This window comes from Paenalicyclobacillus ferrooxydans (assembly GCF_001399675.1).
In the GTDB taxonomy this organism is placed as follows: Bacteria; Bacillota; Bacilli; order Alicyclobacillales; family Alicyclobacillaceae; genus Alicyclobacillus_B; species Alicyclobacillus_B ferrooxydans.
The window spans coordinates 57,672-152,428 of record NZ_LJCO01000077.1 but is presented as its reverse complement, the minus strand read 5'-3'; the positions used below and the strand labels follow the sequence as shown (position 1 = coordinate 152,428).

Sequence of the window (94,757 nt, the reverse complement as noted above, 5' to 3'; positions counted from 1 at the left end):
GGGAAAAGGTGGGGAAAAGGTGGGGAAAAGGTGGGGAAAAGGTGGGGAAAAGGTGGGGAAAAGGTGGGGAAAAGGTGGGGAAAGTGCGCCGGGGTGCTAAGTCGGTTTGGGCGACTAAGAAGGCGTAGGCCTAGGTGGTTAAGTCGGTTTGGCCGACTAAGATGCTCAAAATTCGCGACTTAAGTCGGTGTGACCGACTAAGAACCGGGACTTTGTGGCCGTGGAGGCTCGCTAAGTCGGTGTGGGCGACTAAGAAGGCATGGACCTTGGGTGTTAAGTCGGTTAGGCCGACTAAGATGCCTAAAATTCGCGACTTAAGTCGGCGTGACCGACTAAGAACGCGGACTTAGTGGCCGTGGAGGCTCGCTAAGTCGGTGCGAGCGACTAAGAAGGCGTAGGCCTAGGTGGTTAAGTCGGTTAGGCCGACTAAGATGCCCAAAATTCGCGACTTAAGTCGGCGTGACCGACTAAGAACCGGGACTTAGTGGCCATGGAGGCGCGCTAAGTCGGTCGGAGCGACTAAGAAGGCGTGGGTCTTGGTGGTTAAGTCGGTTTGGCCGACTAAGACGCCTAAAATTCGCGAGTTAAGTCGGCGTGACCGACTAAGAACCGGGACTTTGTGGCCATGGAGGCGCGCTAAGTCGGTCGGAGCGACTAAGAAGGCGTAGGCCTAGGTGGTTAAGTCGGTTTGGCCGACTAAGGTGCCCAAAATTCGCGAGTTAAGTCGGCGTGACCGACTAAGAACGCGAACTTAGTGGCCGCGGAGGCGCGCTAAGTCGGTCGGAGCGACTAAGAAGGTATGAACGTAGGTGGTTAAGTCGGTTTAGCCGACTAAGATGCTCAAAATTCGCGACTTAAGTCGGTGTGACCGACTAAGAACCGGGACTTAGTGGCCATGGAGGCGCGCTAAGTCGGTCGGAGCGACTAAGAAGGCGTGGGTCTTGGTGGTTAAGTCGGTTAGGCCGACTAAGATGCCCAAAATTCGCGACTTAAGTCGGTGTGACCGACTAAGAACCCGGACTTAGTGGCCGTTGAGGCGCGCTAAGTCGGTCGGAGCGACTAAGAAGGCGTGGGCCTAGGTGGTTAAGTCGGTTCGGCCGACTAAGATGCTCAAAGTTCTGGATTTAAGTGGGTGCGACCGACTAGAGTCGGTCGCCAACCAGCAAACATATTGTCCCGCACTGGGCTTGGCTCTGTTCTTGGGTCCTGGGTCTTTGTTCTTGGGTCTTTGACCAATTCAATTACATGCGGAGCATGTACCTTTTTTCCTTATGTCTATGGCCCTAAAAGTGCCCCCTGTTCAAATGTGGTGAAGACCGGTGGCGAACCGAAGGGTGCCGCCACCCCGCCCCAAGTCCCTCCCCCAGCGTAGGCCATTCGACCTACGAGTCGTGTGCCCGTTGCACCATTTGAGATTGAACAGATATAATTGGCTTGAATATAGAGGGGGTTTTAACGTGAATCTCCCAAATATCCTAACCGTGTTTCGGCTCGTACTCATGCCCGTGTACCTCTGGGCATTTTTCGTGACGTCGAGCCCTCATAAGGTTGGCGCACTCATTGTGCTGCTATTGGCGGGGGCTACGGATGTGCTCGACGGGCAAATCGCTCGCCGACGCGGGTTGGTGACGCAGGTAGGGCAGTTGCTCGATCCGCTGGCGGACAAGCTCATGATGCTCGCCGTCTTGTTTTCGCTCTTGGCATCGCACCGCGTGCCATGGTTAGTTGCTGGGCTCTTAGTGTTGCGGGATGCCGCAATGATTGTTGGATCGGCCATCGTGCATGTACAGGGGAGACGCGCGGTTCCGAAGGCGAACTTCTGGGGTAAGCTGACCACGGTGACTTACTATATCACGGTTTGTGTAATCATTCTTGCGTGGCCAAATCACGCGACGGGAGTCGCACTGTTGTGGTTCACTGTTTTCCTTTCATACATGACCACCGTCTTGTATCTCGTTGGAATGAAGCTGATCGACGTACGCCGCCGCATTTTGTAAGACACACCGTCGTGACCCGACTTGCGGGCGGGCGTGCCAGGTGACATCCGGCGCGTAAGGAACACAGGGCATACGTCGGCTGGCTTCTCACTAGTGAGCGGATCGCCTGTGTTCACAAAACGGCCCAGACGTTCTACGAGCCAGGCGATCCACATCACCTATGTGAACCCCTCCGGCGGTTGGATGAAGCAGGATTGCACGCCAAAGGAGGATGGACGTATTGTGCGTTGTTTCCCCCGGTTTATTATCCCGAATCTGCAGATGGTAGTACTTGACAGGTTGATCCGGTGTGCATGACCTGTTCTGTGTTTGGACAAGCCCACGGATCGATGATTGATGCTCACCGTCATAACGAAATGGAGGAAGGTCCCATGCCCGAGATTCAGCTGCCGATGTACGTAGAAGACATTAAAAAACTGTTGCCGCACCGCTATCCATTTTTGCTGATTGACAGGGTGACGGAACTAGAACCCGGCAAACGCGCCGTCGGATACAAGATGGTCTCAGCGAATGAACCGCACTTTACCGGGCACTTCCCGGAGTACAACTTGATGCCTGGCGTGCTCGTGGTTGAAGCCATGGCCCAGCTTGGCGGTGTCGCTGTGTTGGCCTTGCCCGAGTTGGCGGGCAAGATGCCGATGTTCGCCGGCATTGACAGTGCACGCTTTCGCGGCCAGGTCCGCCCGGGCGACAAGCTCGACATGGACGTCACGATTGATCGACTGCGCGGTTCCATGGGCCGCGGCCAAGGTATCGCTACGGTCAACGGTGAAAAGGTCTGCGAGGCAACCATCCTGTTTGCACTCGCGTAACGATTCACCTATACGGGTGTCGGGTGCCAGCCTGACCCACTTGAATCAGCCTTCTCCTCCGAGCGCTGCACGCAGTTTGTGCAGCGCTCTTTTTCGCCACGTTTTGACCGTTTCGGTACTGACACTTTCCTGCAAAGCCAAATCGGATGAGGGTTGTCCGTTCAGCATCGAGAGGACAGCTAGACGCTCCCTTGGTGACAGTCCTGCTGACTCCACGACGATCCGAATGTCCGCGCTGTCGTAGTCATCCCAGCTCCCGAAGGCCACAAAAGCAGACGCAGATTGTTTGTCCCAGTCGTCGGTGTTATCGGGATCGGACTCGGAGTCATTGGTGTGACTTCCGTAGCTGAGGCGTGCGTCATACCGCCAGAGGCGGCGCATGGCCGTCCGCACATCCCCTCGCACCTTGGAGAATACATAACCTGCAAAAGGAACGCCCATCGTCTCGTCGTACTCGTGTATGGCGCGAAGGAGCGCCAGGTATCCCTCTTGCAGAGCTTCGTCAAAGCCGACATGTGCGTACTGTTTCGCAATCCGGACCATGAGCGGCCTGAAGTGGTGCAGCAGCACCTCCGTTGCAACGTGGCACAGGTTTGCTTTGGCACCGAGATCGTCCGTGATGGGACTTTCGTCTGCGTACTCTCCAGCGGGGGAGGCAGCACCTGGGATGTTGCTGTCGTACGCCGCCGCCGTCATGAACGACTGTGTGCAATCGGAATGTGTGCCGTTAGAAGCGTTGTTACAAAAGGTTCCGCCATCCAAAGGACCGCCCGAACCTAGACCTTCTGTGGAACGGATGACCCGTAAAAGCCCGACAATTTCCTCTTGCGTCAGCATCTTTGTGCGGGGGTGCGACTGTTTTTCCTGCATGGACATTTGAACTTGCTCCTTCAGCAGAGACCGGTCAGCTGGGTATTGCGCGCAGGATTGAGCATAAGCGGGGAATATTCTATAGGCGAATCATGTGTTCTTATGGAGACTAAGGACTATCTCCTCCATATGATGTTTTGATTCAGCGGAAAAGCTCGGATTTACTAGGGGTTTTACCGATGAGACTATCTTTTGGGAAATGGGAGTTATATACATCTCCTCGTATTGAAAGGCGTACCCGGTCTGTTGTACGTTGATGTCTGGAAAGGCAAATTTAGGATTGCAGAGGGGGAAATTGGATGGATTATGGGCCCGATCAAGGGAAGGACCGTCAGTTGTCAAAACATGGGGAGGATGGACAAGCGACAAAGGAAATCAAGTTGGTTACCAAGATGGACCGGTCACCAGCAGACAAGGATTGGTGGATTCCCTTATTGGTGCAATTTCAGCCGATGTATGAACTGGGCTACGGCAATGTGAGCAAAGTGGAGTTGGAGAATGGCACGACATTCCACTATCGTCATTCGTGCGCACGAACCAAGAAGGATGTCGCGCATTACTACGCCATGGATTTGTGGGATATGAGAAATCTCTATCGCACTGCGACTTTGAGATCGCTGTCGGTTCCAATTGTTATTGCTTCCCGCGATCTCGTTTTTGTCCCCCTCCGCATGAGGACGCCGCAGACGAGAAACGATGGATCTGTCGGATACATAGGTCACCGCTTTATCGCGGATGTTTCGCGCATTGTCACAGGGAAGAAGTTTGATGGCCTCTGCATCACGTTAACCACAGGATCCGAGGTCTTTGTCGACATGACCAAACAGTGCTTTGAACAGCAGCTGAAGGATGCAAAGTACTTCATGTACTATTTGTGGGAACGGAGAGTTTACTTCTGATGCAAGACTGAATAGAGCAAACTACCGTCGGGGCGAACGCCAACATACGTCGGATGCGACACATCAGACCGCGCTTGCCCCCCGGTTACATCGGCAATTTTGGTTAACATCTCGCTGGTTTCATCTTCGTTTACCCAAATGGCAAAGGACACATCCTCCGCGTACGTCTTATCCTCGAGTGCGTACCCCGCCTCCTGCAACACATACTCCAACTTCCCGTACAAACTGTAGTCGCACCTCAGCGTGATTCTCTGCATTGGAGTGCACTTTAACACCGTCGCCGCATCAATGACACTTGACGCTCCGTCCGCATAGGCCCGAATCAGGCCATTGGCACCGAGCAGCATCCCTCCGAAATACCGCGTCACCACGACAAGTGCGTTTAAAATTGGACGCCGCCGCATCACATCCAGAATTGGACGCCCAGCCGTGCCGCTCGGCTCACCATCGTCGGAGAACCGCTCGACAGGAACACCGAGGCCGAACCGGTACGCAAAGCAGTTGTGATTGGCACCTTTGTGGACCTCGCGGATTTTCGCCAGTTCCTCTTCCGCTTCTTCTGCCGACTGGATAGGAACGATTCGGCTGATAAACCGAGACTTCTTAATCACGCTCTCCGTCTCGACAGTTTCTTCTATTGTGTAGAAAACCTTCTCCTCAGACATGTCAAACACCTCACCGATACCATACCAAGACGCTCGAACCGGGGCAACGTCAGTACCACTAAACACCCGACACATGTTCTCCAAAAAAATAGCTGAGAAAGTTGTAACCTAATTACGGGATGCGTCGTCTAACTATGTGGTGCTCAGTTGATAACCCATTTGCACTTGCTTTCCAACTGCATGAATTGGATTTTTGTTTCTCGCCAAACTTTTAGTTGCTGTCCTAATGAAGGCTGGAAGGAGTCTACTAGGTTAACCAACGTTACTGATTTAATGGTGAGAATTGCAGTTGAAATGAAAGTGAGAATCGGTCACAATGAGCACGTACCGACGGAAGTTCTTCACAAACCTAGGAATTCTCCTAGAAAAACTTTACTACCGTCGATATTGTCAGTATAATACATCATTGAGGTGTGCTTTCTTCCATGGCTAAAGGGGTTCCGTTGCCGGCGTCCCTGCAAATGAAACGCAGGCGTTTCACGGAATTCTACAAATTTCGCCGAAATAAAGAGGAGATTCGACATCAATGTCGTATCCACTCTATAGCGTCTCTAGTGGCGTGACTCACGCAATCATTGATGGGAATTAGAGACTCACACCACTCACTGAAGGGAGGGATGTCTTCCTGCGAGCTGAGCCTCGGAAGGCACTCCGATACATAGGTCAGGAACGCATGGGACGGGATTTGAGCGTCGCCTCCAAATGTCGAAGAGTAGCACCGGGTAGACAGGGCGTAGGGACATAGACGAGATCAAGGAGTTGGGGTGACCTCGTCAAAAACCCCATTCAGTAGAAACAATTAAGCATTATCTTAGTAGTTTAGCAGGTATTAAGGAGGAGAATAAGACTTGAAACGAGCGATTACAGGTATCGCTGCAGCTTCCGTGGCCCTTGGCCTCATGGCTCCTGCAGCATTCGCAGCAACAACAAGCAGCACGATGCAATGGCAGCAAGAATACATCAGCGTTAGTGGTCAACAAACCGGCTTCAAAGGTTTTGCGGCTAACTACGCAGGCGCACCGACCAACTACATGCCAATCTGGTATGTTAACCAAGCTCTGAAGAACATGGGCTTCCAGGTCAACTGGGACGGCACCAACCTCTTCATCAACAATTCCAGCATCACAGCACCAACGAATGCAACTCCGGGAAGCGGCCCGAACGGCATCTACCTGAATGGTGTCCTCGTACAGAAGACCACCACTAAGGTTGCCAAGGACCCAGCATCCAAGGTTAACACCACCTACATGCCGATTTACTTCGTGCTGAAGGTTCTGCAAGAAGTTGGCGTTGCACAGACCTCTAACTGGAATGGCACAACGTTGACCATGACAGCACCGACGCCGGTTTCTACAACCGCTGGATTCAGCAACTTCACGGTCAGTGGCGCACAGCAAGGTAACGGTACAGAAGCTAGCCCAGCTGTTAGCTCGAACGGTGGAGCGATTAGCCTCAGCACCACGCTGACAAACGGCACTACACCAGCTGCAAACACAGCTGTTAACCTGAGCATTTCTGGAACAACCGGGGATACCCCTGTTGTCGAGGTGAATGGCTCCTATGTCACCGCAACAGCCAACAGCAGCAACGATGGTTGGACGGCGTCGGTTGACACAAATAGCAGCGGTCAGTTGAACGTCTCCGTGGTTGGAACGGGCTCCTACACCGTTACAGCTACATCAGCGAGCAACAGCTCCGTGAGCACCGAGGGTTACGTAGCATTCTTGGGCTCGAATGGACTGCTCACACCGAACGCTGTGAGTGGCTCTGGCTACTCGGCAAACATCTCAAGCCTGAGCAACGCATCTGCGGGCGTGGTTCCTGTGACGTTTACGCTGCCGCTTAACTCCAGCGGAGATGTACAGGCTAATACCGCTGTGACGTTTAAGGTTTACGGTGGCAGTGCATTCTTGTCTACTTCTACTGGTCAAGAGATTGCAGCTAACGGCAACACCTACACCGTCTACAGCAACTCCATGGGCCAGGCCACAATTTATGTGAATGACTTCAATGCAGACAGCAACGTCGAAGTTGAAGCTGTTGTTGGTGCAAATCCAACTACTTGGACCAATGCTGCTACAACGTACATTGACTACTCCAACCCGAATTCACCAAGTGGTGCGTATGCACTGAACAACATTGGGGCATTTGCCTTCGCATCAAGCACATCTGGGGCAAGCACGTCGTCAGCAAGCAGTGTTGCTGGCGTACCTGTTACGAACTCAGTGTACTTTGCACCTGTTGACACAAACGGTGCGGTCTACAACGCAAACGATGGTGCTATCAATTACACCTTGAATGCGACCAATGGTGCGTACATTGGCTTGTCGCTCAACACCGGATCTGCAACTTCCCCATCGTTCAGCACGGTGACGTTGCCAAGCTCCCTGTCAAGCGACAGCAGCATGACGTTGCAGTTCCAGTTGGATTCTGCTGGAACGGGTTACAACGTATATGCGAATGGTATCGAGCTGACAAATAGTGCGGGCACAGCGTACGATGTGTCTACGCCTGAATTTGCTGCAAATGCTGTAGACGACTCGAATGCAACTGGCAGCGGTTCGACACTGACTGTTACTTCTGGTAAGGTCTCCGCTCAGGCTGACTTCGTGTTCAGTGGTTCGACACCTGCTTACGTGGTAGACTTCTCACCAGTTGTCTCCAACATTGGCGCGGACGGAACCGAGAACGTGACGTTCCAGGTTGTTGATTCCAGTGGCAACCCAGTTAAGAATCAGCAGGTCAAGATTGGCCTTGACGCGAATACTGCTGCTCAGGGCTTGTGGATTACAGCTGTTAACGGGACTCAGTTGACCACTCCGAATGGCACGGGCGGCACCGAGTACACCCCGATTCCGATGGACGGTTCCGCGAACACTGTGGCGAACTTGACTGACACGCTGGTTCCGGGTGTGGCGAACTGGTCGACAGGTTCTAACACATTCAACGCGTACACAGACGCGAATGGCGACGTTACGCTGACCATCCAGAATGGTGGAGTGTTTGCAGCGGTTAATGGTACAAACACGGCTGAGAACCAGACCAGCAGCACAACCGTAACTGCTTACACGTACACCTCTAACACGTCAAACAGCACACCGGCTGTTGACTTCACTTACGGTGGCGATGCAAGTACGTACGGTGCTTCGAATCAATCTCAGGTTGGTGAAATTACCAACAACTAATGACCCGAGTAGTTTTACTCAAAAGCGGCTGGCCTTCGGGCCAGCCGCTTTTTTAACGCCCGGGATGGAGGATAACTTGGGGGTCAAAGTCCGCGGGTTTGGCTCCTACGAATCGCTTGCCACGAGACAGCGTCAAGACCAACCGTAAACTGCAGCCTGAATAAATTAGAGATGTAGTCGCGGTCTAAGAACTAAGAACCCAGGAGCTGTCGTATTCGGGCGATTCTGCAGGCAGGACGAAGCGCTATACCGCAGTGACTGCCCTACGTTTGGCGCGTGCGTGGGGGAGTCATCGCTCTCACCCGTGGAAATCTTCTAGCGAGCGCGGGCAAATCAACGGGCATGCCCAAACAATGCCTGTCGAAAGGCTAGTTTACTCTGGGTGAACAGCTTATCCCCTTGCGGTAGAAGCTATGAGTGCAGGCGATCTGAGCAACACCGGCCTTCTACCACGGAACAATCACTTACACATTGTCTATAGGCACTAAGTCACTAAATAGCCAACCTCGAAATTTGTCGAGTACGCGCGTCACAACTCATGGCGCTCTTTCGTCTATATGTGTGTGGATACGCGCGCAATCGACACGAGGGGGGTTCATTTTGCGCAAAGCGGCAGGCCTTATTATTATTTCTTCAATATCCCTAGTCGGACTGGTGTCTGGCTGTGCTACATACCCGTCTGCAACACCGTTAACGGGACAGAGTGTCAAAACCCAGATCGACAGCAATACACCGCAGGTAGCGGAGCAGGCGCGAGCAGCAAACATACGCGTCGTCACAAGTCATCAAACCACTTCGGAAGTTTCTTTTACCTTGTCGGAATCTATTCATGACTTCCGGGTTCTCGCTGGCAGCCCTAAACCTATTCTTAGCAAGACTGGCCAATCCATCGTGTTTCAACGCGGCCAATCAACAACCCAGACCGTCACACTGCTCGTGACTGCAGGAAACGGGGACACACAGACACTGACGTTCCGTATTCCGCCCATGACCGTCTCGACTGCCTCGCAGGTGTCAGGGACGTCTGCATCACCAGGCAAATCTCAGTCGGGCAAGTCTCAATCAAGCACCTCGCCGATTGCACCCACATTCCCAGTGCAAGCGGGAACGCCAGCCAAGGTCGTCTACTTTGGTCCTCCAACCGGCCGACACGTCTACATCACGGTCGATGATGGCTGGTTTCCAAGCCAGCGTGTCCTCAACCTGATGCAGCAGCACGTACCGATTACAGCCTTTCTCATCAAAGATGCTGCTCGGGAACATCCAAACTACTGGAAGGCGTTTGTTCAAGCTGGTGGCGTCATTGAGGACCACACCGTGAGCCACCCGTGGCTAACGAGGGTTCCCTATCAGCAGGACCTTTTCCAGTGGCAAGACCCAATACAGACGTATTCAAACTGGTTTGGGCAAACTCCAACGCTTGGGCGTCCACCGTACGGTGCCATCGACCATAACGTACTGGTCGCCGCGCACAACGCAGGTCTGCAGGCCATCGTGATGTGGAGCGCTGAGTTCAGCCCTACAGACCCGTCAGCAGGACTACAGACCTGGAACCACAAACCACTTAGTGCAGGCGAGATTGTCCTACTCCACTGGCAACCAGGACTCTATCAACAAATGGAACAGGTGCTTGCAGAGTGCAAAAGCCTCAATCTGGTTCCCGCACCACTTGTCCTGAACGGGCCACAATCGACGACGGCGACACCCACTACTTCTTCGAAGACTGGGTCTGCGACTTCTACAAAGACTGGTGCCGCCACGACTACGACTGCTTCCACTACGACCACAAGCGCGGTATATGGTAGTCAACACAAATAGGCGGTCTGCCTTATAACTGTCGCAGGGCCTGGTCAGCCTTCCACTTTGCAATATCATGATCAAACGGGAGCGTGCCGGTGTACGTGGCGGCGAGCTTCTTCGCATGTAAGATGGACGCTCCGGCTTCGTCGGTATTCCGCTTGGCGCCTAAGAGTAACGCACCATAGGAAAACCAGGCGTCGGGGTGTTCGGGACAATCCATTGTCACACGTCTCAACACCTCTAGCGCTTCGTCGACATGGTTGGTAAGTGTGTAGCAATAAGCCAGTTGTGATCCGATGAGGGGCAGTAGTGGTGCATCTGTTGCGCCCCTGCCTAGCTGGTACGCCTTCATGAGGTGAGGAATCGCTTCGGTGTACCGGTGGTTGATGGACAACTCACGACCGTGATAGTACAAACTGGTGAAATCGGAGGCATCCTCATGAATGACTCTTTGAAGTAGGGCAATGTTCCGTTCCATTTTGCCGGGGAGATTCACCTGATTCGGGTCATAACCTGAGTGCATGAGTCGAATGCGTACTGATAAGCCCATCGGCTTTTGAACGCCTGTAGATGCGAGCACCTGTGGTGCCTCGTGAATCTGCCTCTTCCACTCGAAGTACTGTCTGGAAAACAGTCGAGGTACGGGGTAAGGGCTGAGAGATCCGCCGTTCTGATTCATCTGGAGGGCAAAAATGAGGGCCACACTTTCCTGGAACAGGGCAGCCGCAGTGCGCACTGAAACCTTGTCTTCTGGATAGAGTATCTCGTCCGAGTCGACGGAGAAAATCCAATCATGATGCGCCAGTGAAAGCGCATAGTTCCTGGCTTTCGAAAAGTCATCTTGCCAGGGAAAGAAGTGAACGGAGATTCCGAACGATTGAACGATGGAGACGGTGTTATCTCTCGATCCGGTATCTACCACGATAATCTCATCAACCGCCCCTTGTAGGGCGGCCAAGCATTCGGCGATGGTATTTTCGTTGTCTCGTGTCAGTACACAGGCGGACACAGGTACATGAGGCACCTGAAGGAGCTTCAAAACCTGTGTGTCATCCCGTCCTTCGGATACGGCATGTGCATCGCGTAGGGCGTCAGACTCCCACGGCGCGTACGGGTTAAAGAGCAGTGCCCGACGAAAACACAACTCAGCCATCCGGCCCCGCCTCAGACCAACCATCGCTTGGCCTAGAAACGTCCATGCCTGTATGTCTAACGGATCGGTCTTTAGTCGTTCGATGCAGGCGTATCGCACACCGTCATACTGTTTGTGTTGTAAACTTTGAATGATGTTGTCGTTGGTCTTCATGGCTCCATCGTAACACAAGCAGGTTCCGCGTGAGAGACGGCTGGTAATCCGGATCGGGCATCTGGGAATCGGACATGATTCGATAGAAATCTATCAACCACATGATGGCGAATTAGGGTATGATGATAGTACTCAGTAAAACAACCCCAATTTTTTGTCGATCGTTGCAACTCCCCTGGGCTCATAAACGTCAAATTTATTAGTTTTTTAAAATTTCACCACATGGGCCCCAGAATTTTATTGTATGTTGTCGAACATTGTTGATGTACGGCGTGTCTACATTTACGGGGCAGCCGTTGACAGGACACACGTAGTAGACAGAGATGGAGTGAATGGTAATGAAAAAAATTGTCCTCGGCCTCGCTGCAACGACCTGCCTGCTGTTAGCTGGGTGTGGTGCTGGGCCAAACGCACAGGGAACGCCACCGAGTTCAACCGGCGGAAGCACTGGACAAGTCGGGGGTACAGGAAACACTTCGAGTGGCAACGCTACGAGTAATCAGGTTACTGCAAACACGTCTGCCCCTACGCACACGACACTACAGCCCTTTACTGGATTTACTACGCAAGGCATCGCTGTGGACGTGCCTGCCGGTTGGAAGAAGGCGACCACCACCGGTGGAGATTACATAGCTGTCACATTTACGAACCCGCAAAATCACCTAGAGAGCGTACGCGTTCTGTATTCAACCTGTGTCGGGTGTTACATGAATTCAAGCGGTCAGCCGGACCCAAGGCTCGTGGTTGGCGAGAAGAATCCAACCAACGTTCAAGTTCAAGGGACAGGCGGTTTGGTTGCCACTTATGATTTCCCCGTGTCAGGCAGCACCTATGTGGGCAAAGGGATGGTGCAAGTGAGCAACAACCAATCTGGATATGCTGAAATTGACATTGCAGTGGGTCAAGAACATCAGACACTGGTGAACTCCATCATTAAGAGCTTCAATTACTCCTCGTAGACTCACGGTGTCGCGTGAAAATATCTGTGAAAAAGGGGTCAGAGAATTTTGAAACGAACCATACCCTTGTTCGCCCTGTCGTCGTCGTTTGCACTCGTGCTGTCGAGTCACGCCGTCTGGGCCTCCACACTCCCTTCGAAATCCTTGTCGACAAGTTCGAAGGCCATTTATTTGAACGGGAAACTCGTGTCGAAACCGAGCGGATTTGTGAAAAACGGCACGACGTATGTACCAATTTGGTACGTCGGTTACGCTTTGTCTCAGGCGGGAATATCGAATACATGGAAAAATGGGGTCATGAATTTCACAGTTCCGTCGCTGACCGGTCAAAAGCTTACCGCCGGAGCTTCGACGTCGGGGACTGTGAAGATGGCGATTAATGGTCAGGCCGTTGAGGCTTGCGACGGCATAGCTGCGATTGACCCTGCGTCGAATCAACCCACAGAATACCTCCCAATCTGGTATGTGATGCAGGCGCTCAATCAGATGCAGGTTCAGTCTAAATGGGACGGAACAAATTGGCGTTTGGCGACGACAAATACGTCATTGAACACGGGAAGCGGTTCGTCGGCCGGTAGCAGTTCAGGCTCAGGCTCAAAGTCAGGTGGAACCTCAAGTACAGGTTCGGCCTCGACGGGTGGTCAATCGTCTGCAAGTGGCACGGGTACATCGGGAAAGACATCAGCAGGAAGCGGATCGTCCGCATCGAGCAACCCCGCAGGGTCCGGTTCAAGCACGGGTTCAAGCTCAGCGTCTGGTTCCACCTCGCCATCTGGGTCAACTTCGACATCTAGTTCCACTTCGAGCAACCAGTCTGGCTCCACATCCGGGGCTGGGTCATCTGGGACATCGTCCACAGTCAGCGTGAGCGACCTGATTGATTCTATCTTAGGAACGACGTCTTATACGCAGCTGCCGCAGCTTACTGTGGGGAGCAGTGGCCCGTACGTGAGTGTAGTACAGTCTTTTCTCAAACAATTGGGGTACCCCGCAACGCAAAGTGGCCAGTTTGACGCAGTGACGCAAATCAACTTGGAACAATTTCAAAATGCAAATGGGTTGACCAGTAACGGTGTCGTGGATTCCGAGACATGGAAGGCACTTCAGCAAGCCGTCTTGCTAATGGATGCGCCCCCCGCGCAGACCTCGACATCTTCGTCTTCAACATCATCCACATCTTCGTCGTCATCTTCTTCATCGACGTCACCCATCCCGTCGCAACCGACTGGAAACGGGTTTACGAATGTGGACCTGCGCTATCCTGCGCCGGCGAACATCAATACCAATTCCATTAACTCCTACCTCCAACAGCACGGGGCACCGCTAACAGGGCTGGGGCAGACCTTCATGAATGCCCAACAATTATATGGAATCGACGCAAACTACCTTGTCTCTCATGCAGTTCTGGAGAGTTACTGGGGCAAAAGTCAGATTGCTCAGTCGAAGAATAATCTGTTTGGCTATGGGGCGTATGATTCAGCACCTGGTCAAGATGCAGGGCTGTTCCCAAGCGAAGAGTATGCGATTCTGTTTGAAGGCTGGGTTGTACATAACAGCTACTTGACCCCTGGTGGTAGTGAGTACGTCTCGCCAACGCTTGTAGGCATGAATGTCCACTATGCGACGGACCAGCAGTGGGCGAATTCCATCGGATCGTTGATGGGACAACTGGCGTCATCGGTCAATGACACGGTCGCCAGTTATCCGCAGTACAACCCTGGAAACCAACCACCCGCACCAACGTCGACACAAGAACCGGTTTATTATACCAACGCGACGGCAACGGTTCAGTCTGTCCCCAACTACCCGGGCTTGCCCTATTACTCTTCGCCCGGAACGGGAGATCAAGAGATGTATGTGGGGACGCTGCAACAGGGGGACAGCGGAGCGAACGTTGCTGCTGTTCAGGCCTTCCTCGACCAGACCATGAATGCAGGGCTGACCCAAGACGGGCAGTATGGTCCGCTGACGAAGCAGGCAGTCATCGCATTCCAAGCGGCACATAACCTGCCGCAAACCGGACAGTGGACGTACACCATGTGGCAGATGTTCATGCCCATGCCAGCCACAATTCCATCGGGACAAACGGTCACGATCAGCAAAATTGAAATGGGTATGGCCAATGGTCTTGTCGCCGAGTGGGACTATGTGAATGGTTACGGCTGGGTGGACTCGCAGTACCTCACCATGCAAAACGTCTACCGCGCGATTTCTCTGCAGCCGGAGAGCATTAATACCACCATTCAAGTCTACGGACAGGACAAGCAAACCGTCATCCAAATCATTCACTCTGGGGACTTTGTCGTCGCAACTACGGCCACACCGCAAAACGGGTTCTTCCCGGTAGAAGTATGTGACCAAACTACGGGCCAAGTCGAACAGGGTTACATCTCTGCGGCAGAAGCCAATCTGGTGCAATTGCAGTAGACGCTACTTCACCTTAGAACCAGGAGGTCCACCATTTTGATGAAGAGAAAACAGTTTACTGCCGGGCTCGGGACGGCCAGCTTGCTGTCGACATTGTTGCTCGGCAGCACAGCTGCACTTGCGGCAACCGGAGCCGGTACGACAACGACAAATGCAACAACGAATTCGGCGATCACTGCGCCGTCTGCATCCGCAACCGTGTCTGATTTGATGTCGGGTGCCAGCGTTCAGGTATCCACGGTCGGCCCCACCGATACCACGTTTCACAGTCAAGAAGCTGCATACAACACGCCGCTTGTTGGGTCTAACTCATGGCACGGATTCCTGCGCCAATCCGCTCGTAATATCACGGTAAATCTCGACGGCTATCATGCACTCAACACGATTTCCATTCAGATGGAGCAACAGGGGTCGCTTGGTATCTACTTTCCCAACCAAATTCAGTTTGAGGCGTACAACAATGGAAAGTGGTATACGATTGGGACCGTTCATCCTGCGGTACCGACAACGAACGTGGTCACGAACGTCCAAACCTTTTCCGTGAACGCATCGGGGATTACTGCACAAAAGGTCCGCATCCATTTTCCGGTTGACGTGTGGGTATTCGCTCGCAACGTGGACGTCCAAGGCAACCTTGCCACAGCAACATCGGCATCGATTCCCACAACATTGAATCCGGTGCCGTCTGAAGGTACAAGCCCAATGCTGGCAACGTCTACAGCTGCGCACGGCATTCACAATATGCTTTTGGTGTACACAGACGGTGCCACTGCCTCGCAGTCGGTGTGGTCGACCTCAGACTTTCTGCCGATGGTGGCGCATCAACAGCCAGACGGAACGCTGAACGGCGAGATGTTTGATACGTTCTTGTTCCTGCCCTATAACTCTCTGAAAGACACACAAGCAGGGTGGTCGGGGTACATCACCAATTTGTTCGCGCCGAATCAGCAACTGTCTGCTTTGAACGCGGCGGTTGCACAAGCCAATCAAGCACTGAACACACCGAACCGCAAGGTGAAAGTGGTTTTGACGATGCCGTATCCGAAATTTGGTGACGGCAACTGGGGCACGATTAACGGTCAGGAAATCAACTTTAGCGGATCTGTGGGCGACCCCGTAGCGCGCGGCGCACGCGACGCAGCGATGTCCTGGTACTTGAACCTGTTGCTTCAAAATTGGACTTCTGCTAACTTTACCAATTTACAACTCGCCGGGATTTACTGGGGTAATGAGCAGGTTGACTACAGTGCTCCAGGAGAGGTGCAAATCGTCCAGGATGCGGTCAGCGATGTTCACCAACACAACCTGCCGATTTTTTGGATCCCGTTCTACGATGCCTCGGGACTCGACAGTTGGCGGTCATTTGGTTTTGACGCAGCTTGGCTGCAACCAAACTATGTGGAACTGGGAACGAATAATACCTCCCGTCTCACCAACGCGGAACAACTGGCGGCGACGTATGGACTAGGCATGGAACTCGAGGTGGCAACGGGCGCGATTACGCCAACCGCGGCAACCTTTTACAACAACACCATCAACCAACTCACGCAAGATGAGTTTGGGGGCGGTGTGTCACACGCGTTTTACGCCGGCAGTAAAGGGCTGGTTCAAGCGGCGCAATCGTCTCAGCCCTACCTCCGGGCCGTCTATGACAACACCTACAACTTCATTCAAAACACCAGCGTAAAATAACACAGCATGAAACGGAGACTTTAACGTGAAATACAATCGGGAACGGTTTTATGCGACTGTCGGGGTAGGGGTTGGCGTCGCTGCCATGGGGCTGATGACTGCTTTGGTCCCTGCTGCCTATGCAAGCACAAAAACAGCCACAACTTCAACCACAAAACCAACGACAACATCAACAGCAACAACAAAGACAACATCAACAGGAACAACAAAGACAACCACGTATACCATGAAAACCGCAAGCATCGTATGGCAGGGAAAGTCGTTTTCACATCCGGATTCGTTTGTGTCGGGTGGGACCACGTATATGCCGATTTGGTACGTGAGCCAACTGCTGTCGCAAATTGGCGTGCAAAGCACGTGGAACGGGCAGACGTGGAGCATCACAGCGCCAGCGAGTCTCGCGCCAGACCTAGAAAACGTGAATCCAGGCAAGGGCCCGATGAATGTCACGTTGAACGGCACCGTCGTTGAACGAGTAGCTGGATTGGTGGCGAAGGACCCCAGTTCGAAATCGAACACCACCTTTATGCCCATTTGGTACATCATGCAACTCTTAAAGCGCGTTGGCGTGCAGTCCACCTGGAACGGCGCCACCTGGGGACTGACACAGACGCGCAGCGTCTCCATTGTACCCGGGACAACCAAGGCTGGGTTCATCCAGGACTTTATGATCACGCTTGGCATCCCGGCAGATTGGAGTGCAGTCGTTCAGCCTGCCCCGCAGAGTACACCTGCAGGAAGCACATCAAGCACATCAAGCACATCAAGCACGTCAAGCACGTCAAGCACGTCAGGCACATCGGGCACATCGGGCACATCGGGCACATCGGGCACATCGGGCACATCAGGGTCATCAGGGTCATCAGGGTCATCAGGGTCGTCAGGGTCGTCAGGGTCGTCAGGGTCGTCGGTGCCTGCATCTACCGGAACCCCATATGACGATGTGAAGGCAACAGACAGCTCGTGGGCCTACATCAGCGCTGCGGTGCAAGATGGGTTCATTTCACCGGATAGTCAGACACATTTTGGTGCTTCCGATGCCGTGACTTTGAATATGGTGGACAACATGTACTGGACGTGGCTCAATATGGGGCATGTCTCGTACCAACCCGGTCAGTCTGTCGCTGGTTGGGCACAGTCCATCGGACTAAACCCAAGTGGTGTCAGTAACACCAGCCCTTTGACCAGCGCGGAGGTCACACAGGTGCTTGGAAATCTTGAGGCATTGACACATGGCTTCGCAAAAACGTCAAATGGGACAGCTACCCTGTGGCATATCTACTATCCGCCGCAGGATGAGTACAACGCGACGTTCAGTCAATTGACCGTGAGCGGAAGCCCTGTCTACTCGCAGTCGAATGCCAGTCAGGTGATAGATAAGGTCTACCAGTTCTTCAACAGCATCACTGTCACCCCATCCAGTGACAACCTCGTCATATCGATGCCAAGCACAGTCAATAAGCCGTACTTTGCCTATGCGGGGACAAGTGGGGACATCAACTACAACCTGTTCAACGGTGACGGCGCTTCTTGGGTCAGTGAACCCGTCTTTGATGGCCGCAACATTGTCGCTGCAGACCTTCCATCCAATGTCACACAGGTGCTGCTCCGCGTACCGAAGGCCTCCGGGGTGACACTCTCGTTCAACGAGCAGTTACCGTCTCTCGGTGGGTCAGTGACGCTGGGTGAAATTCAGATATCATGGACTTCGTCAGGTGTGGTTGTCAAGCGCCTGAGTCTCAACTAGAACCGTACGCTTTATCTCTTCTCAAGAGACGACTGGAAGGGCAATCCCGGCAATGATAATGGTTGCCGGGAAGACCACTACAGAGCGAAGATTGCAAGGACCTCAGGCATGTGCCGCAGGTCCTTGCAACGTTTGTCATTTCTCCACGAAAGTCCATAAAACCTCCACACAAAGGCCAACAATTGTTTTTCGAAGAGGCTATACTAAACTTCATAATTGATTTAGTGTGCAAAATATTGGACTCATAGACCTTCGTAAGACTGCAAAGCAATCATCAAATGCCTAGCAACTTTGATGGTCCAGACAGCACACAAGCACGTGGCTGAGGGAAGGGGAATTCATATGGAGCCGCAGGTTGAATCTGGGTCTTCCATTGTGCGACCGATGTTCAAGAAATCAAAGCGCAAATGGCTCTATGCTGGCGCAGCAGTCGTGATTGTTTTGGGGGTGGGCATCCCCGTCACAATGCATAGACTGAAAGGTGGCTCGACGATTTCCGGACCGATGATTTACACGGTAGGATACGGGGACATCGTCCAATCTGTCAGTGCTTCTGGCACCATACAGCCTGCCGCAACGGCAGACCTGAATTTTGCGGATTCAACAAGCACTGTCACACAAATCAACGTAAAGATTGGTCAAACCGTGAAAAAAGGCCAAGTGCTAGCCGTCGAAGACGACTCTACGACCAGAGCCGCTCTGTTGGCCGCCCAGGCTGGTGTTGCTCAGGCTCAGGCAGGGCTTGCATCCGCACAAGCGAATCTGACAAAGACCATGCAAGGGGCAACGAGTTCTCAGATATTGGCGGATAAGCAGGCCATCCAAAAGGCGCAGTTAAGTCTGCAGAGTGCACAGCAGTCGTATCAGACACAACTTGCAGCATCAAAGGACACATCGAGTCAGCAGCAAAAGGTTTTGAGCGCACAGACACAACTACAAACGGACGAGCAGGCAGCAAGCAATACATCGAGCGTGAGTGCCGCGCAATTGCAATTATCTAATGACCAGCAGACCCTCGCAAACGACCAACAGACGCTGAAAAACCTGCAGGCCCAGTACGGTACAGTGACCGAAGCGCAGGTCCAGCAGGCCTGGCAGCAGTATCAGTATGAGAATAGCCTGTCGCAGAAATGGTTGCAGGGTCAACAGGTAGGACAGAATCCATACGGCGCCGCAGACACGCTGGACCAGACAACGTACACCACCTTGAGTACGGAATACTCGGCTTTGCAGAAGGCCGAGCAGGCCGTCACCACCGACCAACAGGCGATACAGAGGGATCAGCAAAGTTTGACGAGTGCCCAGACATCACTGGCCCAGGCAAAACAGCGGGTTGTGGTGGATCAACAAAACCTCAAACTTGTGGAACAACAGGTGAACGACACCAGTTCGACACAGCAGGCACTCGCTACTGCGCAGACCCAGATTCAACAAGATCAACTTGCCTTGCAGAGTGCACAAGACCAACTCGCCACAGATGAGCAACCACCTGACGCAGCTACGGTCGCGAGTGCCCAGGCCAGTGTCTCCTCGGCTGAGGCGAACGTGCAGTCGGCACAGGATAAACTCGTTACTGCCCAGATCGCGGAGAGCCAAACGAAGTTGATTGCCCCGATTAACGGGGTGGTGTCGCAAGTGAATGGGCAGGTCGGGCAAACTCCGAGCAGTGGCAGCAAAACGGGTACCACCAGCAGCCCCTTTATCGAAGTCGTCGATACGAATCCGAACGACCTGCAGGTTCAGGTGCAGATCAGCGAGTCTCAGATTGGTGAAGTTCAGACGGGCGATCCGGTGTCGATGACCGTCGCTGCACTCCCTGGTAAGACTTACTCAGGAACCATCACACAGATTTATCCGACTCCGACAACGACATCCAACGTGACACAGTACACCGCGGTCGCCACAGTCCAAGATACGACCGGGCAACTGAAGGACGGCATGACAGCCAGCGTGAGCATCCAGACTGCGACGGCAAGTCATGTGGTGACCGTGCCGGCCATTGCACTCCAGCAAGAAGGCTCTATCGAAGGCGTGTATGTGTTGGATGCATCAGGCGGAACCAGTGGGAGTGGTGCACAAACCGGCGGTCCATCAGGTCAAGGCGCAGGCAGCAAGTCTTCCGGTGGAAAAAGCGGTCAGGGCGGCTCTGGACGAGGGAACGGCACGAGCGGGGGCTCTGCTGGTCGCGGCAATGGCAGCGCTAGTGGCAATGTATCCGGCGGTTTTGGCGGCGGTGGATTCCGAAATGGCCAGACCGGCGGCTTTAGCGGCAGGTTCACAGGGGGCTCACTCACCAACGGGCTGCCGAAAGATGTTCATTTTCAACCTGTTCAGGTTGGCCTGTTTGGAACCAGTGAAGTCCAGGTCACCTCTGGCCTGCAGGCGGGTCAAAAAATCCTTGTGCAACTCCCGGCAGCTGCCGCAGCGAGTGCCGCCCAGAGTAGTGCCCGTCAGTTCGGTGGACCAGGAGCTGGTGCAGCGCGTCGCCTAGGCGGAGGAGGCGGGAAAGGCTAATGGGCGCTTTGATTGAAATACGGAACCTGGTCCGGCAGTACGTCATTGGCGACGAAGTCATTCGCGCGCTCGACGGCATTGATTTGACCATCCAGCACGGCGAGTTTGTCGCCATTATGGGACCATCCGGTTCAGGCAAATCAACGGCCATGAACATGATTGGCTGCCTGGACTTGCCCACGTCGGGAACGTACGTCATCGATGGCTACGACGTGTCCGGACTGTCTGAGGACCAACTCGCAGAACTGCGCAATCACAAGATTGGGTTTGTGTTTCAAAATTTTAATCTGTTGCCAAAGACGACCGCGCTGGAGAACGTCGAGCTGCCGATGATGTACGCTGGGGTGCCTGCGCGGGAGCGGCGAGCTCGTGCGATTGAAGCGCTTGAGCGCGTCGGGCTCGGCAATCGGCTCGGCAATCGACCGAACGAGTTGTCCGGTGGTCAGCAGCAACGGGTGTCCATTGCTCGCGCACTGGTGAACCACCCCGCACTCATCTTGGCAGACGAACCGACCGGCGCCTTGGACAGCCATACGACGGACGAAATCCTGCATCTGTTCGAGGAGCTACATGCACAGGGCAACACGATTGTCATCGTCACGCACGAGAATGAAGTCGGGGCACACGCAAAGCGCATTGTTCGCTTTCGCGACGGGCGCGTAGAGTGGGATAGCCAAAATGGTCAAGGCCCTCACCTTGAGGCACTTGCGCTTCATGTCCCGGCCGACGAGGGAGGCGGCAGCGCATGATTTGGACGGAAACCTTTCGCGTTGCCTGGCGCAGCATTCGTGCAAGCAAAATGCGTTCGTTTCTCACTATGCTCGGCATCATCATCGGTGTCATGGCTGTGATTGGCAGTTCCGCTGTCGGCACGGGCGCCAAACTGATGATTACGAAGCAAGTCGAGAGTCTCGGCTCCAACATCTTGACGGTGATGCCGGGTTCATCGGGATCGGGCGGGATTAACCGAGGCGTCGGCTCAGCCACCACGCTGACAGCGAACGACGCAAACGCCATTCTCGCGCAAGACCCGCAGGTGGCTGCTGCATCACCCTTGGTGTCAAGCAACGCACAGGTAGTGTACGGCAGCAACAACACATCGACTGCGATTGAGGGGACAAGTGCGCAGTACCCGCAGATCAAAAACATCACGATGGCGGATGGCGAATACTTTTCGCCTGCTGAGGTCACTCATGCATCAAACGTGGCCGTACTTGGAGCAAGTGTACCGGCAACGCTTGGAATGAGACAACCGGTCGGGCAGACCATTTACATCAACTCGATCCCGTTTACGGTCATCGGTGTCGCCGCCACACAAGGTGCTCAGGGATTCCAGAGCCCAGATACCGCCATCGCCATTCCGTACACGACTGCGCAGAACTTGCTGACCGGTACGACAAATGTCCAGCAGATTGTCGTATCGGCCAAGTCTTCCGCTGTGATGGATGAAGCGCAGCGCGAAGTGGCCGCAACCTTGCGCGTGACGCATCAGTTGCTCCCAACCGAAGCCAATGACTTTTCAATTTTGAACCAGGCGACCATCCTCGGGGCCCTCAGCAGCATTACTACCATTCTGACGGTGTTGCTCGACGGCATCAGCGCCATCTCACTGCTCGTTGGTGGCATCGGCATCATGAACATCATGCTCGTATCGGTCACCGAGCGTACACGAGAGATTGGTATTCGCAAGGCCATTGGCGCGAAGAAGGGAACCATCTCAACTCAGTTCCTGCTCGAGTCGCTGACCCTGAGCCTGTCTGGGGCGTTCATTGGAATGGTTGTTGCCGGCGTTGCCGCAGAAATCATCGGCAAGGTGGTACTCAAGATAGGGAACGTGGTCTCCGTACCAGCCATGGTCCTCGCCGTGGTATTTTCCATCCTCGTTGGCATCGTGTTTGGCGTCTATCCGGCGCGCAAGGCCGCCAACCTGAAGCCGATTGAGGCGTTAAGGTATGAGTAAGAAGAGACAACCCATATAGATATCTGTGATGGCCGTGCCACGTTGTGGTGCGGCCACGCTTTAATGATTCGCGAGAGGCCCCAGTTTCAAAGTATATTGCGATGACCGTTTTGGCTTATAGGTCTCACATGCGAACGACAACATGACTACTACCTCCAACCTACAACTCGCTAACGCGACTCACTTACAGCTTGCTTATAACGTGCTTATAACTTACTTACAACCTGTTTACAACTCACTTACAACTGCTTACAATCCATTTACCACCCGCAATGAATTCTTAATACTAGACTCGCCGTTGCCGAATCCCATCCGTATGGTCAAAAGTTCAACAGCCTCCCAAAACCGACCAGACAAGAATTTACATAATGTTCCAAGCACCAAGCTCGTAATATCTTCTCGATACCTTCTGGCGTGTGATAGAATCATAGGGACGAACAGCGTCCGCCAAACTATGACGCAACTCGACATGGCATCAGGGTGAAAACTAGGAGGCTCCGTAGCTTGAAACGATTGGCTTTGACCAGTGACAGGATATTTGGTTTTGCCTACATACTGTTGTTTGCGGTATTCATGGCGATTGCGTTGCTCCATCGAGGGTTGTTTTTTGCGCCTGAAAAGGTGACAGCAAGCACCATCGTCGTTGCAGGCGCACTTGTTACAGGAATTATTGTGACGCTTTATCCACCACTTCGAAAACATTATCGAGTGCCTTGGTCCCTTTGGCTTATGTTTGGTTACACCGCATACGCGTGGCTGACGACGCTTTGGGCGGCAAACGCTGAATATGCAGTACAAGGTGCCTTGATTGACACTGCAGCTGTTGGGTTGGCTGCGTTTGTTCCCTTGCTCACTCGGACATGGCGTGCCTGGCTTCTGTCCATCATTGCGTTTTTCGGTCCGGCGCTTTACCTGTTTGCGATGGGAGCAGCGCTGAAGTACTACAACTACACCAATGCTATCCAAGCGGGCTATATGGATTCCGTTTTCCAGTATCACAACACCTTTGGGGCTTTCTCACTTGCGGCAGCCCTGATTGGGGCCCTGCTCGCGGTACGAGCTTCAAATGTTTATGTGCGCGCCTGGTATCTACTGAACAGTGCCCTCTCAATCGTGGGTGTTGTCGTTTCTTACTCACGGTGGGTTTGGATTTTGACCGCTATCATGATTATCCTTTCCTTTTTGTCACTCATTTCTATAAAGCGGACGCGTGACGGGTTCTATGCATTGGTGTTTGCGGTCTTGCCGGCCTTGGCTGCAAGCCCGTTTGCCCTTTCAGCCATACACCACGCTTCAAAGAAACAGTTTGCCGTTGTCCTTGTCATCGCTCTTGTGGGTGCAATTATTGGCACGCTGGTTCTACTTGGAGTCAGCAAGATCAAGAAGAAATGGCAGCAGGTCGTCATTCCCTCGGTCTTCACGTTTTTTGTGCTCGTTGTGGCAGTCGTGTTGGTCCACAAGGAGGCATCGAAATTCTCCTCTGTCTCAAAACGAATCGGAAGCATCACCTTGAGTAGCTGGAGCATGCGCCAGAGGTTCTGGTTCTACGGTGCCGCCATGCATATGTGGGAGCATAACCCCATCTTTGGGGCAGGTGCCGGTGCTTGGAACGCCAAGTTTCAGGCGTATCAACAGTTTCCCTTCTGGTCCACGATGACCCACAGCGTTGTTATGAGTCAACTCGTGAGCTTTGGGCTGATTGGTCTGATTCTTTGGCTCGGGTTTTTGGCCTTTGCATTTCGCAGCACAGGAAAGATTGTGCGCAAACGCAATGAGGATAGTCTCTTGTCTCTGGCTGCAATCCTTGCCCTTCTTGTGATTCTTCTCCATAGTTTGTTCGACTTTGATATGAACTTTGCCACCGTGGTGTTTGTAGTATTCGTCTTGCTTGCCACGGCAGCGACGCCGTCGCTGCTGCCTGTGTATGAAACGAGTAGTGCAGCAAGAAGCATAGAGAACCATTTGACCAAGAAGGCATGGTGGCTCTTGCTTCCCTGTGTCGCTTCTCTTGGGCTCGTCTACGTTGGCGGCACGCTCGGGGTGTCGGAGATTCAACTTCAAGCAGCTGGTGGAATCACAAACACAGACGCAAAGATCGCGAAACTGCAATCAGCACAGCACTATGCGCCTTATACTGTGCAACCGCACTTGCAATTGGCGGAGATGTATTACAACAACTATCTCCAGTCTCACGCGCTCAGTGACCAGGAAGATGCATGGCGAGAGACGCAGTGGGCGAGCCGACGGGGGATTTGGGACCCGTCAGTACTTGCAACGACAGGAGTCATCGCCTACAACCTTGGGCATATCTCAGAGGCGGTTCACTGGACCCAAGGGTCTTATCAAGACGGAAAGCTAACGACGAAGTACAGTGAGACATTTCTGGGTGTTGCTTTGTGGTCAGGGGTCAGGGAGGCGCAGAAATATCCGGCCGATGCTAAGAGCGTCTTTCAATCCGTTGTCAACACCTATAACGCGGTTCAAGCCAATGAAAATCGGTTGCAGCACTTGCCGAAAGAAGTCCAACAGCAGTGGCAGTTAACGACGGATGCACCGATGACCGTGTACATGGCAACTGCAGAGTATGCACTGGGCAACTTCCAGCAATCTCTCAGCAATTTACAATCGCTGCCAACGACCAATCGTGACCCTAATACCATGAGTCTGGCGCAGATGGTCGGACTGTTGGACAAGGCCAACATGAATCACCAGCCGACAATTAATTTGGTCAGCAAATTGCCAAACAGGTCGCCACAGATGTTGAACGAATTTGAAGCTCTGGCTTCGATTCATAACGGATGATGGCATGCGTTGAGGTTCGATATTTGTCTGATCCTGTATTTTTTGCTGTTATATAGCCTGGCGATTGTGTATACTGATTCTCGCAAAGTTTGTGGTAGGGGGATGCACCAAGGTGTTCCGTACATATCAAGTATTATGGAATCGCCTGTCGCAGTTGATCGATGCAGGCAATGTCATACTGGGTTTCGTTATTGCTTGGTATATTAAGTTTCGCTCCGGATGGCTACCCTTCGGGGGGCACTATTCGTTTTTTTATTACCTACCTATTATGATGGCGGCGGTTCCTCTATTCTTATTATCGAATTGGGTAATGGGACTGTATAGGGCTGGCAGATCTCACTCTTTTTGGCGGATGACTTCTGTCCTTATCCGCAGTCTAGTGCTTGGTACCGTCCTGTTCATGAGTTTTCTCTACATTGCTCGTGCTCCGCAATTTTCTAGGTCTGTACTTCTAATGTTCAGCCTTCTAGTTTTATTGCTGAACTATCTGAAATATGTTGGGGTGCAACTTGCGCTTCGGATTATACGAACACATGGTTACAACAAACGGTATGTTGTCATCGTAGGCTGGACTGAAGCGGCTAATAGATTCATTCGCAATCTGCAATATAATCCATGGTTCGGCTACCACGTATTCGGGTACGTATCAAACACTGAGGCTACCCCACAAGTACCATACCTGGGTGACATTTCGAGCCTCAAGCACGTACTTGAACACAATCTTATTGATAATGTCCTGATATGTTTGCCGAGGACAGAAGCGTCCTTAATGCTTGCCGTCGTTGCTGAGTGTGAGTCCGCAGGAATTCAGTCTCTCATTGTTCCGGATTACTTCGACATCTTGCCAGCGAATCCTCGTTTTGAGAACTTTGCGGGAATGCCACTCATTGATACAAGGTATGTTCCATTGGATGACGCAGTAAATGCCGGCCTTAAGCGAGTCTTTGACATCGTGTTTAGCGTTCTTGTCCTAGTCGTTCTCTCACCGCTGTATACAGCCATTGCCATTGGAGTCAAGCTTACCTCTCCGGGTCCGGTACTGTTTCGGCAAGAGAGGGCTGGACGCAATCGGCGGACCTTTCGGATGTATAAGTTCCGCACGATGGTCTACTGTCCATATGAAAACCAAGAAGACGACGGCATGTGGACAGTACCTAATGATCCTCGTTGCACGAAGTTTGGTCGGTTCCTTCGTAAGACCAGTCTAGATGAGTTACCACAATTTTGGAATGTATTATTGGGAGACATGAGTATTATTGGGCCAAGGCCAGAACGCCCTGGATTTGTCGAGAGATTTCGCGAAGAAGTACCGCGATATATGGTCAAGCACCGAGTGAGGCCTGGTATTACAGGGTGGGCGCAGGTTCACGGATGGAGAGGAGATACTTCTATTCAGCGCCGTATTGACTATGACCTCCAGTATATTGAAAATTGGTCGTTTTCGATGGACCTTAAAATTGTAATTCGAACCATTCGCGGTGGGTTTCGCAAAAATGCCTACTGACCAAGAAACTCGAGTTCAGGTGCAAATTGTCACGTACAACAGCATCAAAGTTATCGACAAATGCATTGAGTCGGTTTTGGGGCAGACGATAATTCCTGCTTATGTTGTAATTGTTGACAATGATTCAGATGACGGTTGTGCTGATTTTATGGAGGCCAAGTACAAAGATGTTACGATCATTCGAAACAAGGAAAATCTCGGGTATGCTGGCGGGCACAACGTTGGATTTCGGTTGGCTATTAGCCACGCAGTGGACTATGTTTTGACCCTAAATCCAGACGTAGAGTTGTCCGGCACTTATATTGAGTGTCTCTTAAAAGAAGTGGACAAGAGATTAGGTATCGGGGGTGCAATAGGCAAACTCTTGAGGCGAGGTGATGGACGTGCTATAAATTCCTCTGTTATTGACAGCACGGGACTCTACATGGGAAGTTTTTTTCATGTGCGAGACCGCGGAGCTGGACAACTGGATGGTGGGCAGTATGAAGTTACTCAGGAAGTGTGGGGCATCTGTGGGGCGGCAGCCTTCTATAGGGTGTCGATGTTAACTGATCTGATGCATCTGGGGAATGTTTTCGATGAGGAGTTCTTCCTGTACAAGGAAGACGTGGACTTGTGCTGGCGTGCACTGCGGAGGAACTGGAAATTCCTTTACATCCATGATGCACTGGCTTTTCATGACAGAGGATGGACAAAATGGTACAAAATGGACCAGATGGCGATTGTACACTCCTTTTCCAACCAGGTGGCGATGCTGATACGGCACATACCACGTGTCTCTACGATGCTTCTAATTAGTGTGCTGATGGAACTGTGGCGCTACGCAGTTCTGTGGATTTTGAGGCCAAAATCGGCGCGTAAGGTTGCAGGGTTAGTTAGGAAGTCTTGGAAGCATCACGTGGCGGAGCGGACACGGTTGCGAGAAGCCGATGCTGTGGGAGAGGAGACGCTGTATGATCTCGGTTATCCTCGTAACTTATAATTCTATGTCCGTGCTTCCGGATTGCCTGGCGTCGCTAGAGATCAATCCAATTGCTTCCGAATTGGAGGTTGTTGTAGCTGACAACGCTTCATCAGACGGTACCCTTCGATGGTTGATGGAATACCAGAAGTCTCATAGTTTCCTGTTTGCTAGTTTCCAACTGTTAGAGTTGAAACGGAACACAGGATATGCCTATGCCAATAATCGCGCCATAGAACAAGCACGTGGCGACATGGTATTATTGTTAAACCCAGACACGGTTGTAGGCTCGGATGCAATAGTATCGTGTAAAGAGGTGTTAGAACGGGATAAGCAGATTGGTGCTATTGGGTGTAGGTTGATCCTGCGGGACGGCTCGTTAGACAGAGCGTGTAAACGTTCATTTCCCACGCTGTGGAATAGCTTTAGCAGGCTATCAGGATTGTCGCTCTTGTTCCCTAGATCCCGATGGCTAGCAAGTTATAACTTGACATACTTGGATGAGACGAAGTGTTACGATGTCGACTGTGTCTCTGGTGCCTTCATGATGGTGCCCGCTTCCGTGATCAGCATCGTGGGTGCGCTTGATGAAGAGTTCTTTATGTATGGAGAGGATATCGACTGGTGTTATCGGATCAAAGACGCTGGTTATCGCGTGTGGTATGAGGGCGCAGCTACTACCTTGCATCTCAAAGGCGGGAATGGTGGCAAATCCACAACCACGTCTTTACTTTATTTCTACGGCACAATGGGAATGTATTACCGAAAGAGACATCCTACTCAACTCGGATTTTGGGGGTGGACTGGGCTTCGTATCATATTGGCGGTGGTATATATCGGACATAGAATGTTAGCTTCGCTGAGAAACAACAAAAGAACACCTATGTAAAGCTGTTCTTAGAATATAGCCGATCGTCTACTGTGGATCCGTTCGATGCTCTTTGACAAGGCTGGGCAGGGGGAACAACCCATGAAATAGTCAAAGCGAGCCTTCCGATTGTTGATGTCAAATCGTGTCGAATGGTGTGGTACAATACCACAAGTTGCCTAATACTATTGGTCTTTGGACTAGAGTGGAGTTGTTTAATTGTGTACACGGACCTCCTTTTCAATCTGGTACGGAGGGAGCTAAAGCTGAAGTACAAAGGAACCGTACTTGGTTTCTTTTGGTCTTTACTGAATCCGCTCTTGACATTGGTTACTTACGGTTGGGTATTTGGGGTGTTGTTAAAATCAAGTGTGCCGCACTATACGATGTACTTGATGGCAAGTCTAATTCCGTGGAATTTCTTCTCAGTTACTTTAACGTCCTCAGTGAGAGCTTATACCGACAACTCTACCCTTATTACCAAGGCTCGTTTTCCGCGCGTCATTTTGGTATATAGCACTATACTTTTCAATGGAGTCGTGTTTGCAATGACGTTATTGGTGGTTATGGTTGGTATGTATGTTTTCCATATCCCATATACGTTAAGGTTGCTCATGCTGATTCCGGCCATAGCTGTCCAATTAATACTCTCAATAGGCCTGGGTGGAATCTTGGCTGCTATGAATGTTAGATTTCACGACACCGGACACTTGGTTGACATTCTCGTCATGCTGTGGTTCTGGCTCACCCCTGTGGTGTATGGTTGGCAGTCTATTCCGACCAAGTATGTCTGGCTGATGTCCTTTAACCCTTTTTCGTTTGTTGTCAATCTTTATCAATATGCTGTTTTGGGGCAAGGGCTTATGGTTAACACCTATATCAGTATGGGGATTATCGTAATCATCGTTTTGATATTTGCTCTAACCTATCGAAGGTATGCTTCCAAGATTGCGGAGTGGATATAAGGAGGTCGCAGGGTGATAGAGATACATGGAGTTTCAAAAGAGTTTGACCTGTCGAAGGATAGACGTATTTCTCTAAAAGAGTGGTTTGTCGCTCCGGACCACGAGGAGAAACGTATTTTACGAGTCTTAGACAATATTTCTTTACAGGTCAACCCGGGCGAATTGATAGGGGTTGTTGGGGAGAATGGGGCTGGAAAGAGTACTCTACTCAAGGTGATTGCAGGTATCTTAACTCCAACTGAAGGCCATATCGAAACCAGTGGCACGGTTGCTTCGATTCTAGAGGTGGGTATCGGTTTCCATGGTGAACTTACAGGACGCGAAAACGCTTTTGTTTACGGTAGTCTACTTGGTGTCCCGCGTTCTGTGATGAAACGCCGGATGGGGCATATCGAAGAATTCTCTGGAATTGGTCAGTTTTTGGACGTCCCGCTTCGGAAATATTCTACGGGCATGCAGATGCGTCTCGCATTTAGCGTGGTTCTCTCAGTCGACCCAGACATCTTTCTTCTAGACGAGGTCTTTGCTGTAGGTGATCAAGATTTTCAAGAAAAGTCACGGAATGCCCTCACTGATCTCGTTAAACGTGGGAAGAGCATCCTTCTGGTCACCCATGACTTTGCCTTGGCAAGCTCAATATGCACAAGGGTATTTTATTTGACTAAGGCTGGTCATATTATTGAACTGAATCGTCCTAGGAATGCTGAAGAAATATCCTCGCAAATTCTTGGCATCCATTCTAGACAACTTGCATGACTATGAATGATTTCCAAACACTGAATGAGGTGATAAGATTTGTATGATTTTCTGGTAGTTGGAGCTGGGTTTGCAGGTAGTGTATTAGCGGAGCGGTTGGCAGACGCTGGCAAGAAGGTGCTTATTGTCGACAAAAGGAACCACATTGGAGGCAATGCGTACGATTTCTACAATGAACACGGGATTCTCGTGCACAAATATGGCCCGCATATTTTCCATACAAACAGTGAAAAGGTATTTCATTACCTGAGTCGCTTTACCGAGTGGCGTCAGTACGAGCATCGTGTGTTAGCTAGTGTTGATGGGCAATTGCTGCCAATGCCGATTAATGCGACTACGATCAACAAATTTTTTGGCGTGAATCTAAACCACGACCAAGTAGAGTCATTTTTGGCCCAACGGCGTAATTCTTTTGACCGAATAACCAACTCTCAAGAGGTCATTCTCGCAAAAGTGGGAACTGAGCTCTACGAAAAATTCTTTCGTGGGTACACAAAGAAACAATGGGATCTCTACCCTGAACAGTTGGATGCATCAGTGTGTGCACGTATTCCTATCCGTACAAACGCAGACGACCGATATTTTACCGATATATATCAAGTTATGCCTGCACAAGGTTATACAAAGATGTTTGAGCGGATGCTCAATCACCCGAATATATCGGTATTATTGCAGACAGACTACAAAAAAATTCAGGAAGAGGTCAGATTTAATGAACTAATTTATACGGGTCCGATAGACGAATACTTTGATTATGTGCGTGGGCCTTTGCCGTATCGTTCTCTGAGGTTTGATTTTGAGACGCACGAGGTATCAACTTACCAGCCGGTTGCTACGATTAACTACCCGAACTCGTACGATTTTACGCGTGTCACAGAGTTTAAATATCTAACAGGACAAACACATGCTAGGACAACCATTGTGAAAGAATTTCCAACTGCAAATGGAGACCCTTATTATCCGATTCCTACCCCGGAAAATGCGGAAGCCTATGAGCGGTACAAGGCGGAGATTGGTAAATATGATGCGGTTCACTTTGCGGGGCGATTGGGCACATATCGGTATTACAACATGGATCAAGTTGTAGCCCAATCGTTGACCCTTTTTAACAACTTGATGTCCAGATAGGGGCGGCGGGTTAGATGAGTAAAATTGCAGTCATTATTGTTACCTGGAATAAAAAGGAATATGTTCTTAACTTACTCGAATCATTGGAGAACATTGAGAAGCACCACCTAGACATCGATTGGCTAGTAGTTGACAATGCCTCGACGGATGGAACGATGGAAGAATTGAACAAGCGGTACCCAGAAGTTAAGGTTATCCACAACCAAGAGAATTTGGGAGGAACCGGAGGCTTTAATACGGGGTTGAAAGCTGTTCTTGAGTTGGGGGGGTATGACTACATATGGTTACTTGACAACGACGTTGAAGTAGCTAAGGATACGCTTTCACAACTTGTGAATACTTTAGACACTCACCCGGAGGTTGGTGCTGTCGGGTCGCAAATGAGGCAACTCGATCATCCTGATATTATCAATGAAAATGGCGGTATCGTCAGTCCTGAAGGCAATGGCCTTATTCTTTTAAATCATCGTATGCGTGTTGACGAGTTTAATCGGTTACCGGAATCCCAAGGTTTGCTAAAGGTTCACTACTGTGCTGCTGCCAGCCTTTTGGTCAGATTTTCCGTGGTTCAACAGGTGGGGTTATGGAGTGATTTCTTCATCCACTTTGATGATGTTGAGTGGTGCTTACGCATACGTGGGGCGGGGCATGATATTGTCTGTAACCCGCGATCAGTGATTTGGCATCTGTCCGCGGACAGTAAGCCACTAACGTGGATACTGTATTATGACGTGCGTAACTACTTGTATCTCTTGCGAGAGCATTATAACCCGAATCTGGTTCGGGATATGATTCGAAAATACATGAGGATGTCCATTAAAGAAACACTAAAAGGACGGGTCTTCATCGCGAATCTGTATCTCAGAGGGGTTAGAGATTTTCTTGAAGGGAAAACTGGTAAGGCTGAAGGTTCATTGTTGCAGGGGATGGGTGCAGTGAGTTGGGACAACGTTGTGAGAGACTATGTGGATTCGGGAACGCGGTTTCTGTCTACTCCCTACTTTGGCGGAAGACCGGAAGAAGCATTGCTGCAACGGGTGATTTCGTTGACCAAAAACGTTTCGTTGTGGGCTGCGCCAGGAGACCTGTTTGGGTCGGCATTCCTGGTCGGATCTCGTCTTGAATTTTGGCCAGTTAATTATAGGAAACGGGTGTTGTCGATTCTTCATAACTACGCACGAATCAAAAAACTTTACGATATTGGGGTATTTCCTTATGGAGTTCCCGAAACCTTGGTGAATTCAATGTGTCGACGTGTGTATATGACATTGGACGGAAAACTTGTACCACTATCAACAAATCTGAGAAGTGTTATGTTTTCAGTCGCGAGGCTATATTTCAAATGGTTATTTTTGAAGCGCAGGTTGAGGACGTTGCGTAAAACAATGCCAAATTCGGGGGGGGCGTCATGGAAAAGTGCCGTGTCAAGGCCCTTGTAGTTACACGAGACCGAGAAAGGCTGCTTGCTCGGTGCTTGGAGAGATTATTAAACCAGTCCTATCCTGTCGAAGAAATTCTCATTATCGACAACGCCAGCTCTGATGGAACGCAAGACTTGGTTTCCTCTCTTGAGGGGGGGAGAGTTGCTTATCATAGATTACAAAGCAACCAAGGGGGGGCGGCTGGGTATGCCGCTGGTTTGTCTGAACTGACGCAGTCAGACTGGCAAGGTTGGGTTTGGATGATGGACGACGATGCAGAACCGATACAAAATGCCTTGGAAGAACTAGTGAGGTATATAGAAACCAATGAACTGAGAGGTTGCGGCGCGTTAGCGTCAGCTATTTTAACTCCTGGTGGAATACGCGACGTAACGCACCGGGGATGGTTTAACTTGTCTTCTTTGAGGCAATGTCCGTCGCCACATGATTTGTATGAAAAGCAAGATCCCTTCAAAGTCGGATATTCGTCCTTCGTGGGATTACTCCTGAACACCCAGGCAATACGAACTGTGGCTATGCCGCGCAGCGACTTCTTTATTTGGTTCGATGATGTCGAATATTGTCTTCGGTTAGGGGAATTCTACGACATTTTTGTGGTGCCGTCGAGTCTCGTTGTACACCCAAACCCCTTACTCGACAGTAGTCGCAGGTTTTCGTATGGGGAGTTCTGGAAAATGTACTATGACGTGCGTAATACCTTGATTGTTGGACTAGAGTACGGGGATTCTTCTGCGGTGTGGCGCTATTTCCTCGCGATTGGTCTGCGGCGTATCTTAGGTGTTGTACTTTTTGATGATCATAAGCTGTCCCGTATACGGATATTGCTGCGGGGGTGGATAGACGGGCTTCGTAACAGAACGGGCAAGACCCTTGATCCACAAGCCTTTGTGAAGAGAGGTGCGTAAAGCTTGTGCGGCATCTCTGTCGTTATTCCTTCATTCAATGGTTTGAGGTACTTGGTAGATTGTCTACGTAGTTTACGTGAACAAGATCCCCCTTTTTTGGAAATCATCGTCGTGGATAACGCGTCTTCTGACGGTACTCAACAGTATTTGTGCGGTCAAAGAGACGTCATTCCCCTGTTCAATGATACAAATGAAGGATTTGGAAGAGCTGTTAACCGTGGGATTCGGATGGCTTCCGGGCAATACATCTTACTACTTAATCAGGACGCGGTTATTGAGAAGAATTTTGCCGCTCACGCCATGAAGGCTATACAGCTATTTCCGGATGCTGGGGCTATTTCAGCTCTTCTACTTCAGGGTGACAATCCAGATTTGATTGACGGTGCTGGAGATTGTCTTACTCTTTCCTTTCATCCGGTCAAGTACGGTTATGGACTTCCGGCAGTGAATTTCTCATTGGACTCCCGTCATGTTACTTCTGGGTGTGCAGCTGCCTGTTTATATCGTCGTGACGCACTTGAACAGCTCGGCGGCTTTGACGAGGCGATATTTGCATACCTCGAGGACGTCGATTTAGGGCTGAGGCTCGTTCGAGCGGGATATGAAACTATACTGTATCCGCAGATGCTGGGCTATCACCTTGGAAGCACATCCACAGGGTCTCGTTTAAACGAGCAAACGTTGTATTGGAGTGCCAAACATCAGGTCTACATCTATTGGAAAAACCTATCATGGGTGGCTAGGTCACTTCTTTGCCCTATCGTTCTAGTGTCACTTGTTATGAGAGGGACTTATTACTGGGTTCGTCATCGGAAGCGCTCATTTTTAACGGGAATGGTGGACGGTATTGGGCTAATAGCTCAAAACAAAACCATATCTACGGGGCGGCGCATTAAGCCGTTGGGTGTCGCCTTTATCGCTAGTCTCGCCAAGGACACTAAAGCCGTCTGGCTGTATCGAATATCACGCTGGAGAAAGCGGAACTTAGTCTGACATGCGTACTAAACTAGTAAACTTTGAGGTGATTTTCATGGCGTTTCTAATGAGAAAACGTGGGGTTGTGACGCTGGTAGTAGCTGGGGTAGTCGTCGGTTTAGGTGTCGGGTATCCCGTATGGAATGGAGTTGCATTGGCAAACCATCCCTTGAGTCAGGCACCGGTTCAGAACCCGCCTGTAGCTCCCGCCGTGCTGCAGGGCCAACAGATGAACAGCGCAGCACTACCGACAGATTCCGTGAGTTTCTTGAAACGATTTAAGCTACCTCCCCTACAGCGGATGACGAATGCGCAAGTGGCAAAACTCATCACACCGCTTCAGGTGATGCAGCGAATACAGAAGCTTGGGATAAACACGAACGATTTTTTCTATCCGGACAAGCAGTGGAAAAACATCTATAACTCTGAGTATCAAACCGCGGCTTATGTGCCTTCTAACGGTACGGTTTCTTTTTCTGGTACCACTGCGAGCGGTTTGAACCAGTTCATAAAAAACCATCCCAAAACGAGAATCGTGGTTACTGCTTCAAAGCTTAAGGTTGATGAGACGATTAATGTGACGTCAGGCGTAACATTGTACGCGAAGGGTACTGAACTGGTAGAAGGCCAAGGTGTCTCGACTGCGATCGAAGTGCGCAATTGTGACAACGCAGGAGTTGAGGGATTTCGTATTGATACGCCCTTTGACTACGGAATATACGTTATTAACGGGAATGGAATTACTCTTAAGAACAACACGATCACAGCCATAGCCCAACGTCCTGTCGTTGTCATTGGAACCACTAAAAATTTGTATATAGGTAGCAATGTGATTACGAATAATCAACATGGTGGTTTATATATCCAAGGAAATGTCAGCCATGGTGTGATTGAAAACAACGTTATTTCAGATAATTTCGGAGCTTCCAACTGGATGGCAGGTATTGTATTGACGGACGTTCCTGTGACTAACACGTCAAATCCCTTTGCGGGTTTTGCATCCAATCATTATTGGCCAAGCCCTGTTCCAATTACTCAGAAGCTTGCTTCACCACACGACATAGTTGTCGATCGTAACTACGTAATTGGGAATAATGCCAACGGAATCTACTCTGACGGTTCCTACATGAATTATTTTCTGGAGAACCACATTGAAGCCAATGATAAGGAAGGCATGTGTCTAGACAATGGCAGTTTTGGGAACTATGTCGCCGACAACATTGTGTCTCTGAATGGCAATCGCGCACGTCAAACTGAAGAAGACCTAAAGCTTGATGGCGTAGCCCAGTTTGGAAGAGAGAAAAACGGGTCATCTAATGCTAAGCTTCCCGGCATATCGATCGACAATGCAGCCTACAACATAATTTTCCAAAACACCATTAAGAATAATTACGGAGACGGTGTGAAAATTGTCAGAACTGGAATTTTGAATTTAATCGGTGAAAATACGATATCGGATAACAATCGCGGGGTGAATAGCCAATTTCACTTCTTTGGCATATTGCTAGGGAGTGCCCCGGGCCAAGGCACCGATCTGAATTTTACGCCGTCGTATGAGAACATTGTTTTCTCAAATCTTATTGAGGGAGGACACTACTCAGGTATCTTGATAGATACAGGAGACTTTCGTAATGACGTGTTCGACAATGTGATCTTGGGTGCGGAGCATTTTTCAATCGAAAACAACTCAAGTTTGCCCAACGAATTGATCAACAACGATACCAACATTCCATCTAGGGCGATAACCTGGAAAAACACTCAGCCGCCAGCAGCGAAGTGAGTCCATTAATCTGCGCCTCAAGTGCCGGTTTGAGTCCAGTCAGTCACTAAAAATATTAACTGCGTGAAGGAGGCTCTATACCGTAATGAATTCCCTTTATCGGGCTGAGTATCCCAGGCCACAACTACGTAGACTTGAGTGGGAATCATTAAATGGTGTTTGGTCACTGTGTTTTGATGAGAACGACGAAGGGGTTCATGACAGATGGTACGAGGACGGTCCGTTCAACCAGTCGATTGTGGTTCCATTCTCGTACCAATCCCCACTCAGTGGGGTTACCACAGATAAGTCTTACGACATTGTTTGGTATCGCAGAACCTTTTCGATTTCCTCTAGCATGCTCGAACGCAAACTGCACCTTCATTTCGGTGCGGTGGACTATGAGGCATCAGTATGGGTTAACGGGCAACATGTGGCGGAACACAAGGGTGGCTATACCCCTTTCACGGTCGATATTTCGAATGTTGTACTCGAAGGCGATAATGTCGTCGTAGTGCGGGTCCACGATAGTGCTAGTATGGAGCAGCCAAGGGGTAAGCAGCACTGGAAAAGTAACCCGGATGGCATATTTTACACGAGAACAACAGGCATTTGGCAATCTGTCTGGATTGAGGCCACCGGTCATTCATATATTGATGCCCTGAGATTCACCCCGGATGTAGATTCGGGTCAAATTCAAATTGAAATAGATAATGTGCTCTCTCGTGGGGGATCACTTCAGAATTTCTCGGTGGAAGTAGAGATTAGTTTTAGAGACAATCTGGTCGCAAAGGACCTATGTCAACTGACGGATACGAGGATCATTCGAAGTGTTGACTTGAATAGTCATGATGTTAATGGTGCGGGCCGCTTATGGTCTCCTGAGCATCCTGATTTATACGAGGTAGTAATTCGGTTGACAACTGCCGACGAGATTGTCGATGAGGTGTTTAGCTATTTTGGTATGCGAAAGATTTCAGTTGAGAGCGGCAAAGTGTTTCTGAATAATTACCCCTATTACATGAAACTTGTGTTAAATCAAGGATATTATCCTGGGGGCGGGATAACGGCACCCGCAGAAGAACAGATGAAAGAGGACATCCAGTTGATTAAAGACATGGGTTTTAATGGAGTTCGTACGCATCAAAAGGTCGAGGATCCAGTATTTCTATATTGGTGCGACAGATTGGGGTTGTTGGTGTGGGGAGAGATGCCGAGTACATACAGATTCTCTAGTAAGGCCATCTCGAACACCGTAGAAGAGTGGAAAGAGGTCGTGAAACGGGACTATAACCATCCCTCTATAGTTGCTTGGGTACCAGTCAATGAGAGTTGGGGTGTTCCGCATGTGCTATTAGAGGAATCAGAGCAAGCTGCCACATTAGCTCTCTTTTATCTAACCAAAGCGTATGATTCAACTCGCCTCGTGATTTCCAATGACGGTTGGGAACACACAGTGTCTGATATTTGCACAGTTCACGATTATGAGTGGAATCCCGATAGGCTCGTTGAGAGGTACTCCAGCGTTGAATCCATGTTACAAGGTTTACCTGGATTTAAAAATGTTTACGCCCGTGGTTACCATTATAATGGAGAACCAATCATTGTATCAGAATGTGGGGGAATATCGTTCATCGAGGAAACTGATGAAGGGTGGGGGTATTCGAGTGCACGCGACGCTGAAGACTTTATCCGCCGCTATTCTGATGTAGTGACACCATTACTTTCTTCTACGATGATTCAGGGATTTTGCTTTACCCAATTCACTGATATTGAAAGTGAGAAAAATGGCCTCGTAAAGTTTAACAGAGAGCCAAAAGTTCCCGTGGATACCGTTTTCAAAATTAATAACGGGATACCAGTTCACCATGATTAGATTCGGGACGCGACTTTTTGGACGACGGAGCATTGAGATCCGAAATCCCGTTCTTAGTCAGGACAGTCCTGACCCGTTTGTTCTCAGCACGCAGGATGGCTACTTTTTGTATCACACCGGTGTATCGCCTGACGGCAAACACGCTATCCCTATATATCGGTCTGAGGACTTGAAAACGTGGCGTTTCGCTACGTATGCCATTTCGATACCCAGTTCATTTCAAAGTTGGAACAGGTACGACTTCTGGGCCCCTGAGGTCATCCGATTGGGGACTTCGTATTATCTGTACTATACCGCGTCGGCTGACGGTACCGTCGGGACAAGGCACCTGGGGGTAGCTTGGTCAAGAGACCCCAGTCTTCCGTTTCAAGATGCTGGGAAATCATTGCTTCCTTGGCAAAGTATTGATGGACACCCCTTTATTGATGATGATGGGACTTTATATTTGTTTTTTTGTATGGATCAGTGTAATGCGTACTCTGCGGGAAGCATCTATGTAGTACGGATGAATGACCCCACGACTTTCTCAAATGAACCGGTGCTAGCAATGTCTACACCGCGAGCCGATAAGTGGGAAGAGGGACCGTTTGTATTAAAGGTAGGTCCTACATATTTTTTGATGTACAGTTGCGGGGATTGGCGAACTGAATCTTACCACATTGAATATGCCATCGCAGACAATCCCCTAGGCCCATATCGCCGAATACCTACTGATGAAAACCCGGATGCGTTGCTTTGTTCTAATGACTTCGCCAAAGGGCCTGGTCATCATTGTGTCATCAAATCGCCGAATGGCGAAGATTACATCTTGATATATCATGGTTGGGCAGCTGACTTTGTCGGAGGTCGATTGGCTCGAATAGAGAAGTTAAAAGTCGAAGGTGGTAGGTTAAAAAGTACTGGTCCATCGCTAAGGGTTCGTGTGTGAGAGCTCCATCCTGGTAAGATAATCAAATCTCTAGGGCACATATCTTGAATTCCCGGCTTTAATGGTGTTTTAGCAATTCTCTAGGTGACTAGTTAACCATATTTTGGGCTATCCGCTACAAGCGTCCCTTGAATTAGATAGATTAGAAGGGTGAGGGTGCTAAATGCCGTATCCGAAAGTTAAAAAGGCTGTAATTCCTGCTGCAGGACTTGGAACAAGATTTCTCCCGGCCACTAAAGCTATGCCAAAGGAAATGTTACCTATTGTGGACAAGCCAACCATTCAGTATATTCTTGAAGAGGCAATTGCATCGGGTATAGAAGATATTATTCTAGTTACCGGAAAAGGCAAGCGAGCAATTGAGGACCACTTCGACAGAACAGTAGAATTAGAGGAACAACTGATATCAAAAGGAAAGAATAGTCTGTTAAAAGAAATTGAACATATCTCGAGTATGGCACGGATCCATTACATACGACAAAAGCACCCTTTAGGATTGGGACACGCGGTATGGGTTGCCAGGAGATTTATTGGAAATGAACCCTTCGCAGTGCTCCTTGGAGACGATATTGTCCAAGGGAACAAACCATGCCTGAAGCAACTTATGGATGTTTACGATGAGTTTGGACAAAGCGTTGTTGCGATACAGGAAGTGGCAAGGGCCGAGGTACATCGTTACGGGATTGTTGATGGAGATTGGATTTCAGACAGAACTTACAAATTGCGCGATCTTATTGAAAAGCCATCCGTAGACGAAGCTCCTTCGAATCTTGCGATTACAGGTAGGTATATTTTGACTCCGGAAATATTCCCGTTACTTGAAGGAGAACCTTTTGGAGTGGATCAAGAAATCCAGCTTACTGGCGCCATTAGAAAACTTACTGCCATACAAGGAAGCATAGCATACCGCTTCGAGGGATATAGGTTCGACGTCGGGGAGAAGATGGGATATATTCGTGCGAACCTTGAAACAGCACTACGTCGACCAGAATTGGCCCCGTTAGTTCGTGATTTGATGAGTCGACTTCTGAAGGAGTCGTCGGCAGTAACCACCCGCTAGGGATTAAGCTTGCCATTCACCCTATAGTCAGACCAAGTGGAGGAGCGCAATGAAGGGTATAATTTTAGCTGGAGGAACGGGTTCTCGACTCTACCCCCTTACCAAAATCACGAACAAACATCTTCTCCCTGTGGGAAACTACCCAATGATTTATCATGCCATCTTTAGGCTCACAATGGCCAGTATTAGAGATATTTTAATCGTAACGGGCCGGGAGCATATGGGGTCTGTTGTAAACCTGCTTGGGAGTGGCCATGATTTTGGAGTTGACTTTACCTATAAAGTACAAGACAAAGCTGGTGGGATTGCGGAAGCGCTTGGTCTGGCAGAGGATTTCGTTGGAGAAGATTCTATGGCAGTAATTTTAGGAGACAATGTGTTTGGAGCAGACATAACTCCGTTTGTGCAAGCTTTTCAAAAGCGGAATCGCGGCGCTAGCATTCTCGTTTCCAAGGTGGCGGATCCCCAGCGGTTTGGCGTACCCGAGTTGGACGGAGACAAGATAGTCAGAATTGAGGAGAAACCTGTGAACCCGAAATCGTCATATGCGGTTACAGGGATTTACCTGTATGACAGTCAGGTCTTCGGTATCATACGCGAGCTAAAGCCTTCTGCTCGTGGTGAATATGAGATAACAGACGTTAACAATGCCTATATCTCAATTGGGCAACTTACATATGGAATTCTTGAAGGCTGGTGGACGGATGCAGGAACCCCAGAAAGCTACTTTCGAGCCAATGAGTTGGCTCGATCTATCAACTATGGCGATAAGTATAACTACAGGCGATAAGGATTGATTGAGTTGCGGATACTTGTTACCGGTGGTGCTGGCTTTATAGGAGGAAACTTCATACGGTATATGTGCAAAACTCATCCTCAGGATATGATTTTGAATTTCGACACTCTTACCTATGCCGGTAACCTGGAATCTCTAGCCAACGTTGAAGACGTGCCGAATTATCACTTCATTCGTGGAGACATTACGTCAAAACATGACGTGGAACAAATATTTCGACAGGGGATAGATATAGTAGTGAACTTTGCAGCTGAGTCGCATGTGGATCGTAGTATCCTCGATCCTGCTGCATTTGTCCGAACAAACGTGTTAGGTACCCAGATATTGCTTGAAAAGGCTCGGATGTGTGATATTCAAAAGTTTGTACAAGTTTCCACGGATGAGGTGTACGGGACACTCGGGACGACGGGTTACTTTACCGAGGAGAGTCCTCTGTTACCTAACAGCCCCTACTCAGCGAGTAAGGCTGGCGCAGACTGCTTGGTTCGTGCGTATCACGAGACCTACGGCCTCCCTGTGAACATTACTCGTTGTTCTAACAACTACGGTCCATATCAGTTCCCGGAGAAGCTGATTCCTCTGATGATCATCAATGCACTTCACGACCAGCCATTACCGGTGTACGGAGATGGCCTGAATATCCGCGACTGGTTACACGTTGAAGACCACTGTAGAGCGATTGATTTGGTTCTTCATGAAGGACGTGATGGCGAAGTTTATAACGTCGGAGGCGATAATGAACGTGCGAATATCGAAATTGTAAAGTCCATCTTGAAGCAACTCGACAAGCCGGAATCTCTGATTCAATTCGTGGAAGACAGACTTGGCCATGACAGGCGATATGCGATAGATGCTTCAAAAATCCGAAAGGAACTCGGATGGGAACCTCGCTATACCTTTGAGGAGGGACTGCGAGAGACCGTCCAATGGTACGTTAACCACCCAGACTGGTGGGAAAATGTTTTGTCTGGGGAATACCGCAAGTATTATGATCAACAATACGGGGACAGGTTGGGTTCATTGACATGAAAATCCTTGTGACAGGAGCGAATGGGCAACTCGGTTACGATTTACGACGAGTTCTCAGTCAAGCGGGCCATGAAGTCACAGGTTTGGGACGCGATGGACTTGATGTGTGCAACGGTGTTCAGGTTAAGGTCGTCATAGAGATGATTCGCCCGGACGCTGTGGTGCACGCGGCAGCCTATACGGCTGTCGATAAAGCGGAGGTTGAGGTTGACGAAGCTTTTCGGGTGAACACAGATGGGAGTCGGAACATAGCCGTCGCTGCTGAATCGGTTGGGGCGAAAGTCTGTTACATCAGTACGGATTACGTATTCGATGGAAACTCGGAAAGGCCGTATCGGGAATATGACCTTGTCCATCCAGCAAGCATTTACGGTCAGTCAAAGTTGGGTGGAGAGATTTTAACACAGACATTAAGCTCTCGTTATTTTATCGTTCGGACCTCCTGGGTTTTTGGCATTGGTGGTGGAAACTTCGTCAAGACCATGTTAAAGCTAGGGCAAGAACGTGACGCGCTGCAGGTGGTCAATGACCAGAAAGGCTCTCCCACATATACCGTGGACCTAGCATCGTTCATTGGTGACCTTATCGTCTCCGATGGGTATGGGGTTTACCATGCGTCTAACACTGGTTCGTGCACTTGGTACGAATTTGCTAAGGCCATCTTCGAAGCGTCAGGTCTCGCTGTAACGGTTAACCCGTGTACGACGGCAGAGTTTCCACGACCTGCGCCGAGACCTCGTAATTCAACGCTCGATCACGTTGCGATACGCACGAATGGTTTTTCGGAACTCCCTCACTGGCGGGACGCGCTTCACCGTTTTTTGGGTGAACTGAATACGGAGTGACCACGGAGAAAGTTAAAGTTTATGTACATAGATGGGTTAGAAGTGGAAAAGAACGGAGTCGATGAACGTGAAGATAATAGAGACTGCTCTCAGCGGCGTTGTAATATTAGAGCCGAAGATCTTCGAGGATAACCGCGGTTTTTTTACTGAGAGTTATAATCAACTGGCTTTCAGCGAACTCGGCATCGAGACGAACTTTGTGCAAGACAACCACTCATTGTCGGTGCAGTCCGGAACGATTCGAGGACTGCATTATCAACTCCCTCCTCATGCGCAGACGAAGCTCGTTCGCGCGACACGCGGGGCCGTGTACGACGTTGCCGTCGATATTCGGAAGCAATCCCCAACGTTCGGCCAGTGGGTGGGCGTCATTTTGTCAGCAGAGAATCAGCGCCAGTTACTGATTCCACAAGGATTTGCGCACGGGTTCTGCACCTTGGTCCCAAACACAGAAGTCCAGTATAAAGTGGATGCGTATTACTCTCCTGAGCACGACAGGGGTATTTTGTGGAGTGACCCCGAGATAGGCATCGACTGGCCTACAAGTAAACCAACTCTGTCGGACAAAGATCAAAGACATCCGAGGCTAAGCGAAGCCGACGTGTTCTAACAGAATTACCCTGTAGCAGGGTTATAAATCCGCTTATAGATTGCGAATGTAGACAGTGAAGTTATAACTATAGTGCCTGCTTATATGTCCCCATTCTGGATAATATTTCTCGAACGCGTGGTATAAATGATAGGTCGACATTTGCTGCATTTTGGCAACCTTTGTCGACCGTTTTCTATCTCACGAATATCTAGAAAGGGGGACAAATATGCAAAAGGATTCAGGACCGAAGGTAAGGTATGCTGTCCGTCAGACAGGTGCGGGTATGCTGGCCCTTGCCCTGGTTACGTGGCTGGCGTCACCGGCCAATGGGCCATCCGTAAGGACGGCTTCTTTGTGACCTATTTTACCCAGTATCGTCACAATATAGTTTTTACTATTTTTGTGTGAATTGTATGTGTTTGGAAATGTTTGTCGAATGTAGAGAAGTGGGGCATCATAGAATTCCTACTTTGTTATTTGGGTGAGAACAGTGGAGACATTTAGCACAAACCAACGCAGAATCGGGCTCCTCACAGATGTTATTGTTGTTTTTTTAGTTTTTATTTTACGTTCCAATTGACTAGGCTGACCATCGGCGAACCAGCCTTTCACGCGATGTACTACAACACCTTGTTGTACACGGTTATATCTTGGGTGACCGCACTCCTGTTAGCGGGCGAATACCCAGTGCGACGATTAACGTACTTTGTGAAAAAATTCTGGATTGTTCTCCAGGTAAGCGCGTTGGCCGTGTTCATTTTCACGTCGCTATCATTTGTTCTAAAACTACAAGGATTGAGCCGCTTGTTTGTCGCCTCCGAATTTCTCATTACTATGATTCTCATGATTATCGTCCGCCTCGGGATCCGAATGGGACTCGGCATCATTCGTAGCACCGGGACAGATATGAAACGCGTCTTGTCATGGGTGCTCAGGCCTCATCAGCACGGTACATTCGAGGCGTGCTCGACCATCTGGAAACCGGACTTCCTGTAATCGGTTTTGTCGGTGACGAGATCTTCTCTGGAGCAGTTCCATACCTTGGAGACATCGACGACTTTGTGGATGTTTTACGACATTATCCTGTTGATGGAGTGGTTGTAACACTTCCGCTTTCTGACGAACGGACGGAAACTGTAATTCGCAGTTGCGAGTTGTTGGGTATGCCTGTCGAACTATTGCTGGACTCCTTGGGCAATCGTCCGGCAAACAGTCAAATTGTACATAGCATGGGCGTAGCCCGTATGGTCGTTTCTCAGGTCCCACATTCCCCGATAGGGATTCTTTGGAAACGGATGACGGATGTCGTTTTTAGTGTTGCAATACTTATCCTACTGTGCCCTGCACTCGTTCTTATTGCCTTAGCCGTTAAACTTGACGATGGTGGCCCGATAATATTTTCACAGCTTCGATCCGGTATCCACGGGAAGACCTTTCGGATGTACAAATTTCGCAGTATGAGGGCTGAGCAGAGAAGATGCGTGCTGAATTGATTCACCTGAACCAGATGTCCGGCCCTGTGTTCAAGATTGCAAACGACCCAAGGATCACACGGGTAGGTGGGTTCCTGCGCAAAACGAGCCTTGACGAATTGCCTCAGCTCTTTAATGTGTTACGGGGGCATATGAGTCTTGTTGGACCAAGGCCACCGCAGCCAACCGAGGTGGACCAATATAATCTGCAACATGCACGCCGACTCAGTGTCAATCCAGGAATTACATGCTTGTGGCAGATTGGGGGCCGCAACGAGATCGACTTTGAAGATTGGATGCAATTGGACCTCCAATATATCGATACATATTGGTCTGATGTGAAGATTCTCTTCCGCACTCCCTGCTGTGCTCAAGCGAAAGGGTGCAAGTTAATATTCTCCTTTGATAAGAAGCCTTATTGCAGAGACGAAGGAAGGTCCGAGAGCTTGCTCAGGACCTTCCTTTTTAGTGGTTTGACTCAAGTAGCTGTTCCGCTTGTGGATGGGGTTGGCACATCCGGCGTGCCAAGCGATGTTCCGATGCCACTGAGTGGCATCTGCGATCCATGCGCTAGAGAATTACGTAGGTTTGGTTTGGCGTGGCATCTTCATACGAATTTCATAGCGATTCCATCCTTTTTCCACAATCACAGGTTAAACTTTGTCTTAGAAGTCTAGTAAGGCTCGGAGCAGTGGATATAGATTAGCTAGACTCGCCGGCTAGGGTACCTCATGAATCCGGGAACATGGCGATGGAAGTGAACTTGGATGTTTGACCAGAAAAGAAACTTTCGATAGGAGGGGAATCGACGATGAAGAAGAGAATGAAATTACTCGGAACTGCTTCGTTCGTGGCCATTGCCGGAATGGGAACGTACACCGTATGGAGCCATAACTCCTCTGCAAACATAGCTGACAATACCGCTAAATTTTCCGCAGGTGTCCTGTCGTCGCCACCAGCAAATGAGTGGGGGCTGACACAGATTCAGCAACAGATTGAACAACAGATTCAACAGGAGATCCAACAGGGTATGCAACAACTCGAGCAGCAGCCCGGCGGGCAACAACTTGTCAGCTTTTTCACAAATTCCACGGGCCAGTTACTGTCGCAGGTGCAACGTCAGTTGCAGCAGCAGGAACAACTCGAGAGCGAGTGGCAGCAAGAGCAATCACAAACACAGCCGCAAGGACAAGTGCAACCGGCACAGTCTCTGGTACAGAGTCAGTCACAGACTCAATCGGGCCAGACGGTATCGTTGCCAGCAAATACCCAGCCATCTGGAAATTGGTCAGGTTACATTGACACGCCCAGTACGTCAACTGGCTATACCAGCATTTCCGGCAGCTGGACGGTGCCGAACATCTCAGGGACCGAGAGCAGTGTAGCCGCGCAGTGGATAGGACTTGGCGGCGTGACGAACCACGACCTTCTGCAGATGGGAACGATGGAGCAGTTCCAGAATGGGCAACCTGTTGCTGATATCTTCTGGGAGAAGCTTCCGACTGCAGCGAAACCCGTGATGACGGTTCCCATCGGATCGACCATTCAAGCAAAAGTATCGAAAGTGAGCGGTAGTACGTGGGATATCACCTTCACAGTGAAGCCGCCGTCAGGAAATGCGATAACGAAGACGATTCCTGTGTCAGTCAGTAACAGTTATGCGCAAGGAGTGAGTACTTCGGCCGAGTGGATTAGTGAGGACCCATCTAATGGAAATCACAACTTGTATCCACTGGCGAACATGGGGACGGTAAACTACTCTGGTGCGACTGTGGATGGTCAGGCTTTTGACGCAGCGGCCAATCAAGTCACACCCGTAGCGCTCATGGACAACTATGGGGATGTGCTGATGGCGCCGTCAGCTGTGGGGAGCGATGGAGAGTCCTTCTCCACGGAAACGCTGGGTACGGGCATCGGTGCAGGTAGTTCCGGAGTGACCAGTGTAGGCGGTGGTCAAACGCTTATTCCCGGATCGAACTTCTCACAGGGCTGGGGATGGCGCCATGGTCGTAGACACGTGTTCGATCCGGACCATGGATATCGGAACGCGTGGTGATTCATGAATGGAGGCTTGCTTTTTGCACATAAGCCTCCGTTTGCATTAACAATGCTTCCGTTAATGAGTCGCAACTAGTAAGTTATAACCAGCTGATTTCTTCCTCTTTGTTTAGCTGTTAATAATGCTTTATCGCTCTTATCAATGAATTCATAAAAATCTTCTCCACCATATTGTGATAAGCCTAAGCTAATGGTCAGGTTAATCGGATGATTTTTGTAACGGAATTCCGTTTTCTCTACAGCTTCGCGTATTCGTTCGCAAACCTGTTGCGCTTCGTCTATGCTTGTATTTGAGAAAATGACCGCAAATTCTTCCCCGCCAATTCTCGACAGAATATCGGTTTCACGCATGTTACTTTTGATGAGAGAACATATATGTTGGAGTGCAAGATCCCCGCATAGGTGACCATATGTGTCATTGATTCGTTTGAAGTAGTCCAAATCCAATATATTCAAAATCAAAGATTGATTTTTATTTGAAGTCACGGCTGACTGAAGATGCGAGTCAAAATATCGTCTATTATAAATACCGGTCAATGGGTCAATATATGATGTTTGCTTTACATCTTTTAGTAGCTCTTCATATCTCAATCTGAAATATGCCATGGTGATGATGATGATCCAATATAAGAGTGAACCACTGATAATGAGTATGATTCCAATGATATTAACCCAACGATGACCAGTAATTACATCGGTGTATTCAATGAAACTAAATATAATACCTGAGGTAATGGTCGCTTTCCATGAAGGGTATGCAATCATAACTAAGATGCATGGGAGAATATAAATCATCCAAACTAAAGGAGCATTTAAATGGTACACGGCATTGAAGTGGTCAATTCCAATTGGTAATACGGTCAAGAATATAATGGCTAACCAAAAATATAACTTATTTGTTTTCAATCGGGTTAGACCTTCCCTCATAACTTATGACTATATTATAAACCCTACTCCCAAACGGACGTGTAAGTAGGACCTTTATATTTAGGACCTTTGTTTTCCGGCGGATAAAAGTTATTTTGAACTATACCATACGGTACAATCTACGCTCCTGAATTTACTCAAACTACTTTTCTTCTCCTAGAATTCTCGGGTATGATAGGAGATGTGCAGGTCCTACTCCTAAAACAGGAAAAGTCTTCATCACTGCCTCATGGGTATCCGTTTCTGTCACTGGCGCAAATGTTCTTTAGTGCGATGGTTCTTCCCGTAGATCCAGGCACAGAATGCGTATTTGTTGGCGGAGATTCCTCTCTTAGTCGTTTCGTATCGTACCACACGAAATCGTCCATTTCGCTGCCGTTTTTGTTCACGACGAATCAAATAAGACCTTAAAAATCAAGATGGGTTTGGGGGAGCGATGGTATGAGAGTTGTCATCGTGGATGACCATCCACTGATTTTGAGCGGACTTACGGCTGTTTGCGCGAGTGAAGATGATATCGAAGTCGTTGGCCAAGCCGCCACCGTTGAAGAGGCCATTCGTGTCATTTGTGAACAGAAACCAGATATTGGATTGGTGGACTTGAAGTTGCGAGAGGCCTCAGGACTGTCTGTGATCTACGCGTGCAAACCGTTGGTCCCAGACTGTAGGTATGTTGTGCTGGCATCATCGGCAAGTCGCAGGGACTTTACCGCAGCAATGCAAGAGGGCGTAGATGGATATGCGCTGAAGGAGTCGTTGCCAGAGGAACTGCTTTATGCCATGCGCATTGTAGACAAAGGGCGTCATTACTATGACCCCATCTTTCTAGAAGACGTCCCCTATGCGAATGGAGGGGTTCAGGAGCATCTTACACCGAAGGAGATGGAGGTACTTCGTGCACTTGGCAGAGGGCTCAGCAACCGCGAGATTGCACTTGAGCTCTTTGTCACGGAGTTCACTGTCAAAAAGCACGTCAGTCAGGTCTTGGCAAAACTGAACCTCACGGACCGGACGCAGGCTGCGCTCTGGGCGAACGCAAATGGCGTGGTGGCCTATCCTGCGTTTGGGAGCGTCAGCCACCCGGATTTTTCAGCGTAGTTGAGTGGGGATTTTACACCTTCATCATATCGATCAGTTTCCAGCCCGGGCATGTTACATGCCCGGGCAAATTTATTCCCAGCCTGCTTTATCGTACCGAACCGGTCTCTGATTCATCACGTATCTTTTAACCATCGTTTACAGCGGATCGTCGTAGACCCAAGTAGAGCAACACGTGGTACCAAGGTACCAGTCTATGCCTCTTGCGTTCACCATGGGTAGCCATTGGAATGCATTTCGCTGGAACCTTCGGGGAACTAAAGAGTGTTCCGTAGAGTGATTCGTGCCAATAGGGATGCGCGGTACATTATTTCCAGAAAGCGGTCGTGGCAAGAGTTCAGAACCTGAACCGAGCACGACAGGTTTCGGTGCATGACTGACACACGCACAAGGGTTCGTAAGAGAGGAGTCAGGTCGATGAAGCACCGACGCGGATATGCAAATCTTTCTTCTGCGTTGTCGCTGCACAGTCGGCGACTACAGCGACAACGAAAACGACAGAAGTTGAACACGCGATTGGCCGTTGTTTTTGGTGCACTCATCGGCTTATCGGTTACATCAATGGTGTTGGCAAACTCGATGCAGGGAACGCGAGCCAGTTTCACCGATCAGGAGACTGCCGCTGGCATGTTTTCGACAGCGAAGGATTTTCCGGTATCTGACCAGCAACTGGCACATTTCGCTGAGGCAGCATCACAAGCCGCATCTGCACATTATGCGGAACTGCTGCAGGTGGTTGACGCAGTTCAAAACGCGCCTACATCAGATGAAGCAAAAGATTTGGCTGCCAATGTCAGCGCCCTGGTAAAACAGGTACAGGCGGACATGGCACAGGCTCAGAATTACAAGAGTCAACTCGATGCAATCGTAAATCGAGACTTGCAAGATTATCAAAACGCAGAACAGGCAGTGTTGCATGAGCAGCACACAGTAAATCAGATATCCTCTAGCGAGGTTCCTTCGGATGGCTCCCAAGGTACCGTGAGCAGCTTGTTGCCTGGGGCACTGTCCTTGAGCAACGAGGAGCAAGGGTTAGATGCGGCTCAAACCCACGTGAAGAGTCTTCAAGCTGTTGCGGATTCGTACAAGCGAGTTGTTGGGTGGGCTTCCGAGGCATCTGCCGCAGGCACAGCAGCCGTGCAACAGGCGATGGGCAAATGTGCGGACCCTGCGCACTATGTGAACGTTGTGAACGGAATTATCACTCAAAAGAAGGCTGCTGAAGCCGCAGCCATTGCGAAAAATCCAGCATCATCGTTAGAAACAGCGAACGAAAGCGGATCGACAAGCGGTGTGGACAATACAAGTACCTCAGTGGGCACAGGAACGACAAACTAGGAACGAGACCGGGCCGGTGATGCAACAAATTTGAACGAAGCGAAGGGGATGACACAGCGTGAAACGCGCAATGAAGTGGGGGAGCAATCTTGTGACAATCATTCTCGGAATCATTCTACTCATCACGATGTACGCCGCGGTCTCAACCAGACTTAACGGGGGGAATCCCAAGGTATTCGGACTGCAGTGGTATGAAGTTCTGTCTGGGTCAATGGAGCCAGGCATTCATACGGGTTCTGTCATCTTGGACAAGCCCAACGCCGACACAAATCAACTCAAAGTGGGAGACGTCATCACATTCAAGGCACCAGACCAGGAGTATGGCGCGAACGAGACAGTCATTACCCACAGAATCCAACAGGTTGAGCACCAGAACGGTCAGCTGCTGTTCCAAACCAAAGGTGACGCGAATGATGCACCAGACCCAGCGCTCGTTCCAGCAGCAAACGTCATTGCACAGTACGACAACATCACGATTCCCTACCTGGGTTACTACCTAAATTTCGTCAAGACAAGACTTGGCATTGGATTGCTAGTGATTCTTCCAGGTGTACTCCTCATCGCCAGTACGATGGCCAGCTTGTTCCGGGACATTATGAAACTCCAGAAGCCAACGAAGTCCGAAGCATCTTCCGAAGCTGCAGCGGACAAGGCGAAATTTTGACAGGGTTTTTAACCAACGGTTTGGACACTTCTCGTCCATCGGCAGCGGGGGTAAGGGCCCATCGCATACGGGGGGTGAGAGGTTCAAATATGAGCCCTCCATAGGGTAAAAAAATTCTGGGAGGTATTGAAAATGGGTCTGAAAACAAAATTGGCAATGGCGGTCGCAACCTCAGCAGCAGGTGCTGCAATGATCGCAGGTGGAACGTTTGCTTACTTCAGCAGTACACAGCAGTCTACCGGCAATACATTCGCAACGGGTACCATTACTTTGGGCATGGACGTTAATGGCAGCGCTGCGAGCAACGCGAACTTTACCCTGTCAAACAAAATCCCTGGTGATAGCTTCAGTATTCCGATTACGTTGACCAACAGTGGTACACACGCTGCAGGTCACACTTATCTCAGCTTTTCGACCACGAGTGAGACTGGTGCCTCCGGTTCAACCTTCAACCCTGTCAGTGATGATATCAACACACAGCTGACCGTCGATAGCGTGACCGTCAATGGCCGCACGATTACGTTGCCAAGCAGCATTAAAACGATTCAGGATCTAGAGAACTATGGAAAAGTCGACCTTGGATCATTAGCTTCAGGTGCGACTGACACGGTTACTGTCTCAGGACATTTCATGAATGCCCCTACGGCTCAGAACCAATATCAAGGTGTAACCGCCACATATGAGGTTGATGGTGAACTCACGCAGTAAACCGTAGCCATAGCGTCCTTCACAGTACCCGAAGCGACTCAAGGGCGAGCTTGTCACCATAGCTCGCCCTCCATAGGATGGTGAATGTTATGACGCGTGTGAAGTTGCTGGCTGCAGCCGCCAGTGGTGTCATTGGCATTAGCGCGATGGTCGGCGGCACAACGTTTGCGTACTTTAACAGTACACAAACTTCAACAAAAAACACGTTCCAGACTGGGCAGTTAAAGCTGACAGACTTCCGTGATGATTTGCCTCTCAGTGGGCCAATGTTTTACACCACAGACGCAGGCGGTCAGTTGGGTACGGGGGACTGGATGCCTGGCGATATGCATACACGGGGTATGTTTGTCGAGAACGACGGCGACCTCACGGCCGTACTGGATAGTCTAAGTGCGACAGCTGACGATCCGGTTGGGTCCGCTGAGTACAATGATGAACTAAACTTCGCTAAGGAGTCGAATGTCTTAATCACAGCGTTAGAGCCGGTAGCCGGGGACGGCCGATTTGACAGCACAACGTATGCTGACATGCTAAAGGCCGTGAATGCTTGGTATCAAGACGAATATCTAAGGTATCTTGCCCAACTCGGGAGTTCTATTGACGAAGGACACCTGACTCTGGGGCAATGGGTTGACCTTCAAGATAGGGTCTATGATTACATCAAGGAAGACACAGTTAACAAGATCTTCACCGTCACGGTAGGTCTGCCTGGACATCAACAGACCATGCAGGGACGGGCTGTCAACGTATACAGTGACTCGCTGTACCATCTCATGGCCGGCAGTTCTGCGAGTCTCGCGCCAGCTCTCAGTATCCCGCCAGGTGAGACGACGTATCTGGGGTATACGGTTCATTTTCTGAATTTGCCTCAAGCACAGAATAACACGCAAGGACTTCAAGACATGAAGTTTACGTTCTCGTCCAATTATCGCGCTTCCCATTAGAGGTGATGATGAGCAGTTACAGTGCCACGATGAAGAGATATTTTGTAGTGAGGGGATGGTCAGTAGACCGTCCCCGTTTTGTGCGCTTCGCTTCGCGCAGCACACCAATCGAAACATTTCGAAAAAAGCGTAAATCGTGGAGGCATTGCACTTGTTGTCAACGTCAACGTGTAATACAATAATGAAACAAGGTGTTCGTTATAAAGCACAATATGGCTTGGGCATGGCACACTGGCAGATATACACGCTAGACGACCACGAGTCATTTGGAATGGCATAATGCATCAAAACTGATGGATGAGGGAGAGAAATCATGATGTCAACTCGGCTCCAGTATGGAACGTCATCGAGGGAAAAAGCAGTAGCTCTAGGTAAAAGGAAGAGGTGGCTGTACGCTGGGATAGCAACTGTGTTGGTGTTGGGGGCCGCAACACCCTATGCCATCCATAAATTAAACGGAGCAGCTCCGGTCCAATCCTCCGCTGCAATGATATACAGCGTAGGGTACACCAACGTAGCACAGACTGTCACTGCAGCGGGCGTCGTGCAGCCGGCGTCAACCGTAGACTTGGCCTTTCCAGATGCCACAAGTAAGGTGATAAAAATTAACGTTGCGGTTGGACAGAGTGTCAAGAAGGGACAGCTTCTTGCACAAGAGGATGATTCAGCCACTAAAGCTGCGTTGCTGACAGCACAGTCTGGCGTAGCGCAGGCCGAGGCGAACTTGGCATCTGCACAGGCGACATTGAAAAGTACCACACAGGGTGCAACAACCAGTAAGTTGCTGTCTGACCAACAGGCTGTGGCGCAAGCGCAGCTTACCTTACAGGCAGCTGAGCAGGCTTATCAAAGTCAGTTGGCCGCCTCTAAGAATAACATTGGCAACCAACAGAAAATTTCTGTGGCAGAGACCACACTGAAGAACGATCAGGCTGCAGCAGCAGACACTTCTGCACTTAACTTAGCAGAGTCACAATTGGCGTATGATCAACAAACCTTGAAAAATGATCAACAGACTTTGGCTACGTTAGAGTCGCAAAATGGAAGTATTACGCAAGCGCAGATTGCTAAGGCATACCAGCAGTACCAATATGAAAAGAGTCTCTCCGATACCTGGCAGCAAGGCCAGCAAGTTGGAGCGAACCCATATGCAAATGCACTTTCAAACGACCAAGCGGCATATACATCTCTCAATAGTGCGTACACAAGTTTACAAGCTGCGAAGCAAACAGTCGCCAGTGACAACTTGACCGTTCAAAAGGACCAGCAGGCTATTGCAGCTGCCCAGGCTGCCATGACCAAAGCCAAGCAGCAGGTCGTTCTTGATGAGGAAAATTTACAGCAAGTTCGGTCTCAAGTCAGTGCGAACTCAGGCGCAGCGCAACAAGCCCTGACGAGTTCACAACTACAAATTCAACAAGCTCAGTTGAGTCTGCAAAGTGCTCAGATGCAGCTTCAACAAGACCAGCAACCAGCTGACCCGGCGACAGTGGCAAGTGCGAACGCGGGTGTAATTGCTGCCCAGGCTGCTCTGCAGACGGCGAAGGATAAGCTAACGGCGGCACAGGACGCAGAGGCTCAAACGCAACTTGTCGCCCCTACGAATGGGGTTGTGGCCCAAATCAATGGCCAGGTTGGGCAACCCCCTGCTTCTGGTGTTACCGGAAACACAGGGGCATTTATCCAGCTTGTCGATACCGCACAAAATGCCTATCAAGTTCAATTCCAAGTAAGTCAGTCGCAAGTGCAACAAATTAAATTGGGTGACCCAGTCATCATCAATGCATCTGGCCTAACTGGAAGTGCGCTCAATGGGACCGTGACACAGCTAGATCCAACACCGGTAAACACCTCTGGCATGACTGTGTATAATGCCATGGCTACGGTTGTAGACCCAAGCAAAGCTCTGCAGACCGGTATGAATGCGACGGTATCCGTCCAAACAACCAACGATCCGCACACGATCACCATTCCATCGACAGCTGTTCAAAAGGTCGGCTCTGCGGTTGGGGTCTACGTGGTTCAGTCGACGAACGGTACGACCTCGGCGAACGGATCCGGCACATACGTTGGAACATTTAAAGGTGGGTCTTTAAGCAATCCACAAGCCCTTCCCAGCGACGTGAAGTTCGTTACAGTTCAACTTGGGGCGATGCAAAATGGCCAGGTTCAGGTTACCTCCGGATTAACACCGGGAGAGGATATCCTTGTTCCATCAGCGGGGGCGACCGGGGCACTCACTGGAAACTAAGATTCAAAGATGAGCAAAATTCCCAGAATGATCCGAGGGGCAATAATAAAGTCCCTCGGATGGAATGAGATGGGTTATCTCCTCAAGAGCTTGAGGAGATAGTGGTTTTTCTCAAAGCTCTCTGGTGACAGAGGCTTCCTCGAGCGCTCGTTCTATTTCATGAGAACCTTCCGGGACGGTCTTCGCGACCCTCTGATAGATGTCCTCGTACGCCCGTTGAACGCGCTCTGAACCGTACCTTCGTTCGAGCCTTCGGACAGTGAAATGTCCCCGTGCCATCCGTTGCAAGTGGCTCATAAACATGTAATTGATGGTGGAGCCACTGACCGCGCCAACCAATGGGACCAATTGTGCTGCAACTTTCTCCGTTAACTGAATCCCAAACCGTTCTACAACTTTGTTTAGTACTCTGGCCACGAAGGGTGCTGTCTCTTCAGTGAATGCGTTTGAGGCTAGGTACTCGGCCGCCTTACGAACTTCAGCCGCAAACAGGTGTCTCATATGGAAGTAGCCGCTGGTATGTACACCAGAATCGGAGGCATACCGTGCAGTCCCAAGACCGAGTACAGACAGACATGCCATGCAGGGCTCTGCCTGGGACAGGTCCTCACCTTCCTCACGGGCAATCTCCGCCACCGATCTCATCATAATTCCCGTCGAAAGAGGGAGTTCGAGCGCCAATGTTGTACCGCCGAAAAACCCTCCAACTGCTCCGGTAGCGACCACAAGTCCTTTGTGTGTCTTGTTTCTCGCCGTCTGAAGGATTTTCCCTTCGTCAACGGTCATGAGGACTACGCGGAAGGCTTGTTGAAGTGCTGCTTCCGTGTACTTGTTCATTTGATTTCGGATCTTCTTCGGCAGTCTCTCAATCGCCATCTCGATGGGCATGCCGATGGATTTTTGAGTCTTCGCAATAAACGACGGAAACTCCAAGGCCATTACAGCGGTCAGCAGGTCCTCCATGTCCTGAGGAACGTCAAAGGTCATCGAATTACCTCCCCATCAGGCAGTGATAGTCTGGTTCAAATCTGCTTCGGCACGGATCCTTATGATGTCTACTCTCTAGTCTACATGTAAGACTTATACTTCGGCATCTAGCAGATTTTTTCAGGGAGTGAAATCGAATCCAAAGCAATACCGGACTGGCTGCCTGTGTTCCCACGAGGTAGTGCAGAACAAAAGCGCTAGTTTTCATCCAAGACTTGATTAATGTTTGTTAACACATGATCACGACCGTGGTAGATGTGTGAAGTCATTACAGCTCTGGCCTGATCGGGATCTCGATGTTCAATAGCTGCCAGAATCACGAAGTGGTGCCGAACAGATTCCTGAAACGCACTCGGACTGAACCACCGGAAACCATTGAAGGCGACTGGGAGAGAGACAACGGTTTTCATAAAATCCCTCAAATACCGATTGCCAGATAACTCAGCAATGATAGTATGAAACGCCTGGTTGGCTTTCACCATCGCCAGCACATTATTATCCGTCCGTTCTTGCAGACACATATCTGCCATTTGCTGACACTCCATGTTCGCCTCCCGCAAACGTTCACAATCTTCAAAGGATGCATGCTGTGCGGCTAATGAAGCAGCATAGCTCTCGACTTGAGCACGCAGGTTGTAGGCATCGCGAACGTCCTCGAACTGGTACATCCGAGCCGCAGCGCCCCGGTTTGTGGAATAAATGACTAACCCCTCTGCGGTCAGCCTGCGGATGGCTTCACGCACCGGTGTGCGACTCAGTTGCAGCCTAGCCGCAATCTGTTCTTCGGGCAACCGTTCCCCAGGTTTTATTACCCCTGTCAGAATATCGTTTCTTATTTGATTGTAGGCGTCTGTCACGAGGCACCTCCGCGCGTATGACTGTCATGTCTGTACAGCAAACTTTTCAGATTGTATGCAATGCTGCTTCACATACAAACAACTGCTGCTATTATACAAAATTTACATACGAGCTAGATATTAAGCGGTGCGTGAATGAAACTGAACGAAGCATCCTTTTACAGTCATTGTTGACCGTCTATTGTGAATTGTATAAAATCAAATTGCATACAATCAAGATAAAAATAAGCAAATAAAGCCCCTGAGGAGGCGATGCTAGCAGGATTGTATACATTTTTAATTAGAAAACGCTATGAGAGCAAATCTATTATTTTCGCAATACTGAAGAAATTAATTAAAATGCAAGGATGGTGAGGGAATGAGTACGCGGGAATCAGCGGGTGGCCGGTTAGATAGGTTACCAATGACAAAACGCCATTATGGAGTCTTTTCACTTCTCGCTGGCGGAGGTTTCTTCGATGGGTTTGACATTTATATTGCCGGGTCTGTACTGGCTTCCATGGTCGCAACGCATTTCTCCACAGTTGGGAAAAATGCCTCTTTTGTTTCGGCAACCTTTCTTGGGTTGCTGCTTGGGACGCTTGTTGTAGCAGCGATTGCTGACAAAGTGGGCCGCAGATTCAGTGCAAGATATGCATTACTTTTGTACGGAGTCGCCACAATCCTCTGTGCCGTCATGCCGTCTTTCAGCGGCCTCCTAGTGATGCGGTTTTTTGCTGGGCTGGGTCTCGGCGGCGTGATTGTGACGAGCTATGGGTTGTGGGTCGAATTCGTACCAAAGAGAAGCCGTGGATTCTGGGCCGGGGCTATGTCATTTGTCATCAACCTGTCGCAACCTATCAGCGCTCTGTTGGCACTGATCCTCGTTCCACACTACGGTTGGCGCTCCTTGTTTTGGGTTGCCGGTGTACCTGCCGTCATCATGTGGGTCTTGCAAGCGCTGTACTTGCCGGAATCACCGCGATGGTTGGAGTCAAAAGGGAAGCAGAATGAGGCAAACAAAGTCATTGGCCAGTTTGAAAAGTACGTAACGAACAAAGGAGCCTCTGTGCAGGGAACTGAAGACCAGCCAAAGTCAGCTGCGCCAGTTGCAGCACTGAAACAGGTCAATCAATCATCCTTGTGGGGACCAGGTGTCCGGAAGGCGACCATTCTTGCCATCATCATCTCTGTTCTGACTATCGTCACGTGGTACACGTTTACCGCTTGGATCCCAACATTCTTTGTGAAAAGTGGACTATCCGAAGTCAAAACTTTTACATTCACGTTTGTCATTATGCTTGGAGCGATTCCAGGGAATGCACTGGCAGCCATCCTGAGCGATCGACTCGGGCGCAAGAACACCCTTATCGTATTGTCTATCTTACTTGGAGTCATCAGTTTGCTGTACGGATACTCGCGCAGTCCTGGTCTGATTATGACCTTTGGGTTCCTCTTCGTCATGGGTGGCAACATCTTAATTGCGATGACGATTGCAAGCTATATTCCTGAGATGTTTCCTACGAACGTTCGCATGGCCGGTTCGTCGTTAGCGAACGCATTTGGCAGAGCTGCCACGATTGCATCCCCATATTTCATTGTCTTCCTGTATGGCAAAGGAGGGCAGAATCTCGTGTTCTGGAGTTCTTTCGTGATGTACGTGGTCTTGGCCGCATGCATTCTGTTCTTAGGCCGCGAAACAAAGAAGAAGAGCCTCGAGGAAATCGCATATGAGGAAATTTCCGAGGTGTCTCATTCGGTGTCACACGGAATCCAGTCGTAGTCTTCCAGCGGGTGTGGATAGTTGTGGCAGCGGACAAATCTGGCACTGTCCACACCTGATTCATTGAATGTTTGTATATAAAGAGATAGTTAGGAGAGAAGAGCATGGGCCCACTGAATGACATTCGAGTGATTGAAATTGGCAGCTTGTTGGCAGGCCCTTTTACGGGACGTCTGTTGGGGGATTTCGGAGCTGAAGTCATCAAGATTGAGACGCCTGACAAGGAAGACACGATGCGCCGTTGGGGGCAACGCGTTGGCGAGGATGGGATCCTTTGGCCCGTGATGTCCCGAAACAAGAAATCTATTACGTTGAATCTTCGCGAGCGCGAAGGGCAAGCAATCTTTCTCGATCTCGTGAAAAAGTCGGACGTGGTGCTTGAAAACTTTCGGCCCGGCACACTTGAAAAATGGGGACTCGACTACGAAACACTCAAAACAGTAAACCCCAGAGTTATCTTACTTCGTACGAGCGGATTTGGACAAACTGGTCCGTACAGCTCCCAAGCTGGATTTGGCAGTGTTGGAGAGGCAATGGGCGGGATTCGGTACGTCACAGGATATCCGGACAGGCCGCCGACAAGAATCGGAATCAGCATTGGAGACTCACTGGCAGCCGTATTCGCAACCATCGGATGTTTGATGGCGCTCCACGAAAGGGAACGATCCGGTCTCGGTCAAGTGGTAGACACGGCGATTTACGAGGCGGTTTTCACTATGATGGAGGGACTCGTTCCTGAATACCAACTGACAGGATTCATTCGGGAGCGCACTGGCAACACGATTCCGGGAGTGGCCCCGGCCAATATCTACGAAACAAAGGATGGCTCGCATGTGGTCATGGGGGCCAACGCCAATAACGTCTTTGCGCGACTCGCTCAGGCCATGGGGCGCGGTGAACTTGCCACTGACGCCAGATTCAGCACGCACATTGCAAGGGGCGAAAATCAAGAAGAACTCGATTCCATGGTGAACGAGTGGACCAAGCAACACGACAGCAGCGAGGTGCTCAATATTCTTCATGAAAACGGAGTCCCGGCAGGGAAAATCTACAATGCCAAAGACATCATCGAGGATGAGCATTACCGAGCGAGAGATATGATTTTATCGATGATCCACCCGACCATGGGCGAATTCAAGATGCCAGGTATTGTACCCAAGTTGAGTCGAACCCCTGGCGAAGTCAAATGGGTTGGACCGACGACCATGGGCGAGCATAACGCAGAGGTCTACGGTGACCTACTAGGAATATCCACTGAGGAGATGCAACGTCTCAAAGAGGCGAAGGTCATCTAACTGGGAGGTGAACGATGTGATTGACATCACTGAAGTCGGCCCGCGGGACGGTCTCCAAAACGAGGAACGAATATTGTCTGTCGAAGAGCGGATCGACATCATTACAAACCTGGTCAAGGCGGGCATGAAATCCATCGAGGCCGTTTCCTTCGTGAATCCAAAGATTGTACCCCAGATGGCAGGCGCGGAGGAGGTCGTCCGTCAACTGCCGCGAATCGATGGGGTCCGGTATGCCGGCCTCGTCCTTAGTGAAAAAGGCATGAAACGAGCACTCGACTGTGAGCTCGATGAATTAAATGTGGTTCTGGCTGCTTCATCTACATTCAATTACAAGAACTCACGGAGGACTCGTGAGGAAGCACTTCGGGAATTGACACCGCTGATTAAAGAGGGTAAGAAATCGGGGTTTGTGGTCAATGCCGTCATTGGGACGGCTTTCGGGTGCCCGTTTGAGGGGCACATCCTTTTTGCCGACATCCTCCAGTTGGCGAAGCAATTCCTTGACAGTGGAGCCGATAAGTTGACGCTGGCAGATACAACCGGACTCGCAAATCCGGCACAGGTCATGTCGTCGGTCAAGGAGTTTAAGACTTCCTTTCCTACTGTGGACCTTGGTCTCCACTTCCACAATACCCGCGGTCTCGCTCTTGCCAATGCACATGCTGGTTATCTGGCCGGTGTGCGGCGGTTTGACAGTTCCATTGGTGGAATCGGCGGTTGCCCATTTGCTCCTCTGTCGGTCGGGAACGTGTCTACAGAAGATATGGTGCACATGTTTGAACAAATGGGCGAAGAGGTTCCTGTAAAGACAGCTGATCTCTTTCCGACAACAGACCTTGTGCAGAAGCTGCTCGGACATCCTATGTACAGTTACGTTCGAAAAGCCGGAGTGGCCTACTCGTAATTGCCGATGAGTTATGGGAGGTGTAAGCCATGTTAATGAATGCACCGAAAGTCCTGCGTGAACTGCTCGCAGGGGATGACCTTGTGTGGGGACCTGGGGTGTACGATGGAATCAGCGCAAGAATCGCTCAGAGTGTCGGCTTTCCGATTTTATATATGACGGGGGCAGGAACTGCCGCATCGCGGATTGGCCAGCCAGACCTCGGGCTGACCACGGCCACCGAAATGGTGGGGAACGCGAGGATGATTCAATCCGTCATTGAAGTGCCGCTGATTGCTGATGCTGATCACGGTTACGGCGGCGTCATCAACGTCGTTCGCACCGTTCACGAGTTCGAACAAGTTGGCGTAGGTGGCATCCACATTGAGGATCAAGCCTTCCCGAAGCGATGTGGCCATCTTCAAGGGAAGGTTGTGATTGAAAGGGCGGAGTTTAAGAAGCGGATCGCTGCGGCCGCAGCTGAACGGTGGAACAAGGACTTTGTCCTGATTGCGAGGACGGATGCCAGGGCTGTTATCAATTTCGAGGAGGCCTTGGCCCGGGTTGAAGATGCCTTTGATGCGGGTGCAGATATTGGCTTCCTCGAAGCGCCTCAATCCGTTGAAGAAATTGAGAAAATCGCGAAACGGGCATCAGGACCGATGCTGCTCAACATGGCTACAGGTGGCAGAACCCCTTCGCTCACCAGAGATGAAATCAAACAGATGGGGTTTAAGATGGCCGTCTGGCCGGGCGTATGCACGAGAACAGCTAGTTTCGCCATTCGCCAATCTCTACAAGCACTCGCGGAAAAAGGTACGGACAGAGACAGTATTGCTGGGGGACCAGAGGACTTCTTTCGAATGGTAGGGCTCGATGAGGTTCTCGACCTTGCAGACCGGTACTCATAGGGGACGGACGTAATAGACATGTTACGCTGATAGGGGTGTACGCCAAGTCAAGGAGCGTAAGGTGGTCGAAGAATTGGGACCCAGAACGAGTCGCATGGTACCTACATTTGTACAGTTGATGATTTTTCAAGCGATGGGGTCCTTTTGCAACTCATCCTACTCTCCACTCAGCCCCTTTTTTCATTCGAGCTATCGCATCAGTCAATCAGACCTCGGTTTCATCAACAGCATGGTGTTCTTAGGCATGTCCATCATCTCACTCATATCTGGACTTTTGATCGATCGCTATGGAGCAAAAGTTCTGTTGTGGGTGTCGATGTGCTTCTTTGTGGCGGGTGGCCTGATTGGGGGCATCCTGCACTCTTACGTTGCTGTGTTGGTGTCCTTTTTGATTATCGGTTTTGGCTACGGAATTGTGACACCTGCAACCAGCCGTGCACTGATGAACGCCTATGCACCGAGACACAGCCGATACATGGGATTCAAACAAACAGGCGTCTCGATTGGGGGGGCACTGGCCGTTCTCTGCACTCCGCTTGTCGCGACTGCGTTTGGACTCGTCGGAGCATTTCTCCTGATTGCACTACTCGGGTGTTTGGGGGCTGCATCACTTTTACTCGTCCAGAATTGGCCATTTCCCGCCGGAGCTTCGCAGAGTTTTCAGCAGAAGCTGGTACAGGTGGTCAAATATCCGCCGCTCATTTTCATCAGCATCGTTATATTCTTCTTTATCTGGGTCCAACAGTCCATCCTTACGTTTTACGTCTTATCGATCCGCCAGCTTGGGATTCCCCTCAATTTATCGGAGACATTCCTGTTTGTGATTTTGGTCGGTGCCATTGTGGGCCGATTGCTGTGGGCTTCTGGCAGCGAACGCCTGTTTCACGGGGATCGGGCTCGACTGCTGGCCATGATCGGTACTGTCTCTGGCGGCATGCTGTTTGTCCTTGCGCTCGGTCTGACGAATTTCACGGTTGATCTCATCTTGTCCTTCTTTCTCGGTGTGACAACTCAGGCCTGGAATGGCACGTACGTGACACTTGTCGCGGAAATTGTGCCGCTTAATCTGGTCGGCAGTGCAAGTGGAACAAGTTTAGCCTTTGCCTATCTCGGCGCCATATTTGGCACACCGATTTCAGGGTTCGTGGTCGACAAAACGAGTTCATTTGGCACACTATGGGTCATATTAGGGTTCTCAATGTTAGCGGTAAGCTTCATCATCGCTCTGTTTTACGGCCCAATTAGGAAAAGGAGTACGGTGATAGGCTAGGACATGTACACTATCTCGAGGTCCTGAGGCCTTGCGGGGCAAGCATCCATGAGTTGGTGTGTCTATAACTCACCTTGCAGTCGTCTTGCAGGGCTACGGAATTTTGTATATCTGAAAAGGGGTAGGGTTTGGACGATGATTGAAGACCCGTGAGGCAGGAGACGGGGAATTCTGCAGCATATAAGGAGTTCCCCGCCTCACTTTGAGATTTGTCTGTTAAATTCGTGGGAATCGGTTAGTTCTGTGGCAAGCCGCTCGGAGGCGTTAACGGAACATCATTGTAGGTGTACGACGCAGATACGGTTTCGTTAACTTTAACATCCGATATTTTTGATAGGGTGCTGTTGGTCGAATTACCCATAATGGACGACAATTGAGACATCGGCAGGTCTATCGAGATTTGTGACTGTTCCGCAGTGATGAACGGCAGTCCACTCACAGTTTGGACTTGGATGGTTACGGAGCCCATCATGCGACTCAGTATGGTAGTGAGAATTGCTTGCATCTGTGAAGGCGATAGGTTGCTCGATGCAGCTGTCTGTGACGCAACGGACTGCATCATAGGACCGAGCAGGGCCTCCATCGCTATCGGATTCAACTGTGCCGTATAGGTATATCCGGATGCCGTCGGTGTAGATTGTATATCCTTTAGTGCTGCGAGATTGATTTGTGAACCGGGCATCTGAGACTCAATTTGTTGGAGAAGTGCTGCCGATTGGGGTGACGCCTGCCATCCTTGCCCTTGATTGATCCAAACCTGCGAGCCTTGAATATATTCCTGAATGATGCTAGGCAGGGCGGCGGATCCGTTCCCCGAGGTTTGGCCGGATGAACTCGTGGAGCCTGGAGTTGGTGTTATTGTTGGCGTGATGGTGACAAGCATGGCTTTTTGGTTATTTACCATGCCGCTTTGCGATTGTACCTTCATGTCAATGGTCGTCTGACTTGGTAGTGAGGTAGAGGTGGTAGATGAACTCGAACTGGTGTTTCCGGTCTGGGGGGAGATGATTGGCTGGACCTGAAGCACTTCGTGAATGTCACCGGTCAACTGGGAATAGGGGGCCTTTTGAGAATTCGTAAATGCATTCGCTAATTCCTGAACGGCGGGTGACTCCATATTCCATTGCGATCCGTTCCAATTGGAGGAAATCCCGACCCGATTCAAGATCTGCATCACATACCAAATGGGCATGTACGTTGTTTTCTGGCCGGATGCAGGGTCAACAGCGACAATGCCTGAGACCTTCTGAATCAAGATGCCATTTAAGTAGATGGAGGTGCTACCCATACCTGGGTGGATATTTGATAGATCTACCTTGGCACTACTTGGCGCAGTGAGTTGCCACTCGTGACCATCCCAGACACTTTGGATATCCAGCGCGTTGAGGGCACGCATGACATACCAAATCGGCATGTATGTGGTCGAGTTATATACAATTTTGTGTGGTGCCGAAACATTGGTGTTGTCCAATACGATAGACCCAGTTTGTACAGTGGCCGCTGATGCAACGCTGCCGAATCCGAGCACGGTGACCATTCCAGTTGCAGCCGCAGCTGCTAGATACCTTTTCATGAACCTCTCCCCTTAAGGTCATATTTCAACACAACCTGTCATGGATACGTGTTGGAGCCCCGTAACATGACACCATCCCCATAAAAATCGTAAGACCCGTGCCCCCTTAAAGTTGATGTGAACCCATTGTTCATTATAGCGAATATCATGAGTGTTATAAAGCGTAAAGGTGGGCGGTTGATGTCAGGGGGAAGAAGGCACCGAGGAAACTGTGGAGGTGGAAGATGGGAGACCGGTGCATGGGGCGGCTTGCAGATGGGGGGAACAATACCCGACAAAGGTTTAGCGCTAATCCAAACCCCGCATTCTCTCACCAGTAGACAAAGCGGAGCTTTTCATAATATCTAACGTTAGGGAGCCAGGGGTGTTACAGCGTACAGTCGGTAGTGAGCAGAACCAGAGAACTCTTTAATCAGGTGGGTCCACGGAACTTTTCCAGCCCAGAGGCCTGGGTAAGCGCGATTAATAGCATCTAAGGAGTAACCAATGGAAGGCTGTGGAACCAAGATGGCATCTACTCGACCACGCGGATTAGCGAGCACACTTTGAAAGTCAATGTCTGAGGTAATGACACACTGGGATGGCCTGTCGAGACGCGCGATGACGGCCCAAGTGTCGAATGAATCAGCCAGCACAACCAGATTCGGGTGGGCATTAATATAATCACTTACTGCGATTTCTTGTCCAAATGTAGCGGACGGCACATTGTTCAAGATGTTCTCTATGGTTGTGTTTTCTCCGTGTCCAACGATCGGAGTTCGTAATTCGTGAAATGTCGCTACGTCTCCCGCAACGAACAGCAAGGTGGTCAATACCAAGGTGATTTTCTTCAGATGACCCTTGAATGACATGGGTATCAGGGCCAGCAGACATATTCCGAATGGGATGTAATAGATAAAGAAGCGTGCCCAGCCAGCACTGGCGTTCACATAGAGCATGACTGCTTGAAAAAGCGGTACTGCCAGGGTTGCCGCAAACAGGACAATCCACCGTGGGTCTGGCCGATACCGAAACTGTTGCACAAACGCCCAAGCCATACCGATGATACTCGGGAAGAACAAAAGCGAGAATCGGAATACGAGTTGAATTGCATTCCATAAATGATGGTTTGCGGCAGTGAGTGCGTTTGTACTGTATGAGCCAGAGGCAATCTGAGAGGCGTTTCCGTACGGTGACACGAGAAAATACAGTGGGTTTTTCATAATTAGCCAGTTGACGAACATCCATACCAATACCGAGTAGACCATCGGCATCGCATAGAGGACAAGCATGGCTTGCGTCTCTTGTTGAGGCTGTCTCATCCGCCACAATGCTATGGCAATCGCCAACGATGTGAATAGAAAGAAGGGAATCGCTTCATAGCGAAACATGAAGGCTGCAGCCAGCCACATCGCACCCACAGCGAGGGCTTCAAGCCTTCGCTCTTCTAAGTACGCTAAGGTTCCGCTGAGGGTCGCGAGCAGGCAACCCATGAGCATTCCGTCACTCATTCCGTTCGCATTATAGTATAAGGCCATCGGATTGAGGATAAAAAGCAGCACCCAAACAAACCGACTGGCTCTGCCGAAACCAAACCGATACAGGATGCGGTGCATGTAATAGACGGAAACCATACCGAACGCTGAACTGACAATGTTACTGGCAAATCCCTTTGTCACCAAGGATGGCCATTCATTATGGAGTGCTGCTATCGGCATTTCAAGCAAAGAAGGGAATGGGTTCCACACAAATCCAATAGCGCCGAAGTGCAGGTACCCACGGAAAAACACATAGTACGCGTTCATTACGCGTGACATCGCATCATCAAGTATGACTTGGTAATGAAAAACAAGGATGTACCCGACAGTGATTGACAGCGTAAAAGACAAGGAGCACAGCACGATGATTTCCCACAAAGGGGGAGCAGAGACCCTAACCGAGAATATGTCTCGGTTGGCTGTGAATGGCGCCCGCGACGGGGCTGTGAGTTGCCGTTGTTGCGTAACGGACATATTACTGATTTACATCCCCTGTCCCTGAGAAAAATTTTCTGCGTAAGACGTATCGAGACCGTGCATGGTCTTTTCCCAATAGGAAGGGCGGGTGATTAGCTGCCAGGTACCCTTCCACGCGGCAATTGACATAAAGGTCCAGTAAATGGGCGAGAAGACGACGTACTTGACTACATCCCAGGCACCACGCCTCGCCATTCCGACGACATTCGAATATGTAAATGCAAAGTTGCCAAGAACTAGATTGGCAAATGATGTATAGTAAAGCCAACCTGGAAACAGCTCGTGCGCTAGGGGAGCACCAAGTGCAAACCAAGACGTCGTGAGTCCCCATAACAAAGGGTTCAGTAAAAACGTGGCCGGAGTGCCGCCAACGATGATTTGAAAGCCGAAGAACCCCTTCCAACCGAGTTCCTTCCAGAGCGAGATTGGATGCCGCATGTGCACAAACCACGTTTGCAGGTAACCTTTCACCCAGCGTGATCGCTGCCTCACCCAATTGACGAACTCTGAATTGGCCTCCTCATGCGTGGTTGAGTTCATGATGGCTGTACGCCAACCGTCCCGGTGAAGTCGAATCCCTAGGTCCGCGTCTTCCGTCACGTTGTAAGGATCCCATGCGCCAATTTTCCGAAGCACTTCCGTTCGGAAGTGGTTGGACGTCCCTCCAAGTGGAATCGGGAGGTCCGCGGCATAGAGCGCCGGGAGTAACAAGTCAAACCACATCGCATACTCAGCGGTGAACCAGCGCGTCAACATGTTCTGCATTCCATTGAAGTAACTTAATTTCGCCTGAACACAAGCGACGTTCTCCGGAACCGACTGAAACGTTGCGATGGCCTTCAAAAGTTGATCGGATTCAGGAATATCCTCGGCATCGAAGATAACGACGTATTCCCCTCTCGCTCTCTGCAAGCCGAAGTTGCAGGCTTTCGGCTTTGTTTTGGGTTCCGATGTAGGTACAACAACGAGATCGACAAAATTCGGCAACCTTGAGGCCCTCGCTGCAGCAATGGTTTCTTCATCGTCTGCCTCGAGGAGAATTTTTACGTCAAGTCGATCTTTCGGATAGTCAAGGTTATTGAGCGCACGCCGAATGGTTGGTAGAACTGAAACTTCCTTATACAGAGGAACGAGAATGGTGTAGATCGGCAACGCTGCACGGTTGACCAAAGCAAGGTCTGAATCCGTCACGGCAACTTCAAGTGGACGACGACTGGAGTGCAGTATCCACGCCATACGAACAATCGTATTCAGTGTGTAAAATACCTGAACGACGATATTCAACACAACCATTGTCGGGATAAACCAAAGGGACAGGGATAAACCAAACAGCACTAAAGAAACAATCATCCCCACCCACTGGGGGATGGAGAAGCGCTTGTGTGCAGACCACTCAGGCGATGCCTCCACTAAGTCTCCAGTACTGCGCGCAGTGTGAGTGCTGCCGTACTTCACCGCATAAACCGCTGAGATGTCGCGCCAACCTGTGATGGCCACGGACAGCCGAAGCCCCGTCCTTTCGGTAAGTGTACGACGCGCGAATTGGTCTTCGGGGTCCACCATGGCCACTTTTAAGGTGTCACGGTATACAGCCAGAGGGATGCATTGATGATGGATCCAGAAGATGTCCTCGACGGCGTCCCAGACGGACTGTGTGGAGGGGGTTCGTGCTGTCTCAATGGCTTGGTTGACGAGTGAAACCACCGGGAGATTTCGTTGCCGAGCCACGCCTTCTGCAATATCCCAAAAATTGGCCCTGTTATCACTACTGAGAATGGCGCCGAGTTTGCCACCTGTTTGAGGTTGCGTTTGAAGTGCGTACAAAAGGTCTTCGGTCCCGATTTTTTCCTGCTGCAACAGGATGCCTCCGAGACGCTCATGTTGAAGTTCCTTGGGCAACCCATACACGCGGTCCATCGCATACTCCAGTTCCTCTGGAAGTGCCCTGGTAAAGACGATCTCGTAATGGAGTGCGACTTCTTGAAGGACATCTTCGCGAACGGTTCGAGCGCAGGCTACCCACAGTTGCCTGTCCTTCAACATCCAAGGCAGGATATGATGAGTTCTCGCTTCTTCCTCAGAAAGGAGTGCAGATGCCTGTTTCGATACAGGGTCAACCCATTTTCCTTCAGGTGTCTTGTAGGGATTCAAGCATACGAACATCATGAATTGACTCACAACCGTTTCTTCGGACGACGATTTCGAGAATCTCAGCGGCGGGGTGAACGTACACGCTGCCAGGTACTCTTGACCAGGTAATACACCGTTGCCAGTAAAAAGAAGATAACGGGGAGTGTGTAGAAGAGCCAAAACATGCCGCTCATGAAGATGAGGGCGATGACAGCACTGCTCACAAGCCACGCCAGTGTCTTCCTCACGCACATCACCCTATTCCTTCAGAAGGACGTGAAAGCTGCTGTCTTCAAAGAAGACATCCCGCACACTGGGGTTTCGCTTCAGCCAGCTCTCCAGTTGCTCCGTTGCGTCTACCATTGCATCAACCCGATAGACCCCGTCTCGATAGATACGGAATTTGACGGTGAGGTCGGGAAGTTCCTCTAAGTCGTCGACAAGTGGTACCAGTGAAGCAAACGTACGCACTGGGCCGAAAATCAGGGTTACCGGAATCTCATAAGAAGTCGTTTCTTGCAGGGCAAGTAACCGGTCTCGGCGCGCGGCGGCAAGGAGAATGGACGACTCCTCCAACTGCATCTGCAGGTCGTTCACCACAGCCTTCGCCTCGCCTAGGGCCGCCTTCAATTCCTGAATCTGTTCTTGTAAGCGCATCAGTTCCCCTTCAACTTCACTGCGGTCATAGCCGAGCAGACGAATTGGAAACAACGGGGAACCTCCTTATCTGCTAGTGGGCAAGGTCGAATACTGTTAATACATGCTGAAATATCGTACAGTATAGTATATATTGTCATTCTAGCGATTTGTACAAGCTTGCACAATGGAATAGATAGGGAGTTTGTGTTTGCTATAAAGAATGTTCGCTAAAAAGGGGGAGGGCGGTTATGAAGAAGTACAAGGTCCTTGCATCTGTCCTATTCAGTCTCGTAGTTCTCGTTAGTGGCGTACAGACAACGGTGTTTGCAGACCCCGGGGAGGGCAATACGCGGGGCACCATCAATCTATTGACTCCTGCGAATGCAGGACAGGAGATGTTCTTCACATTGTCCCCTTCGTCGAGGAATGAAGGCTCAAATAAAGATGGGAACCAGTTCAAGGTAAGGTTTACTGACGAAACGGCCAAAGATCAAAGAAGTACGCCCCAACCTGTTAATGTAAAACCGTCCTCACAACCGGGAGAATACCAATTCAAGATGCCAACAGACCTTGCCCAAGGGGATACCTATGACATTACCGTCACGCTGAATGGGATGACCTATGAGGGAACGTTTGTCGCCCCCTTGAACAATGGTGACCAATTGCCGGAAACACGCTACGCTATCGTGTTACCTATTATATTGCTTGCAGTTCTCGGTCTGAGCAGGAGAAGGCAGCGGAGAGTTGGTCAGAACTAAAATGAAAGCCCCTTCTTCATCACTTGCCCGACCGATGACATGGCTCATCGTCAGTGCACTGCCATTTATCCCGTTGTACGGAAAGTTGCTGTTGAATCTCTTTTCGGATACACCGGAGGCGTATCTATGCATTGTTCCGGTCCTTGCGTACGTGTGGGCATTTCGGCAACTGGTTTATGAGGTAACAGACTACCAGGACGATATGGAACTGAACATCATCCTTGGTACGTCTCTATCTGTCTTGGTGTTACTCATAGTCCTATGGGGACCTCGTCAGTTCCCGCTTACCTTCTATGGACGATCAGATATCCTTCTTCTGTGGCCCCTGTGGGGCCTCGCAATGGGATGGTTGTGGTTTGGTGTGGGGGTGACTCGCTGGTTATGGAAACCAATGGCTTACCTCATCTTGGCTGTGCCGGTACTCTACACGAGCTTGGCGGGTTGGGTTATCGGTGGTCTTCAATCCTTCACTGGAGATGCAAGCCGCTGGCTGCTCCAAAGTCAGTCATGGGTTCAATGGAACGGATCGGTCGGAGAAGTGACCCATGGTACGCAACACATTGCATTTTCTCTGGTTACGGCTTGCACGGGTGCCGACAGCATCCTGGCTGTGCTCCTGATACTTGTCTATCTATGGCCGCTCTACAGAGGATTTTGGGGATTGAAGTTGGTCTGGGTACTGACGGGGATGGCGTACGCGTTTTGTGGGAACGTCTTGCGTATCTCGTTTCTTATATGGATTTTGCACGAATCAGGTGTCTCCCAGCTATTCGACCTGGTTCATGCAGGCCTCGGACTTGTTATTTTTGCTTTGTTGAGCTACGCACTCGTACTGACCGGCCGCCTCTTTGGGCTGGTTAGATGGGAAGCGAAACAACCAGTCAAAATACTTGCGGTCACAGGCAAGTCCAGAACCTTCATCAGTATGGTCAGCACCATGGCATTCACGGTAATGGTGTTTGTTGCTTGGTCGGGAAATCAGACGAACATGTGGCGAGATGTTGTGACCACAACCGATATCTCAATCGGTCAATACCCGTTGATACGTGGGTATTACGCAACCGGGCTGGCATCGTATAATGATTCAAGTGTGCTTGGGGAAGGGACCCGCAGTTATGCGGTAGCTTATTCTACCCAGAGTGGTCAGTACTATCGTGTGGAGGCATGGACGACCCCTGCTGGATGGCGCCTGCAACAGTATAGTGTAAACAACTGTTTAAGCTTTCACGGGGACACGATTTTAAGTCGTGAACTGCTCCGATCTGTTGTACACGTACACGGGAGCCTGTATTCCGTTGTGGTTCCCCCGCTGTCGCGCGGCATGGAGCCTGACATTTACGCGGTGGCCGCTTACACGTTCAGGGTTCAGGGGGCATCGGGGCAACCGGTTTATGAGCGAATCGAAATTTCGACACCCCTGCGCCAGGCAACAAACTCACAGCCAGGGACACTATCGACCGCGTCCTTGGTACAGTTCGCAAATTCTCTGCTCGGGTCTGTCATCGAGTAGAGAAATGACACGCCGGAATCACGGGTCTTGGGCTTTTAACATAAAGTCCCGCCATCGGGCGGGACTGCCGGTCTCGTGACTTCGTTAATCACCTAATAAACGACGCCAAAACGACTTTGGTTTAGTAACCTCGTCTCGCCCTTTCACCGCACTTTCTTCTAATATCCGGAATTTTTCTCGGTTCCATTCCCGTTCTAGCTCCATTGCTCGTTCTACGAACTGCCGCGTGGCTGCCAACTCACGTTCGACTGTATTTCTCAACGCTTCTTGCTCATGCATGGTCGTCTGACTGACCTCTGGAAGCTCAGTAAGCCGCTGTGCGAGACCATTGATGGTCCTGTTTTTCTCAAGTCCATCTTGTGTTAGTGTAGCAACTTGCCTTCTTAGAAACTCAATCTCACTTTGGAGCGAAGAGATATGGGATTCATAAGCCTGAATCGTGTATTGACTCGCGTTCTGAAGTGTGCGGACATAACCCCAATCGCCGTCACTTACGTCGTTCCAACGTATCCGCTCGTCGTCCGGATGACCGTACTCATTTGGCAGGACAACATACCATCTCCCGTCCACCTTATACCCTTGCAGACTTCCACGCTGAATCTTTTTGCGTAAGGCCTCTGCGGTACTTTCCATGAGGGCGGCCGCCTCATTTAACTCGATGCCGTTCAGTTGACTGTCTGGACGTTTGTCCATGTGTAGTAGACCTCCTGTCCGGACGTCTCTTGCCGTCCGTCCATATCCGGACAGAGTGCCAGCGGGAGTCAACCAACCCACTGGTTAACTACTCCAACGTCACCCTTTTGACTTTCTACAAACGCTTGTCAGTATTTCGATTTCATTATATAGCATAGTATAATTTTTGGTAATTTTGAGATGCGATATTTTCAGGCGTCACAGAATGCGCCGGCTTGTAGGTTGAAGAGTGGGAATACCGGTGTCTTCTAGGTGGGTTTCGGTGTTCGGTCTACACAGAATCAAGTAAGTGACGCACTTTATGTGTGTACATACGCTGATCTGCAATTCGAATCAATTCATTTGGGGATCTCGCATCTATCGGGTAAATAGCGTCTCCTATCGACACGGTAATCTCTCTACCCACATCACGAGACAAGCTCTGGAGTGTTCGTTCTATCATCCTTACCAGCGTATCTGATGATTTATCCTTTAGTTGGGATGTGATGATTAAAAACTCATCTCCGCCCCAACGTGCAACCATACAAGAAGGCATTGTGTTCCTTAAAAGTGCAGCGGACACACCTTGTACGACCTCGTCACCGATCTCGTGGCCGCAGGTATCGTTAATCATTTTAAAACTATCGATGTCTACTAGAAAGATCCGCAATTCCTGATTGTTTCTGCTGGCTCTTTCCAACATTCCCGGGAATTTAGCCCACACGAACCTACGGTTGTACAGGCCCGTTAAGTAATCCCGTTCTGAATAAAAACGTGCTTCGTCGTATTTTTTTCCGAGCCACCACAAGAATACAAGAATGAACGGTGCATAGATGAAATCATACTTTAAAAAACCATCCGCTATGAGGAAGGCCTGGGATTCACGATAATTTATCAAGAAATATGAAATATGCCATGCGGCAATGACGAAAATGGCCACTAGAGGCGTGAATATTCTGCCGTTATATTTCATGGATTTCACTTCCATAAATTTATACTTAATATAAGATACAATACCAATATTTTCGTATATATTCCATAAATTACGTCTGCATTCTATAAATTAATTGAATAATACGGTTGAAGCTGCGCTGAAACCGTCAGCCGCGTTACTTTCAACTGACCCACTTATCTCATGTATTCACCAATTACATAGTTAAATGTAACGTGGTTTTGTGGATACCTTATGGTACACTCTGGATATCCATGTAGGGGTGATAGTTGTTGAGGATGGTGTCCATTCGAAATTTGGAAAGTGGCTGTGTGTTGGCTAAACCGATACTTGGATCTGATGGACGTATCTTATTACAATCTGGAGTTGTTTTAACTTCAGGATATATTCGTCGGCTTCAATTGATGAACTTTAACTACGTCTACATTCAAGATTCCGATACGTATGATATCCAAATAGAGGAGACCATCAGCCTTGAAGTTCAACAAGAGGTCGTCTCGAGGATCAAGAACATATATGACAGTTTGGCAGATCCAAAAGGCAATCAACAGCTGATAGATTCTGGGAAACTCGGACGCGAATTCACAAACATTTTCAAAACACTATTTCAATCATTGATGTCCGACCACAGCTTCATCGTAAACTTAAGCGCAATTTATACCAGCGATGCGTACTTGTATACACACTGCATGAACGTTGGCACAATGGCTAGTGTTTTAGGCATGGCTGCGGGATTCAATAACGACCGGGTCTTTAAATTTGGACTTGGCGCAATGCTGCATGACATCGGAAAGATTAAAGTCAACCAGGGCATTCTCAACAAACCCGGTAAGTTCACGGAAGAAGAACGGGCCGAGATTGAAAAGCACTGTGAACTTGGATATGAAATGCTCATCAAACAACCCGATATTCCTTCTGTCTCCGCGCACTGTGCCCTGCAGCATCACGAGAAATTTGATGGTACGGGGTATCCTCGAAAGCTTCGAGGCTCCGAGATTCATGAGTTCGGCCGAATACTAGCCATACCCGATGTGTACGATGCACTCACGTCAAACCGAGTCTATCGCCCAGCCATGCTCCCCCATGAAGCCGTGGAATACTTGTTTGCCCAGTCTGGGTCACACTTTGATCCTGAATTTGTGCGACTCTTTCTAAATCACATCAACATCTATCCGAACGGTACGCCAGTTCAACTGAGTAATGGTTTATATGGGGTAGTAGCCCGGGCAAACTCCCATAACCTTCAAAGACCTGTAATCTTGGCTTTGAACGATAACGGGCACAAAATAACTCCGTATGAATTAGACCTCTCGCAAGAATTGCATATCACCATCGTGGGACGTAACACAGAGGAAGCCCCTCCATCTGCAATAAATGCGCATGGTTTGGGAGATGAAATGAATCTGGCCTAGATGCAAAGTCCTCGAAACCTGTTCGCTGTTTTGAACGTGGGGATTTTTGCCGTTTTATGGATGGTGTTGGGTATAATGAAACGCAAATACGTTCTTTCATTGATACACGCGGAAACTCCATTGTGATGAGTTGTATCGGGGTGGCGCCTTCCGTGACAATACACCATCGAGAACGTCGGGCAGATTGTTGGCGTATGACCATCACTTCTTGTCCATAGTGCGGGGGCTGAGCCGAGGCTCAGCCTGCCTTCTAAAAACATTCCTCCGCATCCTGACTCAGTGTCCTACCTTCGAACCTGCTTTCTTGCTGGAACGCGTGTCTTGCGCCGCTTTTTCGCGGGCTGTTTCGCGGATGCCTCTTTTTCACCGAGCACCTTTCTCATTTGCGACTGAATCGCAGCAATCTCGCTCTTCAGCTCCTCCTCTGACATACCGCGAATGGTTGCTTCAATACGTGGGTACATCCGGTTGGCGCCGTCACGCATCATCATGCCTTGAATACCCCTTGCGTCCTGCAGGGTGCTGTCCATGTAGCGCTGGACCAACTCTAACAGACGGTCGTGCATGGTCAAGCCATTCGGTTTCCAATTTGGATCAATATACCCTGGGCGCCGCTGTGGACGTTGTGGCATCTGCTGTGGGCTACCTTGTTCCGAACCGCCTGGCGGCAGTGGGGTTGCTGGTTGCGGACCTCGTTGCGATCCTCCCTGAGGAAACTGTTGGCCACCTTGGGGCGGCAACGGACCGACTGGACCGCCCGGACCGGGTGCACCCCACGGCATCATGCCTGGCCCGGGTACGGGTGCGGGTCCTTGGATGGGCCCTGGCATAGGTGCTTGCATCGGACCTTGACCGGGTACCTGCGTCTGCGGGCGCACTGGTTGTTGCCTCTCATTGTCAGCCATTTGCTTCGCCTCCCATGACGGTACGGCATTTGGTGGGGGAGTACGCTGTCAGTCGTTTCAGTCGGCTGAGGCAGAGGTCCCCCACGCATCCGTTCCATGCTCTTGGTTGGCATTTTATGCACTGGGCACTCGGTGTGGGGCGGTATTTGCCGTGGGCGAACGCACAACCTAGGCTGTCCCGTGTCGGCCTTTGGGGAGTCGCAGGCTCATCGCAATCACAAGCAACCCCATGATAGCGAGTGCGATTCCAAGGGTGTGCAGTTCAGGTGTACCAATGGCCCTTGAGAAGACAAAGCCGAGAAACACAGTCGACAAAATCGTACCCATGTACCGAGCCATCATAAACAGTCCGGAGGCAACGCCCATCATCTTTGCTGGCGACGCGGCGAACAAGGCTGTTTGCAGTCCGATATTGTTGAGCCCGTTGCTCAGCCCAAGGATGAAAAAGACGACGGACATCCACAAGATGGAGGAGTGGAGCGTGATCGTCAAAAACAGAATGGGACCTACGGTGAGGCACAAACCGGCTAACAAAAGAGGCGGGCGCGATCCCGATTTCTCCACCCACATCCCGGTTAACGGAGACACAATGACACTTGATCCCGCGATACAAAGCATCAACAGCCCCGTGACTTGGGCGTCAAAGTGACGCGCTTCCTGCAGGTAATCCGGGATGCCGAAGAAGATGCAATAAAAAATGATGTTGACCGTCACAAACTGAATCTCCACCCAGGTGAAGGACATGTTTTCTTTGAACATGCGCAGATCGATGAACGGCCGTGCTACCCTGAGCTCCTGCCAGACAAAGGCGGCCAGGAGAAGTATCCCGACAATGCCTGTCCACCAAATGGCATGCTGACTGATGGAAAGGAGGAAGACGAGAACCAGAATGATCATTGCTGCGAAAAAGCCGATACCAAGCAGATCAAGCTGACCGAACAACGCCTTGAGCCCGGACGATCTCGCTTCAGCGGAGTTGTCGAACTTGTCGGGCGGCAAAAGGAAAATGGCCATCAAGATGCCGACCAGGATGATGGGGAGGTTGATCATAAAAAGGGCCGGCCAGTCCCCAAAATGCATCGCGAACCCACCGATGGAGGGCCCGAACGCTGCCGCACCGGAGGAGAAGATGCCAAGGAAAGCGATGGCTTGGGATTGCCTTTCGGTCACCCACTGCCGCACCATGGCCATTCCGGCGGGGAAGAGGGCGCCGCTGCCGATGGACTGAACGAGACGAAGTGCAATGAGCCAGGCGAAGGTCGGGGCGAACGGAGCGGTTACGGATGTCACGGTGACCAGGATCAATCCAATGATAAACACCCGTTTTCGCCCGACGCTGTCTGCAACCTTGCCCATCACAGGCTGAGCGATGGCGCTCGCAAGATAATAGGTAGAGATAAGCCATGACACTTGCGAAAAACTGAGCGAAAAAACCTGTTGCAGGCGTGCCACAGCAACCGAGATCATCGAAGAGTTCAGAGGGTTTAAGAGAATCCCCAAGGCAACAGTAATCAGAACAAGGTTGCGTCGCTTCTGAACAAAATCAGTCACGGCGGGTACGGTGTTGAGTCGAGACAATGGTGTTCCCCCTTTATGCAAAAGACAGTTCTGTGATTGTCTCTCAGTAAATGTGCTCGCGCACGTAGTAGCCGGTGACTTTGGCCGCGGTCGCCTGATTCAGCGCTGATTTCCAGCGCATCATCTCTCGCTCAATCTCATCCTCTGTGTACGGGATAATGTCGTCGTGCTCAGCTGCCCCGATGTACTCTCCGTGAGATGGCAGCACAAATGGTGAGAGAAAGACCTTATCGACCCGAGTCAGCTCGGCCGCTTTGAGCAACTGAACGGTGTGTGAAAAGTGTTCGTCCGCATACCTTCTGTCTCCCACGCCGACCATCACAATCGGACCGACGGTGAAACCAGCCTGTTTCAGGGTCCGAATGGCAGCCAGTGCTTCGCTGCCAGGGCCGGGCTTTTTGAGGAACTCCCGCAGCGGATCGTAACCGGATTCGAGTCCCACGTAGACCGTGTCAATGCCAGCTTCTCGCAAGGTGTACAGGGCCTCGATGGACTTCTTGTCCAGATTGAAGGTGTCCATGAACGTGGCAAATGATGCAGCTAAGGGACCCAGCGACTCGCGAATCTGCTTTATCGCCACCAGCAGACGATCCGCTGAAACGACCAGTGCATTGCCGTCACCGAGAAACACGCCCGTCCTGTCCTGTAGGCGAGGGCCAAAAAAGGATTGAATCGCACCTAGATGTTGTTCCAGCTCGGCGGGGGTTTTCACGTGAAATCGCCGGTCACGGTAGAAATCGCAAAACAGACAACGGTTATAGGAACACCCTTCGGCAACCTGAACGACCAGGGTCTTGTACTGATCGGGTGGCAGGATGCTGATGGGTTTATAGGTCCTCTGAAATGCTGCCTCGTCTGCAGCCAGGGCCTCCGGCGTCCACTGCTGAAGGAGCTCAGTCCAGCGCAGGGCATCGCCTCGGGAGGCAAGAGACTCGCGGGAGTTTGCAAAGCGCGCGGCATCGGATTCGGGACAATCTGGCGTGCTGTCAGAGTAAGACAAGGCAGCTAAAGCCGCTTCATAGACGGTGCGGTAGAAGGCGTTTTTCTGGTCTTTGGAAAAATCATGATATGTACGGCGGCGTCCAAACCACTTTAGGTCTTCACGATGGGTGATATCGATAGCAATCAGAAGCAGGCGATTATCCAGACCGCGCCGGATGGTGAGATCACGGCCCGTTGCGCGCACAAATCGGCCCGTTCTATCGAAATGGCAGAACAGATCGAACGAAGAGTCGAACGCGATAGGGACGGTCTCCATCGGCAGCAATTTGTCAAAACGGCCGCGTGGGAATTGTAAATGAACCTGTAGAGTATCGTCCTTTGCTCGGACATTTTGTATGGTCATGGTTCAACATCCTCACAATCGTACCTTTTCTATGCAACCCATACAGTATACTACTTCAGGGAGAGCAACATGGAAAACGTGAACGATAGTGCTTATTCAGGCCCCCTTTTCCCGATGATCCGGGGCTGGGCGCATGTTTAAAGAATTTTTGAAAACGTTTCCAAAAGCTTGTCCTTTGTGTTGACGCCAACGTTAGAATTCTGTATATTCAATGCACGCAGAAAAGTTTGGGGTTCACGATCTCTGTTGGAGAAAAACTGGGAGGAGGTTATTCTTTGCGTCATTTGTACACCATTTCCGAGTTGACTGATCTGTTTCAAATCACCACCCGGACCCTGCGCTACTATGAGGAGATTGGACTCCTTCATCCAAGACGCCGGGGTACGCAGAGGCTATATGCAGAAGCGGATCGGGCCCGTATTGACTTGATTCTTCGCTCACGTCGACTCGGGTTTGGATTGGAAGAAATTCGTGAGTTACTGGAGTTGTATGACACGGATCCGACCAACGTCATTCATCTCGAGGATGTGTTGAACCGAGGTAACCGTAAAATCCGTGAAGTCGAAAAGCAGCTTCACGACCTGCAGTCGCTGCACGCAGAGTTGGTGGATGTCCGTGAACGGATCCTGCAAGCCCTGGATGAACGTGTCTTGGACGAAGGAGATTCTGGTGCTGAGGTAGACCTGTACGGTCGTGTCTGACAGATATTGATGTTACCCTGCTGGTCAGCCTCCACCGAGCAATCTCCATCGAGGCGATGGCCAAGAGCAGGGTCTATTTGTGCAGTGAGCTGCTGGGACTGCCTATGTTTTAGCAGCCTGACGTTGCGGATAGAGACACTGGAACCGGGACACTAGAGGACTTGGCCCCGGAACGTCCGCAGTTCGCAGTTCGCAGTTCGCAGTTCGCAGTTCGCAGTTCGCAGTCCGCAGTCCGCAGTCCGCAGTCCGCAGTCCGCAGTCCGCAGTCCGCAGTCCGCAGTCCGCAGTCAAAAAACATAGGTGCCAAAACAAAAAAAGGACCGGACATTTGAATGCCCGGTTGGTGGGAAAAGGACACGGGTGCCAGCCTCCCCGTATATATCAACATTAAGTTGTTGATGGATCCCGCCGCAGGATCTCCGATTCATCATCTGGGACCCACTCGTTCTTTCCCAGACTCTGATACCTAATTGAACTTCACTGCAGAGCCATCTGGTTGAGCGAACCGATTCTTACTTATTGGTTGCAGCTATCGCCATGCCTGACACGGTCGTCAGCACTGGTCGGAGAGGCGGGCACCTCTGGCCTTTTCTGTGTCACCAAGTTTGTTCGCGTTCCTTCAATCAAGGAACTGTACTTCGGAATAGATTACCTTCCCAAGAAGTCTGCCAACATGACCGTAACGTTTCGTTCATCGAGCAAAGAGCATTGCACCCCCTGCTCGGACTTACTGTTTCTGGCCCATTGGAATCGTCTTCTTTCGTTTTGCTTGAGTTTATTATCTCCGTTTTCTCTTCGATATGAAATAGCACCCGAAGACCGTTTTTATGTCTACTTCGTACTAGTCCAGATGGGTGGTTATAATCCTTCGTACGGCCCTCCACGTGCAGCGGATGTGGACTCATAATGAGTACGCACGATGAGTAACGCATGATGAGTAACGCATGATGAGTAACGCATGATGAGTACGCACGAAAACTCATGCATTGTCGATAGTCTCGAGAGAGACGTACTCGAAAGGGGACGTATGCCATATGAACCGCATCTTGTTTGCAACCGACGCATCTGTATCTGCCGAGCGAGCCAAAGACGTCGTACGGCATCTGTTAGAGTCGTGGCCCAACGCGACACTCATGGTTCTCTATGTAACCCGTCAACTGAATGGCTATGAGCCTGAATCCCTGGAGAGTTTGAGCGTTGAACAGGGTACATTTAAGGAAATTGAAGATATGGCAAAGCACCAGTGGTTCCGCGAGTTTGAAGGGCGGGTATCCTGCAAACATGTTTACGGAGAACCGGCTCTTGTCATCTCAATGGAAGCGAAGGAACGCGGCGCTGATTTGATCGTGCTTGGCGGACGAGGAGTGGGTCAGCCCGATCCGCTTCTCACGGGCAGCGTCAGCCACGGCGTACTTTACACCTCACAGGTGCCGGTGTTGGTCGTGAAGGGAGACGCAAAAGTACCTGCGATGGTATAGCTGCAATTGAAGTCGCCGACGTACTGGCGCTGGTATAACCTCAACCGGCGACGCCATCGTAGCTGCTGCGGCGTAACTTCAGCAGTACAGGGACGAATGGCTTCGCCCCTGTATAAAGCTGCGCCTGTTGTGTAGAATATTCTGCAAAAGTAGCACCGAAGGGATGGTTCGGGGATGGGGCATGCGGGAAACCGGAAGATCGTTGTGATTGGCAGCGGTGCAGTCGGTGCAACGACTGCGTACACGTTGATGCTTCGGGAGAGGATGAACGAGTTGGTTTTGATTGACGCGAGAGCAGACAAGGCGCTCGGCGACGCGCTGGATATGAACCACGGGATTCCCTTCACTCACAGTGCGAACATCTGGGCGGGTACGTATGAAGACTGCCGGGGGGCCGATATCATCATTGTGACGGCGGGGGCTGCTCAGCGGCCGGGAGAGTCCAGGCAAGACCTGCTTGTGCGTAACGTCGCCGTCTTTGCGGACATCATCACCAACGTGACGAAGTACAATCACGACGGGATCCTGCTTATTGCCACAAACCCGGTAGATGTGCTTTCTTATGTCACGTGGAAGCTGTGCGGGTGGCAGAGGGAGCGGGTCATCGGATCGGGCACATTACTGGACAGTGCAAGGTTCCGCTACCTGATTGGCCGAGAATACGGGGTCGACCCGCGCAGCGTTCACGCGCATGTCATCGGTGAGCATGGCGATACGGAGTTGCCAATTTGGAGTCGGGCGAACATTGCGGGGGTGCCAGTGGAGCTGTCTCCAGAACGGAGGGCCGAACTATTTGCAGAGACTCGAGATGCGGCGTATCAGATTATCGCCGCGAAAGGCGCGACCTATTACGCGATTGGCCTGGCGCTGGACAGGATCTGTGCGGCCATCCTCGGTGACGAACATGCGGTCTTGAACGTATCGACGTATCTGCAAGACTACCATGGCATCCAGGATGTATACCTCGGTGTGCCTTCTGTGGTCGGGCGGTTCGGTGTGGAACGTGTTGTCGATCTCGATCCAAACGACGACGAAATCTCCCTGCTGCGGCATTCGGCGGAGGTGTTGCGGGAGCGGATCGACCTTGCGATGTCAGTCATTCAGAGTAAAGGCAAGTAGCGCATTTATCATAAATTTCCTGTTGATTTCCTGGTAATGTCGAATCATAGTATATTTTGTCATATATTACATACCTGTTTGCATCGAAGAATACGGGCACAGTACGAGGAAACTCTACGTCGCAAAGCCACGGATCTACGGGCACAAGCCTATGACGGCCTGGTTGCTATCTTCTTAGCAGAGACGTCCCGTGTTCATGGAAGGGGCGCTTTTTTATGTTCAGCTCTCCTTCCGCAATTGAAAAACGTATTGAAGGGGGAGGGATCCTGGGCGGCCCTTGGAGCCGGAACATTGGTGGTAGTCACAACTGATCTACGATGGTGTAGAAGCAGAAACGGGCAGAGGTGAACGTGTTGGCAAAAATGTTCAGGCTTAGATTAAGGGGATTAGGACTCAATTCATCAGTTCGCATGAAGTTAATATCCATTTCACTTGTGCTTTTAATTGTTCCAAGTGTAGTCATTGGTCTTGTCTCTTATGTAGATGCCAAAAGTCAATTGAATCAGAGCAGCAAAATTGCATTAAAAAATGATGTTGAGCTGCTAAATGCGACGATTGGCAGCTTTAATGCACAAGTTCAGGCGGGAAACATGTCTCTTGCTCAGGCACAGGAACAAGTAAAACAGATCGCTTTAGGACCGACGCAATCTACTGGACTCCGTCCCATTAACCCCAAATATGATATCGGCAACAATCGTGGATACTTCTTCATCTATGATACAAAGGGCAACGTGTTGGCCAACCCCACCGCTCCTGAAGGAAAAAATTTATGGAATGCCAAAGACAAGAACGGGACTCATATGGTTCAGGACATTATTAAAGCAGCAGAAAATGGCGGAGGGTACACCAATTATATTTGGCCGCTACCCGGGCATCCAAATCAGCTTCAGGAAAAAATCGTCTATTCGGATGAGGCGCCGGCTTGGGGATGGATTGTCGCTGTTGGTTCATACGCAAGTGATTTTAACAGCGGTGCAACCAGTATTCTCATTAATTTGATTATCACCCTTGGCATTGCGTTAGTTTTGGGACTTATTTTGTTAATCCTATTCTCGAACCGCTTGTCAAGGGCGATTAAGCGCGTGGCAGAGCAGGTGGGCAGGGTTGCAGACGGGAACCTTGCTGTCGAACTGCTAGAGATTACATCGAGTGACGAAGTGGGAACGCTATCTGAATCTACAAACAATATGGTTCTAAAACTGCGTGACATGATATCTAATGTTCTTGCGGCAGCGGAGAATGTTTCAGCGGCTTCGCAAGAGATCTCCGCGGCCACTGAACAGATGGCTGCAGGGAGTACCGCTCAAGCACAATCCGCTGAGACCGTTAATCAGCTGTTCAAAGAACTGTCAACAGCCATCCATTCCGTTTCTGAACATGCGGAACATGCAGCTGAATTGTCGTCTCAAACCGTGGGCTTGGCGCGCTCGGGCGAAGATATTGTGCAGAAATCTGTAGCAGGAATGAATATCGTCAGCCAACAAATTGCTCGGCTAAGTGAAGATTCCAATCGCGTCGGTCAGATTGTTGAGGTAATTGAAGATATTGCAGACCAGACGAATTTGCTAGCCCTGAATGCAGCGATTGAGGCTGCGCGCGCGGGAGATCAGGGCCGCGGCTTTGCCGTCGTGGCTGACGAAGTGCGTAAGCTGGCGGAACGAAGTAGTGAAGCCACCAAGCAAATCACAGCAATCATCAAGACCATGCAGGCGAACACAGAAAAGAGCGTTCAGGCTGTTCATGAGGGTGCTGAGTCGACAAGACAGAGCGGTGACGCATTTGTGAATATTGCTTCCATGGTGGCTGCTTCCGCGGATAAAGTCACAGAGATTGCAGCAGCTAGTGAGGAACAATCTGCGCAGGCTTCGGAAGTGTTGCGTTCGATTGAAACGATCGCTGCAACGGCAGAACAATCAGCAGCAGGTATTGAGGAAACGGCATCTTCCTCGCAGTCGTTGGCTCAACTGGCCGAAGAATTGAGTGGACATGTTTCTGCTTTCAGAGTGAATTGATGCGGTTTACAGATACAGCGAGTCTCCCGCGTGGAGGCTCTTTTTTTTGCATCGGCTGCATCCCTGTGTGTCCGAATTTTCGATAAAATAAATGGTGAAGGGCATAAGAATCACGGATTGTTTACGGACTACGGACTACGGACTACGGACTACGGACTACGGACTACGGACTACGGATGGGTGACGGGTGACGGTGGAATTCATGCATGGTGAACGGTGGATTCAATCGGGATCGCACGGACTAAAAATGGACTGGCGAGGTGTTCGTATATGCTTGGAAGGGACTGCGTTCTTGAGGCGTTTCGGACCTACGGCGTGGAGTATCTGTTTGGGAATCCGGGTACAACAGAGCTGCCGCTCATGGACGGCCTGGTAAACTATCCGGACATTGAGTACATCCTTGCCTTACATGAAGATGTGGCGGTTGGGATGGCGGCGGGGTATGCGCAGGCGTCAGGCAAGGCGGGTGTAGTGAACCTGCATATCACGCCGGGGCTGGCCCACGGACTGGGAAACCTGTACGATGCCTGGCGTGCACATGTGCCGCTGGTTCTGACGGCAGGGCAGCACGACAGCCGCTTGGCGCTTCAGGAACCGGCTCTCGTTGGCGATCTCGTTTCCCTTGCCAAACCATTCACCAAGTGGGCGTATGAGATTCGGCATCCGGATGAGATTGGGATGGCTGTACAGCGCGCTTTTAAGGTTGCCTTGACGCCGCCGATGGGTCCGGTGTTTTTGTCCTTGCCTTCGGATGTCATGATGGCGGAAACCTCGCGCGGGCCGATGCCGCTTACGGTGATTGAGGTGAGCGGATCGCCAGGTGAAGCCGCTGTTGGTGAGGCAGCGCGCACGCTCGTGGAGGCGGCGCATCCAGTTTTGATTGTGGGTGACGGCGTGGCTCAGGCAGGCGCTGTGGGTGAGATGGTGCAGTTGGCAGAGGTGATTGGCTGCGAGGTATACAGCGAGCATCAGGGAGCAGCGTTGTCGTTTCCATATACGCATCCGCAGTTTTTCGGCCGTGGTCTGCCAAATGGCCCGTATCTGCAGCGGATTTTGGCGGATGCAGATGTGGTGATGTTCGTGGGCGTGACGAGCCAAGCTCCGCTTTTATACTTTGCCGATCCGGTCATCCCACCCCACACCCGCGTCATTCACGTGGACTGTAATGCGTGGGAGATCGGGAAGAACAACCACGTGGATGTTGCACTGCTTGGGGATATTCGGAAGATTGCTGCTCAGTTGGCGGAAGCGGTGAAAAACGCGGGAGCGGCGGAGTTTTTTCAGCGCCGCGAGCGGCGGTTGGCGGAGATAGCGGATCGGCAAAAGGCGAGGGCGGATAAACTGCGCGAGGAGCGGGAAGCGGGCAGGACGCAGAAGCCGCTGTCTCCGGCTCACATCATGGCGGAGTTGAACGAGCTGTGGGATGACCACACCTTTCTGGTCGATGAGTCGGTCACGACAGGCCGGTATGTACACGGGTATCTGAAGATTGACAGGGTAGACAGCGTGATCGCGCTCAAAGGCGGGGGATTAGGCTACGGGATGCCGGCAGCGCTCGGTGCACAGCTGGCGAGGCCGGATGAGCGGGTCGTGGCGGTGATTGGGGACGGATCGGCGCTCTATGTCATCCAGGCACTGTGGAACGCGTCGAAATACAACCTGCCAGTGGTCTACCTGATTGTGAACAATACGAGCTACATGATTCTCAAGGGTGGGCTGCGAAGACTGAATGGGCCAGCCCGTGCGGCCGGAGTGTATCCTGGTATGGACCTTGTGGGCCCGGAGATCGATTTCGTGACCTGCGCGAATGCGTTTGGCGTGGAGGCAGTACGAGTGGAGAATCCGGAGGATGTGAGACCGGCTCTGGAGCAGGCGCTTGCGAAGCGGCGGCCGTATCTGATTGACTTTGTGATCGATAAGGAAGTGAAGGAATTCCTGCAGTAGGGGAGTTGCTGGCCAGGGTAGAAGGTGGGGGGCAAAGGGTAGAAGGCGGCGTTGGCAAATGGAATGCGGTTGCGGCAGGGGAGTAACGCTCATGATTGGGGAGTCGGTGGATGACAGCGGGATCGCAAGAGCGGAATGAAACGAGGAACGGACCCGGATTGCTGTTGATAGAGGGGATTATGGGGGCCGGTAAGACGACGACGGCTCAGTTTGTGGGCGAGACGCTGCAGAGGATGGGGTTGCAGACGAAGGTGTACCTGGAAGGGAACCTCGAACACCCGGCGGACTACGACGGTGTGGCTGTTGTGGACGAGCATGAGTTGGAGGCCATATGTCGGGCGTACCCTGAGTACGCTGAAACCCTATGGAGCTTGGCTGAGACAGCACCGCAGTCGGGTGAAAAGATGGGCCAGGATGATCCGGCGAGGTCTGATCCTGAGGTGCGGGTGGTACCTGGTGAGCCGGAAGCGGTGTCGAGCCACAGTCGCCAAGGGTGTACGTGGCTTATCCCCTACCGCAAGGCACAGCGGGAAATGGGGGGTGAGCGTATGCCAGCAGAGTTGGTTGATGCACTCGCGAAGTATGACATCTACGACGGCATCAGTCTGGCCAAACACGCAGAGACACTCCAGGCAAGTTGGCATCGATTTGCCAGCTGGCAGCGAGAATCGATGTCTACGAGCTATGTGTTTGACTGTTGCTTCCTGCAAAACCCGGTGTGCTCGTTTATTGCGATGCACAACGCGGGGGCGGATGCACTGCAGGATCACGTCCTGAGCCTCGCGCGTACAGTCCTGCCGCTGCGGCCGGTACTCATCTACCTCTATCCGACCAATGTGCGCGAGACGCTGGAGCGGATTATACCGGAGCGGCCGAAAGAGTGGCTTGAGTTTGTCATCTCATACCATACGGATCAGGCATATGGTCACGCACGCGGACTCTCAGGATTGGATGGGCTGATTGAGTTTCTCGAGCAGAGGCAGTCTATCGAGATGGACATCTGCAAACAGCTTCCGTTCCCTGTGCTGATTGTGCCGGATCCGCATCGTGACTGGGCACGGGCACAAGCAGACATCGCACGTTTTTTGGGGGCTGCGGGTTGGTAGATTGGAAAGGCAGGAGATTGGGCGGTGGTTGCTTTGCTGCGTGCGTTAGCGGAACTGAGTTCCGCTAGGACACATAGGGTTCGCTGCGCTGCGTGCGTTAGCGGAACTGAGTTCCGCTAGGACACCCGGGGCTCGCTGTGCTGCGTGTGTTAGCGGAACTGAGTTCCGCTAGGATACCCGGGGCTCGCTGTGAGGCCCGCGTTAGCGGAACTGAGTTCCGTTAGGACACCCGGGGCTCGCTGCGCTGCGTGCGTTAGCGGAACTGAGTTCCGCTAGGATACCTGGGGCTCGCTGTGCTGCGTGCGTTAGCGGAACTGAGTTCCGCTAGGATACCCGGGGCTCGCTGTGCTGCGTGCGTTAGCGGAACTGAGTTCCTCTAGGATACCTGGGGCTCGCTGTGCTGCGTGCGTTAGCGGAACTGAGTTCCGCTAGGATACCCGGGGCTCGCTGTGCTGCGTGCGTTAGCGGAACTGAGTTCCGCTAGGATACCCGGAGTTCGCTGTGCTGCGTGTGTTAGCGGAACTGAGTTCCGTTAGGACACCCGGAGTTCGCTGTGCTGCGTGCGTTAGCGGAACTGAGTTCCGCTAGGATACCCGGGGCTCGCTGCGCTGCGTGCGTTAGCGGAACTGAGTTCCGCTAGGATACCTGGGGCTCGCTGCGCTGCCCGCGTTAGCGGAACTGAGTTCCGCTAGGACACCCGGAGTTCGCTGTGCTGCGTGCGTTAGCGGAACTGAGTTCCGCTAGGCCACCCGGGGCTCGCTGCGCTGCGTGTGTTAGCGGAACTGAGTTCCTTTAATCATCCAAAGCTTGCTGTGAGGTCGCCCACATTCGAATATCAAATTGGTGAACAGGGGACATTTTGTCCCCTGTTTCCGCCTTCGTGATAGAAAGGTGGCGGATAGGGGAAAAGGTTTCCCTTATGCAAGCAGACGTCCAGCCGTGTGGGTTCCCAGCCCTGATGCCCACCCCACTCGCGCCAGGCACCCCCCTCGGCAGGCACACCCCCTCGGCAGGCACACCCCCTCGGCAGGCACACCCCTCGCCAGCCACCGCAAGCAACCATGAAGTCCGCACCCCCGGAGCCCGAATCCCCCTGGTCAACGCGACTCCGCCACATCCCACTCGCAAAATTTCACGCACCCACCCCGGCTGCCGGCGAATCTGCATTCATTCCACTACCAACCTGTGATAGCATAAATTTTAGAATATTTGATAGCTATCGAAACTTCAGTGGGAGGCAGCGTCATGTGGATCAGACCTGAGAACCAACCGCCAGTAGAGATGTTCCAACTCCTCGACGAGAGCGGCCAGTTACACGGTGAAATGCCAAATCTGACCGACGAACAGTTGCTCGACATGTACCAGTGGATGGTGTTTGCCCGCACGTACGACGAGCGGGCTATACGCTTACAGCGCCAAGGCAGAATTGGCACGTATGCTCCTTTCAGCGGGCAAGAGGCTGCACAGGTCGCAAGCGCTTACGCCTTGGAGAAGACAGACTGGGTGTTTCCGAGCTACCGTGAACTGCCCGTGGTGTGGGTTCATGGGATGCCGCTTAAGCAGAGCCTCCTCTACACGATGGGCAGCGTTCAGGGCGGAGCGGTGCCGGAAGGGGTGCACTCGTTTCCTGTGCAGATCATCATCGCAGCGCAGACGTTGCACGCCATGGGCAGTGCTTGGGCGTCGCAGTATCTCGGTGATGGATCGGTGAGCGTTGCCTACCTCGGCGACGGAGCGACCTCCCAGGGAGACTTCCACGAAGCGATGAACTTCGCGTCGGTGTTCAAACTCCCGGCCATCTTCTTCGTTCAAAACAACCAGTGGGCCATCAGCGTCCCTCGAAATCGTCAGGCTGCCAGCCGTACGCTTGCACAAAAAGCGGTGGCTTACGACATTCCAGGCATTCAGGTGGACGGCAACGACATCCTTGGCGTCTACAGCGTGATGCAGGAGGCGGTGCAGCATGCGCGCAGCGGATCGGGCCCGGTGTTAATTGAAGCTGTTACGTATCGCCATGGACCGCATACCACCTCGGATGATCCAACCCGCTATCGCACCCCTGACGATGTACAGGTGTGGATGGAGCGCGATCCGATTACGCGATTCGCACGTTTCCTGACGGACCGGGGCTTGCTGGACGATGCAAAAGATGCCGCCATTCGGGAGTCAGCGGCTGCCAAAATTGCGGACGCCGTCGATGCCGCGGAGGCGGAGGCGAAGGGCTCTCTGGTGGAGATATTCGATTTGGTCTACGCACCGACGCCACCGCACTTGGAGAAGCAACAGGCAGAAGTGTCCCAGGTGTTGGCCGCAAAAGCCCAGATGGCTGCAGGGGCTGCAGGGGGCGCAATGGGTGGCGTGGGAGCAACGGGAGCAACGGGAGCAACGGGAGCAACGGGAGCAACGGGTGTGACGGGCGGACCTGGGGCAGCACCTACCAGCCAGCCGGCACCAGGTAATGGGGCCGCACCGCAGGCAGCTCCTCATGGAACGCCTACACAATCGGGACCGCAAGGCAAGGGGGAGTGATCAGCCATGGCGATGATGAACATCATTGAAGCGATCAACGATGCACTCAAGATGGAGATGGCCCGCGACGAACGAGTCATCGTGTTTGGCGAGGATGTCGGCAGGGCAGGCGGTGTGTTCCGCGCGACCGACGGGTTGCAGGCCGCATTCGGAGAACGCCGTGTTGTGGACACACCGCTGGCGGAATCGGCCATCATTGGCGCCGCCGTGGGCATGGCAGCGCGTGGATTGCGGCCGGTCGCCGAGATCCAGTTCCTCGGCTTTATCTATGAAGCGATGGACCAGCTGGCATCCCAAGCGGCCCGCATGCGTTTTCGATCCGCTGGCACGGTCACCTTGCCGATGGTCGTCCGCGCACCTTACGGCGGTGGAGTTCGTACGCCGGAACTGCACTCTGACAGTCTCGAAGGAATCTTCCTTCACTCACCAGGCCTCAAGGTTGTGATGCCGAGTAACCCCTATGATGCGAAGGGGTTGTTGCTTGCTGCTATTCGCGATCCCGATCCGGTCCTCTACTTCGAACCGATGAAACTCTACCGGTATCGCAAGGATGAGGTGCCTGAGGGGGATTACACCGTCGAAATTGGAAAAGCGAATGTGGTTGTGGAAGGGACTGACCTCACACTCATTACCTGGGGGCCAACAGTGCCGCTGTCTGTCGGCGTGGCACAGAAATTCGCCGCGGAGCACGGGGTATCTATCGAGGTCATCGATCTGCGGACGATTGTACCGTTGGACGTCGAGACGATTCTAGCGTCGGTCAGCAAAACGGGCCGCGCCTTGATTGTGCATGAAGCGGTCAAGGGAGGCGGTGTTGGCGCTGAAATCTCAGCGCTGATTAGCGAACAGGCTCTGTTCTCGCTGGAAGCACCCGTGCTCCGAGTAGCAGGCTACGACACGCCGTACCCGGTTGGTGCCGTCGAGGATGACTGGCTGCCGAACGCGACCAGGATTGCGGGGGCCATCCAGGAGATCATGAGCTACGCGTAAGACTGGGTGTGGGGCGAGGTGTGGAGCCATGTGTGGAGCCATGTGTGGAGCCAGCCGAGTCGGCCAAGCCCGCGTGGCGTGTGGTGGGGGCCTCGGGCTTCGAGCCCCGGGCCTCGAATAAGGCACAAAATTTCCGCTATACCCGTTTTTTTAAAGATGAATGTGGAAACAAGGGAACAAAGTTCCCTTGTAACCCCTTTTCAGTGGACCAACAGGCTGGAATGGGGGATTAGGCGACTTTTTGTTCCTTAATGAAAGGGCGCCCACCTGAAATCAGCTGATAAGGGAAGTTTTGTTCGCTGTCACGCTGGGTGACTCTGGGTGACTCTGGTTGACCAGTGAGTGACCAGTGAGTGACCAGTGACTGGCACGTTCCGTTTACCACCGGCCGTCCAAATCGTATCAGAATTCGGTCGTGAGACTTGTCTCGATAGCATAACTGGCGTCAAACCCGGTATGCATGACTACATCTGGAGGTTTTTCTTATGGCGTATGAATTCCGACTCCCAGACATTGGCGAAGGATTGCATGAAGCAGAAGTGCTCCAGTGGTTTGTCAAGGTCGGGGAGGACATTCAGGCAGATCAACCGGTCGTGGAGGTTCAAACAGACAAAGCAGCAGTTGAGATTGCCTCACCTGTTGGGGGCAGGGTGGTGTCCTTGGGCGGCCAAGTTGGTGAGACCATCAAGGTTGGTGACGTGTTGATCGCGGTCGATACCGTCTCGCAGGCGATGGCGAGTACCGATCAAGGTGCCTCTGCACATCAGATGCGATTAGAAACCGCAACTTCCACTATGGCCCTGGAGCCGCAGACGACCGTAGCGAACCCAGACGCAGCCCCAACCCCAACCCCAACCCCAACCCCAACCCCAACCCCAGCCGCAGCCGCAGCCGCAGCTCCAGCGCCAGCTCCAGCGCCAGCTCAGGCCGGACCGGCCCGCAAGGTTCTCGCAGCCCCAGCCGTTCGGAAGTTGGCCCACGATCTCGGTGTACAACTCAACGCCATCGTCCCGTCTGACCCCTCCGGGCGCGTGACGCGTGCTGACGTCGAACGGGCGGCGAAACTGCTTGTGCAGCACTCGGAGTCCGCAAGTCTGCCTGCCGCTGCGGCACCAACGGTCCTGAAGGCAGGTTCGGTTGCAGGATCTCAGGCGCTCGCAGGTCCCGCCGCCCAACAAACCGCCAGCCCAGCCCAATCGCAGCAGGCTCCGGCCACCGGCCAGGCTCCATCGCACCCTGCCCAGTCGCCCGAGGCGGCCCCCGTGCAGCCCCAGGTCCTGACTCCGGCCCAAGCCACCAACCCAGATCAGGCCCCTGCTCAAGCCGCCAGCCCGTCCGCGGCCATGGCTCAAACGCAGGTGTCGCCACAGCCGCTATCAATGTCGGGGGAGCCTCATGTGGCGGCATCGGATCGTCGAGAGCCCATTCGGGGCCTGCGCAAGCGGATCTACCAAAACATGACCAAGTCGATGTACACCGCGCCGCAGACGACAGGCATGGACGATCTCGATGCCACCCGCCTGGTAGAACTCCGCCAACGCCTGTTGCCGTTTGCCGAGGCACGGGGGATCAAGCTGACCTACCTGCCGATCGTCATCAAAGCAGTCACGCATGTACTGCGAGAGTACCCGATTTTTAACGCATCCGTCGACGATGAGGCGATGGAGGTTGTGTATAAGGGGGCTGTGAACATCGGGATCGCGACGGCAACCTCGGATGGCCTGTTGGTGCCTGTAATCCGGGACGCGGACAAGAAGTCGGTGTTCGAGATCGCACGGGAGCTCGAGAACCTCACGGCGCGGGGGCGGGAGCGGAAGCTTGAGCTGTCTGAACTGACGGGGAGCACCTTCACGATCACGAGTACAGGTGCCAACGGGGGATGGTTCGCGACGCCGATCATCAACCATCCGGAGGTCGCCATTCTCGGCGTCCACAGCATCGCAAAGCGGGCCGTGGTGTTGGACGACGACAGCATCGTCGCGCAGCAGCGGATGAGTTTCTCGTTGACTTTCGATCATCGGATCATCGATGGTGAACCGGCTGGTCGCTTCATGGTTCGGTTCAAAGAGTATCTCGAGAATCCAGAGCTGCTGTTGGCCCTGTAAGCGGGGGCGTCGGCTGATGCTAGCCGTCGACCGTGGAGGCCTCCAGTCCGTCGATGCCAGCAGTTAATCGTTCAATGGTTCGGCCGGGAGATGATGCCGACCATGTCTGCTGGTAGTCGACTGGTCCCAGCGCGAATTAGATCAGATCAATTTTGCGGAGCCTGTCGAAGGGTACACAAAGGTGGAGTGTGGGCCAAAAATGAGATCTGATCACTGCCGCAAATCGTGTCGATCCGATGGTGGTGAGCGGTATTCCCGCTCAGAAGAGGTCACTTTGTGAGGGAGCCCACAAAATGAAAATCGGCCGACCCTCAGGTGAGGGAGAACAACATCTTGCGAAATTTGATCTGATCAATCCGCAATGTCTGTCGAATTTCATGCTGGAGAGGAGCGGTGCTTAGAAGAGCGCCATCGTTGCTTCGCCAGCGGCGAGCGTGGATTCAAATTCATACGAAAAAGAGATCAGACCAATTCTGCAAACCATGTCAAAGCTTGTAGCAAAAAGGGGGGACAGGAATGGGCAACCTGCAAACCGACGAGAGCCGGGCCAGCAGTCGTGCGACAGGCAGGGCGACCAGCGCAACCTCAAAACCGCTGCGTGCCGCCTTGTTTGTGACATGCCTTGCAGACTCGTTCTATCCGGATGTTGGCAAGAGTGTCGTAGGGGTGTTGCGTGCACTGGGTGTAGAGGTCACATTCCCTGAGGGACAAACGTGCTGCGGGCAGGTTACGTTCAACAGTGGTTACTGGGCGGATACAAAAGCAGCAGCCAAACGGTTCATTGAGGTATTTGAACATGAGGAGTATGTGGTGATGCCGAGCGGATCGTGCGCGTCCATGGTTCGTGAACAATACCCGCAACTGTTGGATGGAGAGCCGGGGTGGGCCGACCGGGCCCTGAGTACGGCCGCTCGAGTCTACGAGTTCTCGGAGTTTCTCGTTAAGGTGGTTGGCTTGGAGAAGATCCACGCGACGTACCATGGGACTGCGACTTACCACACATCCTGCCACATGACGCGTCAGCTGCAAGTGGTGGATGAACCGCTGGCGGTACTCAGCAGAGTCAACGGACTGCAGCTGGTGCCGCTTCGTAACAACCAGGACTGCTGCGGCTTTGGCGGCACATTCTCGGTCAAGTTGCCCGAAGTCTCCGCAGCCATGGCGGATGAAAAGCTCCAGCACATGGCCGAGACAAAAGCTGATTTTGTCATCGCGTCCGATCTCGGTTGCATGATGCACCTCACCGGCCGCGCCGCCAGGCAGACCCATGCGGGGGCGACGCCTTCGTCATCTGTCACACCCTCGTCATCTCTCACACCTTCGGCCTCTTCCGCACCTCTGCCGATGAAGCATGTCGCCCAAGTCCTGGCAGAGGGGGGACTGGTATGACGAACATAAAGACGCCACCCGGCCGGTCCAAGCCGCCGACCGGGCAGACCCCGCAGACCCGCGGCGACCGCACGCCACCCGGCCGGTCCACAGTGAAAATCAAGCCAGGGAGCTTCCGCGCCCGCGCCATCGAAGGCCTGTCCAACCCGTATCGCCGTCGGACGGTAGCTGGTGTTCAGGACCACTTTGCCAACCTCCGCCGTGAAGTTTTCACAGAGCTTGGCAACCCGGAGGAATGGCGGGCTCGAGCTGCGCAGATCCGCACTCACACGATCGCCAACCTCGACGCGTACCTTGAGCAGTTCACGGATAACGTCACCCGACACGGTGGCCACGTCCACTTTGCCGCCGATGCCGCGGATGCAAACGCATACATTACAAGGCTCGCCCGCGAGAAACGCGCAAGAACCATCGTCAAGTCAAAGTCGATGGTCACTGAGGAGATCGGCCTCAACCACGCCTTGGAG

75 protein-coding genes, 1 pseudogene and 1 riboswitch (1 of these 77 only partly in view) are annotated in these 94,757 nt (G+C 51.3%); of the genes and pseudogenes, 60 read left to right on the top strand and 16 right to left on the bottom strand.

The window, feature by feature from the left end; translation table 11 throughout:
* Positions 1–1,457 precede the first annotated feature (1,457 nt).
* Both AN477_RS17955 and fabZ read left to right on the top strand, forming a co-directional pair.
* Positions 1,458–1,997 (top strand): CDP-alcohol phosphatidyltransferase family protein, encoded by a 540-nt coding sequence (locus tag AN477_RS17955; protein WP_054970545.1) that lies wholly within the window; start codon positions 1,458–1,460, stop codon positions 1,995–1,997.
* A gap of 371 nt (positions 1,998–2,368) precedes the next feature.
* Entirely contained in the window at positions 2,369–2,809 is a 441-nt protein-coding gene (gene fabZ / locus AN477_RS17950; protein WP_245631882.1) for a 3-hydroxyacyl-ACP dehydratase FabZ, read from the top strand.
* Between the two features lie 45 nt (positions 2,810–2,854).
* Here fabZ and AN477_RS17945 read toward each other — a convergent pair whose 3' ends face one another.
* On the bottom strand, positions 2,855–3,685 hold the full coding sequence (locus AN477_RS17945; protein WP_054970544.1) for a sigma-70 family RNA polymerase sigma factor: 831 nt from the start codon (positions 3,683–3,685) through the stop codon (positions 2,855–2,857).
* 293 nt (positions 3,686–3,978) lie between these two features.
* Here AN477_RS17945 and AN477_RS17940 point away from each other — a divergent pair, with 293 nt between their 5' ends.
* Positions 3,979–4,578, top strand: a complete 600-nt coding sequence (locus tag AN477_RS17940) for a hypothetical protein (RefSeq protein WP_054970543.1) — start codon at positions 3,979–3,981, stop codon at positions 4,576–4,578.
* Here the strand turns inward: AN477_RS17940 and AN477_RS17935 are convergent.
* Complete coding sequence (locus AN477_RS17935; protein WP_245631881.1) at positions 4,569–5,309, bottom strand: YigZ family protein; 741 nt, start codon at positions 5,307–5,309, stop codon at positions 4,569–4,571. The genes AN477_RS17940 and AN477_RS17935 overlap by 10 nt on opposite strands.
* 782 nt (positions 5,310–6,091) lie before the next feature.
* On the opposite strand from AN477_RS17935, the gene AN477_RS17930 reads away from it, so the two are divergent.
* Positions 6,092–8,428 (top strand): beta strand repeat-containing protein, encoded by a 2,337-nt coding sequence (locus AN477_RS17930; protein WP_054970542.1) that lies wholly within the window; start codon positions 6,092–6,094, stop codon positions 8,426–8,428.
* A gap of 600 nt (positions 8,429–9,028) precedes the next feature.
* Complete coding sequence (locus AN477_RS17925; RefSeq protein ID WP_054970541.1) at positions 9,029–10,246, top strand: polysaccharide deacetylase family protein; 1,218 nt, start codon at positions 9,029–9,031, stop codon at positions 10,244–10,246.
* A 10-nt stretch (positions 10,247–10,256) separates the two neighbouring features.
* Here the strand turns inward: AN477_RS17925 and AN477_RS17920 are convergent, their stop codons facing one another.
* Entirely contained in the window at positions 10,257–11,534 is a 1,278-nt protein-coding gene (locus AN477_RS17920) for a glycosyltransferase (RefSeq protein ID WP_054970540.1), read from the bottom strand.
* Positions 11,535–11,872: 338 nt separating this feature from the next.
* Here AN477_RS17920 and AN477_RS17915 point away from each other — a divergent pair, with 338 nt between their 5' ends.
* From AN477_RS17915 to AN477_RS17775, 30 genes and pseudogenes are all read left to right on the top strand, one after another.
* A complete protein-coding gene (locus tag AN477_RS17915) occupies positions 11,873–12,493 on the top strand; it encodes a hypothetical protein (protein WP_054970539.1) in 621 nt (206 codons plus the stop codon).
* Positions 12,494–12,541: 48 nt separating this feature from the next.
* The gene (locus tag AN477_RS17910; RefSeq protein WP_054970538.1) at positions 12,542–14,920 is read left to right on the top strand and encodes a peptidoglycan-binding protein; all 2,379 of its coding nucleotides are present in this window, start codon (positions 12,542–12,544) and stop codon (positions 14,918–14,920) included.
* Positions 14,921–14,959: 39 nt separating this feature from the next.
* Positions 14,960–16,612: a DUF4855 domain-containing protein gene (locus tag AN477_RS17905; RefSeq protein ID WP_157062041.1), complete on the top strand. Its 1,653-nt coding sequence runs from the start codon at positions 14,960–14,962 to the stop codon at positions 16,610–16,612.
* 25 nt (positions 16,613–16,637) lie between these two features.
* A complete protein-coding gene (locus tag AN477_RS24695) occupies positions 16,638–18,359 on the top strand; it encodes an S-layer homology domain-containing protein (RefSeq protein ID WP_054970536.1) in 1,722 nt (573 codons plus the stop codon).
* A gap of 342 nt (positions 18,360–18,701) precedes the next feature.
* Positions 18,702–20,873: an HlyD family efflux transporter periplasmic adaptor subunit gene (locus AN477_RS17895; RefSeq protein WP_054970535.1), complete on the top strand. Its 2,172-nt coding sequence runs from the start codon at positions 18,702–18,704 to the stop codon at positions 20,871–20,873.
* A complete protein-coding gene (locus AN477_RS17890; RefSeq protein WP_083486417.1) occupies positions 20,873–21,622 on the top strand; it encodes an ABC transporter ATP-binding protein in 750 nt (249 codons plus the stop codon). The genes AN477_RS17895 and AN477_RS17890 overlap by 1 nt, the downstream gene beginning before the upstream one ends.
* Complete coding sequence (locus AN477_RS17885; RefSeq protein WP_054970534.1) at positions 21,619–22,833, top strand: ABC transporter permease; 1,215 nt, start codon at positions 21,619–21,621, stop codon at positions 22,831–22,833. Before AN477_RS17890 ends, AN477_RS17885 begins: the two co-directional genes overlap by 4 nt.
* Positions 22,834–23,337: 504 nt before the next feature.
* Positions 23,338–25,635: an O-antigen ligase family protein gene (locus tag AN477_RS17880; protein ID WP_054970533.1), complete on the top strand. Its 2,298-nt coding sequence runs from the start codon at positions 23,338–23,340 to the stop codon at positions 25,633–25,635.
* A gap of 91 nt (positions 25,636–25,726) precedes the next feature.
* Positions 25,727–27,139 carry an undecaprenyl-phosphate glucose phosphotransferase gene (locus AN477_RS17875; protein WP_342668576.1) on the top strand — a complete coding sequence of 471 codons (1,413 nt, stop codon included), beginning with the start codon at positions 25,727–25,729 and terminating at the stop codon, positions 27,137–27,139.
* The gene (locus AN477_RS17870) at positions 27,129–28,121 is read left to right on the top strand and encodes a glycosyltransferase family 2 protein (RefSeq protein WP_054970531.1); all 993 of its coding nucleotides are present in this window, start codon (positions 27,129–27,131) and stop codon (positions 28,119–28,121) included. Before AN477_RS17875 ends, AN477_RS17870 begins: the two co-directional genes overlap by 11 nt.
* Positions 28,093–28,989: a glycosyltransferase family 2 protein gene (locus AN477_RS17865; protein WP_054970530.1), complete on the top strand. Its 897-nt coding sequence runs from the start codon at positions 28,093–28,095 to the stop codon at positions 28,987–28,989. Before AN477_RS17870 ends, AN477_RS17865 begins: the two co-directional genes overlap by 29 nt.
* Positions 28,990–29,120: 131 nt before the next feature.
* Positions 29,121–29,933 carry an ABC transporter permease gene (locus AN477_RS17860; RefSeq protein ID WP_083486415.1) on the top strand — a complete coding sequence of 271 codons (813 nt, stop codon included), beginning with the start codon at positions 29,121–29,123 and terminating at the stop codon, positions 29,931–29,933.
* Between the two features lie 12 nt (positions 29,934–29,945).
* Complete coding sequence (locus AN477_RS17855) at positions 29,946–30,689, top strand: ABC transporter ATP-binding protein (protein WP_054970528.1); 744 nt, start codon at positions 29,946–29,948, stop codon at positions 30,687–30,689.
* Positions 30,690–30,728: 39 nt separating this feature from the next.
* A complete protein-coding gene (glf, locus tag AN477_RS17850) occupies positions 30,729–31,817 on the top strand; it encodes a UDP-galactopyranose mutase (protein ID WP_054970527.1) in 1,089 nt (362 codons plus the stop codon).
* 14 nt (positions 31,818–31,831) lie between these two features.
* Positions 31,832–33,256: a glycosyltransferase family 2 protein gene (locus AN477_RS17845; protein ID WP_054970526.1), complete on the top strand. Its 1,425-nt coding sequence runs from the start codon at positions 31,832–31,834 to the stop codon at positions 33,254–33,256.
* Positions 33,226–34,164 carry a glycosyltransferase gene (locus tag AN477_RS17840; RefSeq protein ID WP_054970525.1) on the top strand — a complete coding sequence of 313 codons (939 nt, stop codon included), beginning with the start codon at positions 33,226–33,228 and terminating at the stop codon, positions 34,162–34,164. The genes AN477_RS17845 and AN477_RS17840 overlap by 31 nt, the downstream gene beginning before the upstream one ends.
* Positions 34,165–34,167: 3 nt before the next feature.
* Positions 34,168–35,157 carry a glycosyltransferase family 2 protein gene (locus AN477_RS17835; RefSeq protein ID WP_054970524.1) on the top strand — a complete coding sequence of 330 codons (990 nt, stop codon included), beginning with the start codon at positions 34,168–34,170 and terminating at the stop codon, positions 35,155–35,157.
* 37 nt (positions 35,158–35,194) lie between these two features.
* Complete coding sequence (locus AN477_RS17830; protein ID WP_054970523.1) at positions 35,195–36,919, top strand: right-handed parallel beta-helix repeat-containing protein; 1,725 nt, start codon at positions 35,195–35,197, stop codon at positions 36,917–36,919.
* Positions 36,920–37,004: 85 nt separating this feature from the next.
* Positions 37,005–38,774, top strand: coding sequence for a glycoside hydrolase family 2 protein (locus tag AN477_RS17825; protein ID WP_054970522.1), 1,770 nt, complete (start codon positions 37,005–37,007; stop codon positions 38,772–38,774).
* Entirely contained in the window at positions 38,767–39,702 is a 936-nt protein-coding gene (locus AN477_RS17820; RefSeq protein ID WP_054970521.1) for a glycoside hydrolase family 43 protein, read from the top strand. Before AN477_RS17825 ends, AN477_RS17820 begins: the two co-directional genes overlap by 8 nt.
* 163 nt (positions 39,703–39,865) lie before the next feature.
* A complete protein-coding gene (gene galU / locus AN477_RS17815; RefSeq protein ID WP_054970520.1) occupies positions 39,866–40,762 on the top strand; it encodes a UTP--glucose-1-phosphate uridylyltransferase GalU in 897 nt (298 codons plus the stop codon).
* Between the two features lie 49 nt (positions 40,763–40,811).
* Positions 40,812–41,552, top strand: a complete 741-nt coding sequence (locus tag AN477_RS17810; protein WP_054970519.1) for a sugar phosphate nucleotidyltransferase — start codon at positions 40,812–40,814, stop codon at positions 41,550–41,552.
* Between the two features lie 12 nt (positions 41,553–41,564).
* On the top strand, positions 41,565–42,587 hold the full coding sequence (gene rfbB, locus AN477_RS17805) for a dTDP-glucose 4,6-dehydratase (RefSeq protein WP_054970558.1): 1,023 nt from the start codon (positions 41,565–41,567) through the stop codon (positions 42,585–42,587).
* The gene (gene rfbD, locus AN477_RS17800; protein WP_054970518.1) at positions 42,584–43,432 is read left to right on the top strand and encodes a dTDP-4-dehydrorhamnose reductase; all 849 of its coding nucleotides are present in this window, start codon (positions 42,584–42,586) and stop codon (positions 43,430–43,432) included. The genes rfbB and rfbD overlap by 4 nt, the downstream gene beginning before the upstream one ends.
* Before the next feature lie 67 nt (positions 43,433–43,499).
* Positions 43,500–44,042 carry a dTDP-4-dehydrorhamnose 3,5-epimerase gene (rfbC, locus tag AN477_RS17795; RefSeq protein ID WP_054970517.1) on the top strand — a complete coding sequence of 181 codons (543 nt, stop codon included), beginning with the start codon at positions 43,500–43,502 and terminating at the stop codon, positions 44,040–44,042.
* Between the two features lie 208 nt (positions 44,043–44,250).
* Positions 44,251–44,382, top strand: coding sequence for a hypothetical protein (locus AN477_RS25730; RefSeq protein ID WP_281176383.1), 132 nt, complete (start codon positions 44,251–44,253; stop codon positions 44,380–44,382).
* A gap of 550 nt (positions 44,383–44,932) precedes the next feature.
* Positions 44,933–45,142, top strand: a pseudogene (locus AN477_RS26025) (nucleoside-diphosphate sugar epimerase/dehydratase); the annotation flags it as partial.
* Positions 45,143–45,187: 45 nt separating this feature from the next.
* Entirely contained in the window at positions 45,188–45,517 is a 330-nt protein-coding gene (locus AN477_RS26020) for a sugar transferase (RefSeq protein WP_342668575.1), read from the top strand.
* On the top strand, positions 45,502–46,173 hold the full coding sequence (locus AN477_RS25930) for a sugar transferase (protein ID WP_054970514.1): 672 nt from the start codon (positions 45,502–45,504) through the stop codon (positions 46,171–46,173). The genes AN477_RS26020 and AN477_RS25930 overlap by 16 nt, the downstream gene beginning before the upstream one ends.
* Before the next feature lie 134 nt (positions 46,174–46,307).
* On the top strand, positions 46,308–47,552 hold the full coding sequence (locus tag AN477_RS17775) for a G1 family glutamic endopeptidase (protein WP_054970513.1): 1,245 nt from the start codon (positions 46,308–46,310) through the stop codon (positions 47,550–47,552).
* A 74-nt stretch (positions 47,553–47,626) separates the two neighbouring features.
* On the opposite strand, the gene AN477_RS17770 is transcribed toward AN477_RS17775, so the two are convergent.
* A complete protein-coding gene (locus AN477_RS17770) occupies positions 47,627–48,460 on the bottom strand; it encodes a GGDEF domain-containing protein (protein ID WP_054970512.1) in 834 nt (277 codons plus the stop codon).
* Between the two features lie 462 nt (positions 48,461–48,922).
* Between AN477_RS17770 and AN477_RS17765 the strand changes: the two genes are divergently transcribed.
* The 6 genes from AN477_RS17765 to AN477_RS17740 all read left to right on the top strand — a co-directional run bounded on the left by AN477_RS17765 (position 48,923) and on the right by AN477_RS17740 (position 55,484).
* A complete protein-coding gene (locus tag AN477_RS17765) occupies positions 48,923–49,579 on the top strand; it encodes a LuxR C-terminal-related transcriptional regulator (protein WP_054970511.1) in 657 nt (218 codons plus the stop codon).
* Between the two features lie 417 nt (positions 49,580–49,996).
* Positions 49,997–50,917, top strand: a complete 921-nt coding sequence (locus AN477_RS17760; protein ID WP_054970510.1) for a hypothetical protein — start codon at positions 49,997–49,999, stop codon at positions 50,915–50,917.
* A gap of 58 nt (positions 50,918–50,975) precedes the next feature.
* Positions 50,976–51,581, top strand: a complete 606-nt coding sequence (gene sipW / locus AN477_RS17755) for a signal peptidase I SipW (protein WP_245631880.1) — start codon at positions 50,976–50,978, stop codon at positions 51,579–51,581.
* A gap of 132 nt (positions 51,582–51,713) precedes the next feature.
* Positions 51,714–52,289, top strand: a complete 576-nt coding sequence (locus AN477_RS17750; protein WP_054970509.1) for a TasA family protein — start codon at positions 51,714–51,716, stop codon at positions 52,287–52,289.
* An 89-nt stretch (positions 52,290–52,378) separates the two neighbouring features.
* Complete coding sequence (locus tag AN477_RS17745; RefSeq protein WP_054970508.1) at positions 52,379–53,233, top strand: TasA family protein; 855 nt, start codon at positions 52,379–52,381, stop codon at positions 53,231–53,233.
* A gap of 313 nt (positions 53,234–53,546) precedes the next feature.
* Complete coding sequence (locus AN477_RS17740; protein ID WP_054970507.1) at positions 53,547–55,484, top strand: HlyD family efflux transporter periplasmic adaptor subunit; 1,938 nt, start codon at positions 53,547–53,549, stop codon at positions 55,482–55,484.
* A gap of 111 nt (positions 55,485–55,595) precedes the next feature.
* Here AN477_RS17740 and AN477_RS17735 read toward each other — a convergent pair whose 3' ends face one another.
* Both AN477_RS17735 and AN477_RS17730 read right to left on the bottom strand, forming a co-directional pair.
* A complete protein-coding gene (locus AN477_RS17735) occupies positions 55,596–56,471 on the bottom strand; it encodes an EcsC family protein (RefSeq protein WP_054970506.1) in 876 nt (291 codons plus the stop codon).
* Between the two features lie 197 nt (positions 56,472–56,668).
* The gene (locus AN477_RS17730; protein ID WP_054970505.1) at positions 56,669–57,328 is read right to left on the bottom strand and encodes a GntR family transcriptional regulator; all 660 of its coding nucleotides are present in this window, start codon (positions 57,326–57,328) and stop codon (positions 56,669–56,671) included.
* A gap of 358 nt (positions 57,329–57,686) precedes the next feature.
* Here AN477_RS17730 and AN477_RS17725 point away from each other — a divergent pair, with 358 nt between their 5' ends.
* The 5 genes from AN477_RS17725 to AN477_RS17705 all read left to right on the top strand — a co-directional run bounded on the left by AN477_RS17725 (position 57,687) and on the right by AN477_RS17705 (position 63,449).
* Entirely contained in the window at positions 57,687–59,090 is a 1,404-nt protein-coding gene (locus AN477_RS17725) for an MFS transporter (RefSeq protein WP_083486411.1), read from the top strand.
* Between the two features lie 104 nt (positions 59,091–59,194).
* Positions 59,195–60,385, top strand: coding sequence for a CaiB/BaiF CoA transferase family protein (locus AN477_RS17720; protein WP_054970503.1), 1,191 nt, complete (start codon positions 59,195–59,197; stop codon positions 60,383–60,385).
* Between the two features lie 16 nt (positions 60,386–60,401).
* Positions 60,402–61,289: a hydroxymethylglutaryl-CoA lyase gene (locus tag AN477_RS17715; protein WP_054970502.1), complete on the top strand. Its 888-nt coding sequence runs from the start codon at positions 60,402–60,404 to the stop codon at positions 61,287–61,289.
* A gap of 29 nt (positions 61,290–61,318) precedes the next feature.
* Positions 61,319–62,179, top strand: coding sequence for an isocitrate lyase/PEP mutase family protein (locus AN477_RS17710; protein WP_083486410.1), 861 nt, complete (start codon positions 61,319–61,321; stop codon positions 62,177–62,179).
* A 73-nt stretch (positions 62,180–62,252) separates the two neighbouring features.
* Complete coding sequence (locus AN477_RS17705; protein ID WP_054970501.1) at positions 62,253–63,449, top strand: MFS transporter; 1,197 nt, start codon at positions 62,253–62,255, stop codon at positions 63,447–63,449.
* Between the two features lie 235 nt (positions 63,450–63,684).
* Here the strand turns inward: AN477_RS17705 and AN477_RS17700 are convergent, their stop codons facing one another.
* From AN477_RS17700 to AN477_RS17685, 5 genes are all read right to left on the bottom strand, one after another.
* Entirely contained in the window at positions 63,685–65,022 is a 1,338-nt protein-coding gene (locus AN477_RS17700; protein WP_054970500.1) for a hypothetical protein, read from the bottom strand.
* A gap of 350 nt (positions 65,023–65,372) precedes the next feature.
* Positions 65,373–67,013, bottom strand: a complete 1,641-nt coding sequence (locus AN477_RS17695) for a glycosyltransferase family protein (protein WP_054970499.1) — start codon at positions 67,011–67,013, stop codon at positions 65,373–65,375.
* A 9-nt stretch (positions 67,014–67,022) separates the two neighbouring features.
* Positions 67,023–69,182, bottom strand: a complete 2,160-nt coding sequence (locus AN477_RS17690; protein ID WP_054970498.1) for a glycosyltransferase — start codon at positions 69,180–69,182, stop codon at positions 67,023–67,025.
* Positions 69,183–69,226: 44 nt separating this feature from the next.
* Positions 69,227–69,394, bottom strand: a complete 168-nt coding sequence (locus tag AN477_RS24690) for a hypothetical protein (protein ID WP_157062038.1) — start codon at positions 69,392–69,394, stop codon at positions 69,227–69,229.
* A gap of 10 nt (positions 69,395–69,404) precedes the next feature.
* Complete coding sequence (locus AN477_RS17685; protein WP_054970497.1) at positions 69,405–69,857, bottom strand: hypothetical protein; 453 nt, start codon at positions 69,855–69,857, stop codon at positions 69,405–69,407.
* 176 nt (positions 69,858–70,033) lie between these two features.
* On the opposite strand from AN477_RS17685, the gene AN477_RS17680 reads away from it, so the two are divergent.
* Both AN477_RS17680 and AN477_RS17675 read left to right on the top strand, forming a co-directional pair.
* Positions 70,034–70,543: a hypothetical protein gene (locus tag AN477_RS17680; protein ID WP_054970496.1), complete on the top strand. Its 510-nt coding sequence runs from the start codon at positions 70,034–70,036 to the stop codon at positions 70,541–70,543.
* Entirely contained in the window at positions 70,530–72,053 is a 1,524-nt protein-coding gene (locus tag AN477_RS17675) for an exosortase/archaeosortase family protein (protein WP_157062037.1), read from the top strand. The genes AN477_RS17680 and AN477_RS17675 overlap by 14 nt, the downstream gene beginning before the upstream one ends.
* An 84-nt stretch (positions 72,054–72,137) precedes the next feature.
* On the opposite strand, the gene AN477_RS17670 is transcribed toward AN477_RS17675, so the two are convergent.
* Together AN477_RS17670 and AN477_RS17665 are read right to left on the bottom strand one after the other, a co-directional pair.
* Positions 72,138–72,746, bottom strand: coding sequence for a hypothetical protein (locus AN477_RS17670; RefSeq protein WP_054970494.1), 609 nt, complete (start codon positions 72,744–72,746; stop codon positions 72,138–72,140).
* 271 nt (positions 72,747–73,017) lie between these two features.
* A complete protein-coding gene (locus tag AN477_RS17665) occupies positions 73,018–73,698 on the bottom strand; it encodes a GGDEF domain-containing protein (protein ID WP_054970493.1) in 681 nt (226 codons plus the stop codon).
* A 293-nt stretch (positions 73,699–73,991) separates the two neighbouring features.
* Between AN477_RS17665 and AN477_RS17660 the strand changes: the two genes are divergently transcribed.
* On the top strand, positions 73,992–75,089 hold the full coding sequence (locus tag AN477_RS17660) for an HD-GYP domain-containing protein (RefSeq protein ID WP_169787921.1): 1,098 nt from the start codon (positions 73,992–73,994) through the stop codon (positions 75,087–75,089).
* Positions 75,090–75,373: 284 nt separating this feature from the next.
* Here the strand turns inward: AN477_RS17660 and AN477_RS17655 are convergent, their stop codons facing one another.
* From AN477_RS17655 to AN477_RS17645, 3 genes are all read right to left on the bottom strand, one after another.
* The gene (locus AN477_RS17655) at positions 75,374–75,994 is read right to left on the bottom strand and encodes a hypothetical protein (RefSeq protein ID WP_054970491.1); all 621 of its coding nucleotides are present in this window, start codon (positions 75,992–75,994) and stop codon (positions 75,374–75,376) included.
* Between the two features lie 168 nt (positions 75,995–76,162).
* A complete protein-coding gene (locus tag AN477_RS17650) occupies positions 76,163–77,572 on the bottom strand; it encodes an MFS transporter (RefSeq protein ID WP_245631879.1) in 1,410 nt (469 codons plus the stop codon).
* A 43-nt stretch (positions 77,573–77,615) separates the two neighbouring features.
* Positions 77,616–78,917 carry a radical SAM protein gene (locus tag AN477_RS17645; protein WP_054970490.1) on the bottom strand — a complete coding sequence of 434 codons (1,302 nt, stop codon included), beginning with the start codon at positions 78,915–78,917 and terminating at the stop codon, positions 77,616–77,618.
* A 275-nt stretch (positions 78,918–79,192) separates the two neighbouring features.
* Between AN477_RS17645 and AN477_RS17640 the strand changes: the two genes are divergently transcribed.
* From AN477_RS17640 to AN477_RS17585, 11 genes are all read left to right on the top strand, one after another.
* Positions 79,193–79,618: a MerR family transcriptional regulator gene (locus tag AN477_RS17640; RefSeq protein WP_083486408.1), complete on the top strand. Its 426-nt coding sequence runs from the start codon at positions 79,193–79,195 to the stop codon at positions 79,616–79,618.
* 1,034 nt (positions 79,619–80,652) lie between these two features.
* A complete protein-coding gene (locus AN477_RS17635) occupies positions 80,653–81,096 on the top strand; it encodes a universal stress protein (RefSeq protein ID WP_054970489.1) in 444 nt (147 codons plus the stop codon).
* Positions 81,097–81,270: 174 nt separating this feature from the next.
* The gene (locus AN477_RS17630) at positions 81,271–82,215 is read left to right on the top strand and encodes an L-lactate dehydrogenase (protein WP_054970488.1); all 945 of its coding nucleotides are present in this window, start codon (positions 81,271–81,273) and stop codon (positions 82,213–82,215) included.
* 85 nt (positions 82,216–82,300) lie between these two features.
* Positions 82,301–82,386: riboswitch (cyclic di-GMP riboswitch) on the top strand.
* Between the two features lie 191 nt (positions 82,387–82,577).
* The gene (locus tag AN477_RS17625; protein WP_245631883.1) at positions 82,578–84,227 is read left to right on the top strand and encodes a methyl-accepting chemotaxis protein; all 1,650 of its coding nucleotides are present in this window, start codon (positions 82,578–82,580) and stop codon (positions 84,225–84,227) included.
* 270 nt (positions 84,228–84,497) lie between these two features.
* Complete coding sequence (locus AN477_RS17620; RefSeq protein WP_054970486.1) at positions 84,498–86,171, top strand: thiamine pyrophosphate-binding protein; 1,674 nt, start codon at positions 84,498–84,500, stop codon at positions 86,169–86,171.
* Positions 86,172–86,281: 110 nt separating this feature from the next.
* Positions 86,282–87,277 (top strand): P-loop NTPase family protein, encoded by a 996-nt coding sequence (locus tag AN477_RS17615; RefSeq protein WP_054970485.1) that lies wholly within the window; start codon positions 86,282–86,284, stop codon positions 87,275–87,277.
* A gap of 1,245 nt (positions 87,278–88,522) precedes the next feature.
* Positions 88,523–89,806: a pyruvate dehydrogenase (acetyl-transferring) E1 component subunit alpha gene (gene pdhA / locus AN477_RS17605; protein ID WP_083486406.1), complete on the top strand. Its 1,284-nt coding sequence runs from the start codon at positions 88,523–88,525 to the stop codon at positions 89,804–89,806.
* 6 nt (positions 89,807–89,812) lie between these two features.
* The gene (locus AN477_RS17600) at positions 89,813–90,796 is read left to right on the top strand and encodes an alpha-ketoacid dehydrogenase subunit beta (RefSeq protein WP_054970483.1); all 984 of its coding nucleotides are present in this window, start codon (positions 89,813–89,815) and stop codon (positions 90,794–90,796) included.
* A 485-nt stretch (positions 90,797–91,281) separates the two neighbouring features.
* Entirely contained in the window at positions 91,282–92,901 is a 1,620-nt protein-coding gene (locus AN477_RS25535) for a dihydrolipoamide acetyltransferase family protein (protein ID WP_054970482.1), read from the top strand.
* 594 nt (positions 92,902–93,495) lie between these two features.
* Positions 93,496–94,290: a (Fe-S)-binding protein gene (locus AN477_RS17590; protein ID WP_054970553.1), complete on the top strand. Its 795-nt coding sequence runs from the start codon at positions 93,496–93,498 to the stop codon at positions 94,288–94,290.
* Positions 94,287–94,757, top strand: the start of a protein-coding gene (locus AN477_RS17585; RefSeq protein WP_083486405.1) for a LutB/LldF family L-lactate oxidation iron-sulfur protein. 1,026 nt of this gene lie beyond the right edge of the window; only the first 471 of its 1,497 coding nucleotides appear in the window; it begins with the start codon at positions 94,287–94,289; its stop codon lies off the right edge, out of view. Before AN477_RS17590 ends, AN477_RS17585 begins: the two co-directional genes overlap by 4 nt.

Coding starts and splice junctions, on each gene's coding strand:
- AN477_RS17865 (WP_054970530.1), top strand. CDS start 28,093: ATGATCTCGGTTATCCTCGTAACTTATAATTCTATGTCCGTGCTTCCG.
- AN477_RS17680 (WP_054970496.1), top strand. CDS start 70,034: ATGAAGAAGTACAAGGTCCTTGCATCTGTCCTATTCAGTCTCGTAGTT.
- galU (WP_054970520.1), top strand. CDS start 39,866: ATGCCGTATCCGAAAGTTAAAAAGGCTGTAATTCCTGCTGCAGGACTT.
- rfbD (WP_054970518.1), top strand. CDS start 42,584: ATGAAAATCCTTGTGACAGGAGCGAATGGGCAACTCGGTTACGATTTA.
- AN477_RS17695 (WP_054970499.1), bottom strand. CDS start 67,013: ATGTCCGTTACGCAACAACGGCAACTCACAGCCCCGTCGCGGGCGCCA.
- AN477_RS25730 (WP_281176383.1), top strand. CDS start 44,251: ATGCAAAAGGATTCAGGACCGAAGGTAAGGTATGCTGTCCGTCAGACA.
- AN477_RS17615 (WP_054970485.1), top strand. CDS start 86,282: ATGACAGCGGGATCGCAAGAGCGGAATGAAACGAGGAACGGACCCGGA.
- AN477_RS17720 (WP_054970503.1), top strand. CDS start 59,195: ATGGGCCCACTGAATGACATTCGAGTGATTGAAATTGGCAGCTTGTTG.
- AN477_RS17725 (WP_083486411.1), top strand. CDS start 57,687: ATGAGTACGCGGGAATCAGCGGGTGGCCGGTTAGATAGGTTACCAATG.
- AN477_RS17700 (WP_054970500.1), bottom strand. CDS start 65,022: ATGAAAAGGTATCTAGCAGCTGCGGCTGCAACTGGAATGGTCACCGTG.
- AN477_RS17710 (WP_083486410.1), top strand. CDS start 61,319: ATGTTAATGAATGCACCGAAAGTCCTGCGTGAACTGCTCGCAGGGGAT.
- AN477_RS17830 (WP_054970523.1), top strand. CDS start 35,195: ATGGCGTTTCTAATGAGAAAACGTGGGGTTGTGACGCTGGTAGTAGCT.
- fabZ (WP_245631882.1), top strand. CDS start 2,369: ATGCCCGAGATTCAGCTGCCGATGTACGTAGAAGACATTAAAAAACTG.
- AN477_RS17760 (WP_054970510.1), top strand. CDS start 49,997: ATGAAGCACCGACGCGGATATGCAAATCTTTCTTCTGCGTTGTCGCTG.
- AN477_RS17750 (WP_054970509.1), top strand. CDS start 51,714: ATGGGTCTGAAAACAAAATTGGCAATGGCGGTCGCAACCTCAGCAGCA.
- AN477_RS17765 (WP_054970511.1), top strand. CDS start 48,923: ATGAGAGTTGTCATCGTGGATGACCATCCACTGATTTTGAGCGGACTT.
- AN477_RS17620 (WP_054970486.1), top strand. CDS start 84,498: ATGCTTGGAAGGGACTGCGTTCTTGAGGCGTTTCGGACCTACGGCGTG.
- AN477_RS17655 (WP_054970491.1), bottom strand. CDS start 75,994: ATGGCTGACAATGAGAGGCAACAACCAGTGCGCCCGCAGACGCAGGTA.
- AN477_RS17860 (WP_083486415.1), top strand. CDS start 29,121: ATGGTGTGGTACAATACCACAAGTTGCCTAATACTATTGGTCTTTGGA.
- AN477_RS17665 (WP_054970493.1), bottom strand. CDS start 73,698: ATGAAATATAACGGCAGAATATTCACGCCTCTAGTGGCCATTTTCGTC.
- AN477_RS17740 (WP_054970507.1), top strand. CDS start 53,547: ATGATGTCAACTCGGCTCCAGTATGGAACGTCATCGAGGGAAAAAGCA.
- AN477_RS25535 (WP_054970482.1), top strand. CDS start 91,282: ATGGCGTATGAATTCCGACTCCCAGACATTGGCGAAGGATTGCATGAA.
- AN477_RS17915 (WP_054970539.1), top strand. CDS start 11,873: ATGAAAAAAATTGTCCTCGGCCTCGCTGCAACGACCTGCCTGCTGTTA.
- AN477_RS17890 (WP_083486417.1), top strand. CDS start 20,873: ATGGGCGCTTTGATTGAAATACGGAACCTGGTCCGGCAGTACGTCATT.
- AN477_RS17945 (WP_054970544.1), bottom strand. CDS start 3,685: ATGTCCATGCAGGAAAAACAGTCGCACCCCCGCACAAAGATGCTGACG.
- AN477_RS17870 (WP_054970531.1), top strand. CDS start 27,129: ATGCCTACTGACCAAGAAACTCGAGTTCAGGTGCAAATTGTCACGTAC.
- AN477_RS25930 (WP_054970514.1), top strand. CDS start 45,502: ATGCGTGCTGAATTGATTCACCTGAACCAGATGTCCGGCCCTGTGTTC.
- AN477_RS17820 (WP_054970521.1), top strand. CDS start 38,767: ATGATTAGATTCGGGACGCGACTTTTTGGACGACGGAGCATTGAGATC.
- AN477_RS17600 (WP_054970483.1), top strand. CDS start 89,813: ATGGCGATGATGAACATCATTGAAGCGATCAACGATGCACTCAAGATG.
- AN477_RS17810 (WP_054970519.1), top strand. CDS start 40,812: ATGAAGGGTATAATTTTAGCTGGAGGAACGGGTTCTCGACTCTACCCC.
- AN477_RS17845 (WP_054970526.1), top strand. CDS start 31,832: ATGAGTAAAATTGCAGTCATTATTGTTACCTGGAATAAAAAGGAATAT.
- AN477_RS17645 (WP_054970490.1), bottom strand. CDS start 78,917: ATGACCATACAAAATGTCCGAGCAAAGGACGATACTCTACAGGTTCAT.
- AN477_RS17745 (WP_054970508.1), top strand. CDS start 52,379: ATGACGCGTGTGAAGTTGCTGGCTGCAGCCGCCAGTGGTGTCATTGGC.
- pdhA (WP_083486406.1), top strand. CDS start 88,523: ATGTGGATCAGACCTGAGAACCAACCGCCAGTAGAGATGTTCCAACTC.
- AN477_RS17895 (WP_054970535.1), top strand. CDS start 18,702: ATGGAGCCGCAGGTTGAATCTGGGTCTTCCATTGTGCGACCGATGTTC.
- AN477_RS17670 (WP_054970494.1), bottom strand. CDS start 72,746: ATGGACAAACGTCCAGACAGTCAACTGAACGGCATCGAGTTAAATGAG.
- AN477_RS17825 (WP_054970522.1), top strand. CDS start 37,005: ATGAATTCCCTTTATCGGGCTGAGTATCCCAGGCCACAACTACGTAGA.
- AN477_RS17625 (WP_245631883.1), top strand. CDS start 82,578: ATGTTCAGGCTTAGATTAAGGGGATTAGGACTCAATTCATCAGTTCGC.
- AN477_RS26020 (WP_342668575.1), top strand. CDS start 45,188: ATGCCTGTCGAACTATTGCTGGACTCCTTGGGCAATCGTCCGGCAAAC.
- AN477_RS17775 (WP_054970513.1), top strand. CDS start 46,308: ATGAAGAAGAGAATGAAATTACTCGGAACTGCTTCGTTCGTGGCCATT.
- AN477_RS17840 (WP_054970525.1), top strand. CDS start 33,226: ATGGAAAAGTGCCGTGTCAAGGCCCTTGTAGTTACACGAGACCGAGAA.
- AN477_RS17905 (WP_157062041.1), top strand. CDS start 14,960: ATGAAGAGAAAACAGTTTACTGCCGGGCTCGGGACGGCCAGCTTGCTG.
- AN477_RS17920 (WP_054970540.1), bottom strand. CDS start 11,534: ATGAAGACCAACGACAACATCATTCAAAGTTTACAACACAAACAGTAT.
- AN477_RS17885 (WP_054970534.1), top strand. CDS start 21,619: ATGATTTGGACGGAAACCTTTCGCGTTGCCTGGCGCAGCATTCGTGCA.
- AN477_RS17630 (WP_054970488.1), top strand. CDS start 81,271: ATGGGGCATGCGGGAAACCGGAAGATCGTTGTGATTGGCAGCGGTGCA.
- AN477_RS17635 (WP_054970489.1), top strand. CDS start 80,653: ATGAACCGCATCTTGTTTGCAACCGACGCATCTGTATCTGCCGAGCGA.
- AN477_RS17690 (WP_054970498.1), bottom strand. CDS start 69,182: ATGATGTTCGTATGCTTGAATCCCTACAAGACACCTGAAGGAAAATGG.
- AN477_RS17940 (WP_054970543.1), top strand. CDS start 3,979: ATGGATTATGGGCCCGATCAAGGGAAGGACCGTCAGTTGTCAAAACAT.
- AN477_RS17735 (WP_054970506.1), bottom strand. CDS start 56,471: ATGACCTTTGACGTTCCTCAGGACATGGAGGACCTGCTGACCGCTGTA.